Here is a 115,343-nt window from a genome sequence, read left to right as displayed (position 1 = left end):
AGCCTCCAAAATCGTGTACAAGGTCTCACTCGTTACTTCCTTCTCTTCAAAAGCACGCGACGACCAACGATTCAGAAATAGCGAATGAACAGGATAATCCGCTTTACGATTGGCCTCCACTTCGGGAGTTAAAACAGCTTGATTAACTACTTGTGCTGATACAGTCATGTCATCATTCCCTTTCCGAATAGGCTCGTCGCCTTTATTTAAGTAACCACTGATTCAGATCAAAATCCTTCTCCGCCAACTTCTCTTCAACCAAGAATTTCTTCGTTCCATCAAGCAGCTTCACACCATCATCCTTAAAATTAACCTCTTTAATCGTCTCAATCGGTGTAACCTTCTTGTTCAATTCCGGCGTGAATCCATTTAATTGCGATAGGAATTGGTAATATTCATCCGGTTTGGATTGCAAATCTTTGAGAGCTTTTTGCCTCGCTTCATTCCAAACTTTCGGGAAATCCGGGAATTTCTTCAGGTAGTCCTCGGAGACAACCGTAACGCTGCCTCCGATCAAATTCGGATGCTTGGTGGCATCATCAATCAATGGGAATCCATTCTCAATTTGTTTCAAAGCAAAGATCGCACTGTTCGTCATCGCATCTACTTCTCCACGAGACAAAGCCGCTTCACCATCTGGGCGCAGCATATGGATGAACTTCACGTCGGGCACATTTTGTTCCTTCACAAGGCCGGCAATATAGCGGTGCATAAAGGAGCCTTTTTGAATTGCGATCGTTTTACCTTTCAAATCAGCAATCGTTGTTGGTCCACCTTTTTTACCAATTAAGTAACCAATATTGTCAGTTGTGTTCTGGGTAATCGCTCTCGTCTTCGCTCCAGTCGAACGAGCAAGCATCGCTGGCGTATCGCCCAAGCTGCCGAAATCCAATCTACCGCTGATTAACGACTCGCTTTGGTCAGGTCCGTTCGGGAAAGCTACCGGCTTGATTTCGGTGATGCCGTACTTTTTGAGTTCCTCTTGGATAATGCCTTTGTACAAGCCCCAACCCTCAGCTCCACCCGGGAAATTCAGCTTGTTCGTGCCAATATATCCGTAATTGATCACTGCTGGTGGTTGTACCTTGGCTGCTCCGCCGCTTGTCGCTGCTGCACTAGCACCTGCCGTCTTGGCACCTCCATCGGAATTGCCACAAGCCGCTAAGAAAGCGACCATAGCTGCTAACATCATAACCAAATGTGTGGTACGGAAAAGTCCGAATCCCCTTTTACTCATCTTCTGTCTCTCTATCATCTTTCATTCTCCTTTCAAATTGACCACAAAAGGGTATCCACAGTCTTACCCAATAGAAGTTAGTTTCGCTAATTCATACATATAAGGATGTTCGGCGACTGGTTTACGCCCTTTCCCCCAGCCTACTTTCTCCCGATAACCACCAAAGAATCCTTGTTCATCTAAGCTCTCTTCGCTTACATGCATCAGTCCTTCAGCGTCTGGCGCCACATAGAGCGCATCCGCTGGGCAATACAGTTCGCACATGAAGCAGGTCTGGCAATCACTTTGCCGAGCAATGACCGGAATCCCATTTTCCACACGATCAAATACATTCGTTGGGCATACCGACACGCAGAGGTTGCATTCTACACATTTGGACTCGCTGACTAACTCAATCATGGGGTAACAGCCTCCTTGTTCACTTCAGCCTTTTTCGTCCATACCTGATCCAATCCTCCGCTAATTAAGCGGTACCCTTGCGCAGCATCGGTCTCAGGGAAATCCTCACGCTTATGCATCCCTCTCGTTTCAGTACGCTCGCGTGCCGTGTTGTACATAAGACGGGCCGTAGCTGTCATAGCCGCCGCTTCACGATGACGAACACCTGCAATATCTAACGTCGTCACACGTTCACGCAAGTCGTTCCAAAGTCCATCCAGACGATTGATTGAGCCTTCCAACCCTTTCTGCGTACGGAACAAATTGCGGTCATATGGCATGACTTCCTCTTGTACCGCTTGAATGGCTTCGCCTGTTTTGCTTAAAATCTGACCCGATCCCGACTTCGTGAACGTTGTCGTTGAGACGCTTTTAAGTGTACGATTATCCGCTTTATCTCCAAGATCTTTGGCAAATTTCGCAGCACCTTCCCCTGCAAATGAACCAGAAGACATCGCCCAGGCCGCATTATGGCTGCCACCTCCTGTGAAACCACCACAGATCAGCTCACGCGTCGCTGCATCGCCAGCCGCATATAAGCCTGGGACAATGGTTGAACATTGCTCATCAACGATGCGAATACCGCCAGTTCCACGCACCGTGCCTTCTAAGCGAAGGGTAACAGGGAACTTATCTTTGAACGGGTCGATGCCAAGTCGATCGAAAGGCAGGAAGAAATTCGTTTGATTCACACGCAGTAAGGGACGAATCTCTTCTGGCGCTTGATCCAAGCTGGCGTAAACCTGACGGCCTTGCAGCAAATTCCGCGCAATGATCGAGCGGCCACGTTGTGACCCTGCGCCTTCTACAATGGAACCATCTTCGTGGTAGAAGGAGGCGTAACGATAGTACGCTGTTTTGGTTACGGAAGAGAAGGTCGGGCAGATCGCGTAGGCATTCGAGAATTCCATCCCTGAGAAATCGGCCCCGGCTTCAGCAGCTAATAGATAGCCATCCCCAGTCAACACGTTCGTACCTAATGCTTTGCTCAAAAAAGCACAGCCACCCGTCGCGATCACTACCGCTCCTGCACGCACCGTCCAGGTCTCCCCGCTCTGCGTTCTTACGCCGGTTGCACCGCCAACGCCATGCTCATCGGCAAGCAATTCGAGCACGGGACTGTGATCGAGGATGCGTACGCCTGCTTTTTGAACCAATTTGCGCATCAGCTTCATATATTCAGGCCCTTGCAAACCGCGCTTATAAGGATCGCCGATATCATCCTTCGGAAATGGATACCCCAAGGAGCCAAGCTTATTCATATTCTCATAGGTCCGATCGAGCACCCGGTTCATCCAAGGGATCTCTGCCAGCTTGCCTCCCAATAAATATCGACTCGCTCTGGCTTCCTCTCGCAGCTTCTCGTCGGGCTTGACGTACCAAACCCCCGTACCCGATGGTGCTGTTGCTCCGCTCGTTCCACAATAGCCTTTGTCAACCAAAATGACCTTGGAACCGTTCGTTGCAGCCGTTAAGGCCGCCCATGTTCCCGCAGGACCACCACCAATTACCAATACATCCGCAGCGAGACGTAATTCATTCTCTTCCAAAACCTTTGCCATCTACATGACCTCCCCTAAAATGAAAATAAAAAGAGGCATCCCTTTATGTAGGAACGCCTCCGTTTGTACGGTTGGACTGGGTATTCAATTTTATGTCGATAAAACCAAGTTGTTTACTGAGATTAAAGCTATAGTAGCACCGTATTTCAAACTCGTCAATACTATTTATTACGACTAACTTATCGTCTTGAAGGTAAAATGCGATCTATAAAAGGTGTTGTGTCCAACTCCGCCAACGTTGTTCGCCCCTTACCCCAGCCGAGTGTTTCTCGCCAGCTGCCCAGCAGATTGGCCTCTACCAACTCCGCTTCTGTCGGCACTTCCTCCAAAGGAGATTCAAACGGTGATACATACAGAGCATCCACGGGACAATACGCCTCACAAATAAAACAAGTCTGGCAATCTTCCTGCCTTGCGATGCTCGGAATACCATCAATCCCTTTATCAAAAACGTTGGTCGGACACACCTTCACGCATAGCGTGCAACCCACACACCGTTCCGTACTTACGAATTCAATCATCGTGCCGCAACCTCCTGATCCGCCGCCAGCTCTTTGCGCAGCTCAATCTCCTCAATCCCCGAGATAATCAGCCGGTACTGCTGCGCAGGGTCCATGTCTGGATACTCCTGAAGCGAATGCAAGCCCCGCGTCTCCTTGCGTGCGAGCGCAGCGGTGTACATCCACCTCGCCGTCGCAATCATCGCGGCGACTTCGCGTGCGCGAACCCGACCCTGCACCGTCGGGTGCACGGCCGTCCCCCGCAGGCTCGCCCACAGATCGTCCAATCGCGCCAGCGATTGACGGATCACGGGCTCACTGCGGAAATAATTGATGTCCAGCGGGAATACCTCCCGCTGGACTGCCTCTACCAAGCCCCCCGCATCGAGGATGCGATCGGGGGCTGCTTCAGGGTCGACCAGGCCGTAGCGGCCTGCTGGTCGCAGATCTCTTGCGCTGCGCCCCAGCGCCAGCGCATGCTTCGCAGCTCCGCTACCTGCCCACGTGCCGGAGGAGATGGCCCAGGAGGCGTTGAACGCGCCTCCGCCTGACTTGGCACCCGTGACGCGTTCACGGGTGGCTGCATCGCCAGCGGCATAAAGGCCTGGTACCGTTGAGGCGCAGCTCTCATCGGTGAGGCGGATGCCGCCTGTCCCCCGGACGGTTCCCTCATAGCGAAGCGTGAGCGGGAACCGCTCTGTGAAGGGATCGATGCCTGCGCGATCCAAGGGCACGAAGAAAATCGCATGCGATTTTCGCAGGATTTGCTGCTTTTCTTCCGTATCCGCGTGGTTTAGCACCGCGTAAACCGGACCTTTGCTCAGCATTTTCGGCAGAAAATCCCCCGCTCTAGGGCCTCCGCCTTGCAGTACCGTACCATCCTCCGCCGTATAAGTTGCCCAGTTCAGCAGCCGTCCACGAGTCACCGTACCGAAAGCCGCACTTGGCGCATACTGGCGCGTAAACTCCATGCCAGATAGCTCGGCACCAAGTTCCGTCGCCATCAGAACACCCTCTCCAGTAAGGACGTTACAGCCCAAGCCTTTGCTTAGAAAAGCACATCCCCCCGTTGCAATCACAACGGCATTCGCTTGAATTTCCCATTCGGAATCATCCAATCGCGAGATACCTCTAGCACCTCCAACCCCATGCTCATCGACGAGCAGCTCTAGGGCTGGCGATTGATCAAGAATCTTCACTCCTGCACGACTAACCTGCTTGCGCATTATTTTCATATACTCCGGTCCCTGTAAGTGATCCCTCAAAGGCACGCCTTGCTCATCACGGCGAAACGGATAACCCCACTTCTCCACGAGTAGCAAGCTTTCATACACTTGATCAAGCACACGGTGAATCCAGGCAGGCTCTGCCAAATACCCACTTTCCTTGTACCGCTGTTGGACTGCCTTCTCTCTCAGTTCAGGATCTGGCGGCAGGTACAACAAATTCGTGCCTCCTGGTGCGGTAGCTCCGCTGGATCCTAAAAATCCTTTGTCTACGAGGATGACCTTCGCATGCTGCTGGGCCGCGCTCCAAGCTGCCCAAGCCCCGGCAGGACCTCCACCGATGACTAAGACATCGGCTACTAATTTCGTAATTTTGCCCGAGCTCATCGCTACCCCTCCTTGATGTATCTTAGCCTTGGAAGCTGTCCCGCCAGCTCAGCCATCTTCTTTCTAGCCAACGTACTAGTGAATCTACGAGTTTACCGATAACCGCAAAAATAATAACCCCTACGAAAATAAGCTCAGCACTTGAATTTTGTTTGCCATAGTTAATGAGGAAGCCAATCCCTTCCTGCGAACCGATCAGCTCCGCTACGACGAGGCCCAGCCAAGAAATAGCCACGGATAAGCGTAAGCCTAAGAGGATGCCAGGCAAGGCAGCAGGGAGGATCAAACGGAAAATTTGCTTCGACTTGCTGAAATTCAGCACTTGAGCAACCTCGAATAATTTGTGATCCACATTTCGAATGCCGAGAAAGGTATAGATATACATAGGAAAAAAGGCACCGTTCGCAATGATCACGATTTTCGAAACCTCGCCAAAACCGAACCAAAGAATAATTAACGGCGCAATCGCGAGATGCGGAATCATGCGCAGCATTTGAAAGGAAGGATCCAGCATGAACTCCAGCTTTTGAACAAAACCAACGATAAAGCCAAAAAACAACCCGATAGATCCACCAATTAGAAAGCCGATGACGGCGCGTTGTAGGGAAATCGATAAATGCTGGGTCAAATCACCCGAAGCGATTAGTGAACGAAATTCCGCAGCAATTTGTAACGGTGTGGGTAAAAAGGACGGTGAAAACAGCCCCAAATCCCCTGATACTTGCCAAATGACAAGGAGTAATAAGGGCAAGATCCCGCCGATAACGAAATCGTTCACTCTCTCCCACAACCATTTGATCCGAACAAGCTCTAGCTTCTGACCTTTCGATTTCCTGATGCCCTGCGCAGCTTGGCTTAGTGCCTCGACACGATTGCTCATACCTTCTCCCCCTTAGCTTTGTACGGTATATCTATTAAGAGATCAATGCCCTTTATAGCTGTCTTGCCATCTAAGCCATTTACGTTCAAGCAGCCTAACAGCGGAGTCCGCAACGATACCGAAAACGGCAAATATGAGAATACCAACGAACACAACGGGTGTTTTGGAAAATTGCCGCGCATCCGACATCATATACCCGATCCCTGCGGTCGATCCCATTAATTCAGCCACAACAAGTCCAAGCCAAGACACACCTAATGAGATACGAACGCCTAGTAAAATATGTGGCAGCGCTCCGGGAATCGTTAACCGGATGATTTGCTTCCATTTGCTAAAACCTAACACACGTGTCACATCAAAAAGCTTGTTATCCACGCCTCTGATACCCAAGAAAGCATTGATATAAAGTGGAAAAAATGCCCCTTTGGCAATGAGAAGAACTTTGGCTGTTTCGCCAATACCAAACCATAAAATAAACAAGGGAGCGATCGCCAAGTGAGGCACCATGCGAAGCATTTGGACAGTAGGATCTAGCGCTTTCTCCGTTCTACGAAATAAACCAACGAGAATCCCGAAGGCAAGGCCCAAAGAACCGCCTAGTAAAAAACCTGAAAGTGCTCGGACGACACTAATTTTAATATTGTCATAGAGCTCACCTGTTTGAATGAGTCGAATGCCTGCATTCATAATGCGAAGCGGCGTTGGAAATAGCAAGGATGAAATCACACCCAAATGGCCTAGAATCTGCCAAGAAAGCAGTACGAGTATTGGTACCAAAGCGCCAAGAAGCACTCGATTAACTCGTTGCTTGTATCTCTGTTGATCAACACCTACCAATTGTCCTTGTTGGCTCATAGAGATCTCCCCCTTTCTCCTTAAATGCCGGAACTATCTATTAATTCTAGCTCTTCAATTTTCTCGAATTCACTGAGTACCTTAAGCCGCAGCTCCTGAAAAGACGTTGTCGTCTTCTTTCTCGGAATCGGCAGATCGATGGGCACGATGTTCCTTATGGCGCCAGGCCGCGGTTTGAGGATCACGACACGATTGGCTAAATAGATCGCTTCATCAATATCGTGTGTCACGAATATCATTGTCGTTTTATTTTTTTGCCAAATATCAATCAGCACTTCCTGCATGTGCGTTCGCGTAAAAGCATCTAGTGCACCGAACGGCTCATCAAGCAGCAGCACTTTCGGATTACGGAGTAAGGCTCTCGCTATGGCTACACGTTGAGCCATTCCACCAGAAAGCTCTTTCGGGAACGACTTCTGAAAGCCTTCCAAGCGAACGAGTTTAATCAGTTCATCCACTTTCTTGCGCACTTCAGGGTCTCTGAGCGAAAGGTCAGCGGCGATATTCTTCTCGACATTCAACCACGGAAACAACCTTGGCTCTTGGAAAATGAAGCCCTTGTCAATGCCTGGTCCTTGTATCACCTGACCGCCCAGTTGAACCTCGCCGGTATGCGCAACATCCAGTCCAGCGATAATCTTGAGCAGCGTGCTTTTGCCGCAGCCGCTAGGTCCTATGACTGTAATAAATTCCCCTTCTTTCACTTGCAGCTGAATATTGTGCAAGGCTTGAACAGACCCTTTACTGGACTGAAAAGTTTTGTTCACATGCTCGAGTTTCAACAACGGTTGGCTCATCAGGTTCAACTCCTTTTTAAATGAGAAAAACTTCTATCGAAGTCGTTCGAAGATGTGCGACCGCGTTTAGAGGTTGTTTTTATCGCCAATAAGAATTTGATCTTCCGAGTATCGGAAACTTATCCATTCTTATGTGGAAAAAAAAAAGACACTTTTCTCTCGAAAGAGAATAGTGTCTCCGTTCATACGGTGGTCACATTTCTAGAGTACCACTTTGGATGAAACTTCGTCAATATTATTTTCTTATATTCCTATAAGTTTTATCGGATATAAGACTCATAGGTGCCAATTCACCTCATTACAATGAATAATTAGGACGAGAAAAAGCCTAGACGAACGGATTGTTCAATCCATGAAGATAAGGGTTTTCTGGATTCCAATGAACGTGGGAGCTGCTTCGCATCCCCTTGTTTCTGTAGTTGTTCATGATTGTCCGCAATCCAACGATATAAGCTGCTCAGTCCTGCGCTTGTTTCCTCCCCCACAAACGGCTTGATCGCTTGTTCAAATGCCTCTATAGGAAGCGATACGAACTGAATGTTCCGACCCAGTGTATGAGAAAAGCTTTGGGCTAACTGATTTCCTGTTAAGAGCTCAGCGCCGCTGATCGCAATCGTTTGTCCAGAAAGCTCAGGTTTTTGGAGGGCTTCAACAGAGAAAGCAGCCGCTTCAGCAATGCTGATCCAGGGAATCGGACTTTCCGAAGGAACAGGATAGGCAAGTGTGCTTCCTGCTAGGATACCCGGTATATATAAATTCTCCAAATAGAGTGTTGGAAGTAAAATAATGGACGGTATACCGCTGTTCTTCACTTCATCTATTAGAACACGTTTGATTTCTAATGCCGTTGAGTCACTAGTTGTTTCAGGTACGAAGATGCTAGCATTGAATACTAAAAGCGCTATGTTAGCTCGTTTCGCAGCTTCAAGTGCGTTAGACACATAATTCTTTAAACGATTCAAATTGAAATCAACGGGTAAGAGCAACAATACTTTGCTTACTCCCTGATGTGCAGCGTGCAAACTGTTCACATCGGCTAAATCGCCAATCACTGCGCTGAAACCTTGGGATCTTAATTGTTCTGCTTTGGCCTCACTTCTAACTAAAGTACGAACATCATACCCAATTTCTAGTAATTGCTTGGCTACTGCATTCCCTTGTACGCCTGCTGCTCCGTACACCAGTATTCTTTCATTGTGATCACTCATTTTATCGCAACCTTTCTGATAGGAATTATTGTAATTCAAGATCCTTGAATTCATAATAAAGGTTACAGAAGAATCATGGAAGTACGCACAATTATGGCAGATAGTATCCTTTTGGATACTGGAAAGGAAGTAAAAATGGAGATAGATAAGCCATGTCCGGTCGAAGCAGCTGTTCGTCTCATTGGTGGAAAGTGGAAAATCGTTATTTTGTACCACTTATCCGAGCAAGGAACCAAACGTTTCAATGAACTTCGAAGAATAGTACCAGATGCAACGCAGCGCACACTGACTAGGCAGCTAAGAGAATTGGAGGATGTTGGATTAATCACGCGTAAGATTTATCCGGAAATTCCGCCCAGGGTTGAGTACACTTTATCAGAGTCAGGAAAATCCTTAATTCCACTGCTTGCACAATTGAAAGATTGGGGAGAATCTTATTTGGGGTCCCTGCCAAAATAAACGCACCCGTCCTTCTTGGACGGGTGCGTTTTCACCTTAATACGATATTCAAAATGTTTATTCGTCTAGTTAGTAACCCAAACGATCCAGCGCTTACTTTCATAAGATAAGGTGTGCGAATGCATAATTCAACCTTTTTTTCGATCGACCTTCTCCCAGAAGGTCGTTTTTTTTATTTCCGCAGCAATACACTTCTTCAATCATGGTGTGTACACCGTTTTTAAATGCTGCAGATTCCAAATGACTTTATCTCCATTGGCATTAATCAATTCTACGGAACCATTCTCCACTTTGTGAAGTAAGCCTATTTTTTTCGTGTTATCTCCAAAATCAAATACGACTAGGTTTCCTTTCAGTTTTTCACATTGTCCTTCAAAGGTTCTTGATAAGGATACGTTGATAGGATTCAAAGGTAGTGATTGATTATTTAGCGAGTACGGTGTGAGGTGAGCATGATAAGGAATTAACCATTTCAAGTGGTTCATAGACACAAATATGGCTTTATAGACAGGGGAGTAAAAGACAAAATAGTCATTCATAATACTAGTTAAATAGCCATGTATTGTTTTGTTGCCAGTTACATAAATCTCGACAAATCGACCCTTTGCATTATTTAATATCTTTCGAAATGAGAGGCTATCCTCTTGATAATCAATTGGCATTTCATCAGATATGAGCTCAGTTTCCATTCTGGACTCTGAATTCAATCTAACATTCTGTACGTTTACTAAGGGGATATAATAGAACTGTTGTTTATTAACCACAACCATAATATCAAGCCCTAAATCAATTATTTTACCCATACAGTTATTATTTCCAGAAATTTCAACAATCACTTGTTGGCCAACAAATTGTTGAAGCACACGCATACGAATAACCTCCAGTTATCATCATATCTGCCGAATTAATAAATCCAGGATACCCAGAATGCTAGAATAACTAACGTAAAAATAAGAGTAATTGGAATGACTGTAATCGTCACCTTTAAGTACTCGGCCCAGCTCAACTTTACTTTCCCTTTCTTGATAATGTGCATCCACATGATAGTTGCAAGCGTCCCAATCGGTAAAATAAGGGAACCCATATCGCTGCCGATAACACCAGCTAGATAAGAAATTTTTAAGGTAAGCGGGTCAAGACCCATGTTCGTCAAGGTTAACGTTCCTACCATTAATGCAGGATGATTGTTAAATAAATTCGATAATATGGTAAGTAGAACTCCCATCATTAGGCTTGCATCAAGTAAACTGCCCGAAACAAGTGGTTGCATAAGCTGGATAAGCATTTGGGTTAATCCGATATTATGCAAACCATATATAATCACATACATACTGAAGGCAAAAACCAGTATATACCAAGGCATTTTTTTAATCATATCTGTAGGCGCAATTTTCAAATAATACCAACGCCAGCCCAGCAGGAATGTAGAACCGATAACAGCCATTAATGGAACTGGAAAATGAATGAAAGAGGCAACAAATAGGCTTATTCGAACGCTGAATACGAAGATTAAGATATTCCGCATGAATTTAGTTCGATTCTCTATCGGAATCGGTGACGAAATATCTTGCAGTGGATGTGTTTGATGTAAGGCTCCTACTTTAATTGGTGCCAGTTTGCGAGGTAATACGCGATAAAAACTGAAAAATAGAAGGAGTGTAAGGAGTACAAGACCAAGTGAAGCAGGGACAAACATCATCGCTGTTTGCATATAGAGGTCCATATGAACAATTTTTAGCGCAATTAAATTGACAATATTGCTTACGCCAATTGGTGCGCTAGAAGCTGTTGCAACTAAAGCGCCGGAGAGTAAATAAGGAATTTTTTGATGGTTTTTAAGGCCTAATTGATGTAGCAGCATAAGTAAGATCGGTGTTGTAATTAATATACTACCGTCGTTGTTTACAAAAAGGGTCATCAAAAAACAAAATAAATTAGTGTACCAAAAAAGGCGTATTCCTGATCCTTTCGCTCGTTCTAGGAGCTTCTCTGCAGCCCAATAAAAAAAACCGAAGCTCTCCAAAACAATCGCCATAACAATCGTTGCCATAATGGTTACGGCTGCTCCACCTATGGTTTCAGTTATTTTACCCAAGTCATGTATAGTAACACTACCGCTTAGAAGGACAAATATGGCGCCGACGGTTGCGGGAATAGATTCATTTACATTTGGACGAAAGATAATATAAGCAATGGTGCATATAAACGACAAAATGGTGATAGGAATCATGAAATCTTGCAGCATCATAATTCAACCTCTTTTCGATAAGGTAAAGTAAGATCTTAACGAAGATCTTATTTATCCACGTTTAACAGATCTCTCTAGTGAACAAAAATCGCTTGTAAGTTACGTTTTTCTAGTTATTCCTCCCTCCATGATAGATGTCTTACCGTTTCATTAGCATAATATGTTCATATAACATAGAGGGGACTAGTTGTTTATACTATTTCTATAATAATTCCACTAATAGCACTGTATAATGACCTAGAAGTAGAAACTAGAGACAACTGCCTGCTAAAGTCATTGTCGCGAATCTATCACTTCCTCGTTTCCTTCTGAAGGAATGCCTACGCAAAGTAAAAAGCCACTTGCTTCAGCAAGTAGCCTTTTGACCTATGGATGTACCCTTACATTTAATGACCCAGATGCTCCTCCCGCATCGCAATCATTGGATTGCCTGTTAAGCACTGCTCGAACATATCAATGATCGCTAGGAAGCGTTCCGCCTCCCGGAACACGTGATCCGCCAGCAAGGGATGGATAATGCTTTTGATTTTGCAAGCTTCAATTAAATCGCGGGCTGTCTTTTTGAAATCACGGAGGGCAACAACCGAGACACGATTCTGGTCAAGGAACTGATCTAACAGCGGGTCGGTTTGGGATTGTGGCCTCATCCCGCTTAAATCAATGGCTTGAAAGAGAAGTTGGTCAAAATCATGACTAAAATTCCTTGCTTGTTCCACCAACTGACGTTCGGATGGGTCCAACAGGTGACCAATAAATTTGGCGTGATCCGCCATGATGCGCAAGAAGAATATATTTTCATCAATAATCGCGTCGGGTAACGGTTCTAATCGTCCTGTGTTTAATTCGTGCAATCGGTTGCGAAAATAGTTAGCCTCACGGCTCGTATGGTCGACTAATAATGGAAAGTTGTTACCGCCAGGCAGCTTGCATTGGATGATGAGTCCTAGAATTTTTCTTTTGAACGCATAAATATGTGCAGCAGCCGAAGATACTTCCGTATTGAATCGTCGAATTTGTTCAGGATCTGTCAACTCGTTATAAGCATGGGATCGACCCTCGATATGCTCAAAAATATGATAATAATGATTCGCTTCTTGGATCAATGTCGTGTCCTCACATCGAAATCCCAGTTTGAGAAATAAGGAATGTTCCTTCATAATACGCGACCAGAACCGGACCTCATCCAATGAACGCAACACGAACTCATTTGACAATACAGGCACTCTCCTCACTATGATGTTCTCCTATCCCATTTATAATGAGCAGATGTCATACATATGCTACGTCAACCCAAATAGGACAACAACAGTGTGGAAATACCTGGCGCGTATTCCTTCAGGCATGCCAATGCAGCAAATCATCAAGAATTTGGTTTTGGCCGCTAGGGGCCCAGCTCATACTTATCCAATTCGGAATCACACGGATCTGGTTTTTCAGCACAGCCTTCATCGCATCCCAAGAGGTCCCTTTTAACATACTCATGTACTGATTAGTCTCCTCTAGCGGAGTAAGTCGTTTATCAATCAGGAGAAAATCCGTATCAAATGTCGGCATGACTTCTACTGCAAAATCCTTGGTCCTCTCGTTCAATGGCACACAACTACCTGGCTTCAACCCAAGCTCTGCATATAATAAGTGATTCAACGGGTGGTCTACCATGCCTTGCACACGAATTTTCCGACTATATAATCGGATTACTGACACACTTTGAAGACCAATCGTATCCATTAACGCGTCTTTCGCAAATTTCACCCGTAGATCCAGTTGACTGAACGTTTGTTGAGCTTCTTTTTCCCGTCCAAGTAACTCAGCAATCCTCACATAATAAGCGCGCCAATCCATTGAAAAATCCACCATAACCGTTGGTGCAATTAGCATTAACTGATTATGAATCGGAAGATGCCTGTAGTCTGCAATGATTAAATCAGGTCGATAGTCACGCAGCTCCGCTAATTGAACTTCTGTACGCCGTTTATTCTCCTCGATGCCTAACTCCAAATGTCGATAGCCATTTAATTCATAGGTGTCCTCCACGCCAAGGTCTCGCAAACAATCCTGAAATCGAAAGCATGATGCGACAGCCACCTTCAATTGTTTCCTTTTTATATACATCGTTGGTGAAATACCAAAGCTATTCTTAAACATTCGGCTAAAATAAAACTCATTCCCGAAACCAACAGCTGTTGAAATATCCTTTATCGAGGGATCGTGCTGTTGTAATAGTTCTTTTGAAGCGTCGATACGAATGTGATTTAAATATTCGACAGGTGACACCCTCTTCGTTTTTTTGAAGCTTCTTGAGTAGGAAGTTGGCGTCAATCCTGCGATGTCCGACAATGTTTCTAGTTTGATTTTGTGATTAAAGTGCTTGTACATATACGTGATGCTTTGATCAATACCTTTTGACGCATCCTCAAGCTCAATCGGTTCCTGTACTTCCCCCGGCAGCTGCTGGATAAGACTTTGAAATTTGAGCTGAATGCTTGGATCCTTAACTGACTTGGAACGGCATTCTTCATAGAGCTGCTCTATGCTCTCGAGATGCTGCTTCCCTTGTTTCAACTGCAGCCTGCCCGTCTGAAAAAGCGAGGAATCGGATGCCGCATTGGCACAATGCCAACTGCCTTTCTTTTTGGAAATTGTCATGCGTCTAATGACTAAGACATAGAACTCGATGAAATCAGACTCCAGCATCACTTCAATTGGCTTACTTCCAATTAAATAAAAGGTCTGATTTGGCTTAATCGGTATAGCTTGGTTATCGATGCAAAGAATGCCTCTGCCTTGTGTGGCAACAAGGAGCATCTCGCCTGGGATATTTTTAATATGCAGCGTGTTCCGTTTGTGGAAACGACGTTTGCGTATGGATGAAAGCATTAGAAGGGAATATTCCTGTCCTTGAACTGGCAGCATATGCAGTTATAACCCCTTTCACGGTTATCATTGATAATGATTATCAGTAGATTCAGTATAAATGCTTTCCATTTATTTGAAAAGGGGTTATTGAGAGACGTGCCTCCGCGATTAGCTGCAAAAACTACAGTTATTTTTGCCAATATGGTAGGAAATTTTAAAATAACTGGAAATAATGTAGTTATTTCCTTCGAATTAACCTCATTTGGGTAAAACAATGGAAAATAGCTACATATAATCCATCTAAATAATGATTTCGCCGGAAAAATCATGAAATAACTGGATGAAATCCAGCTATTTAGAATCAATAATCGTCAGCATTTCCTCCGCTGACTTACGAGGCTGAACGGTCGGAATCGAGGCTGGATATCCAACATGCAGAAGGCCAACGATTTTCTCATCTGCCTCTAAGCCAACGACTTGCTGGAACTCGGTTTCATAATTATAGTTGTTCGTTTTCCATACGACACCGAGCCCTTGCTCCCAGGCAGCTAGTTGGAAATTTTGAATGAGGGCGCAGACGGCACCGTAGTCTTCATCCCATTGCTTCTGGCGTGTATCTTCTTTCAGAATCACAACGAGATGCACGGGAATCGCCATGAAATCGTTCCATTTGGGTTTCCCGTGTTTTTCTCTCATCTCATCATCATCATAGGTTTGGAGCATCGCATCCGCTAATATCTCACGTCCATCTCCTTTATACAAAACGAAACGCCAAGGCTGTCTGTTCCCATGATTCGGTGCCCAAACCGCTACATTCAGTAACTCAAGCAGCAAGGCGTCCGAAACAGGATCCTGTTTGAACTCACGAATTGTTCTTCTTTCTTTAATTAACGCAGCTACCGTTCCCAATGGTTTAACTTCGGATAAGCTCATGTTTAACTTCCTCCTCTATTTTTTTAGATACGAGCTTGTCGGATTTCCGGCCTTTTCCTTTTGGAATGCACATCGGCGTACCGAAGAATGGATCCCCGATAATTTCACATTCCATGCCAAATACATGCCGGACAAGCTCCGAATTAATGACATCCTCTGGCTTCCCTTGGGCAAAGACGGATTTATCTTTGATCGCCACGAGATGATGCGCATATCGACAAGCAAGATTGAGATCATGGAGAACCATAACAATCGTGCGCTGTTCACGTTCATTCAATTCAAACAACAGATCCAAAATATCAACTTGGTGAGCCATATCCAAATACGTTGTAGGTTCATCCAACAGGATGGTTTGGGTCCCTTGCGCGAGAGTCATCGCGATCCACGCCCGCTGACGCTGTCCGCCGGACAAGGAATCCACCGCGGTTTCCGCCAATTCGGTTGTTTTGGTAACCACCAAAGCATCATTCACAGCTCGCTCATCTTCATCTGACCACGATTTCAGCCAATTCTGATACGGGTACCGGCCTTGTTTCACCAACTGAAAGACCGTTAACCCTTCCGGGGCAATCGGGCCTTGCGGCAAAATCGAAAGGCGCTTCGCGATCTCTTTGGTTGGAATTTCCGCGATATGCTTGCCATCCAGAATGATTTCGCCATGAGCTGGCTTCAATAAGCGAGCCATCGCACGCAGGAGTGTTGATTTCCCACAGCCATTAGAACCGATCAATACCGTAATCTTTCCTTTGGGAATGGACAGATTCAGCCCCTCGATGATATTTTCGTTGCCATAGGTCAAATTGAGATTTCTGGTCTCCAAGGTTGGCACTCTCTTCACTCCTATCTTGAATTTCGCTTGGTGTACAGCAAATAGATGAAAAATGGCGCCCCCACCGCTGCCGTAAATACACCGACTGGCACATCCAGCGGTAGAAAGAACGTTCTTCCCGCTAAATCAGCCAACATCACAATAGCGCCTCCGAGCAGTGCTGAGACGGGTAAAAGGCTGTCAAAGCTCGAGCCTACCCATTTGCGTGCCATATGCGGTGCGATTAAGCCAATGAATCCGATTGCACCAGCTACGGAAACAGCTGATCCCGCCAGAGCCACGCTGATGAGCAGCAATAATAAGCGGTTAACCTCGACTGCGCTTCCCGCGCTTGCTGCCACATCATCTCCGAGCTGTCCAATATTGACATGGCGTGCTAATAGAAAAGCAAGTGGAATCAAGATGACCGTCCATGGCAGTACCGTCATCACATTTTCCCAATTCGCCGCATAAACCGAACCTGTCAGCCATAAGTAAGCTGTGCCAGGATCGTTCTTCGGACTGAAGACAATCATCATTGTCGTCCCAGCCGACATCAGCGAGGACATCCCGATGCCAACTAGAATGAGGCGGATGGGTGTGACCCCTTTTTTCCAAGCAAGCATATACAAAATGACAGAAACAACTGCAGCGCCCAGCATCGCCGAAACCGGTAACCACCGAATGCTGATCATGCCATTGAAGTACGTAAGGAATGTGACCGCAGCCACGGAAGCTCCACCGGTTACGCCCATCATATCTGGCGATGCCAACGGATTCCGAATGATCCCTTGCATGATCGCACCTGCCGCAGCCAGCGCAGCGCCAACTAACATGGAAATGATAATGCGCGGAAGGCGGAGCTTTTGAACGACCATCGTGTAATCATCGGCACCAATACCTATAACACTTTTGACAACATTAATAGGTGATATGTACATTTCTCCCATCCCCGTGCTTACTATCGCAATCACGATACAAACCACGAATAACAAGAGGGAGATCTTTAATGCTTTCTTTTCGACTAAAAAAGAAATCCTACCTTGCCGCAATCGAACCGGAACATGACCCTTCATGATTTGATAAGCCCCCTTCGCGCAATATAAATAAAGAATGGGGCACCAATAATGGCCGTCATAACGCCTACAGGCATTTCCTCAGGAATCATAATAAATCTTGCAGCCAAATCCGCCAGTATGAGCAGAATCGCCCCCAGTACGGCACAATAAGGAATGACCCAACGATGATCGCCACCGATGAAAAAACGAGAGATATGCGGAATGACAATGCCAATGAATCCGATTGGACCCGCGACCGACACGGAGCAGCCCGCAAGCACGACGATCAGAAGGCCTGCGACTGATTTGACCCAAATTGTCTTTTGACCCAAACCTTTAGCCGTATCCTCACCCATGAGAAGTAAATTCATATCTCGCGCGATGAACCAGGCAGCTACCCAGCATATGGCCATGAAAGGGATTACTGTGATTAACATATCCGGAGATCTTCCCGCAATTGTACCCGTCAGCCAGAACAGCACCGTGCTTAACCCCTGTTGGTTCAGTACCAAGATGCCTTGAGTGAAGGAAGAGAACAGAGCGGTCATGGCTGCGCCTGCGAGCACAATTTTGAGTGGCGTTAAACCATCTCGGCCAAAAGAACCCAAGATATACACGGATAAGGCACCGACTGCCGCTCCGATAAAAGAGATCCACATCAAGGCTTGCATCGATGAAATCGATAACGCAACTGCTGCAAGAACAACGAATAACGTTGCTCCCGCATTGACTCCGAGAACACTCGGCGAAGCGAGTGGATTACGTGTGAGCGTCTGCATCAACGTACCTGCGATTGCTAGGCTAGCGCCAATGGCAGCGGCAATACAGGCCCTCGGCACACGTGTTGTTCGAAGAATGATTTGATCATTGATATTCTCGTCGTAATGAAAGATGGAAGCCCACGCCGTATGCCAGTCAAACTGCGTCGCACCGAACAAAATGCTGGAAACAAAACTCCCAAGCAGGATAAGAACCAGCGCGAACAGCCCGACGGTTTTCCATAAGCTCGTATTCAAAAGGTTCATGATGACAATCTCCTTGGAATTGAAATAAACAGCTGCGCCATCCTTCGAGGACTTCTCACAGCGTTTATAGACAAAGGAATGAACATAACGTTCATCCCTAAGTGTTTCAACTATCTAATATCAAAATATTTGTAGAGATCTGCTAGCATGGCTTTCGCTGCCATCGAGCCTCCCGCTAAGTTCCATGTAATCGTGTCTACTTTAAAGTATTTTCCGTTTTTCACGCCCTTGAGATTTTTCCAAAGTGGGTGAGACGTCCAATCGTTAAGTGATTTCTCTACTGCAGGTTCCTCCGTGTTCAGACGTGTAATATCAAAAATATACTCGCCATCCAACTGCGACATTTGCTCTTTGGAGGTGATGTTGACTACCGCTTTACCTTCAACAATTTGTGCTTTCGGACGCGGTAAGCCGAGTTCCTTGAAGATCGTTCCAGCAAATCCTGTTGCATAAAAACGTGCACTGCCGTCTCTTTCAAAACGAATGATCGAAACCTCGGATGTTGCCAATTTCGTCCCTGCTTTTTGTTTAAACTCTGCTACCCCTTTGTCCCAATCCGCTAAAATCTTCGCACCTTCTTGCTCCTTATAAAGAGCATCCGAAGCATACTTCAAATTCGCTTTCCAATCGAAAATCTCTTCTGTGATGATCGTTGGCGCAATGCTTTCCAATTGCGGATAAATTTTCTCGTGGCGAGCTTTTGTCCCAATGATCAAGTCTGGTTTCAAAGCTACGATAGCTTCAACGTTCGGCTGCGTTTCTTCACCCAGGTTCTTAACGCCTTCCATATTGGATCTCAAATAGTTGTACCATGGCTTCTCTTCCCATGATTCAACCGAACCGACAGGCTTGACGCCTAAGTGTGTAACAATATCCGTCATACCATTGAACAGAACGACGATCCGCTCTGGCTTTTTCTTCAAAGTAACTGTACCCATTGCGTGCTTAATTGTTTTCTCTACCGCAGCTGCAGCAGTTGCCTTAGCCGCTTCTGGTGACGCCGTCGTACTACTTGCATTTCCGCCTGTTGCCCCGCTGCCGCAAGCCGTAACAGCTAGTGCTAGCAACAGCACGATCATCATTTTGAAAGATTTCATCGGTTTCTTCCTCCTTGTACAGCAGAGCACACACTGGTGATGAACAAGCCATCTATTTAGAATGCTGATGCTGACTCCCTATTTTATAATTGATAATAATTATCAGTCTCAATTATAAAGGGCTGAAAAACCATTGTACATATCCGATTTTATCCGATTCGTGTACTGAATTTATCTTTGGTGGGAATTTGCCAAAATCTAATTCCTCTTTTTATACTATACATAGATATCCGATGCATCGTAATCCTATAGTTAAGAAGGAGCCAGCTATGAAAATCAGTAAAGAGCTCATGAAAGGAAGCACCGTCATCCTGATTCTTACTCTCTTGGATCGCAAGGACATGTATGGCTATGAGATGACCAAAGAGATGGAGAAGCATTCCGAGGGTGTATTTACCTTAAAGGAAGGAACACTCTATCCGATTCTTCATTCCCTCGAGTCGGAAAGTTTTGTAGAAGCCTACTGGGATGAGAAAGATGGGCGCAAGCGGAAGTATTATCGCATAACGAAGCAAGGTAAGGGCGAGCTCAAAGTCAAGAAGCAGGAATGGTCGCTTTTTCGCAATACGGTAGATCGTGTACTTGGGGAGGGCGGCGTATGAATAGTATTCGTCAGCATGAGGAGATTACAACTTTCCTAAAGCAAGTTTGTCGTGAAATCAAAGCGAAAGAAGTCCACAAAGAAGTACGCACGGAGCTCGAGAGTCATTTGCAGGAGTTAATCGAAGAGAAGCTCAGTAATGGGGTTGATTTGGATACAGCAGTTAAAGAATCCATTGCTCAAATGGGGACTCCTGGTGTGATCGGGCAGCAGTTTCATCTTGCTCATCGACCTCGTTTTAATTGGGGGCTGCTTGGTGTCGTCGTTCTACTCATGTCAATCGGGTTGGTTGCCATATTTTCTGCTCAAAATGCCTCCTACCGTCAAAATCTCAGTTCACTTGCTATGAAACAAGTTGTTTTTTTTGGCATAGGCTCATGCTTGATGCTGTTGATCGGCTTTAGCAACTATCGTAAATTAGCTGGATACTCCTGGGTCCTCTATATCGGCACAATTATGTTACTTAGTTATGCTTACTAACTGGGAATGAGTATGGAGGGCTTAGGGGGTTTGTGGATTGGGGATCTATTCAATTAAATATCTCTACGCTATCTCCCTACTTGCTTCTCATCGCTTTAGCTGGTATTTGGAGCACACCACAGAGAATTGTTGCGAACGAATCCGCCGTGCGAGCATTCCTTCAGAATAGTTGGTTCAACATAGGAACTGTCTGGCTGCCAAGTTTGCTCATTTTATATACACACTCAATAGCAAATTTCGTTCTATTCATTATTGGATGTCTGACCTTGCTACTGGTTTTACGAAAAAAGCGAGCCATCCTTGCTGCGCATTGCGGTCTTTTGTCCGTTTCATTTGGAATGTTCGTACTCAAATTAAGCTATCAATCCTATCATGCCAAACGTCTTTTCGCCTTTACACATCCAAATGAAGATAAGTTAGGTATGAATTATGTGATCACTCAGTCCAAAATGGCAATACATTCTGCTGGTTGGTGGGGACATGGCTTTGGTGCTCCGCTTAGCAAACTGCCTGAGCTTCAATCCGAGATGATGTTCCCTTTCCTCATCTACTGTTTTGGCTGGGGAGCTGGAATTGCCCTGGTGATTATGGTAGTCCTGTTCGTCCAGCAGACGGTTGGCGTATCACGGAAGGTAAGAGATCCCTACGGAAAGGCATTAGTAGTTGGGCTATTGACCCTGTTTGTAATGCAATATACGTGGAGCATGCTCATGTCGCTCGGCCTAGCTCCCTATAGCTCGTTTCAACTTCCATTCATTAGCTATACCGGATTACTTGTAATTTTTCAATTTATAGCTATCGGCCTCATGCTTAGTGTGTATCGACGTAAAGACCTCGGCACTCGGCAGTTTACATAGGCGTATAGCGCGCAGCTCTTTTTTCACCCACTCAGCAACTATCCCTTACCAATTTGTCCTACAGACATATACTTAAAAGAAAACACCTATGGGGAGGTTCTGTGTGACTATGAAATCAGACCGTCTCACCATCATTATTGAAAAAGGAAAAAAACGTATCATTACGCAATCGCCGATTCATGGCATCGATAGACTGGTATTCGTGATCAACCATCAATTTACGAATGCTCCTAACACGACGCAGCTGGCAAGTGGTGCAGGTCGAAGCAGTGCCGCTGGCAGCAACGCCGCTATTAAATCTCCGCATAGTCAACAACAACAAAGTGTTGGAGCTGGTGGCAAAGCGAAGAACAGATTAGTGAAAGGTGCCAAACGCACGTTATCTGGCAGCAAAAACCTCACCGAAATCCGTCGTAAAGGCAAAGAAATCATCGTTGTCATTAACGATCAAATCGTTAAACTCCCCAAACATGCTGCGAATGCTTCGGCTACCCAGGTGGCAAGCGGAGCTGGCAAGTACAGCACGAGTGGGACTAACTCCGCCATCCAAAGTCCGGGTACGAAGCAGCAGCATGCCGTCGGCGGGAACGGGAAGGCTTCTAACACATTGATTAGCAAGCGTAGGAAGAAGAAGTAGCATCTACGAATAAAAAGGAGCTAAGCGACTTAAATGCGCTTAGCTCCTTTGCTTTGGCCTCCATATTTAATTCTTACAGCCAAACGTATCCCCACAAGAACCAACCTCCGGGCTTTGCCCCTCTAGTAGAGCATTTTCAATATCTTTTAAATGGCTATTCTATTTTTATAGTCGATCCCAAGCCACATACAGACATATCCCTGCGAGTACATAAAACGCAACAGAAATCTTTACTAGCCTTCGTAATTTTATCGCATAAGTGCAAAAAAAGATCGCCGCAGCGAATTTAGCTACGCTTTGGACATTCGTTGAAAATCCAGAATTACTACAAACAATCGAAACAATCAACGTAGTGAGGACAAGTACTTTAAACCATAGTGGCTCTTTCAGAAATTGCTTATACATATACTTAAACCGCTGCATATTCTCAAATCCCCTTCGTCAAACTCATTCATCCTTACTAGGATTCATCACTTTCCTAATTATGCCATTACTTCAAGTATGAACGCTACTACTACTTCTGCCATCTAGTAGTCCGGCGGTTCTCTCCAAACAAAAAGAAGCCGCCGCGCAACGCGCAGCAAGCTTCTTATCGGTAAAATTAAAGTGACGCGGGCTTCTATTTCGTCATTTTCAAATCCGTTGTACCGCAAGTGGACTCTCCATGAATATCACGTGCACCTCAGGAAACGCCTCGCGTACCATCTCCACGACGGTCTGCATGCCTGCTTCCTCACTCTTTTGGTGACCTGTTACAATTCATATGGTTGTAATACGTCGGTTCCAACAGGCTCAATAAGGCGATCTAGCACCATTTGTACCGTAATCATTACCTGCATGTCCTTGGAATATCCTTCATGAACTTTTCGAGATAACCATCAAACGGAAATTCCTTTTTCACGACCTTTTCCTTTAAAGCCGCTAGCTCTTGCTCAGCTTGCTGGATGAGATCAACTGGATACCCGAATAGAATAGTATGGGCAGCAAATTCATCCTCATCAACAACCTGCCAGACACCATTTCTTCTCACATAATCTAGATCCAAATCAACAAAAGAAACGGTGTTCCCCTTCATTACTGCTGGCTGGTTGATATTACAATAAAATTGTCCCAACTCACCGTCAACAACTTCGGCACTAACTGTAAACCAAGAATCAAAAGAGAAAAATTCAATGGACCAATTATTAATCGTAAATACACTTTGCTTCGTGTAATGATGAAGCTGCCTCCCGTACTCACCTAGTACAACAATATGTGAATCCGTCTTTTCTAATAAAGTTGTGTTCCATTCGTAATGTTGCCGATTGCCATATTTTAATGCCTGAATTGTGATTTGATTTGCCATTGATTCGTCCTTTTACGTTTCGATCAGAAACCTGATTTCTCCCATGATCGCATCAGGGAGCGGTTCATTCATCAGTCTGTTCAGAATGTCTTTATTGGCACCGACTTCTTTCAAATAGGAAAGCAATATCGCCGCCTTCGCGCTCCTATTCATAAGCGCATACGCTACATACCAGACTTCAGGGCTGCCAACTTGAATACTGTTCCACGTAGAGCTCGGAATGGAGGGCAGTCTGCATAGACCTGCATCCGTATAGATCGAGAGTCCTCCGATGATTTCTACCTGAGGTAAATGACTATGATGTACGACTAGCTTATAATCCGTGCCAAATGGGTAGTCCCCACTCGTTATTTCTTCGATTTGCTCGTGCTGCAACGCATTCTTGACCTGATCTTTCGCGGCTTCAACCATGACATCCCAGTCACCCACCGTGTTGGTTAAACCAAAGCTCAGCATTAAGCCACTGCCACCCAACGAGTAACGAATGCCGGATTGGTCTAAGGCTTGGGTTACAGCAACTAGGTTCCCTATATCTGGATTCACTTGGGGCTCTCCTTTTTAAAAACAAATCAACTTCCTTCTATTCTATCACGTTTGCATTCTTGTTCAATTCAACCCCCGTAGTTCGCTTCTGTTCCTTCCAGAAAGAATCCCACTTGCTTAACGTTTCTTGCATAGTGGCTTTCCCTAACAGCATCGCCTGCCCCGATTCCATCGCTGCTTTGCTCCAACTACTGTTGCCCGGATATTGGAAAGGTGGTTTGAAGAGCAGGTAGGTATCTGGCTTGATTGTCATATCGAGCAATGTTTTATATGGACCTGTTTGGAAAAATGCATCCGATACAGCGGAAGTGTGAATCGGAATTAGGCCGTATTTTTTGCATAATTCCGTGTTTTGCTTGGCACCTGAAAGAAATGCGATCAACTTCCATGCTTCTGCTTTATGTTTGGAATAGGAGGCAATACCCCATCCGGCTCCGCCTACACTTACAAGCGCATTCCCTTTGGGCCCTGTTGGTAGTGGCGCTGTCGCCCACGTTCCTGGCTGCATTTTATCCTGTATCGTTTGAATGACATCTGGATCTTGAAGTAATATCCCTGTCACACCTGAGGTGAACGCCTCAACCTGCTCTTGGAATCCCCAGTAAATAGAATCGGGTGGCGAAGCTTCCTTATACAGGTTCACATATAATTCCAGCGCTTTCCCCGCTTCAGGGGAAGCATAAATCGTAGAACCGTCATTCAAAAATTGACCGTCATCCAGATTTACGCGATCACCATTATAAGCCAGGATCAACGTATCTGAGATCGAAATCGAACCTTTAGCGCCACGAAAGGAAAAGCCATACTGATTCTTGGCAGGATCCGTTAGTTTTTTACTCGTTTCATACATATCTTCCCATGAAGAAGGTGGTTTAAGGCCTGCAGCCTCCAACCAATCCTTTCTGTAAAACATTTGACGTTGATACAAGCCGTTGGCTATAAAATAATTCTTACGGCCAACAACAGAGATTGATTTGGCTGCTCTAGTTAACGTGTTTATTTCATCCCAAGAGGACATGTACGTGTTTAATGGATCAATATAGCCTTGGCTCGCCAGATCAGCGACACTAATATCTCTGACTTCCATAACGTCGAGCTCTTGCTTCACATTCAGCATCGTCTTTATCGTAATATCCGCCTGCGTAAAGGGAGGTGATATTAATTCTACATGGATATGGGGGTTTTGGCTTTCGAATTGGGTAAGTAAACCTTTTAAAATCACCGTTCGTTTCGGATTCGTCAAGCTCTCGATCATGCGCAGCGTTACTTTCGAGTCGCCCGATGGTGATGAAGTTGGCAAGGGATTCTCCTGACCTGAACACCCCATTACGAAGATCACAAGCACAATCCAGTTCATGACAATCAGCCCATACTTCCTTTCTCGTTGTTTAATTCTCATCATGGTTTCCCCCTCGCACTCAAATGGTCAGCCACCTTGTAGAAGTTTCCCAGTTGTGTCGTATACCATTCTCTCTGCCAGCAATTCTGCACATTCGCTTGTCGGAATGGGACGGCTGTAAATGTAACCCTGAATCTCATCGCAATTGCAGGCTTGTAATAAAGCCACTTGTTCCATAGACTCTACGCCCTCAGCTGTCACTCGCAATTGCAAACTGTGTGCCATGATGATGATCGCCCCTACGATAGCACGTTCTTTCTCACTGTTCGCAATGTCATCCAGAAACGATTTATCAATTTTCAACCGTTGTATAGGAAAGTTTTTCAAATAATTTAATGAAGAATAACCTGTGCCAAAATCATCTATTGAAATTTTTACCCCTAAGGCATACAAGCCTTGCAAGGTTAAAATAACCTTCTCCACATCCTGCATCGCAATAGATTCTGTAATTTCCAATTCCAAATACTGCGGCTCCAAGCCTGTCTCCTCCAAGATCTGTGCAACGGTTTGGATGATCTCTGAATTTTGGAACTGGTGAATCGATAAGTTGACAGCTACATGTACCTTAGGGAGGCCTGCATCCTGCCATGCTTTGTTTTGCTTACACGCTGTGTATAGAATCCATTTGCCGATTGGCACGATGAGTCGTGAGTACTCAGCAATCGGAATAAACTCCGACGGTGGAATGAAACCATGCTTCGGATGCTTCCATCTGGCTAGCGTTTCAACCCCGATGATACACCCCGACTCTAGTTCAATTTGAGGCTGATAATAGAGAAACAACTCCTCACGCTCTATCGCATGGCGTAAATCTCGTTCTAAAGACAGCTTTTCATATGTATTTTTTTCCATTGTGGCGTTGTAGAACTTATGATTATTTCTACCGCTTTCCTTCGCACTATACATCGCAGTATCCGCGTGCTTGGTTAGGCTTTGGATATCATTCCCATCCTGCGGGTACATACTGACACCTATACTAACAGAGACATGAAGTTCACTCTCTTCATAATACACGGGCATCTCAATTTGACTAGTAATGTCTTGAATGATTGTCAATATCGCATCTTGATCCCCTGAGTTCGGTATCAGCACTAGAAATTCGTCCCCGCCAAAACGGGCGATGGTACATGATTTATCGAATGTATCTTCTAGTCGGCGCGCTGTTTCGATGAGCAGTTTGTCGCCAGCCTCATGGCCAAAGGTATCATTAATAATTTTGAACCTGTCCAAATCTAGAAAAAGAACGGTAAATTCCAGCTTATGTTGTTGCGCGAATTGAATCTCCTTTTCAATAACCTCCATAAACAACTTACGGTTCGCTAGATCAGTCAAGTGATCATGATAAGCCATATATCGGATTTTCTTCGCATTCCGCCGCCTTTGCAAGTACCAGTTAAATAAGTAGGTAAGGATCGCAATTCCGATCATACTAATCAACATACTATTGCCAATGGTGTTCGCATCTTTGAACAATTCCGATCCTGGGATCACAGCTTGTACAATCCAATCACTGGCCGCTATTTTTTCCGCAACAACCAGCTGCATCTCCCCATTCACCTTGACCGTTTTACTTTCGGAAGGATGTCCCGCATGAATTGGATTCGCAGTGAACAAGTTAGGAATTCGATAGAAATCTCCTTCTACTTCTGAATTCGTCCTCGTCAGCAGTTCGTTCGCTGGATTCAAAATGACCATTTCTCCACTTTGAAAATCCCCTATGGAACGCTTTAATACCTCAGAGCTGATCTCAATGAGAAGCACATATTTCAAGCCCGAACTCAATTTAATGAGCCGATTGATGGCAAATGAGGGTTGTCCTAAATTCGAGTAACCGTATCTTTTCGTAGGGAGCCATCCAATTTCGCCATTCGCAATAACCGCCCTCTGAAACCACTCTTCTTTACTATAATCAATCAATTCCGCATGCAGCGTGTCCGTTGTAATTTCTTTCAGCTTCGGGTCCACCGGGATCAAATGTATATTCGTGATATCACTTTTGCTAAAGAATCGAATAGCTAAGCTCTCCACAATTTTATTCCTAGCCACGAATTTGTCATTCTGACTAGTTAACGCGCTGCCGTATACATGGAGTTGATTCAGCATTTCCTCATCGGTCAAAATACTAAAGGTTAAATCCTCGTAATTACGAAAAATAATATTTAACGTGTCTCTGGATTGCGCAACCGTTTGCTTGGTAGCTGAAGTCACCTTGTCTATGACAAGCCGCTGTGAATGTGTATAAGAAAAAAAACTGAACCCAACAAAGAGAATGGCTGTGCCGCCAACTGCCCATACCAACAGCTTCAGACCCACCGACTGTACGCCCGGGGCCTTGCGGAACAAGTTAAAATAATGCCGCCATCGCTTAGCGAGCCTAAATAATTGTATCAAAAGGATAGTCAACTCCTGCCTACTCTACGGTTACTGGACTAAAACATATCATATACCATAAATGTTTAGTATCTATATAGAAAATCATTAATAATGTATTAGCATTACGACGATTTCGTTATTTATACATTTTCTGGAAAACTGTGCCAAATTATTTAGTTGAATCTGTACCAGTCCACTCCCCACTCATACACCGCCCCCTCGCACACAAAAAACCAGCAAACGTTATGTCTGCTGGTTCGGTTCAATTCGTTATATTTCACTCATAATCTACTTGTTAAAGCTGCCCTCAAATGACTCTACTTCTTGCCGAGTCGGCAGCGAAGTCTGAGCACCGAAGCTCGATACCGTCAACGCGCCAACTTTGGCCGCGAACGCGATCGATTGCTCCAGGGTGTAACTTTCACCATGCCATACCGCTAACGCGGCATTGAAGGAATCACCAGCTGCCGTTGTATCCACCACGTTCACCCGATAGGCAGGATAGGACCCTTCCACCCCATTCAGGTGATAAGAAACCCCTTTTTCCCCTTGGGTAATAATCACATCGGTCTTCGTCAAACTCCGCAGCTCGTTCATGATTCCCGCTTGATCTGATCCCGCAATCTGCTCAGAAGTCAGAATGACTGCCTCTGTCTCATTGGGCGTTACCAAATCAACGAACGGCCAAATCTCGTCCGGCAACACCGCGGCTGGCGCAGGGTTCAAGATTACTTTCACACCATGGCTTTTGGCAAGTTGAACCGCGTACATAACCGTCTCTTGGGGAATCTCGAGCTGTACGAGCAAGATATCCGCCCCAACAAACACATCTTTAGCACGCTCTACATGCGCTGGCGTCACGCTGGCATTCGCCCCTGGGACAACCGTAATCCGGTTTTCCCCATCCTGCACTTGAATAAGTGCCACACCTGTTGTCTGCTGAGGATCCACCAACACGTAAGATGTACCTACGCCTTCATTCGTTAATTGCTCCAACATCTGTTTCCCGAACGGATCGCCGCCTACGCAGCCAACCATTTCAACCTGTGCGCCTAGCCTCGCGGCAGCAACCGCTTGGTTTGCACCTTTGCCACCGGGGATCATGACGAATTCCTGTCCCGTCACGGTTTCCCCAGCGACCGGGATGTGTTCAGACTTCACGACGAGATCGATATTAATGCTGCCAACCACGATGATTTTTGCTGTCTTTTTCTGCATGCTGCACCCCCTAGATTTCGATGTACACCGCTTGGTCAGCATCTGATTTCAATGTAATGACACAGTCGAGCGCGTTAACCCCTTCACCTTTCGGTAAAACAGCAAGCGGATTAATCTCTACACTCTCAATTGTATCATGCTGATCATATACCCAGTAAGAGAAAGTTTCCAAGGTTTGGAGCAGCGCGTCCATATCGGTCTCCGGCATGTTGCGGAAGCCTTGTAGATATGTCAGAAGGCCCTTAATCTCACCAAGCATTCGCTTCGCTTCCTCTTTGTCGAACGGAGCCACACGCCAAGTGACTAATTGGAACAGCTCTGTGAGCACGCCGCCAAGGCCGATTAGAACAACTGGACCGAAGATCGGGTCATTGGTCGACCCTAGGATCAACTCCACTTTGTCTCCGACCATTTCCTCCAACAGCATCCCATCTACATCGTCATCAGTATCTGTACTTTGCTGAATACGACGCTCAAAGAATTCCCGCACCTGCTCCGGCTGCTTCAGGTTCAATGCCACGCCGCCGCTATCGCTTTTATGCGTAATTGTTCGTGACACGAGCTTCGCCACATAACGTTTGCCATCGAAAGGCATGGAAGTTAGGAACGACTCAATATCGCCATCATCCGGTAAGAAATAATTCTCTGGAACAGAAATACCGACCGATTGAAGCACCTGCTTGCCTTCGATCTCCGTCAGTGTCAACGAACTTGTCTGCTTCGCAAATTCCTGCAATTGCGCCGCACCATCTGTTGTCGTACGATTGGCTGCAACTTCGCCGCTTAATTCAGCACCACGGGAACGTTCATAAAACTCTGCCAAACGAGTAAGCGTAGAAGCTAATTGCTTAGGATTATAGAAAAGCCGTATTGGAAACTTCTTAACAGCTTGCAATTCAGGATCCTCCAGACTTCAAGTCCACAACCAGTACAAAGGCTTATTGGACGAACGATCCAGCGCGCCAAGACTTTCCGTGAGCGGAGCTTTTCCATGCGTTGCGTATACAATTCCGTTCAATTCCGCCTCATCTTCAAGTGCGGCATGGATCTCAAGAATTTGTTCCATTTGCATCGTACCAGACAAATCGAGCGGATTGTTCGCCGTTCCGAATCCAGTCAGCAGCGTACACTGAGTCCTACAGCGCCCATTTTGTCGCCAACGAACCCTCCGATGCCGCCCGAATGCGATAATACTGCGAAGCGACGCCCCATAAGCGGTTTGGTATATTCACTGCTTTTCACAAGCGCGATGAACTCTTTGTAATCCTTGGCTGCCAGGATACCCTTTTGACGACAGAAAGCATCAAATACTTGCTAGTCTCCCGTCATCGAAGCAGTGTGACTAGCTGCCGCTTTCTGTCCAACAGCGGACTCACCAATCTTCAGAGTAATCATCGGCTTGCCCAACTTAAGCGCTTTATCCGCCAATTTAGCGAATGCTTTCCCATCCTTGATGCCTTCAATAAATAGTCCGACAGCCTTGACATCCGGATCGTCCAGCATGAAATCGGCAAACTGTGTCATCGAGACACTTGCTTCATTGCCGGTCGAAACGATGTAACGGTAGCCAATGCCGTAATCATTGGCCCGATTGAGGAAGCAGAACTGGCCCACATGTTAGCCGTGCTGGAGCTAATTCCCAAGCAGTTGGGCCCGCAAATTGGAATGCCTGTCCGTTCTGACCATGCGGTTAACGTACGCTCGCGCTGTTAGCTTCAGCTCGTAGAGGGCGAAGATAATCACTACTTCTTCCCCTCGAACCCTCAATCCAAGCGAGATGGCAGCAGCATTGTTCAAATGCATGTTGAATTCACGATGCCCCTTGGCATCTTTCATCCCAATCAGCAGCAGGGGTTCAGTTTAGCCTTTCCCAATTTGAACGAAATTGGTTCATCTGGGTTCAAAATCGCAATATGGACATGAAACCCTGGACTACGTTAAATGAATTGCAGCAGCATCGGTTTCTGCTTCGTCCCGATCAAGTGTTTAAAGAAATGGAAACAGGTTTGGATGGCGCATAAAACCAACTATCAAAGCAATAAGCCCCTCCCGTTGTATCCAACTCTGAGAGACGGCTTATACTGCAACGTGTTTCCAAGCGATGATGAGTCGAGTGTGATTTACACACTTTATAACGATACGGATGAGTTGATTGCTGGGGAATTGTTGGTGCACAGCTACCCGGAATTGAAAGAAATCACTGAATTATGGCATGGGGAGCCTGTTCAACTTCAAGTAGAGACAGGAATGATCACAGGGGAAGTGCAGCCTAAGGAGCTCGCGATTATTAAAGTGGCGCGAGGATAAGTACAGGATACACTTACACACATAAAGAAATGGCGTGCAAACCTTGCCAGTTTGTTCGCTGTTTCTTTATTGCATTTACAAAGCAATGAACCTGCATAATCGGTGATGGATGGAGTAACTGGAAAACCTCCAACTATTTTCGGCAAAACCCACTCCAAATTAGAATTAACTGGAAAACATGTAGTTAATTCTCTCTAAATTGATCGTTCCGCCCAAAATGAATTAATTTAACTGCAGGAATTCCATCTATCCCGGAAATTGGCAGAAATTCAGTGGAATTAACTACATAAAATCCATCTAGTTTGGGAGAGAGGTGGGTTTGGCGGGGGAAGATGACGGCAGGTGAAGAAAGTTAGCGGAGGTATATCCCTGTTGCTGTATGATTGGCTAGTTTATTGGTTGTTTAGGTTTGGTTGTTTAGGTTTGGTTGTTTAGGTTTGGTTGTTTAGGTTTGGTTGTTTAGGTTTGGTTGTTTAGGTTTGGTTGTTTAGGTTTGGTTGGTTCACTTCTGTTGCTTCTATTGGTTCTTATTGATTCTTCGGCTTCGGGTTGCGGTGGGTTAGCGATTAGCTGGGCTAAGGTTGGCTAGAAAAACGCCATCCCACTACTAAACTGTACCCCCTGTAAAGGGCATTTTAAAAAAGTCTATGCAGATTAAAGAAGATGATCTCTGTATTGAACAGGGGGCATCTTTTTTTAATTTCACTGCTCTGTCTGTGTTACGTTGCGTCCTCTTTGCGATTTCATCATACGAAATCAGGTAGAGAATTGGATACTGCTCATTTTTGCTGGGGTTAAAATAGACTGTACGAGTTGAAAATCGGATGGATTTCCACTGTACTTTTCGATGATGGAGGTGGATAAAACCCTTATATACTGCGGGTTTTGGCGGGACTGGGGTGGCGTATGAGGGAGAGTGAATGAGACGCACGACGGAGTGCAATATCGGTCTTGAGAACGATCATAAATAACTGAGTATGCAATATACTGTTTATATGATCCACAATTTAAAGAACGGGGAGATATTGAATGATGACTAATTCCATTGAAGTAAGCGGCTTGCGCAAAAGCTTCGGCAAACAAACAGTATTGAATTGCATCGATTTAAAGATAGCAAAAGGTACGATATTCGCACTGCTTGGGCCCAACGGCGCTGGGAAAACGACACTGATTAACATTTTGTCCACTTTATCCGAGCCGGACGGAGGGGTTGCGAGAATCGAAGGTTATGACGTGATCGTTGACCGCAAAGCGGTCCGAAGCTTGATCACACTCACAGGGCAATTCGCTGCGGTGGATGAAGTACTGACCGGGCACGAGAATATCATGATGATGTGTCGGTTGTCAGGTCTATCTGCAGGCGAGTCCCGCATCCGTGCAGCGGAGCTGCTGAAACAATTCGAGCTGGAAGCCGCAGCTGGTAAGCGTGTGAAATCCTACTCTGGCGGCATGCGCCGCAGATTGGATCTGGCCGTCAGCCTTGTCGTTAGTCGTCCGGTGATCTTCCTCGACGAACCGACAACGGGCTTAGATACAGTCAGCCGCCGATCCCTGTGGGAGACTATTCTGCGATTGAAGCAGCAAGGCATGACGATTCTGTTGACGACGCAATATTTGGAAGAAGCGGATCAGCTTGCAGACGAAATTGCTGTGCTGAATCATGGACGCATCGTCGCAACTGGCTCCGCGGAATCCTTGAAAGCTCGTGTTGGCGGCGAAGTCATCGAGCTCCGGAATACGCTGGACGAAGTCATTCTATCCATTCCGACGAGCGGCACTGTTCAGGATGTTAGCCAAACGTTGAACGAGATCGCGGGCTCGTGCCCGCCAGGTACACACATCTTCATTCGCAAGCCAAGCATGGACGACGTCTTTCTGGCGTTGACGACACCTAATCACAAGGAGGCTTCCCTCGTATGAATGATTTCCAATCACTGAAGAACCTACAGCCGTTGAACAATGCCCAACTTATGAATAAGAGCAATCTCCAAGCTATGCCAAAGCCTGCTTCTATCGCAGTAACCAACGCCGTCTTCGTCGGACGCAGCATCCGTCATAGTCTGCGAAACATCGAATCGCTGATGATGGCCATCATGCTGCCCGTTATGCTAATGCTGCTGTTTACCTATATATTCGGCGGCGCCCTTGATCCGAGCGGCAATTATGTGAACTATGTCGTGCCAGGCATCATTCTATTGTGCGCAGGCTTCGGCTCATCCAGCACCGCTGTTGATGTGGCAACGGATATGACCAATGGCATTATCAACCGCTTCCGGACCATGCCGATCAGCAGCATCAGCGTCATTACGGGTCATGTCGCCGCAAGTCTAGCCCGAAACCTGCTAGCTACTTGTATGGTCATCGGCGTTGCCTTGCTTGTTGGTTTTCGTCCAAACGCTACCTTGATTGAATGGCTAGGAGCTATCGGCATCATCATCTTATTCATTCTGACCTTTACTTGGCTATTCGCCGCGATCGGCCTCGTCACGGGCAGTCCTTCCGCTGCTAGCAGCTACGGCTTTGCCCTGCTGTTCCTCCCTTATCTGTCCAGTGCATTCGTCCCGACGAATACCATGCCATCTTGGATGCAAGGTTTTGCTAACCATCAGCCGATTACACCGGTTATCGAGACGATTCGCGGGCTCTTAACTGGAACCCCGGTGCTGAATAACGGGTGGTGGGCAATCGGCTGGTGTTCAGCCTTGCTGGTCATTGCTTTTGGTTGGTGTATCCTGGCATTTCGTAGGAATGGCGGGAAGTAAACTATCGCTAACTTGCTGTGAGCGATTAGCCTTAGGGACGCCGGGAGCGCGCATTGCGCAGCTCTCGGCGTTTTTGCCGTGAAATAAGCACTCACAGAGTGCTTATGGCTTCTAACTGCGCTGCATTTCGTGCAATAAGACCACGTGGTGGGCTTATTGCCTGCGGGTGCGCTGGTGCCAGCAAGTAAAACAAAAAAGCGCCTCGGCTATACCGAGACGCTTTTTGTCATATATCAAGTTGCCCTTATTTCTCCCGCAAATAATGCTCAATCCCATCCAATATCCGCTCGAGTCCGAAATCCAGATCGTTGCCGATCGGATTCTCCACCTCATCCGTGTAGGCACCTGCCATCAAAATCGGATGCAAATTAGGGAAACGATCCGGCTTGACCAACTGCTTCAGTGCGTCAGCATAGGGAATGCCGCTGAAAGCTTCCGGACTCGCGCCATCGCGAATCGCCTTGTCCATGTCCCTTGCAATCAGACCACATGCTCTAGAATAGCTGCTTACGAGCAATAGGAATGACATTTTTTCAAAATCGTTCAGCGGGAAATCCCGCATGATTCTCAGCATCCAGTCGATCACCTGAAGATTGTTTGGCGTGAGAGGAACACTCGTAATCGGAATATCACCATACCAAGCATGTTTGCGGAACACATCCACACAAGCCCAGACGTATTCTCTCATTTCCTCGCGCCACGGTTTCCCCTCAACTTCCGGAGGTATTGGAATGTCACAAATGGCTTCCTGCATGAGTACGAGCAGATCTTCCTTGCTTGTAATATAGCGATACAAAGACATCGTCGTAAAACCTAATGATTGCGCGACTTTGCTCATCGAAACCGCCGCAAGACCATCCCGATCCGCAATAACGATTGCTGCGTCAACAATTTTCTTAATACTAAGCTCGCCTTTCGGGCCTCTGCTAGGCTGCTTGATAATTCCCCAGCTGAGAGCTACCCCTGAAGGTAAGCTTTGTATGATTTCCTCATCGATCTCGTCGCCGATCTCCATGTTGTTCAATCCTCCATCATTCATGCCTTCCGAAAATGTATATCACGTATACAGTATATCATAATCGCTTCAGCATCGCTCTGACAGGATGCCTTTATTCATCAGCCAACGCCCTTCCCGCCGTTGGAAGACAGCTCTGTGAAAATTTACAATTTCGTAATATTCAATTTACATGACCATGACACAACTTTGATATAAGTAAGAAGTTAAGAAAAATGTGGACAATAGCGAGGAGAGAAATACTAATGAAACGCAATTGGATCGTGTTGACATCTTTACTGCTTGCTCTTCCTGTGGCTGTTTCGGGAACAGTAACGGCTCAGCAAGTAAATGGGGAAACCTCCGAAAATGTAACGTACTCGAGCAACGGACAAGTGATTAAGCCATCAGCACCTGCTGTTAATTTGGACGGCAGCTTGTATATGCCAGTTCGTGCGCTTTCTGAAGCCATGGGCAAATATGTTGATTGGGATGAGTTTCGTAACAGCGTATCTTTGACGGACAAGCCTGTTTTTACTGGTAAATATGAGCTCAAGGCACCCAATCTTGCTGAAGGCATTAAAATGGGAGTAGGCTCCTCGTTAACGCACCTTCCAGGAGACCCTGATAATGTATTCTATACAACGGCTGATCGCGGGCCAAACGGTCAACCCACGATCAATGGTAAAACAGTGCGTACGTTCCCGCTGCCAGACTATACTCCAACGATTTATAAAATCGAAGTAAGTAAAGGCGAAATCAACATTTTAGACAAGTTCCCTTTGAAGCTTTCAGGCACAGACCCAGTGTCAGGCAAAGCCACTATTACTGGACTGCCCAATATTAAAGGTCGTGACGAAGAGCCTTATGATGCAAAAGGTGAGAAAGTCCTGGCTTACGACCCCTACGGACTTGATATTGAAGGCTTAGCTTACAATCCTAAGGATGATACCTTCTGGATTTCTGATGAATACGGCCCGTCCATTGTCCATGTGAAGCGTGACGGTACGATCATTGAGCGTATTGTACCTAAAGGTTGGTCAAGTCAGGTCGCCGCTTCACTTGTGCCATCCCGTGAGACGCTGCCAGAAATGTACAACAAACTTCGCCAGAACCGTGGAGCAGAAGCTGTTGGCATTACGCCTGATGGCAAATATATGTTCATGGCCATGCAGAATGCACTTCGTAATCCGGATAAAGCTATGGATAATTCACGTCAGGTACGGATTATTAAGTTTGAACTAGCGACTCTCAACCCTATTGCCGAGTTTGTATACGTCCTAGAAGATGCGAAGCAATTTAAAGAACTTACTCAAGGAGATATTGTCATCTCCGATATGGTTGTCGTGAACGAGAACACGCTATTAATCGATGAGCGGGATAAATTCTCTGGCGATAAAGCACAGTTGAAGCGCATTTATGCTATTGACCTTTCAACAGCTACTAATATTATTGGCAAATACGACACTACGGCAGCGGCAGGTAAAACGATTGAGCAAATGACGACTGCAGATCTGAAAGCAAGTGGTATCCTTCCTACGACGAAACGAACGGTACTGGATGCCGTAGCATTCAAGTTCCCTTATGAGAAAATTGAAGGTGTTTCGCTCATAAATGGTGATACGCTTGCCATTACGAACGATAACGATTTTGGCATTGACAGCAAAACGCCAGAAAATGGAACACTTCTATGGACATTTAAGCTGCCATACACAATTAAATAGGTACACGAAATGAAACGACCCGGAAGTCCAATGATGGACAACCGGGTCGGTTTACGTTTTCCCATAATTTCCTTACCGCATACGCTTCGCCATATATTCCCTTGGCGTCATCCCAAACTTCGTTTTGAACAGCTTATAGAAATAACTTTCGTTCTCCACACCAACACTCTGCATGCCTACTGATTTACTCAGAGGGAGGGTTGCAGATCAGTAGAAACTGCAATAGATAGAAGACAGATCTTAAACTCCACCATCTGCCGCTTTCTGTGTACTTTAACACGCATATCACTACTGGGGAGCAAGGATCCCCGTTTGGTGGTCACTCCAGCGTGCCTCAAGGGGCAAAATAACTGGAAAAACTAAACTACAGCTATTTTTTGACAAATTCATTCCATATTCAGTTTAGCTGGAAAACATACAGTTAATTTCCAACAATTCGTCTAATCTGCCCTCATCTGCTGAAATTAACTGTACAAAATCCATCTATTCCTCGTATTTCTTCTAAATTGGAAAAATTAACTACATGAAATCCATTTATTACTTGGTGGGAGATGTGAACGGGGGTGGGGGGATATGATATGGGGCATATGAGAGATCGATGGATGAAAGACGGCTAGTTTGATTGGAGAATGGAGCACGAGTTGCGGGTTGCGGGTTCGGGGTTGCAGGTTGCGGGTTGCGGGTTCGGAGATGTTATGACCACCGTAGCCCGGGGAATACGAGTGATGACCCCAACTGAAAAAAGGGAGACGAGGCGCTAGCGCCCGTCTCCCTTATCCACTCACCCCATATTACTCTTGTACTGCGTCGGCGTAACCCCTGTATAGCTCTTAAACAATTTGCAGAAATAGCGGTAGTCGGAGATGCCGACAGCGCCGGATACTTCGTATATTTTCATCGTGGTCCGCTCCAGCATCTCGCTTGCTTTCTCCATACGAACCCGGTTCACGTATTCCAAAAAATTCTCGCCGATCTCCTGTTTGAACATCTGACCCGCGTACGAGGGATGCATATGAACGAGCTTAGCGAGCTCTGCCAGCTGCAAATCCGCTTGATAGTGCTCGCGAATGTAGCGGCACATCCATTGGATCTCCTTGCGTACAGTCACCGGAGGCTGGGCTTGCTGACTCCACCATTCGCAGATGGCATCAATGGTTGCCAACCACCACTCAAGGTACGTGTTCCATGTCGTCAACCGATCGATGCCACTTAACCTAGCAATGACGGCGTCTGGCAGCCGCACAAGTTCAGGTTGCAGCATTTGTCTCGTCAGACGGAGCAAGTCCCCTGGATGAATTGGTGGCGCGCCGAGCGTGATCATCACGGTTACAGCCTCGCGGAAAACCTCCACATTCTCACGCTGCAAAGCCTTGACAACAGCCGCTGTCCACTCCCTCGACTGCTGCGCATCGAGTCGCCGAAGCACGATCGAGGGTTTCTCACCCTCAGAATAGAAATACGCAGCCAGCCCATCCCTGCCTTTGCGTATAAGATTTGCTAGCTGTTTCTCTGTCCATCTTAGCTTCCCTAACTCTTCTACAGATCCGATATGAGCGAGGCTTTTCACAGGAGCAAACACATGGACCGCATCTTGCGCCATTCTTGCTAGTTGGCTCAAATGAAAGGCAGGAATCTCTCGCTTCGAACCGATTAGCAATAGTAAATGGGTATGGTGCAGGGGCAAGATAGCTAACCCGTTACCATCGCCTAACATCTGGGCATCCAGTTTGACTTCAAGTACTTCGGCTAGTTGGCTTTGCAGCTGCACGAGTTCCTCAAGTGTTGGATCAACTTGCCCTGAACTCCCCGTCACACGCCAGCCTATCGTTATTCCCACCACATAACTCGCGGATTCCACACCTGTAAGCCACTCACTTGGCACTGGAAGCTCTTGTATACTTCCCTCGCCCTCCATCAGTCGCTCTGTCCATTGACGCTTCTTCGTCCACTCTTTCTCCCGTTCGAGCTTAAGCCTCATCTCCAGCTTGTGATCAATATCGAGCTCTTGCTCCAGGTCCTCAGCTACCTTGCGGCAAGCTTCAAGGATTTGCTCCGGGGTTTGTGCGAGCTTAATTAAGTAGTTATCCACGCCTAACTCAATCGCCTTCCTCGCATATTCGAACTCACCGTAAGCGGTCAAAATAACGATTCGGACGCGCGGCCACCTTTTGCGGACATAAGCAGCTAACTCCAACCCGTTCATATTGGGCATCGTAATATCCGTAAGCAGCAAATGAGGAACTTCTCGCTCAATCATGCTGATTGCTTCTTTGGCACTTGAAGCCGCGCCCATGAACGTAAATCCCCCGTCTGACCAAGGAATACGCTGCGCAAAGCGCTCCCTTACCCATTTCTCATCATCCACCATCAGTATTTTCAGCATGATCGTCTCGTCCCCTCTCCCCGACGCTATCCTTGCTCTCTCGGCTCTCCGGCCGGCAGATGAATCGTCACCGTTAACCCCTCATCCGGTTCATTGGCAAAATGCAGGCCATACGGATACCCGAATGTCATCCGCAGTCGCTCTTGGACATTCCGCATGCCCAAATTGTTTAACCCTTTGTTCGCATTTGCAGCACCAGTTTCCTCTAGCAGTAGCTTCAGCTTATCCGGCGCAATCCCCGGTCCTGTATCGGAGACCTCCAGCACCACGCCTGCTCCCACATGCTCTTTTCCACAAACAATAATATGATTGACACCTTCCTTACTGAGTCCATAGAAAATGCTGTTCTCCACCAACGTAATCAACGTCAGCTTCGGGATCGGCGTCGCATTGTAGAGCTCCGGCACAGCAATATCCATCACAAATACGTCCCCATACCTCAGGTTCATAATCTGCACGTAATTGTCCAATTGCGCTAATTCATCCTCGACCGTTACAATGTCCCCTACCTTGTCAGTTGAGTATTGCAGCAAACCCATCAATGAGCGGATCATCTCGCACATCTCCTGCGTTTGTCCCGTTTCCCCCAAACAATAGATCGCATTAAGCGTATTATTCAGAAAATGAGGATGAATCTGCGATTGCAGCACCTTGAGCTCATGATGTCGCTTCTTTTCTTCTGCTACGCGCAAATCGTCAAACAAGGACTGGATGTCATCCATCATGCCATTGAAGCCATTGGCAATATGCGTAAACTCATCATTGCGTTTGAGCTTGATGCGAGCTTCGAGCTCCCCGCGCGCCGCGGCTTTGAATTGTCGCGTGATGGCGGTCACGGGTTTGCGAATATAGTTCGTAATCCAAACAGAAAGGATGAAGGCAAGGATGATCGCCACTAACAACACAAATACCAGTTGCTCTTTCAGTGACTCCAGTAAAGGAAAAGCTTGCGACTCCTCAATAACGGAGAAGACGAACCAATCCCAGCGATTTTGATTAGAACTAAGGACCATATAGTTGCCAAATGAGGTGTGAACGGTGTTAAAGGAAGTACCGCTTTGCTGCGTAAGTACCTGTAACGCCTCTTTCATTTCCAAATGATTGAGATACGTCTTCGGGTACGCTAGGTACGTATTCGTGGAGAGGTAATCGCCCTGGCCTGTAAACAAATAGATGCGCCGCTGATTGTCCGGATCGTCTTGAATAATTTGTGGTCCGGTCAACGCATTTAAGTTGACATCCATGGCCACCACTCGCCGGCTGTCGATTTGCTTAGAGACTGTGAGGACGAAGTGGTCATTGATCGTATGAGGAGGGCTCCACCAGAAGCCCGTTTTACTCGTTTGATTGGTAATTTCAGCAATGCGTTCTTCCGGGACGTAAACACGATAACCATACGGAGAGCTGATCCGTACCGTGTTATCTTCGATTACATAAATACTGGCGATCTCCTCCTGATGGTAGGACAACACATTTTCCATGAGTTGGACGAAATCTTTTTCCCCCATATTATAGAGGACTGGCGTGGAGAGGAAAATCAATTGCGTTTGTATATTATTCATTAAGGTTTTGATATAATTTTCGACTTGAACAACAGAGCCTTGCAGCACTTTTTCGTTATTTTGCTTGATAGGCTCGAATAGCCGTTGGTAGCTGAACACGCCGATCACCAGAAACAGCACGATAACCGACATAAAGGTAAGAATGAAAAGCTTGGTGGAGACGCTGGAAATGAAGTTAGTTCTTCTTAGTCGACGAAACATGCCAGAACCCCCTATACCCTACAGACCATGATATGAACTCCTATATGTAGTATAGAAAATTACTAGACATTTAACTAGAGTTCGCGACGAGAATCTCCATAACGGACAACGACGCCCAGCACTTGCTGTGGCGCTTTACGGTATAAGTCATAGGCTTCTCCGATACGCTCCAATGGCAAAATGTGCGAGATCAGCGGCGCGATGCTCAGCTTCCTCTCCGCCAATAAACGAATATATTCCGCCATATTGCGGCCCTCGGTCCAACGAACAAGCCCTATCGGATAGTCGATACCCTTCATCTCGTAATCTCTCAGATATCGTCCAGGTCCGCCTGCACGGGAAATGAGGATTTGCGCTTCCTTTTGAAACATCAGCTCCCGATTGAACGTCATGCTTACATCACCAACGATAACAATCTTTCCCTTATCGCGGATCCAGCCCAGCGCTTTATCGATCATCTCGCTGTTGCCGCCACCGACACAAAGAATGACAGCATCCACACCAGCTCCCCCGGTAATCTCCGGTAGGTTACACACCATTTCCACCTCTTGATCAAAAACAAACCGTGTACCCGAGGCGGTTAGTTTCTCCGCACGCTCGGCTACACGATCGATTCCGATGACGATGTTCGCCGAGGCTTGGGCTATTTGGCACACCATCTGCCCCAGTATGCCTAAGCCAACAACGAGAACGGACTCACCGAATCGCAGATCGGCTTGTCGTAAGGCATGAATAGCAATAGCGCCGAGCCCTACATGAGCGGCTTCTTGGGCATCCACTTGCTCTGGCAAGGGGACCACCAGATGCTTCGGGACTTTAAGAAGCTCGGCATGACGGACAAACGGCGAACCATAGCAGGCGACGCGGTCCCCTTTTTTCACATGCGTAATACCTGATCCGACTTCCTTCACTTGACCCATGGCACTATAGCCTAAGAAAATGGGCTCGTTAGACCGTATGTCCTTCAGCATCATTTCGGTGCCTGGACTGATCGCAGAGTATTCCGTTTGCACTAACACATAGTTGGCTTCGACCGCTGGCCCCTCCGTGTCAATAACTTCCACACTGCCTTCTCGTGCAATAACTGCTCTCATAGCTGTTACAATCCTCCATTACCCCTTAATTGAACCCAGCAATGCGCCTTTCACAAAATACTTTTGCAAGAAAGGATAAACAATTAATAACGGCAATGTTGCCACAACGACAACGGCCATCTTGATCGTTTCTGGCGGCAAAGCATCCAGTACGAGTGAATTAATCGAAAGCTCGGTAGAGACATTCGGCGTTTGAATCATACTTCGGAGCACGACCTGCATCGGCATGAGTGACTTGTCAGATAGATAGAAGATCCCTTTGAAATATTCATTCCAATGGGTAACGCCGTAGAACAGACCAATCGTCGCCATAATGGGAGCAGACAACGGGAGGACGATGCGGAACAAGGTTGCTAATTCACCACATCCATCAACGCGTGCAGCTTCCTCTACTTCAGCGGGGAGATTCTCGAAGTAGGTTTTAACAATCAACAAATTAAAGGTAGACACCATACCCGGTATCACGAGTGCCCAGACCGAATCATATAAACCAAGGCTGCGCACCAGAATGTATAGCGGGATAATCCCCCCGCTGAAAATCATCGTAAACACGAGCGCCATCAGAATAAAATTGCGGCCTGGCACCGACTTTTTGGATAATGGATAGGCCAGTAGGGTCGTCACAATTAAATTCAGCGTCGTACCTACCACTGTGATGAATACCGTAATTTTCAGGGCTTGTGGGATCCGAGGTGAACCGAATATTTCTTTGTACGCTTGAAATGTCATATGTTCGGGCCATATCACGAAACCGCCGTTTTTCATGACTTCCACATAAGGTGTAATGGAGACGATAGCCACATAGTAGAGTGGGAATAACGTAATCAAGGCGAAAAAGCCCAAGACTGCATAAATCACCATATCTACCGCATGGTCCCCTTTGGTTTTATGACTCACAAATGACATGCGAATCGCCTCCTACTCCGTCGTTGTCGTATACCGTTACCATATGCCAGAGCCTCCCATTTTCTTAGCAAGTCTGTTTGCACCAATCACGAGCACCAGTCCAATGACCGATTTGAACACACCCATGGCTGCAGCTACACCAAACTCGAGACGCTCAAAACCGTAGCGATACACCCAAGTATCCACAATATCTCCAACATCATAGACCCGAGCATTTAAAAAGATGAAAACCTGATCGAAGCCTGCATCCAAGATGCCGCCAATGCGAATAATCAGCAGGAGCACGAAAACATCACGGATACCCGGCAACGTAATATGCCAGAGCTGACGCCAACGTCCTGCACCATCCACGACGGCAGCTTCATAAAGTTCCTGGTTGATGGATGCTAGAGCTGCTAAGTAAATAATCGCTCCGAATCCGGTATTTTTCCAAATTTCTGTTAGTACCAGCAAAGGTCTAAAGAAGTCCTTGTTCGTTAGTAAATCAATCGATCCCCAACCCATATCCCGAACGAAGGTACTAATCAAACCAGAGCCTGGGGCGAGGAAGGAAAAAGCTAAACCATACACAATGACCCACGACAGAAAATAGGGCCCATAAGTAATCGTTTGTACAGCGCGCTTAAACCATCTGACCCGGACTTCATTCAACATCAGTGCAAGGATCACATCGGGTACCATGCTCCCAACGATTTTATAAACACTAATCAATAAGGTGTTTCTCATAATGCGCACAAATTCAGGATTGTCAAAAATCACCCGAAAATTATCGAAACCCACCCAAGGGCTTCCCCAGATGCCCTTCATAAGATTGTAGTCTTGAAATGCAATCAAAGCACCTATCATCGGGGCGTAGTGAAATAATGCATAATAGATCAACCCAGGGATCATCATGAGGTAAAACCATCTGCTCAGATATATACTGCGTAGCTTGCCCTGCCTCATCGGGCGTGAAACGGTAGGTTTCTCTTGTCTTGCAGCTATGGTTTCCGCCATCGCCATCTCCTCCTAGTTGTCATTTCCAGATAGAAGGCAGAAGGAAACCCTTGAACTTTCCTCGGGTTCCCCTCGATGCCTTACCACATTTATTTAAAGTCGTTCAGCTTCTTATCCTTCAGTGCCCCGTTAATTTGCTTCGTATACTCCGTGAAAATTTCTCTGCCTTTGAATTTCGTCATCAGCTCTTCACGGTATTGCGGCCAGTTTTTGCCGCTTTTGTCTTCCAGCACCGCTTTGATGTGGAATTTACTCATTTCTTTGCGAAAATCTCCGATGTTAATGCCAGCAGGAGGAACTAAGCTCACAGGAGGCAATGCGTTATGCTTCGGAAAGCTCTCAACTGTTTTCAAAATCGCACGGTCATGCTCAGAAATACGGGAATCGATCAGCTCAAATCCAAGAATATTCGGCTCTTCTGGTGTAAAGGCAGCGTACACGTTCAACCAGTTACCAGCTTTCGCGATATCCGCTTCGAAGTTAGCTACGTTCAACGTAATCTTGTTGCCTGCTTTGGTATAATGTTTGCCTTCTTGACCATAATGCGTCAGCAGGAAGCCTTCTTCACCTGTTAACCAGTTAAGAATTTCCAAGGAGCGCTTCACTTTATCAGGCGTTTTATCAGCTGATGTTTTGCTAATAAGGATCGTAGCTTCAGGTACGTTATATTTCCAAATGATCGGCTTATCCAGCGGGAAAATTGGCTGCCAATTCGCTTTAGGGTCAAGCGCTTTTGAACGGTTTTGCACGCTAGTTGCTAAGCTGTCCAAGGCGACGCTTTTATCGCCGCTAAAGAACATGCCAACCTTGCCTTGTGCTGCTTTATCTAAATGAGCAGGTGCCTTATTCAGGAACCAATCCGGATCAACAATCCCTGCATTGTTCCATTCCACGACTTGATCTAGGACACCTTGCACTTTAAGGTCAGTACGGTTATCCACGTAACTATTGTCAACAATTTGGAAGTCTGCGACAAAGCCATTATTTAACCATTGTGGGAAGTCGAAAGGTAAGGTTACACCACTGCCTGCTGCCGAGAAGCCGTACGTATCTTGCTTGCCGTTGCCATCAGGATCGCCTTTGGTGAATTGCGTCATGACATTGGTCAATTCGGCGTAATTTTTCGGGGATTTAAGCCCCAGCTTATCAAGCCAATCCTGACGGATGTACCAAGATGCATAAGAGTTACGTTGGAAAGGATCAATCGCCCGCGTGAATTCCCCTTGCTTAAGCTGGAACGCGTCTACTTCATCTTTGGATACCCATTTGTAGTAGTTCGGTAAGGCTTCTTTCGTGAAGTATGGAGCTAGATTCGCGGTGATACCATCCGTGATGTATTTCTGAGACTCTGCTCCGCCAGCGATGAAAAGATCCGGAGCTGCTCCTCCAGCCAATGTAGCATTGAGCTTGTCATGGTACTCTTTGCCCATAACCATATAATCAATTTTCAAATCTACGTTAAATTTTTCTTCGATGGCCTTCTTCACGAAATCTTTGTCCCCGGAAGGTAAGGTCACATTCGCGAGGTACCCACTGGCAACAGACCAGTTCAAAGCTAGCTTAGCTGGCTTCGCTGTTCCCGTCGCATTGGGTGATCCCGTTGCTGGTGTATCTGTGGCTTTGTTATCTGAGCATCCTGTAAGCGCAAACATGGTGGCGAGTCCTAATAGAGTTAATTTTTTCATTGTACAAACACCCCTCCTATTTATACTTTCGTGAGCTGTGGATCGTGGAGCGAAAAGCGTAAACCGTAAACAATAACATTTAAGCACTCACTGCTGGGCTAGCTATTTGGTAACGTTTACTTGTTCTTAGTATAGGTCGGTTACATGGTCGAAACTAGCAGACGATTTCAAGAAATAGTGGAGATAATACAGAACTGACTTAAAAGTGTGGAATTAATTCGACTTCGTTGACTATCTCACCTCCAAATCACCTTCCTTATAAAAAAAACGCCGCAAGCTCCCACAAAAGGAGACTGCGACGTATTTCTTTACTCTGTATGGGCTAATTTGGTTGTTTCTCGTTCTATAAATGTAAGCGGGACTTCAAATTCTCGCTCCTCGCTTGCCTCTACGGAATGTCCAAACTTATGCAGCAATTTTCCAATGGCCATTTGCGCCTGAAGCTCATAAGGAATGTCCCAGCTGGAAATGCCAGGGTAACTATGCCTTACCATATAGTCGTTATTAATACCGATCATTTGTAGTCGGTCCGGGAAGTCGATCTTCTGTCTATTGGCAGCCGAAAGCAGCTTTAAGGCAACATGATCATCAAAAGCGATGATCCCTGTTCGCCGCGCTGACCCCGCCATCATCTCTTGGAAAAATGTCTCCAAGTCCAATTCTTTCATTTCGACGATGCGATGAGGAATCTCCACGGTCAGTTGCTGTAAACCCAGATGAAACCCATTCCGGCGCTGTTCATCAATCACATTCGAATGCTTGCTGCCCACGTAAATGAGTTCATCGCAGCCGCGATCGGCAAGCAATTTCGTTGATTGTCTGCAAGCTTCGGCAAAGCCTAGATTTACTGCACCAACGGCAATATCCTCGGGCCAACCCCAGCCATTAATGAGCACTAGAGGCGTTCCGCTGTTGACGATGGCGCGTGTGGAATCCTTTCCCATCGCTAAGCCATGACAGATGAGTCCATCCACTCTTCGCTGCAGTAACACTTCTAAGTTTCTTCGTTCAATGGTCGGATCGAATCCACCTGAAGAAAAAACGGATAAATGATAACCCGCATGATGAGCTTCCAATTGTAAATACTCGGCTAACCGTCCGTAATAACTCGTTAACCCAGGAACAATGAGACCAATCTCAAAGGTTTTGTTACGACTTAATCCTGCTGCCATTGTGTTGCGTCGATACCCCAATTGCTCTGCCGCCAATTCAACTTTACGAATCGTCTCCTTGGACGAACGGATCCCACCTCTATTCAGCACATTGGAGACCGTGGCAATCGATACCCCAGCTGCTGCTGCCACTTCTACAATGGTGACTTGTTTTGGTCTGCTCATATGTGTTTCAGCTCCATCGGTTAAACGTTTAACTAGCTCCTTTAGATTAAATTGATCTAATTAACCTGTCAAGCGAAATGCGACGGAATCACTGAACTATTTTCAAAAAAAGAATCGCCCCTAGGCCACAAACTCTGCCTTAGAACGATTCCTTTAACCGTTATTCTTGTTTAATGTGGGTAAACCGTCTCAAATTCGTCGCCGCAAGGACCGCCATTGGGATTGATCTCCAAAGAGATAGCTTCCCCATTTGCTCGATACAAAGGTCGGTAATGATTGCTAATATGCGTCGCAGAAGCATTGGCATAATGGCAGATGAACGCGCGGCGGAAGCGATCCTTGGACTTGTTTCGATAGGAACCATGAATCAAATTCCCATTGAAAAAGAGAACATCCCCTCGGTCCATAATGACCGGCATTGCCTTCTCGTCCTTCGGCGGTTTCACGTAGTGGGTCGTAAATGATTCCTTAGAATCTGCGATATCGGGACATGAGATTTCGAGGGCATTCGTTTTCGGTACAACGAGCAACCCTCCATTTTCCTCGTCAGCCGCGTCGATCGCCGTCCAAGCAGCAATACAATTGCCTGGCTCAACCTGCAGATAAAAGTTATCCTGATGCAGCGCTTGCCCCCGGGAGCCCGGTGGTTTGTAATAAAACATGCTTTGCGCAGCCAGCGCCTCTTCCTCATACAAATCTGCTAGTACTTCTAATACAGGCTGATGCAGCATATAGGTCTTTGCTGTTTCATTAAACCGATGCGGGTGCATGACACGCGGATAGCGTTTCAAAGGATCTACGACTTCAGCCGTCAACTCAGGCTCAAAATGACCTGGAATCGATTGCTCGCTAATCGCTTCAAAGGTTTCATCAATTTTAGCCAAATCCCCCTCCGAAAAAAGACCCTTCACGATCACGTATCCCTCTGTTTCAAAATGCTGTTTTTGTTCCTTCGTCAGTTTAACTAGTGCTTTCGTCATCGCTCTTACCTCCGTAATCAACTTGTTTTTCTATGTCTTTAGCATAACGAAAAATCCGTTTGCATAGAAGTAATAATCATGCTAATGATTCCTATAATCCTGCTATTCCGTGGTATACTAGAATCTAACTTAAACAGGCAAAGAAAGGAATTTCCCAGCATGCAATTGGATACATTGTTGGCGGGCCATTATATAGAGCCTGATTCGTATGTTACTATGCGTCCTCACGGTCGGGATGATTGGTTATTGATTTTCACATTGGATGGAGCAGGCTTTGTTAACTACCGAGGTACAGAACACGTCTGTAAGAAAGGAGCTCTCATCTTATTGGCTCCCGGAACTCCCCAGTATTATGGCACATTGAAAAACCATACCTGGCAGTTCGTTTGGGCGCATTTCCCCTCCACACTCACAGAAACCAACTTGCTCCCACAAGAGGGGCAACTCCTCATCAACATTGAGAACGAATCTATCCAAGAGCGAATTCACCTAGCTTTTGCTCGCATATTGGCAGATTCCCGTGAACGCGGTGAGTATTGGTTCGAGCTCTGTTGCAGTTCCTTACGGGAAATACTCCTCATCATGGCTCAGAAAAGCATGCGCAAAATGGACCCCCGCATTGAAGAGGTCCTTCACTTGCTATCACAACAGATGCGCGAACAGATACGCCTTGAGGATCTTGCTCAGACAGTCGGTCTCTCGCCGTCGAGATTATCTCACCTTTTCAAAGAGAGCACCGGCTATTCCATCATTGATACACTGAATCGCATGCGGATTCAACAAGCAGTTATGATGCTGGCCCATACGGGACGCAGTGCTTCGGAGGTCTGTTACGACGTTGGCTTTCAGAACTATAACCATTTCACGAATCAATTTCGTAAATGGCAGGGCATGACCCCGAGTACGTTTATGAAAAATCCACGGCAATGAATAATTTATTTTATTCCTATAAGAATACTATGAATTAGTGTATAATGGTGATATTAACATCTCATTGTGAATGGAGGATGACCATGACGAACCCACTTTTGCATGGCGATTACGATTGTGTAGATGAGGTTCCCTTGCATCGTGTACGAGGGAATCAACTAGGTATTCTGTTAAGTATAGTTGCCAGTGTTCTAAGTCAGCAGCTTTGGATTCTTGTCGTTCCTTTGATCATTCAGCTAATTAGTCGTTCTTTTGGCGTAAAATACAATCTTTTTGTCCGACTGTTCTCTCGACTCTTTCCTGTTAGTGCACGAACGGAAAGCCGTGTGTTGCTTCGTTTTAACAATTTGCTAGCGATTCTTTTTCTCGTCGTTACCTTAATAGCTTCACTTTTCAATCTCATGACTCTGGCCTACATCACATTAAGTATGCTCACCATAGCTGTCGTACTGGCTTTATGCGGCTTTTGCTTTGGATGCTTCATCTATTTTCACTGGAAGCAATACTGGGCGCGAAGATCTGCCTAAGTCCAAATGCTGAAAACCACAACCATCAAGGTTGTGGTTTTTGGTTTTATTTTTACAATCACGTTCATTTCTCTGGCATCGAAATATCCACGTATACATGCCCCTCAATAATAAGGGGGTGATATTTTTCCAATCTTGGCAGCGCCATACCGACAGCATTTCCCACCGTATCGAATTCGGCTCCGTGACAAGGGCACCAGAAGAAAAGATCCTTTTTTCGATTACGCTGCGCTTCTGTAGCCGGCTCCACCGAACAGCCCAGATGCGTGCATGCCGGTGAAAGGATAACAAGCGCGCCGCGCTCATCTTTTGTCACATAAACGAAGCCCTGCTTAGGCGTTTTTACCCAAGCATCCTCGATCGTAGCGTTATAATAAACCTTCTCGTAGCCAGTCATAGCTTGCAGGTGCTCTACTTGGCCGACCTTTACGAAACTAGACGGAATTTCCCGAGTAGCCTGCTCATCCTGCTTTTGCCCATGAACCGCTCCGTAATAAAACAAAGCCGTATTCCCAAGTAACACACCAGACACGCCTAGTACAACTTTACTTGATGTGCTCAGAAAGGCTCTTCTTGTGATCTTACGAGGTAAATGAACAGTCATAAGAAGGTCAACTCCTTCACTATGTGAGAATTCCACTAATTGAATACCCTGATGCTTTTAACTGTAGGCCGATCCATAGAAACAATGAAGGTATTGCAAAAAAACAAAACGTAAAATGTGGTCCAGGATTCATGTTAAACGCATCTACCAGTCCAAATATATACAAGTAATATCCTAAAAATATCATCCAATTAAATCCCATCATACTTGGGAATATCCAAGTATATAGCCCTAATATGAAACCGACTACGCTAACAAATGAGACCGATAGAAGGTTTGCAGCGACTGACCCCATGGGTCTAAGAAAGATATTTCCAAGTAATACATAGCCCGAAATGACTAACAGCATCATAAAAATGATGAGTACCGGGTGATTCCCACTTGCTAATAGCATACCTGACATCACAAGGATCAGCATGTGAAAAACAAAGGACAGCAGGATATTCCGAGTCATAATCCCTCCCCCTATCGGCATATAACCAATACACTTCTTCCTTATTTTAACATATGAACAATAAAAAAGAAGCCGGATCTATGATCACAGCTTCTTCATTCTTGCGTTTATCCGAAAGGAGAAATTAAACATATTGCAGGCAATACTTCAACAATTTTCATTCCAATATGGATACATTTATAATTCGAACATTATCCGGTAAACAGGTTTACTTCTAATTTCATTTTTAACGCAATAAACCCTATTATTGCCCGAATGGGTTCCAAGTATACATAGGATTTTTAGATCATTATAGAAAAATACCTGTCCCACTTTTGTAGGTGCTTGGCATAACAATGCCTAGGCTTGCCATTATACATAGGGCGGGTAAATTGGAGAGCAAACCCTGCAGCTTCTAAATTATGTTTGCTCACAACATTGTCGGGATGAACCGTTGAATATAAGTATCGGTAGCCGTTTTCCCGCGCTCGCCCTTCACGTAAGGTATGGAAATATCGTTGTAAACCCTGGCCACGAACAGATTCATGGACGATTGTCGCGTCAAGGCTGGCTACGTATGGTAAATCTGACTCAGGCACCCCAAATTCCCGGCCAAGATTACTTTCACTCCGACCAGGGAACGCCAATACGGAATAGGCAACAAGCTCCTCGCTTAGAAAAGCGCCATATATCTCACCTTTTTCTTGTATGTGAACCTCCAAGTAATCTTCATCATCCATGGCAAAAAGGTCTTGCGAAGCAAGTCTAGATACGACATCAACCATAAGGGCTCGAATCGCTGGAACATCCCTACACCCTAATCGGCGGATTTCCAAATTCCCTATGTTTTGAACCCACATGACAAAAGCTCCTTCATTTATGTATTAATTACTTACCAGGCATAGGTCTTATTATTAAAAAAATAAGAAGAATCATCCCCATATACCCAAAGAGTGGGTATAGATACGTAAGAAGTGATGTAAAACCAACCTGACTGATTAATAAACATGTTAACAAAGTAGCTAGAACTACCCAATTTCGTGGGAGTGGATGTATACGTTGAATATGTCGAGTAATTCCGAACACATTTCCAATTAACGTCGTTACGATTTCCCCGTAAATAACCAGGATGAATAGAACATGAAAGAACCGTCCAAAACCTCGTATAATTTCAGCCATAGGAATTTCAAAATTCAAGATCTCCGGCATCCGCGAATGTATCGCAAAATGACTGATTAACAGCATAACACCAAGCCCAATGCCTCCCCACAGGCCGCCCCATTTCAATATGCTCTCATCCTGAACCTCACTGCCTAACGGCACCAAGACCGCTTGAGCAAAGGCGAAATTTAAGGCGACATATGTAAACGGACTCATGATCCATTTCAAATGGGTACTTGCTTGCAGCTCTTGCCAATTCGTAGCTCCCCCAATCCCATCTAACCCAACAACACGGGTGATCACAAGCACCATGAAAAAAAGCATCAACGGCATGACAAGAGAATTAATGGCTAGAATCCCGTGCATTTCTTTGCTCATGACCAAGTAGCACAGCAGCATACTAATAATGATTCCAAACTGATACGGTAGTCTCAACTGCTCTTCGAAAATAGAGCCAGTACCCGACATCATCACAGCGGTCACGCCGAATAGGATAATAAACGTCAAGGTATTCGCGACTTTCCCAAAAAAATCTCCAAATAAATAATCGTTCAGTTCCTGATAAGAAGATGCCTTAAGTCGATGCGAGAGGATCATCATTTTCGTCCCAATCCATATAAAAAAGGCCGTCGCAATCACTATGCCAACTCCGCCATACGCTCCGTAGATTGTGAAGAAATGCATAATAGACTGCCCAGAGGCAAATCCTGCCCCTACCACAGTTCCCATATACGTTGCTGCGATTTGTAAAATCATGAGCGTTTTTGGCTTCATAGCTCCCCCATAGTCAAGCAGTATCTTGTACATCTCCATTGTATGTAAGATAAGCTTGTATATGCCAGTTGACAGGAGCTATCCGTTCTTAACTATTTTGGGCAGTACTAACTTAGGAAGTAAACCACTTGGGGATACATTTCTCAAAATTTTGATGATCATCTAACACAATACGAATTCTACCCAACATGGATTGGAGCTGCTCTGGAATCACCTGCAGCGTCCAGGTAACTGTCCCAAAAATAATCATAGCCGTGTACAGCGCGTACAATCGCCAGAACTCCTCCGGAACAGTGCCATTAAAGTAACCTCGTATTTGCCCCCTGCAGAATGGGGTACTAACCTCGCGGGGCGATTCTATCGCACCGAATTGTATCGGTTTCGACGTTCTTACCCCACGATCAAATACATTAGCAACAACATTAAATTCTGATTGCTTTTTTTGCATTTGTTTCAGAGGTGCCGTGCGTAGTACATAGTGAGGCGTTTCACTATTCTCATATAAAAAATACTTATTATCGAAGGAGAATCCTTTGGTAATCCGTGAAATTTCGGTCACGTTATTCAGGGATGGTAAGTGCTTATGAAGATCAGATAAGTTCATAGGAATGCTCCTTTGGATGAGAAAATCTTTCTATGAATTGACTTTAATATTCAATAACCTTGTTTTCGTGACCATTCCGGCACTCTCAAGAGTCCTCTTAGAAGCCTCGTTATAGTACCAACATCCACTTACAGGCTTAATCCCCTGCTCATCACACCATTTTCTTAATTGTAAAATGATGACTCTCCCAATTCCTTGCTTTCTATATGCCTCATTAGTGAACATACCGATGCTTGCTATTCCTTTGATCATCTTAGAACTTCCAACTACACCGATTCCAAGCAGCACAGAATCTCTATAGTAAGTAAAGAGTTCTCCATGTGCAATCCGCCGTTCGTATTGGTCAAGAAAGTCTCCACAGATTTGTTGTATTTGTTGCAAGTCTTCCAAATTTGCAGCGCGAAATGATTCATCATTCGAAAGATTACTCTCTACTATGCCGGATTGATTGTCTTGGAAAAAGTAAGCTTGTTTGTTGATCGTAAAGTCCTTATCTATCGCTAGGCTCATAAAAAGTTCATCACAGGTCGGAACGAAAAGTGCGTTCACTAAATTACTTTCAAGCACGTGGCTAAACATTCTCTGCGAGGACATTTGGTAGGGGCGACTGATATAGAATTGGGTTAGAAGTTCGTTGTTGTGAATAGCGTAGTAACCCACTATTCTTGATCCCTCTAGGATTTTATAAAAAGTCGAAGCTAGAATATGTTCCTCTAAGAAAGAATCAAATGGTGCAGATAAGCCTTGGATGTATTCTTCAATAAGATATTGAATTTCACTTATAAGACACTCTTGTGTAATCATCCTAACCATCCTTTCTTTTAGTTACTATCCATCTTTATTTGACTCAGCATCAGGCAGATTATGCAACCCATTGTCAGGTGTGGCTCTTCTCTATATATTGATGTATATGAGGGATTCTTTGTCTTTTGTAGAAAATGAGTTGCGCGTATCGTTATTTTAGGTTTATAGAGAGGCGGCCAATGAATAAAACAGACCGTTTGTTAGCCATCGTGCTGGAGTTGCAACGAAAAAAAGTGGTACGAGCCGAAGATTTGGCAGCCCTATTTGAAATCAGCGTGCGGACCATTTACCGCGACGTTCAGGCTCTAAGTGAGGCAGGTGTGCCGATCATTGGAGCCACTGGAACAGGATATTCTTTGATGGAAGGCTATTTCCTGCCTCCGGTCAGTTTCACGGTAGAAGAAGCCGTAACCTTGCTCATTGGAACGGACTTTATCGAGCAACGATTTGATTCTGATTACCGTATCAAGGCTCAAGCCGCTCGCGGGAAAATCGAAGCTATTCTGCCGGAGAGCGTTCGTAATGAAACCTCTCGGGTCCGCAAAGCTATGCGCTTGCTCCCTTCCGATAACCCGATTACGCCTTCAAAAGAAACGGAATATCTCGAAAATATCCGTCGAGCCATATTAGACGAGCGAAAGATTAGCTTTCGTTATATAAAAAAACTTGTGGATACCGAGGAGAATCGCCATAGTTTTCGTACGGTTGCTCCCTATGGACTGGTGCTCGTTCAAGGATCGTGGATGCTCGTGGCTCATTGCGATCTGCGCCAAGATATTCGACATTTCCGTTTGTCCCGAATAACCGCACTTATCGATCTGGAGGATCGCTTTGAACTTCCTGCCCATTTTAACTTAAGGGAGTACACCCCTCAGGATGATCGGCACTTGCGAGTTAGCCTTCGCTTTAATCAGGACATGGCTGATAAGGTGAAGGAATCGAACTACACTTACATGGAAGACATGGAAGAGCAGCAAGATGGATTGTACGTAGTCTTAAGAGTTCGCCACCTGGATGAGTCTCTGCAATGGGTGCTTAGCTGGGGAGCGGATGTGATGGTACTGGAGCCTGAATCATTCCGGAATCGGATTCGCCAGGAAGCCGAAAAAATGTTAAAACGCTACTGACATGCTGTTTTCAGTAGCGTTCAAGTTGGAGAAAGCCGTAACAAAGTAAGGATTGAGCTTAATATCGAGGCAATACAACTAGACTAACTATAAAGTTCATTCATGCAGTTTAGATAATCTTTTATCTATGATGTTAACAAGCGCAATAAGACATATGGCTAATGAAACATAGTACATCTGGTCCCACCACACGAGGCTGTGAAGGATTTCAATCTTTATAAGAACTTTATTCACTGTATAAATAAATAAACCTGTTAAAATATATTTTATCCACATCGTTTTCCAATTTATTCTAACAATAACACAGTACAAAAGGCTTACGCACAAATAGTAAATTGCTGAGAAGGCGATGGAATCGCGACCTACGTTTTCAAACCACCCAGGGCGATAGAATCGATTCATGAAAAAGAGCATCGGCAGAATGTGGGCGCTGGCACAAATGGAACCCGTGATTAAATAAAGCATCAAATTGTGTCTGAACCCTCTTGCAGGAAGCAAAATCCATTTATAAAAGATTTTGGCCAGAACATAATACACAGGGAGACCCAATCCGGTATATTCTAACCTCCACCAGTGGTGTGTATAGATATGGAGCTTTAAAAATAACCATTCAACCCCTACAAAGTATCCTGAAAAAAAGACGATCCAAAGCCAATTTAAGCGGAAAGTTGCTATCAAAGTTGCTGTAATCGGTAAAGATAGTGCGTTCGAGAAAAATGCTCCCAATTCACTGTCATAAAAAGAATCATGCTTGATTATATTTGGGTCATAATCATAGCTTCCTAAGAAATTAAAAATCGTGGTCTCGATGATATAACCATACCCAACCATTGTTAAATAAAGAAACAGCGTTTGCGTGTTTCTTTTTTTTACAATTATAAAACAAAATAATATTGAGCTTGAAAGAAGTAGAGCAAAATACCAGAAAGAATTATACACGTCAGTCACTCCGATTAATAGCCGAATAAATAAAACAATGCCCATATGGTAATTGATATCTGCAACAATAATTCCCCATCCCCGGTTGTTATATACCTATTTTTTCCAAATTTAAAATCTTTTTAACCAATCCATGATTGTATCTACAGATTGCATATACCTCTGCCCTACAAGCACGCCGGTATGAGTTGTGTTCCAAAGCCCTTTATATTCAGCACGGAGATGCTCCGCTGTCACGCTACCCCGACGATCGTCATCATCACAGTTTACTGCTTTGACAACCAGGCATGGGCAAGTAATCGAACTACTCTTTATGGATATCCCCTTTGACTCGACTGAAAAAACAAAAGCGTTAAATGCCTTCGATGACTCCATCGCCAGATACTTTCTTTGAAATTTAATGTCATCTGCGTTTTCATCTATGCTTGAAAGCTCTACACGGACTGGGGCAGGCAATACAATACTAGCTGTCATTTGGTTTAATTCTTTATATGGTACTATTTCGAAAACCTCTTTGCTTATAACTGAATCGATTAACACCAACCCGGCAATTTCTTCGCTTTCAGCCAACTTCTCGCACAAGATCCCCCCCATGCTAAATCCGATAAGAACTGGCGGAACACTACACTCAGCGATAACCTCTTTAATATCCTCCAAATAATCCTCGAAAGTTATCTTAGTCATATCCAGCGACCTGCTTTTGTAGTGACTTCTCAAGTTCATGACATAGCATTCCCACCCTTCACTGATGAAGTGAGGAATATATTTGCTCCACATCCAACTTCCTGTGTAGGCACCGTGTACAAAAAGCAAAGGGGGTCTTTGTTTAGTTGTTTTCGGCAGGTTTCCCCCCTCGAATATCTGTAAAAACAAATCATTTTCTCCGATGTATTTCTCCGTATGTTCGGGCAATTCTTTCGTAAAATCTCTCACGTATATTTCCTCCTCGCGATTTAATTTGATATCAAACTATTTATCAAAAAAAATTTATAAGTTCCCATAAATTTTTTTTAATACGTTAAGTAGATCTTCTTTTTCTTTTTCAGAGATGTTTAAGTAAAACATATCTAACAATTCTTTAGATATTGTTTCAAAGATCGGTTCCAGTTCACTCCCCTTATTGGTTAAAGCAACATAAACAACCCGCGTATCCTCTTTGTCCCTTTCCTTCGTCACATACCCGAGCCGGACCAACTTGTCAACAAGTGCTGTGACTGTAGATTTATCCTTATTAATCTTTTTAGAAATGTCCGCCATAGTGAGTTTTGGATTCTTAAATAGCGCATAGAAGATATCACCATGCGAAGTGCCAATACCGTCTATTCCATACTTCATCATCTCAGTTACAATAAACCGATTTACTTTCTCCCTAATTTTGGAGGTTAATGAAATTGCATCTCTAGTTTCCATAATCACATTTTAGTTTGATATCAAACAAATGTCAAATTTATTTGTACGCTCAATTTATCAAGTCGATACTCGGACGGATTTTACTAAATGAAAAGAACCATCCGCAACTGGATGGCTCCTAGAATTTAATACTGGATTAATCTTCGTAAATAACGACAGATTGGGTCTCCGACTCCCATTTAACTGCTGCTTTTAAAGCTTCGCTTACAAAACGAACTGGCACAACCGTGCTGCCGTTTTCAATCGCTGCTGGCACTTCGAGAGTAACTTCATTCCCATTGACAGTTGCTATCTTACTATCAATATAGAGTTTCACTGTGATACCATCACGTGTAACAGTAACTGAACGCTCTTCTTCATTCCAGGTAACCGTTGCTTTCAACGCCTCGGAGATAGCACGGAATGGAACTAAAGTGTTGCCTTCGCGGATAAATGGAGCTACCTCGAAAGTTGGCTCTTCACCGTTTACGTATAATTTCACACCTTTTTTCCCTAGTTTATCGTACAATTTACCAAGTTTTTTGTAAGAATCAAGATTTGTAACGTTTGCTATAATAGCTTCCTTTTGAACGTAAACCGCGTCGGTTACGCTCCCGGTTCTATCCAACAGATCAGCTAACGCCGATAAGGCTGCGTCCTTCTCTTTGATGGCCTCAAGCTCAGCTTTCATTTCGGAAGTAAGCTGAGTCTCGTATTTTGTCAACAGAAGTTCGGCAATAACAGCCCCTGCAGGCTTGTCCTTCACATTGTTGATCGCGTTGAGCAGCCCCTTGTATCCATTATGACCTTGATTGCCATAAGTGTCGGATGTCACAGTCACATCCGATTTAGCATTCACCTTGAGATCAACGTTAACTTTCACAGTATCCGACTTGCCCTCACTAGCATTGCTTGTTTCGGATTTTGCAAATGCCGATCCTGCCATAAGGCTCGTTGCCAGTACACATGACGCGATAACCATCCATCTTTTCTTCATCTTATTACGCCTCCTTAGTTGTCTACGTTAATATATTCGGATGCTTCTTCTATTTTTGTGAGGGTATACTTAACTCTACAAATATTATTTCACAGCACTCCCTAAGCTGCCTACAGGCAGCCTATTTGTTTGTTTAGCTATTGTTACCGTTGCGTACCTAATCCTACCTGCCCCCTAAAAAAGCTTTTGGATCTCGTATACCTTAGTATCAGCTGCAGCTAAAATACCTTAATAAGGCGGTAATACTTATGATATTGAAGTTAACAAAAGAGTCCAAAAGAAACAACCTTCTCGCCAAGAGCGCCATGCTTAGCATACTCGTTTTTAGCGTGGGTACCGGTAGTGTATTGGCTTCGGAGATTACACCAACAGCACCTTCGTCTAATCCCACATCCATGAGCGTCACCCAGAATACGTCTATCTCCCCGCAAGCAGGCACGACTTTGAGCGAATCCGAAACGGAGACTCCAGATCTTTTGCCAGGAGACTTCTTCTATTTTGTAAAAACAATGTACGAAAATATTCGAATGGCCCTAACTGTCAATGACGTAAAGGAGGCACGACTGCTTACCGCACTCGCCCAAGAGCGACTAAAAGAAGCCAACGCCTTATTGGCTCAAGGAAAATCGAATGAGGCAAGTCTATCTCTTCAGAAGTCACTGGAAACTCAGCAAAGTGCTGTTCAAAAAACAGACCAGGCTACTGGTATTTCAATAACCGTTACGACTACGCTAGCAGAGAATACGACACAAGCGACGGCTACTGAAACAGAGGCTTCAACACAAAAAGAAACTGCAACAACAATCGCAGCTATACCAAGCAGTGAGCAGTCAGCAGATGAGCAAACCGAAACCGAAGATGAGACCACTCCTGTAAAGGAAGTGAAAAATCCGGAGCAGGTCCTGAAGGTAAAGACCGATTTGCAGCATAACATTCTAGCCTTGGCCTCGGCATTGGAAAAAGTGGGAAATCCGAAAGCCCAGCTAGCTTTAATGAAAAATATAGAGAAGTCGTTTACTCATCTAGATAAAAAACTGGCCAAAATTGAACGTAAAGAGAAACTTGGACAGGAGAATGAGAACGTTACAGCTAAGGAAGAGCAGTCCATTGCTCCGCTGGTTCCATCACCAACTTCAACATCAGTTACAACACCAGTTACAACGCCAGTTACAACGCCAGTTACAACGCCAGTTACAAACGAGCCTGTCTCGGACCAAAAGAAACAGGAACACTTCGTAACGGAAAAAGCAGATCAAACGAAGAAGGGCGAAGACAAACAGGATATAGATAAATCTGGGATAGCAAAAGAGAAAAAGAACCATAGCCAACACAACGGCGGCGAAAAAGGGAACAGCAACGGACACGACAACGACTACGGCAACGGCAACGGGCACGAGAAAAATAAAGGTAGCAAACAAGATTAATACCATGGTAAAAACCGTTAGTGAAAAACTGACGGTTTTTCTTGTTTTATCAATGTACCTAGCGTTCTTATATGTAACCTCTAACCCTCTAGGCGCTCAACTTGTTATTTCTCCCAAAGCTCGACCAGTCGACCTTCAGGATCTTCAATCCAAATAAACTTTCCATATTCACTAGTCTCTTTTTTCTTTGCAAGAGGTACACCAATATGTTCAAGATGCTTAATAGTCTCGTTTAGATTATGTACTTGGAAATTTAACATCACTTGTTGTTCTGTTGGAAAATAACTATCATTTTCGGTAAAGAATGAAAAGATAGTCTCATTTCCTAATTCGGGTTTTATCACAGTTCCATTCCAATTATCTATTTCAATCTTCAACACTTCACTGTACCATTTTTTTATTACTTCAAGATTCTTAGTTCTCCAAAAAACTCCTCCAAAACCTTTTATCATCGTACCTAACTCCTGTCTGTCATCAAATATTCAACTACCCGATTACATTAAATATTCGAGATTTAACTTAAAGTTCCTTTTTCAACCACACTGCTCGTTAGGTGAGAAAAGGCTGCCATTCATCACGGCAGCCTTTAATGGTTTCCATTAAATTTTCGTTCATCATTTCCAGTTTGTCTTCCTATCTATTTCGTCAATCGACCTTCATATAAACGTTTGCTGAACGCCTCAGCATGATTAAAACAGGCAGGGGGAACAACATATAGTACCATGAGTCCCACCAAACAGTACTAAACAATATCCCTACTTTTTTTAGAGAATATGTCACTGTTAATGTAACCATTATTGTCATTACAATTTTCAACCATTTCTTTATCCTGATCAACTTCACTAATACAACTAATATTATACAAATGCTTATGTAATACACAACGGAGAAAGCACTTGTGTCATAGGATTGATTTTCATACCACCCAGGTGTGTAAACCCTGTTTGAGAAGAACATAATGGGGAGAAAGTGCAACGTACCCGATATGGGCCCAATGCACAAAAATAAAAAAATGGAATGAAGAAAACCATTTAAGGAATTTAAAATCCGCCGATAAATTATTTTTGAGAGTGGAAAATATACCAGAAGACCTATAACCGTATAGATAATTCGCCACCAATGCAGGGTGTATATTTGAAGCTCCACGAACAACCATTCAATTCCCCCGAACAATACTGTAGCTAAAATAATCCAAACCCAGCTAAGCTGAAATACGGATATGATAGTTGCAACCACAGGAACTGCAAACAAATTTGAAGTAAGTGCACCCAGATGGCTATCGTAATATGTATTGTATTTGATGATTTTCGGGTGATATAGATAGCTTCCAAAGAAAATATAGATTACGGCTTCAATGAGGTATGCAATTTCCACTAGTACTAGAAATTGAAATAAAGTATGCATGCTTCTTTTTTTATAAAACACAAAGGCAAGTAAAATCAAGAATAGTACACTCAGTCCCATATACCAAAATGCATTATGAGACACTAATAATCACCCCGCATTCATATAATATATTCGCGCACCTTCCTATATTTTTTCTTTTTTATGGGAATAATATGCATGAACTGTCCCTTGGCATTAATCTGTGAACCTGTACAGTTGTTCCCTAGTAAATGTCCATTCCGGGGATTTCAGCTTCCCCTCAAACGCAGTGGAATACCAAGGATTCCCCTCCCCGTTATCCTCATTCTCCAGAATGTGTATGTCTTGCGCAGGCGTGTAGCCCTGAGCTAATATAAAGAGCTTTTCACCGTTCTTGGGGTTCTGAGCCATGTCCAATACAACGATTGCATGTCCCGGCGAGCCCCCTTCCAGAAACACATCTCCAGCCTGCATCTCTGACAGCGGCACTTGCTTCATTTCCTTCGACAAGGACAATGTTCCCGCGTACGCAAATACCATGTTCAGATAACTTCGAAACACCTCGTAACTGTTGGAGGCCGCTCCCCGTTTGGTCCATGAGACCTTGTTACCGGAAACTTCAATCCGATTCCCTTTCCTCCATGTTGCATAGTCAGCTTTAAAGCCATTTGTAAAATTGAAGTGAATCTTATCATACTTGCCACTGCCATATAGGTATTCCGCACGCAGCCTCATAACCGCATCGGCGCACTGCTGCAGATCCCGCTCCCCTACATCCACATCGAGCACAGCTTCGTAAACCTCTTTAGCCTTAAGCTCCCCATTAAACAAATGTACCTTGGAGCCATGGGGCTTCAGAGGCAGATTCCGCAAATAATCCCCATATGACCCATCCTCTACAGCAACCCTCTCATAACCTTTAGGAACGACTATCCGTTCCATCACGTTTGTTCCTTCCGCATGAATCAATTGTTGTTTGTGGGATTTGATTCCCGTAACAGCATCCCCGGCTTTCGACCGTTCCTCCCCCGCGGCGGAACAGGAACTAAGCAGCAGCGCAGAAAGGGCAGTAACCGTTATCCATTGTTTCATCAACAGCAGCAGCTCCGTTCATGGACCTTTGTCTATAATATCCATTGGAAAATAGTGTCATCGTTAAATAGACGCTCCTCCAGAGTGAATAGTTGCTGCCTGAAGCCTGATTGAACAGAACTTCCAGCTGTGCAGTGCGGCTCCTTCCCGAACCGACTTAACGTAAGCTACTGCTCTGATTTCGGCTTGACCAGTTGGCCAGATATTTTCTGAGCAACCGCATCTGCGATCGCCCGGTAGCCTGCTTCATTCGGATGGATTGTATCCTGCATGAACGGATGCTCTGGCCGAACCTTACGTCCAAACACGAGACTGGGGATATCGAGAATATCGACGCGCGGATCATAGGCCCGGAAGTTATTATACACATCCCAAAGCTGATCTGAGTAAAGCTGCGCTTTCTTAATATCGATATGAATATAACTCCAGCGATTCACTGACAGGAATGGATTCGGTATGCGAAGCAGCACCACACCTTGCGTTTCTTTCAAGAGCCTGTCAACAACGAGCTTCAGATCGGCTTTAATCTGCTGTGTAGGACTGTTGTCCCGAATGTCGTTGATCCCATAAGAAACGACATACAAATCAGCTTGGTCTTTAATCACATTGTCGAGGGTATTGCCGTTAGTAGCGATTTGGTTAACAAAATGATGCAGCGTATTGCCGCTGGAGCCGCGGTTGCGGATTCGTGCCCCTTCCAGAACGCCTCCGGGAGCCCCATAGATCTCTGACAGCTGATCATATAATCCCTGCGCCGCTTCTGTCGTACTATCGCCAACGAAGTTGATCAACTTACCTGATTTGGAGCTCTGATAGAACGTTTGAATCGAATCGTCCGTCTTCCCGGAGGAAGAAACAGGAAGCAGAATCGGCAGTGAGAAGAATAAAGAGAACGTCAAACCGAGCTTCCACCAGTTCATTCTGCTAGGCATCCACCTGATCATTCCTTTCTAGGCAAAAGTTGAAATATCATTATATTGCTTATGCAAATTAGTTTCCTCACTCAATAAGGTTCCCCGCACAAGTCCATTCATACGAATGCAACAAAAGGGCTGCAATGTTGCAGCCCCTGAAATGAGTGACTCAATTTTCTTGTACTACATCGTGTGAATTACGGTCACCTTATGCCACTTGCCTTTAAAGTTCTTTTGTACGATTCGTTTTTCATATATAGCAGCAAGGTGCTTACTTTCTGAGAAATAGGAAGTTGGCCTGATAATAACTTGTAGTACATCATCAACTCCACATGGGGCAGCTAACCGCACATTATCCTGGTCGTCTAACGCCAACCCTAAGGCAGTTGCTGTCTCAGGGAACTTGGACATTGCATCCATGGAAGACGAATATGGGGGAATGTTATTGACTGTATGCATTCTTGCCTGGTTTTTTACGGACCAAGGTATGTAGGGAATGATTTGTTTTAACTGTTCTTCAAATCGTTTTTCAATATCCTCACTTATATTTGAAGCATCAAAATAGATGACATCTACATCCGAGAGTGGTGTTCGTTCTTTACATTCATGAAGGGTATCCCAGATTTTCGAACGAACAAAGCCTGCACAAACCCACCAATCGGGGAGTTGTAAGGATCGAGCCGCTCTGAGGATGTCCATCATCCATTCATCCGTATGTATAAGAGCAATAATATCCTCTCTACTCTGCATCAACTTAAAAGCCCCCTCAATAAGAACATATATTCCTATATTATAGAAGACAAAGTTGTTATTGTAAAGTTATCCCATTTCTCCACCCGCAAGTTGGTTGGGAAAAAAAGAACTGCCAACACTATGCGAAATCGCAATACTGTTGGCAGCCTTTATAAGCTATTATTCTACTTTCATGTAATAAAGATTTGTAACGTCTTCTTTGGTAATGGTATGTGTGCCAGCCGCAAGTGAAACACTGACAATGCCATTCGTCATTGCATAACTGGTTCCGTCTATCTTAACTTTTAGTCCGTTTGCTGGATTAAACACTAATGTTAATGTTTTAGCCGTTGTTGTGGTAAAACCAATATTGGTTGAACTCTCCATTTTTAAACATTGCGTTAGTGTTAAACCATTATAGACCACTGTTCCCTTACTTGTAGAGAGGTTCCCTACAATTGTGAAGAAGCTGCTTGTTTTGCCATCTGTGGTAAAGTTATGAACAATTGAAGTACCTGGAGTAGCCGTTGGTGCTGGTGTAGTTGTTGGCGCTGGTGTAGTCGTCGGTGCTGGTGTAGTTGTTGGCGCCGGTGTAGACGTTGGTGGTGTTGAATTACCACCTACAGATACAAGTTGAGTTGTGTAACTTTGTATTTTAGACATCAGTGCTGAATTAAGGTCAGACGATGTGTCATCAACTGAATCATTAAATGCCCATGTAAAGTCTCCATTACCTAGGCGTCCAGCTTCTGCCGTAACAACTTGTTCAACCGTGCTTACACTATCAATGTCAGCTACATTTACTCCTGTATCGATCGTTGTATCAAAGTTATTATAAGATGTTCCACCTACTAATGCTTTGTATGAACTTGGAACTGTTTCGTTTCTTGTCGAAGCTAAGTACGCATCAAATGATGTTGCATTAGCTGGAGCTGATCCTGCATTGGAATTTGCATAAATAAGACCTCCAACAAGATCTACGATACTATTATCGTATGCTTTAATCATACCGCCATTCTCACCGGAAAATGTACCTACTGACCCACCTGCAATATCAGTACCTTGTAAGGAAATCAACATTGGATTTTTAGAATGTCTGTAATAATTTGATTCTACAAAGGCCGAACCTGCTGTTGTTATACCAGTACCATATTTGGAGACTCCATCAAAGAAGTTATTATAAATATGAATAGTTCCTTTTCTTATACGTGGATGACGTGAGTCTGAATGGTCAAACCAGTTATGATGGAATGTTACAAAGAATTCAGTTGATTCACTCAAACCGATTAGAGCAGCTTTTCCGGAATCCCAGTAGTGATTGTAAGATATTGTAGTATACGTTGATGCGCCTTTAAGGTCAGTTGAACCATCACCTTTTACTTGGTCAGCATCTGATCCTGCTTTTCCATAGGTAATATCATTATTATGTACCCAAATATTAACGTTGCCTGTATCCATTGAAACTGCATCGTCTTGGAATAACAAAATACCAAGGTTTCTTACTTCTACATTACCGACATTTCTAAGTAGGAATCCCCATCCATAAACAGTAGCATCGTTACCGATACCTTCAATTGTAGTATTCATTCGCGTATAAGCTGAAGCACCTTTTACTTGAAGAAATCCACCGCTGTTAATTGATGAACCCATGTTAGCATCTGTCACTTTTCCAATAAATCTGATTGCAAGTGGTGTTTGATCATAGCCTTTTTGTCTTAGTGCCAGAATTGCACCTAAACCAACAGCTGTTTGTTTAGTACCTGCGCTATCGACTTTCACATCAAGAGATACTGTTTGTGCAGTCGCAGATGTTATATAAATAACTTGAGCACCACTCGGAAGTGTACCATCTTCATTATAAGCCCCTGAACCTGTGCCAAATGTTGATTGATTTGCAAAAGCAAATCCAGATCTGTCATGTGCCTTTACTGTTAGCGTACTTGAAACAATACTTTCTTTTGAACCATCGGACAGTACTGCTTCAACTTTCATTACATAATCTCCAGCTGCAAGCCCTACAGCATCAGCTCTCCATTTTGAAGGGTATTGTCGGATTAATTGCGTATCAATTTGATTATATTGAGAATCCGCTGCACTTGCAGGTTTAACATATACATTATATCCCTGAGCATTGCTCACAGGTGACCATTCTACAAAGGCCGTCTCATTCCAGCCTCCACTGCCCGTGATCGAAATACCGATAGCATGTACTGCCTTACTGGCCATTCCGCTTGCGATAATGGATAGCGCTAGTGCAAACAATAAAACGTAACTCGTTACCTTTGTAACACTTTTTTTCAATGTAATTCCTCCCGCGTATAATTGTTGTAACGCTTTAGAAATCGCTTACAAATTTACATATCCCCCCCTCGCATCACCAAAGCTCAGACACAGCTTATCAGTTTTAAAACAGGTTCCGAAACAATCATTTGCTCATATTTCCCATTTTTCTGAGATAATGATTATCGCCTGGAAATATGATACTCCCGACAAATCTTCAAAATATTGGTATCTATCAAGATGTAAGCAAAAAAAGCTACCAACTCGGTTGGCAGCTTCACGTTACAAATCCATACATCTTAATTTTATTTTTTAAACTTTCTTTTCAATGTTCTGGGAACCGCTATCCGGTTACCGACAGGATCTTTACGGTTCTACCCATTCATACTTTATATCCTCAAGCTGCTCTTCATTTTCATTTCCTCTGCCAATGATCCTAAATCCGTTTCTCTCATAAAATTTCTGTGCTTTCTTGTTGACTTCAAAGGTGTATAAAAGTAGTCTACCTTCCGATTGCTGTTTGGCGAGGTTCAGAAACCTATTCCCTATTCCTCTCCCATGATATTGCGTATGAACGTATAGCTGATTAACCCAATTCTCGTTACAAGCTAGTATGCCTACTACTTGCTCCCCTGAAGATTCAATTGCAAGGTAAACCTTATTACTTTTGACCAAAATGTTATTCAGAAAATATATATGATCTTCAAAAGAATGTATCGCTTTTTGCCCAATCGCTTGTTCCTTGCTCTCTCTCCACATCTTAACCGTTTGTACCGCGTAGGAGGGGTCATATTCGATAATTGTAAATTCCATTCGAATTCGCTCCTTTATACTGGATGGTGGTTAAATAACTAAACGGATACAACATATTATGGGTAACTAACTGATTGAAGAACTCACTCTATCCACTAATTGTTTCTTTTTCCTCCTATTTGTTTAAATAGTTATCACGGTACTGACCTGGCGTAGTTCCCTCCAATTTACGGAAATAGCGAATGAAATTGGCAGGTGTATTATACTTCAGCTTCTCCGCAATCTCGGATATTTTCATATCCGTTTCTAACAGCCATTTTTTGGCCATGTTCATCCGATACTCCGATAAGTAATCGCTGAAATTAACACCTGTTTCCTTGCGGAATACTTTGGTCAAATAATTCGGGCTGTAATTCATACGCCGTGCGCACACTTCTAGTGAAAGATCGGTATCGAAGCCAGTTTCTATCATGTGAATAATTTGACTGGAAATACTCTGATACTGCTCATCTAGCTTGTGTTCTAAGTGAATTAGAAATGGAAGCATCACCACATCCAGAAACCACCGTTCCACCTCACTCACTGTTTTTAATTGAAACAGTTGTATAAACAAGGTTTGCTCATCGGGGTATAAACGTTTAGGCAACACGCCTGCATCTTTGACAGCCTGCAGCATTTGGACTAGAAGACGGACGAAGGACATGAAATATTCTTCATGCGTTCGCTCATCGACAGCAAGCGTCGTTATGAATTGGTGAAGACAGCGCGTAGCCTGCTCCCGGTCTGCAAGCTTCAAGGCATCCAGCAGCTGCCGTTCTGCGGTATCTGGATAGCTCAACTGCATGCTCTTCTCTGGCTGTACATCCTCAATGAACAGGATCGACTCTTCCCCCAGGTTCATCCTGTACTTCAAAGCTTGCAACGATTCGCCATAGGCATGACGGATTTGCTTAATGTCGGTAAACATATGGCTGAAGCCAATGCTCACTTTCAGCTCCAGATACAGTTTAATCATCTGCATGATTTGATGTGCCGCCGTGTCCAGAAGATTCTTGAACAGCTTAGGATCTGTCTCCGCCCCACCTAGCAAAGTAACTTGCGAGTCCCCCATAACGACTGGAGGCAGCCTCAGCTCAGGTAGGATGAGCTCAGAAACGATATTGTTGATTGCGAAAAGCAATAAATCCTGATCCTGCTCTTCAAAACGCGTATTGGATAACGTATCGATTTGGATCGTCATGACACACATACTGTTCCACGCCGTCGGATGCCCGAAAGCTTCCAGCTTATCCTGAGCCTCGGTCCTCGCCATATCGCTCTGGAAAAGCTTGAAAACAAAGTATTCCCTCATTTGATGGGACTGTCCCATAACCTCTTGTAATAGACTTGACTCTCTTTGCATCAATCCTCGGAAACGCTCATTGATAAATTCGAATTCATCGATGGCCGCATCGGTGCCGACGGTTTCGGGGGAATTGCTCACGACTTCATACAACTTCCGGATCGGTTTATACATCTTCCTTGAGCCTAAATAAGAAATCAGAAGGGCAATCACTAAAATACCAAGACAAATATATAGGGTGAACCATCCTATACCCTGCGATTCCTTGTTAAGCTCATCGATGGACACTACCGATAAATAAGTCCAACCGTTATAATTCGACTTTCGGTAACTAATCCCGACGCGCTCCCGTTCTGAACGGGTTGTGTAGAAGCCCTGCTCCCCAGCAGGTATGGACTCATTCCAGCCGATCGCTAGTTCTTGAAACTGCTTGCCAAGCAGATTCACGGCATTGCCGGCGAAGACGACCTCTTGATCGTCCAGCAGCAATACTTTGCCCATAGCAGTATCCTTACTTATTAGATTATTGACTTCATAAATTGGAATCGACATGATCAGCAGCCCCGACGGGGTGGGGGAATAAGCCGGGATTTTCTTGATGAGTTTCATTCCGGTTGGGCTTGTGGACCAAAACGATGTTCTAGGATCATTCACCCATCCCGCATAACTCTCAACAGCCTTCGTTTCCAGCATGGACAAACCCGTATCGTTAATGGACCATTTATTGGCTATGCTTATGAGTTCCATGCCCATTGTACCGAGCTCATTGCTTTGCAGCTTACTCATCGATTCGAGCAGACTCTTCACTTTCTGAACGTATCCGTCCGTACCCGCCAATTCTCCCTTAAGAGCGTCGATCACTACCGGTTGATTCATATATTGAATAGCCGAGTAATCAATCAGCCTCAGCAGTTGTTCAATTTGTGATTCTGTCTGTTTCAGCATGTGCTGATTGCTCTCATAGACCTTGGTTTGCACCGCATCAGATGCCTGATAATAGGAAAAAGCACCCAGTACCATGACAGGAATCGTCGCGAGCAGCAGTGTAAACCATATGAGCTTGGATAAAAAGGTAGACGCACGTAATTTCATAAACAAGCCCCCGCTGTTCTTGTACTAACCATGACTTCATTGGTTCTTTACTTTTATCAGCAATTACACGGTAATGTCAATAATTGCGGCGCTTTTCCCCCAGAACTACACGGAGAAAAAGCGCCGCTTTACAGAATGCTTATTTTTGCTGAGCCTTTTTTTGTTCGGCTGTAAATTCTTCGATGATTTTATCGCCGCCTTTTTTAAGCCACTCTTCTGTTACTTTGTTAAAGCCAGCCTCATCAATCTCACCCATGATGAAACGAACACGAGCATCGTTGATCAGCTTATCGAGCTCCGAGCCCAGCTGAGTTTTCGTCGGAGAAAGAAACGGCTCGATGACACTTGGCACAGCATTCGGCATTCCTTCTTCATACAGCTTCTTCACTTTTTTCCCCATATCAGGTTCTGTCGGCCAGGCCAAGGTTGAAGGTGCGATGCGAAGCTGCCCTAGATCACCAACCTGATCTTTGTACAATTGCTCATTGGTGAACACGGGATTACCGTTCTCTGTTTTATAATGAACGCCTTCCACACCCCACGCAAACGTTTTCAATACATCGTCCTGCAGATTTTTCTCGAAGTAAGTTAAGATATCCTTCAGTTCCGCTTCTGTCTTCACACTGGATTTAGGGAACATGAACACACCCGAATAGCCTGAATTCGCAGGCAGTTTAACTCCCTTAGGCCCTTGCAGCCCGATGACGAAATCCATCTTGGCCTTCGGATTTAATTTGTACAGATCAGCATGCTTATTAGGTGCGTCATCAATACTTGCTAGATAGATACCGGCTTTCCCTGAATTGATGTTTTCATGCAATTTGGTTCCTTTGATCGCGCCGAAGTCCTGATTAATCAGCTTCTCATCATACATTTTTTTAAGCAGCTTGAGCGAATCCATATATTCTTTCGTCATAAAGTCAGGGATCACCTTGCCGTCCTGCACGCCCCATTGATTAAAACCACCTAACGCAGTAACAAGGACAAGACTCGCATCGGTAATCAAATTATCATCGGTCAACGTTAGACCGTAGGTATCATTCTTGCCGTTCTTATCCGGGTCATTCAATGTAAAAGCTTTCGCGACGTTATAGAGGTCATCTACTGTTTTCGGCTGCTGCAGACCGAGGTTATCGAGCCAGTCCTGGCGGAAAATAATACCCTTTCTCGCAAACGGACGGTCACGGTAGAGTCCATATATTTTACCATCTACAGAAATATTGTTGGCAATCTTGTCGTTCCAATATTTCTTGATATTCGGAAAATCTTTGAGGTACGGGCCGATTTCCCAGAAAGCGCCAGAGCGAACAGCATTAATAATCGCCGAATTCTTGGTGTCTAATACGACCATCACTTGTGGAAGTTTCCCTGAGGCAATTGTCACATTCAGCTTATCATTATAGGACGCACCAGGGACGAACGTTATTTCCAGCTTGCTATTCGTCTGCTCCTGAATGGCCTTAAAAGCAGCGTTAGTCTCATCAGTCGCTGGCGGCTGCTGTCCATAGAAGGGAGACATCATGCTGAATTTGATCTGCTTCTGAGCCTGAGCGGTGTTCGTACTCCCAGGGGTATTCTTCGCACTGTCACTTACGGGATCCCCGCCTCCGCATGCCGCTAATACAGATGCCATCATGACTGTCGTGCAAGTTACAGCTAACCCTGTTTTCAATTGACCCTTTGTTTTTCGCATACAAACCCTCCGTTATTTCATTTTATTGTATAGAAAGAAAGACGACCTTACCAGTCTTGACCGTCTATCCTTTAACCGAACCTAGCAAAACTCCCTTGGCGAAATGTTTCTGTAGGAATGGATACAAGAGCAATATGGGCACAGCCGCTACGACGATAACCGCATACTTGATGCTCTGAGGCGGAGCTGCTATTTCCGAAGCTGCGCTGGCATCTGTAAATCCGCCTGCCGATAGAAGAACGATTTGGCGCAGCCACACTTGAATGGGCCACATTTTTGCATCATTGATGTACATAATGGCAGTAAAATAGGAATTCCAATGCCCCACCGCATAGAATAGCGCGAACGTAGCCATAGCCGGTAAGGATAATGGAACAACGATTTTGTACAAAATTTGCAAATCATTACAGCCGTCCATTTTCGCTGATTCTTCCAAACCCTCGGGCAGCTGCTGGAAAAAGTTTTTCAACAAAATCAGATTGAACGCACTGATCGCTGAAGGGATCCATAGGGACCAATAGGTATCCAGTAATCCAAAGGTTTTGACAACGAGAAACGTAGGGATCATACCTCCGCTGAAGAGCATGGTAATAACGATCAACAGCATGAATTTACCCCGGCCGCGCAATGTTTTGCGTGCTAAGGGATAGGCCATCAGCGTAGTAAGCAGCAAATTGATCAGCGTTCCGACAACGGTAATGAATATGGTGATGAATAGGCTTGTGTAAATGATTTTGGTGGAAAAAATAAATTTGTAGGCATCCAACGATATCTTCGTAGGAAATAGCACAACCTTCTTGATAAGCAGCTCTTCCGACGCTACGAGCGAACCAGATACGACATAAATGAACGGCAGAACCGTGATTAATGCAACGATAAAAAGCATCAAATAATTAACAGCATCGAACGCTTTGCTACTTAGGGTACGATCTCTCATGCTAGTAAACCCCTTCCTCGCCATATTTCTTAGCCATTGCATTTGCAGAAACGACCAGAATTAGGCTTACGAGAGATTTAAACAATCCCACTGCCGTACTGTAACTGAATTGCGCATTGACCAGACCGGACGTATACACATACGTATCAAACACCTCAGCTACTTCTCGGTTTCCTGAATTTAACATGAGGAAAATTTGCTCGAAGCCAGTGTCCAAGAAGCTGCCTAGTCTTAAAATAAGCAACAAGACAATCGTCGTTTGGATGGCTGGTAATGTAATATGCCAAAGTTGGTGCCACCGGTTAGCTCCATCCATGCGCGCTGCTTCATAAAGCTGCTGATCCACGCCTGAGAGTGCCGCTAAGAAAATGATCGTTCCCCAACCGGTTTCCTTCCAAATGACTTGCGAAGTAATCATCGAACGGAACCAATCCTTACTTAACAAAAAATTGATTTTATCCCCGCCCATGGAAGCGAGAACTTCATTCACAATACCGCCTTCCGTTGTAAACAGGGTATATGTCAACCCTGCGACGACGACCCACGATATAAAGTGCGGGATATAGATGATGGTTTGCACGAATCTTTTGAAAAACTCCTTCCGAACCTCATTTAGCATCAAAGCCAAAATAATAGGCAGCGGAAAGAAAAAGAGCAGATTGTAAACAGCCAACACAAGCGTATTTCTGAAAAGTTTCCAAAAATCCGGATTCGTGAAAAAACGCTGGAAGTGCTGCAGGCCGACCCAATGACTTTTTAAGATCCCCGCAAATGGTTGATAATCTTGAAAGGCAATGACCACACCCAGCATTGGCAAATACTTAAACAAGACGAAAAATAAAAGGCCTGGGATCAGCATGCAATAAAGCAGCTTTTCTTTATTGATATCCAGCAATAGTTGCTTCAGATATCCAGGTTTGCGCGACATGTCTAGTGGGGTCGCTGGCGTCAGCACACGCTTTCTCTGGACTGTTGTTTTATTCATAGGTCAATCACATCCTCCAACAATCGTTCACTGCCTTCATGTTAATTCCCTCATGTTGTTTCCGTCGATATTCATTTCGTTGCTTATTCCAACCGATAATCATTTTCTTCCGTACCATTGTCATCTGCTATCCTTTGGTTAGCTGAATAAGATATAGGCGGAAGGAATTCCACTATATACGGGCTTTCCATTACTAATGATCGTGCAATGGTTTGGCTTCATATGGACGTCAATCTGTTGGTCGCGATAGCGATATCCGGAAATCGAGACACTTCCTTCAAGCGGAGGCTGCGGGAATATCTCCAGCGTTCCATCCAACATCGGTTTGATGCCCGCCATGCCAAACACCAGTGCTTCCGTGCCTGTGAGGCCGGCTATGATATTGCCCCGCTTATGGCTCGGAACAGCAGGCCGATCACTATAGTGCTCCTGTGGGAAATAGGGCAAATGCTTGCCCATCCAGAACAATCGCTTCAGGACATCCCAAGCTAACGCGGGCTGACCCTGTTCCCACAACGTAAGAGCGAGCGTCGGACTCTCACCTGTATAGCTGCCTCCACCGGACCAGTCGGGGTCATTCAATTCATAATGCAGCGAATCTTCGGCGGATATACTGCTAACACCGTAGGGCCCGAGAAAAGCTCCGTCTTTTAAATGTGTCAGTAAAGCCTTGGCCATATCTTCATTGCAAACGCCCATTCTTAAGGTATCGAATGCCTGAATCGTGTACACCCGTTCGATGTGCCCGTTCGGGTACCTGCATAGAAACCATCCATTCTCTGTATCCCATAAGTGTTCTCGAATCGCCGCACGGATACGACTGGCTTTATCTCGCCATGTTACGGATTCCTCATGTCCAAGACGTTCTGCCATGTCGGCCAAACGATCATAACACCACGCTCTTTCGGCGTTGGGGCTGGATACGATATGTTCATGAGCGGCGCTCCTCATTTCGAGCAGATTGTGCTGCTTACCGTAATCCAGCAACTCGCCCCAGACCGGTAACCGTTCTTCATCGTGAAGCAGTAAATGTTTCATCATATCGTAAAGTTCCAAACCTTCGCCGTACTGTGTCACATTGCACCAGACTAAATTGAAGAAGGACCAAAGACTGTATGAATAAGGAACATCCTTACCCAGACCGCTAGGAGCGAATCTCGAATGCCGCTCAATGCCGCTTCGCGCCATCATCTGCGCCAGCTCGATCACTTTGTCACTTCCCAGCATCAGTCCTAGCATCCGAGCTGCATAACCTCCGGTATCCCACGGATAACAGCAAATTCCGGCGCCTTCCATCCCTGCTACGACCGGAAAGGGCTGCATCGCAAAGTCGGGATGTTCCCATAGACAGATCAGGCCGCTGACAAGCGAACGTCGATAGTAATCTTCAAGACCGGGAATGTCGCTGGTCAACTTGGGTACAGAACTACAGTAACGCTGAATCCGGTTCTCCCAGACCTCATGCGTTCGCTGTTCCCATGCCGCTAAACTTTCATCCATGCATACAGATTCTCCTGCCTTCGTCAGCAGGATAGCCATACGGTATACCACCTCTTGTCCAGGTACTACCCCTGCTGATTCCGTCTCCGCTTGCAAAAACGTAACCCTTACTTCAGCGTTCTCCCATCTGCCAGCTTCGACTTCGTGCACCTCCGCACCCATAGAAGGATGGCCGAAATCCCAATCGTTCAAGGATTGGATGCTTGGATGACCTGCCGTAACCCTCGGAAGGATGTTCAACTGGATACTGCGGTCCGTCCGATTAACAACCCGCACTGTTAGTACAAATCCTCCTCGATCCGCAAGCGGAACAAGTGAGCTTCGCACGGAGAATGAAATCAGGCGATCTTCCACGAAGTAGTGGTACGTGCCTGTCCGTTCGATTCGATCCGGCCGCCATTCGGCTCCTGCGTACAATAGCCCGCAGTCCCCTTTTCCCCGATTACCTGTATCGCTTACGCGATGTCCGTCTGCTATGAAATCAAGCAGCACTTCCATATCTTGCGCGGCAAACGGTGGAGAGAACAAGCCGCTGACGCCAGCAACCGTTCCCGCTAGTGGAGCAACTGTACTATATCCGCTACATACCCCTATGTGATTTGCTGGAGCCACACTGCCTCGCAAATCAAATGCAAAGTCATTCAAATGATAATTCATAGTTTCACCTGTCCTTTTCCATATGCCGTCACATCCTCATCTTAAAGAGCGTACTCCGTTTCCGTCGATATTCATTCTGTTGGTTCTTTCGTTTCTGACCCGGAGAGACTGACTAAGTAAGCGAAAAGTAATCATCAACTGTTATTTCATTGTCAGTTTCTGCGGATTAGATATTTTCACGAGAGGAATAGTTCTCCAACACACGCACTTGTTCTATGGGACGGGCATATACTAGATTAATAAAGCTAGAAAGGGGGTATTCCCTTGATGCGATCAGATTCTTATGCAATTTGTAAAAAGTACCTTAATCGAGAAGTTACGATAAAAACAACACACGGCACTTACCGTGGAACCATTGTGAAAGTCGACGGCCACAAAGTCTATTTGAAACCAACACGTAATGGAAAGAAAGCGCATATCTCGTTCCTGCCATTCCTTCTCCCATTAGTACTTTTTGATCTCTTAGCCATTTTTCTTGTGGAATCAAGACCATGTTCTCCTTTCAGACCCATCTTCTAAAAAAAAATGACCATCACAATTACATCCTGTGGTGGTCATTTCTTATTCAATACTTTTTTATCCAACTTACCTAGGGGAGTATAGGGCAAATGCTCGACGATGCTGATCTCTTTGGGCAACTGAAATCGTGCCAATCTGTTGCGCAGCCAATTCATGAGCTCCTCTTTGGTTATTTCCTCACCATGTACCAACTGGACCCATGCTTTCAAACGCTGCCCGAAAAGCTCATCCGCGATCCCGACGACCGCTGCATCCTCGACGAATGGGTGGGTGCGCAGAATTTGTTCCACTTCGAAAGGATATACATTTTCCCCCGCTGAAACAATCATACTGTCTACTCGTCCGCGCAAAAAGTAATACCCCTTCTCATCCTGATAGCCCAAATCGCCGGTTTCGATCCATGCACTGGCCTTGTTTCGCATCGACCATTTGTTTCTAATACAAATTTGACCTACGCTGCCGATCGGAGCCTCTTTTTTCTGATCATCCAATACTTTTACATGGACACCGTTAATCTTCCTGCCAATCGTATTTGCGGAGTAGGCCAAGTCCTGCGGAACTGCTATGATATTCAAACCCGCTTCCGACGTGCCGTACAGATTGTACAACACTTCTCCCAATTGACTTAGCGTCTCTCGGACCAGTTTAGGATTGAGCTCGGCACCGCCTGAAGCTATACAAGACAGGGATTTCAGAGCGTCTGCGTTGGCTTTTAACATTTTATGCACCATTAAAGGAACTACTGTTACGATATCAACCTCATGCTCCCGAATCAATCGACAGGCTTTCTCAGCATCAAATCCACGATGAATCACTACTTTTTTTCCCAAAGCACAGAAAAGGAGCAGCACAGCTACCCCATAACCATGATAAATAGGTGTCGCAATATAGGCTGTATGCTTATTCAAGATTTGCAATCGTGTCAGGAATGCCGAAAAAGGATCCAAATAATTGAATAGCGATGGTTTATGCGCCGCTTCTTTGGCTTTTCCTGTGGTTCCACCTGTCAGCAGCACTAGTTTCCCAGAGGAAGCTCGGCGTTGTCTGTGCTTTTCATATACAACTGTAGCAGCTAGGTTGTTTATCGCTGGATCTGTAGGATGATAGCTGGGCAATTTGGCATTCGTATACGTCGTTTGCTCAAGCAAAGCGCTTAGTTCGTCGTCATAGACCACAAGGTGAAAATCTTTACTTTCCAGAATCCCCTGCAATTGATCCTTGCTCATTTCCGCATTCAGTAGATAAATATCCGCCCCCGTAAAAGAAACCGCATAGATGGCTTTCACCAGAGAAGCGTGGTTTTTGCACAGAAAGCCTACTCTCTGACCGCCAGCAAGTTGGTATTTCATCTCCAGTAGGGCCGAAAGCTGTTTGGATTGTGCAAACAATTGGCTATACGTCAAGGTTTCCTGTTCATCTACCAAAGCGATTTTATTCCCATAGGTTCTAGCTGCAAAATGCAACAGAGCCATCAGATTGACGCCCGATGCGTAGATGGCGGAGGCTAACCGGAACAACGCTACCAGCGATAGCAGCTTAATTTGATATAACACATAGATCAGGTTAAACATCCTCATGGCCATTACCCTTTTTACTTAATATTCTAGGCATTGTTCTGAAAAGTAGGGAAGCTAGCCCTCCGAAAATCAACCACCACGGTTTGAACGTTTGCCTTTGCGTATAGATAGCGTTAGCGATCATCTTGGCAACCTGCTGTGGGGACATGGCCGGTAATTTGCGATAAGCTGCGGTTGGTAGAATCATGGGCGTTCTTACAAGCGGGAGATAGATCGAGGTCGTGGCAATCCCCATTGTCTTAAGCTCAGGAGCAGCGGACCGAAACCAAGTGTCAAAAGCAGACTTCGATGCCTGATATGCCGCCCAATATGGCATGGGAATAAGCATCACATTGACCGTCGACATGTTAATAATATGTCCTTGTTTTTGCTCAAGAAGTGGAAGGGTAGATAGCAGCAGTTGTACTGGCGCGAAGTAATTGATCGCCATCGTACGCGTGAAATCGTGATAACGGTCCAACGACTGCCGAATGGAACGCTTAATCGAATGGCCCGCATTGCTGATGACGATATCGAGCCCATCTGGCAGCTGATGTAGGAAGGTCAGCAAACCCTCCATGTCCCTCTGATCTCGAAGATCCGCAGGGAACACACTTACATGGGCTGCCGCTTTCGCTTCGATTTCGCCTTTCATGGCTAGGAGCTTCGCGTCTCGTCTAGCTACCAAGATCAGATGAACCCGAGTATCCGAAAGCAGATAAGCTAGTTGTTCTCCGATTCCGGAACTGGCACCGGTTATTAGGACCGTTTTGCCTGCTAAATGGCGCTCTAGTTTCTGTCTGTTTAATTTCGTCGGTGGGAATAGGAGATATTCGAAAAGATTGTGTAGGCTAGCGCTTGGCATGAATTCACTACCTTCTTTATGAGGCTTTAATCGGATGCGGGGGTTACTTTCTGTATTTTGATTGTACGTTCCCCTGCCGCATCAACTCCACACACATTAATAACTGGATAACTTCCAGTTATTTTTCCGATTTAAGCTAGAATTTATAGTTTAACTGGAAAATATGCAGCTAATTTTTGAGTTTCTGCTATTTCTGAAGCAATCGCTTGAAATTAAATGTACTTTTTACAGTTATTTCTGTAAAATCAATAATTCTCACGGAATTAGCTGTATGTTCTCCCTTTATTTCGTACACATGCCTTAGAGCGATCTAACTGCGTACAAAGTCACTAGCAGATTAGTAAGGCCCACTCACTAACCCAACGTCAACACCGTAATCTCAGGACGACACATGAACCGAATAGGGCGAACCGACACGCCAATCCCTCGATTCGTATAAAGGGTAAGTGCTTGATTGTCCCCTACGTGATAGAGTCCCGAAGGATATTTGACGCCATAAGGCACAGAAGCCAATGGTCCAATGAAGGGCAGTCTTACTTGACCACCGTGGGAATGCCCCGATAGTTGCAAATGGACGGCTCCAGCAGCCGCAGCAACATCCGCGTAGTCTGGTGCGTGAGATAGCAGGAGTACCCACTCTTCTTTTTTCGCTGACTGCATCGCCGCTTTAAGATTAGGAGTGCCCTCCCACATATCCTCTACTCCGGCGATCCATATGGATTGGCTGCCTTTCTGAATCTGTAGTCCCTGATTACGCAGGCAGCGAAACCCACCACCCTCTAGCACATCCGCCACTTCTTCAACATCGCCATAATAATCATGATTGCCGAGCACCGCATAGCAGCCGTATGTAGCAGTAATTGTCTTCAAAACATCCCGTATTTCTTGACCCTGCCCACCAATCTCATAATCAACTAAATCGCCGGTAAAGCATACGATATCCGGTTTTTCCGCCTGAATGGCCTCGACTACCTTGGTTAATTGCTGGACATCCATATGGAATCCAAAGTGCAGATCGCTGAATTGTACAACCCGCAGTCCCTTGAATGCCTCCGGCAGGGTAGGAAAAGCCAATGAAATACGCTCAACTTGCAACCAATGGGGCTCCACCCACGTGGCATACCCGTAACTTATTGGGGGGACCGATAATAGACCTCCACCCAACAGCAGGCCCTTTTTCAGAAAGGAACGACGACTCATTTTCTCTTTATTTTCCATATCACAATCATATAACAAATGGGGGCTATCTTGCTATTTTCAACTTTTAACTGACATAGACGGCTTCCAGAAAAATATTTCCAAAAGGCTGAAACAAATCTTCAATTCCATCCGTTTAGTGGTTACAGATGAGAATAATGGAAACCTACAATAACTAAGCAAAGGATGAGCTAGATGAAGAAAAAGGTTTTGGCCACAGGCCTCCTAACGACCGCGATCCTCTTAACATCGGCTTTCACGCCAGTTTCTACGAATGCTGGTCAGGAAACCACCGTCAAGCTCGAGGGTCAACCGATCGCTTTCTCGAAGCAGACCCGCATGATGGATGGCATTCTCATGGTGCCTGTTCGTGATCTTGCAACCGCTTTAGACATGGAAGTAACGTGGAATGAGGCTGAACGAGCTGCCGTTGTTACACGCGATGGGTACGAGCTAAAGCTGCCCCTAAATTCCGACTATGCCAATGTCAATGGGCAAGCAACTACCATGAACGGCGTTACACAAATCGTTGATGACTCCCTCTATGTACCGCTGCGTTTCTTTATGGAAAGCGTCAATCATGTTGTTCGCTGGGATTCAGCTACCAGTTCCGTTAACATCACCAAGCAAACGGACACCTTGCCAGTTGTCGGTACTTATGACCACTTGGTTACACTGTTAACGCAGAATGAAAGCAACCAGCAATACTCAGTAGCGCTTATGTCAAAATCATCCATCTCTAAATCTTCTACGGATTCCTCAGCGCCAACGGCTTCCAGCAGTGCTAATCTCGCTGCCCAAGACTCGGCCAAATCCGTATCACCCGAGTACTCTGGAACGAATGTGCAAGTGCAAGGTGTGGATGAATCGGATGTCGTCAAGTCAGATGGAACGTACATCTATACCGTGAATAAGCAGCGAATCATCGTCACCCAAGCGTATCCCGCGGATCAGATGAAAGTGCTGAGTATTTTAGATTTTCCGCAAACGGCAAACACAGCAAACACGCAGTTCCAACCGAGTGAAATCTACGTGGACGATAAGCATCTAATTGTGTTGGGGCAATCCTATCAAAACCTCAAACCTGTGCCTTATAACGAGGAAGCCAGCAGCAGCAGTATCGGCATTTTAGACAAAAGAATAATTTCACCTATCAGATCCCAGGCAACAACGAAGGTCATGGTTTACGATCTCTCGGATCGAAGTAACCTAAAGTTAGTTAAAGACGTTGAGCTTGAAGGAAACTATATTTCTTCCCGTAAAATCGGGACATCGCTTTATTTTATCGCCAATAAATATGTCAATTACTATTACTACCGAGAAGCGGCGAAGACGGAAGACGCCAAAAAAGAACTAGCACCAGCTTACCGGGATTCCTCGGCAGGAGATTCCTTCACTTCAATTCCGTTAGATAAAATCTACTATTTACCCAAAGCCCTTGAGCCGGGCTATGTGCTCATTGGAGGACTTAACCTGGATGATCTGACGCAGACGATGAATGTCACCTCGTACCTCGGCTCGGGACAGAATGTCTACGCATCGGAAGAGAACCTCTACGTGGCTGCCACAACCTACGAAGATCAGCAGCAGGAGACGATCCTCTATCAATTCGGGCTGAACACAGGAAAAGCCGTGTATAAAAACACTGGCAAAGTGCCTGGTCATCTACTCAACCAATTCTCCATGGATGAGCATAACGGTCACCTCCGGCTTGCTACTACCACAGGAGAAGTATGGCGAACCGATGAGGGCACATCGAAAAACCACGTCTACATCCTTGACGCGAACATGAAAGAAGAAGGCAAGATCTTAAACATCGCGCCAGGAGAACGCATTTATTCTACCCGCTTCATGGGCGACCGCGCTTATATGGTTACTTTTAAAAACACCGACCCACTATTCGTCTTGGACTTAAAGCAACCCGATCAGCCGAAATTGTTAGGGGCATTAAAGATCCCAGGCTACAGCAACTATCTGCATCCCTATGATGAAAACCATATTATTGGCTTCGGCAAGGATACGGTTGAAGTTGAAAATAAAAACGCGGCAGGCTCACAATCCATCGCCTATTATCAAGGTATGAAAGTAGCTTTGTTCGATGTATCCGATGTGAATAATCCGAAGGAGAAATTTACTCAGCTGATTGGGGATCGTGGAACGGATTCGGAGTTGCTGAATAATCACCGCGCTTTGCTCTTTTCCAAAGAGAAAAATCTACTTTCCTTCCCTGTTACGGTGATGAAACTCGATCCAGCGGCCAACAATTCGAAGAATTCGGCTAGCGCATACGGAAGCTTTGCTTTCCAGGGGGCGTACGTTTACAACCTTGATTTGGAAAAAGGGTTCCAGTTCCGCGGCGGCATCACCCATCTCTCGCAGGAAGATCTGCGTAAAGCGGGTCAACATTTCTATGCCGGTGATAAACAAGTGCAGCGCGTTCTCTATATCGGCGACACACTGTATACCGTCTCGAACGGATTCATTAAAGCGAATGACCTTACTACGCTGCAAGAAAAGAATACGGTAGTCATCCCGTAAGCAATTCAAAAAAGCCTCGATTCCTATCGGAATCGGGGCTTTTCGTTTGACTCCAGCCAACTTATATGGCTAAAACCTCTTTCAGATAAGTGGCTAATGAAACCAGTTGGTTACCAACAGGGCGCTTCGTTTGCATCTCCGCAGCCTGAGCAGCTGGAACCATCGAAAGCTGAGCGGCAACCACGCGCTTCGTAGGGTTCTCCTCGATGATTTGTTTCAAACCCAGTGAGACAGCTTGGATATACTCACTCTTCTTACCTTGCATAATGAGATCAAAAGTATTCTCCAGAAGGGCAGGCGCTGCTTCTAGCGCTTTTCCCTTCTTCGTGGCGTAAGCCGCTAATTGACTCATCGTTCCTTGTACAGTGCTTGGATTCGTGAAAGCAACGATCGTAGGCTGATCCAGCTGACAGATCTCTTCGAACAGCGGATCATCGATTTTGATAATTGGGATAGGAAAACGATGAATGTCTTCATCATAAATGGCTGTAAAAAAAGTGCATGTCATTAATATCGCGTCCACATGGCTTTTGGCTATCCAATTCAGTGTGTCGAGCACTTTCTTTTGAGCCATTTCGGTCGTGAAATCCGCATCCAGCTTGATCCGATCCAGACCAGGATCTACATAATGAATGAGCTCCACATTCAAACTGCGCAGGGCATTTTCAATATGTTCAATATTCGAATAATGGGCATGGAAGCATCCGATTCTTGTCATTATTAGTCTCCCAAGATGTACGTTTTCAAGAAGTCATTGCGGAACTTGCCATGCGGGTCAAATTGGCGAAGCAGTTGCTGAAACTCAGGCAGCTTCTCATACAGCGACTGCACGCGGTCCGGCGACATCGTAAACAGCTTGCCCCAATGCGGTCGAACTTGGAAGGGCTCGAGCTGCTGTTCTATGATAGGCAGCACTTGCTTAACAGCTTCCCAATTCGGCTTCCACGTAAAATGAAAAGCTACCGTCTCCTGCTTATAGCAGGGACTCATCCACAAATCATCTTCCGCAATTGTACGTACCTCAGAAACATAAAGCAGTGGCGAGATATGCTCTTTCATACCATCCAGCGCACATAATGCCGCATACGCATGTTGACGGGGCACGTAGTATTCGCTCTGCAATTCTTCCCCTGCACTAGGCGTGAAATCCATCCGGAAGTGCGGCATACGTTCATGCCAAGGCCCTGGTATGCCCATCTGTTCACTGCAATTCTCGGAGGTGTGACCTGGCACGGGATGACGATGTGCGTCAGCGAGCTTGGCTCCAAACAATTCAGGTTCCACCTGCTCAGCCGCGGAGGAAGAATCCTTGATTACTTGCTTCTTCCACAGTTGATTAAACGATGATTCCTGCCAGTTTGTGAAAAGGCTGACACTATAGCCACTGGAGAAAATATCGTCGAAATGCGCTTCAAGCTGCGCTAATGGCACATTGTCGTACACATGTTGATACATCTGAAAGGATGGGACTACATTCAAGGTGATTTTCGTGACCACACCTAATCCACCTAGTCCAACGGCTGCACCGGCAAGATAACCATCTTCATGCTCACGGGAGAACAGCGCGATATTCCCATCCGCTGTGACCACTTCCATGGCATGAACGGCTGTCGCCAAATTGCCATGGCGATCACCAGAACCATGGGTTGCGGTGGCGCATGCGCCTGCAACTGTAATATGTGGCAAAGATGCGAGATTGTGCAGCGCATACCCATTCGCGTGAAGATACTCGCCTAATTCACCATAGCGAATGCCTGCCTCAACCGTTACTCTATGGTTCGTTCGATCAAGCGAAATCACGCGATTCAGGTTCTGAAGCGAGATCAAGCTTTCCGTACAGTCGGCGATGCCATTGAACGAATGGCGTGTGCCAAGCACCTTGATTTGTTGACTGCGAGCCACCAACGCTTGTATTTCTTCTACGTTCGCTGGAACATAATAATTGGCGGCGCTGTACGTATAATTGCCAGCCCAGTTGCGATTATTTAACATCGTTGTGTGTACTCCCTTCGTTCAGATCTAAGATGAGACAATTATATTTTACATGCATTTATCCCCCTCAGCAAAGTCAACGCCTGTTAGGCAACAATGCCAATAATGAAAAAAGCTATCCGGAAGTAGAAAATCTACTTATCGGACAGCTTTTATTGAAGCATCTATCATGCTTCATGTTGTAGGTCGTGTTCCACTTCTTTTTTGATTTTATTCGGCATCATTTTCGGTTTGCTTGTGAACCACTTCGTATACAGGTCTTCGTAGGTGCCATCTTTGGATACGGATTGGAGCGCCTCGTTGATTCTTCCGATGTACTTGTTTTTCTTTTTGGCAAGAATAGCTAAACTTTCTTTATTGAACGGCTCTCCTACTATTTTCACAGACCCTTGCGCTGTGTTTTTAATAAAATCCTGGGCATTGCGTTCCTCCACGATAACTGCGTCTGCTGTATGACTCTTTAACTCGGCATAGGCATCGGAGATTTTTGAAAAGCCGTGGATTTTCGCCCCTTGAATTTCACTCGCATAGTAAAACCCCGGTGATCCATTTTCAGTTGCTATCGCTTTGTCGACTAAGTCATCTTTCCCTTTGATAGCCGAGTTCTCGGAAGCAGTAAGAATTACTAAGTTTGTTTGGAAATAAGGATCAGAATACTCAAGATCATTACTGCGTGCATCCGTAATTGTCTTCCCCGCGATGGCCAAATCAATATCACCAGACTTCAATCCTTTATTCAATTCGCCCATTTCCATTGGAATCAACTCATATTCTAACTTCGACTTTTTAGCGATTGCTTGCCATAAATCCACCTCAAAGCCCTTCTTCTCGCCTCCATCTATATACGTATAGGGGCGGAAATTCTCCTCGATACCGACTTTGACCGTTTTATTCTGCGTGCATCCTGAAGCGATCAGGGCTATTAATAGGGTGATCGAGAGGACAATTCCTCGTTTGCGACTCATTCTTTCATTCATTTCTTCAATACCCTCCTCATTAGGTAAACATAGGTATTATTTGTAAATAGTTGGAGGGTTATACAACTTCTTCACTAGGCTTTAGAGTTTACAATTTCTTTCCTTTCAACATATATGTGAATGCGTATATAATGACTAGATCTACTTCAACACTTGCCTTCCCACATGAGCCACATTAGTCACTCTTAAGGAGATGTTCACATGGATAAAACAAACAAACACAAAAACTATCAAGCATTAGTCGAGGATCGCATTTATTTTGGCGGAGCTTCGGATGTTGAGGATATGGTTAAAAATGAAGGCATTGACGTCATCGTGGATTTGCGTGGCGAAGCTACACAATGCGCTTATCCTGATGGCGATGTCCAATGGATTCAAGTCCCTCTAGGAGACAATGCAACGGAATCCCAAGACCAATTGTTTCAGCAAGCCATTGATTACGTAGTTGAAGCTTATCACAACGGTAAAAAAGTTGGATTTCACTGTGCTGGTGGCGGCGGCAGAACGGGTGCTGTCGCGGTGGGCACTTTGATAACTTTAGGCAAGAGTAACACCATTGAAGAAGCTGAAGCACTAGCCAAAAGCATTCGCGCCAGAGTCAATATTAAACCCGCGCAGCGTGAGGCGATTGAACAATTGTTTCCCAAATAAACCCTGAACCACAACTGGACAAAAAGGCTGGTTACTCGTACACGATAATGTACAAGAAACCAACCTCTTTGGCTTTACTCATTCATAGTTGCCACTACGATCCAAAAGTCTTAAGGACTGACCTGAACAAGCTCCAAGTCATCGAAGTAGACTTCTCCATCCACGACATGTTTGTACATAAATATCGTCGCACTTGTGTTCGTACTTCCTGTAGTGAACGTGTATTCTTTCCTTGTATAATCTGCAGAATTGACATACACCTGACGTTGGTAACTACCGAAATTCCTCACTCCGAACTGTGCAGCGCCTCCCCCCACTGCCTTGGCCCATGCCGAGATTGTATAGGTTGTGTTTGGCGCTAGTCCAGTTACGATTTGCTCGATCCCCCCGTAGGCAGTTGCCAATTTGGCTGCGTAAGTCCCTGTACGGGCGTTCGTATTCACGATGGCTGATTGGTTAAAATGCGAGGGCCAGTTCGTGAAATCTCCTGTCTCAAATCCCGGATTGTTTAGCAAATTAATTACAGGCACAAACTCCACGAAGCAAACGGCCGTTTTGGTTCCGTCAACTGTTGTCACAGTTACCGAAGCGGTCCCCTCACCAACGGCGGTTACAATGCCATTCGCATCCACAGTAGCCACGGAGGGATTGTTCGAGCTCCAGCTCACCGTTTTATTAGCGGCATTGGATGGTGCGACAGTGGCCAACAAGGTAGCCGTCGCGCCGATTTTCAGACTCAATCCGGTATGGTCCAGCGAGACCCCGGTCACCGCGACAGGTGGCTGCGTAGGTGGCGCGCTATTCTGAACAAGTTCAAAGTCGTCAAAGTAGGCCTCGCCTGCCGCAGCACGTTTGTACATGAGAATGGTCGCGCTTGTGTTTGTGCTGCCTGTGGTAAACGTAATCTCATTTCTCGTATAGGCTGTCGAGTTTATATAGACCTGACGTTTGTAACTACCGAAATCCCTTACGCCAAACTCACCATTGATTCCCATCGCCCATGCAGAGAGCGTATACGTTGTATTTGGTGTAAGTCCGGTTACGATCTGCTCGATCCCCCCATATGCGGTTGCCAACTTGGCAGCGTATGTTCCTGTATGGGTGTTCGTATTCACAATGGCTGCTTGGTTAAAATTCGATGGCCAGTTGGTGAAATCACCTGTTTCAAATCCAGGGTTGTTCAGCAAATTGCTCGCAGACACAACCTCTACGAAACAAACGGCCGTTTTGGAGCCGTCAACTGTCGTCACCGTAACCAAAGCTGTCCCCTCACTAACAGCCGTGATAATTCCACCCGCATCCACCTGCGCTACGGCAGCATTGTTCGAACTCCATGTCACCGATTTATTGGCAGCATTAGAAGGAGATACGACTGCTGACAATGTTGCTGTCCCACCGACTTTCAGACTCAATGCGGATTTATTCAGCGTGACGCCAGACACCGCGACAGGTACGGGCGGCGGCGGTGGTGGCGGTTCCGTAATACCACTAGTCTGTATATGGAAATAGTCAAAATCCGCAGTAAGTCCGGTTCCCCCACAGACAATTAGACCAATTTTGGGATCATCAAGGTTAGCAATTACTGTGTTACCTATCTGGGTATAAGTGACACCGTCTACCGAATAGTATCCGGCATACTTATCTCCATACTTAACAATTCGAAGATAAGATACAGCTGACCCGATCGTATCAGGTACCTCCATATGGGTACGTACACCATTAACCTTAACGTCAAACTGTAACTGATTGCCGCTGCCATACAACCGAGTCATTCGGATATAGGTATCGTCATTGACATAGACGACCAATCCGCCCTGCGACCACTGCGAATTCGGCCTGCCTTCGAGCTTCGTATCCATAGCCCAGTTTCCTTCAGGCGCACCCGTGAGAAGAATGTTCTTGGCATCGGCACTTCCGCCCGCAATATCTCCGTTTTCACTAACAATTCTCATATACCCCGGGTTCGTGCTCAGCGACCATTTCGCCGGGTTCTCTCGGATCCAGTGCCACTGAGAATGAAGCTCGGCAGCATTGAACTCATCATCAGATCCTTCCGTATATACGGGATCAGGTTCAACAGGTCCGCCCGGCGATGCGCTGTACTGGATTAATTCCAAGTCGTCGAAGTAAACGTCTCCGCTGCCGCCGCTTTTATATAAATATATCGTAGCGCTGGTGTTGGTACTGCCCGTCGTAAAAGTAAGCTCTTTCCTCGTATAACTGGTAGCGCTCATATGGACATCTTTGGAGCTGCCGCCATAATTTTTGACGCCAAATACGGCGTCGCCCCCGCCTGCACTCTTGCCATTCCCATACAATTTGTAGATCGTATTCGGATACAATCCACTGATCGTCTGCTCAACGCCAGCCGTATTCCCTGTAAGCTTGGCTGCATAAATACCGGTAAGGGCATTGTTGCTCTCAATAGTGGCCCCGTTGTAATGAGTAGGCCAATTAGTGAAATCACCCGTTTCAAATCCCGGATTCTTCAACAGATTCTCCTCCACCGGCGGCGGTGGGAGCGGAGGGAGATTGTTAGGATCCAGTCCTGGACCTTGGTAAGCACCCATATTCGGCGCTTGCACGGCCGACACCGGATTGCCGAAGTAGTCCTTGCCTCCGTTGTTCGTCATCAATTTACCCGCTCCAATAGCCGGAGATGTAGAAAGAAGCTGGTATCCGACAACCGTATCTTTACCTATACCGCCCGAACCAGGGGAGGCAAGCATCGGATCAGCCGTAATCTTATTCGCATCCGTCGGTTCGTTGGCCGGATGGTTGCCATAAAACAAATTGTGATCAAACACATTATTCGTACTGCCGGCAAAATTATAGCCGCCGGTTCCGAGATTCGTGATGATATTGTTCGTGAAGTACGTATTTTTGGCATAACCGCCCCAGTTTAAATAATCCACCACTTTCGCGTTCGAATATCTGGGCAGATATACCGTGTTGTTATAGATATGGGTAGTATCCGGAGTTCCGCTAAAATTGAACACGGCACCGCTGTCATTCTGGCTAATGTTATAGCGGATTGTCGTATTGGTATTGGTGTTGCTAGCAACCGTACCATCATTTACAACCAAGAAAGCGCCGCCAGCATTATTATGGCTGTAGTTATATTGAATAATGGTTCCGTCGCTCTTGTAATCCGCATCATAAGCCATAGCGTCTCCGCCCGGCGCTGTATTGTAAACCTCATTGTTCTGAATCAACGCGTCCTTCGCTGAAAATACCCAAAGCGGAACATGATATCCGCTGGCTCTTACATGCGTATCATGCACGATGTTGTTTTCGATCAGCGCATTCGTCGTATCCAAGATGAACGCTCCATCTGCACCCACATCGTAAATGACGTTGTTGGTTACTTTCGAGTCAGCAGCATATCTCTTTTGCGCGCCATAAATGTAAATGCCCACGCTATCTACGGAATAAATCTTGCTGTTATTCACCACAACATCGGATACATGATAATCCCAGTTCGTTCCCCAGACGATAATACCGCCGTTATGGGCATAATCGGTGGCGGTATCACCCTTCACATTATGGATCTCTAGGTTTTCAAAAAGAAAATGCTTAAAAACTCTAGGATTACTGTAGCCACCACTGGTGCCGTCCACATGTATGCCTCTGCGTACTGCCTTCGTTGCCGCATCATTGGTGATTTCCAGATTTCGGACTTCCCACTGCTCCTGATTGTTAAAATAGACAGCTGCTGCAGCGCCAGCCCCGGCGATCAATGGCTTACGGCCGGTACCATACATGTCAATCGTAATGGGATTTCCCTCTGTGCCCGAGCCTTGGGGAGAAAGCGTCCCCGTCCATACACCGTCTGCCTTGAACATAATGGAATCACCAGGCCCAAAGACGGTGCTGTTGACTTTACTCAGCGATTGCCAAGCTGATCCGGAAGCTGTTCCAGCATTCGCATCATTGCCGCCTATCGAATCCACATAATAGACGGAACCTGTTGCATACACCGTTGATGGTGCGGCCATTGGTAGGAAGCCTGCTACCAAGACAACGATTCCCAGAAGCAAACTTAACAGCCTGGATCCTTTCGTTTTCTTCATCACTTATCCTCCTTATGGTCATTTTTAACCACACTAATCGCATGAGAATAGTAAGGTTAATGTTTATCTTAAAAAACGGTGACTCCCCTCGAGGTCGAGTAACCGCTTCCAAGAACGTTGTGAAAAACATTTAATGGATATGAATCTTTTTATAAATGCTTTCATCTATATCAACCTTAGCTTCTCGAATGAGCTTATCCAAATAGTCACCATATGCGGTGTCCACATAATTTCTCCACACATTACGTTTACTCTCGTCATAGCTTTTATAGCCACTTTTTTCTCGACCCACTACCTTTACAAGAACATACTCGCCCTGCATCGTCTCATCCAATACAGAGCTGACCTGATTAACACCCAAGTTATCTGCAAGTACGGAATAGAGAACTGCCTGAGACTTGAAATAGGTGCCCGCCGTATCCTTATTAAAATTCTCCTCGGTATATCGGAGCATGAACGCATCGTTCTCGCCTTGCAGTTCGCTTATCGCTTGATCCATCTCTTTTCCTTGATCCAAGAGAAGTTTTATGGCGTCCATCCGTTTCTTGATGGATTGCTTCTTTGAATTATTCATGTTGCTCTGTGCATCTTCCTTATAAGAAACGGAGATTTTTTGAAATCTAATCCTGTCTTCCAGAGTGAACAACGTATCCTTTATAAGCTCATAATGCCGCTTTAGATCCTCTTCGGTCACGTTCAGTTCATCCTCGGACAGCTTTTCCTTCAATTGCGTCCGTAGTTTGCTTATGTAATAGTTCATAAACGTGCTTTCATCTAATTGGGCGGGGCCGTAAATGGGCTCGCGAGCTTTTACGGCGGCCAGCCTTCGCTTATTCTCTTTATCCATCTCATGGAGCAAATCATCATAGGAGGTCCCTTGTATCAGACCATGCTGTTCGGCAAGTTCCAGTTCAATCTTGAGTCTGATGATTTCATCTAAGGCTCTCTTTTTGGCTGTCTCTTCCGGATTCTCGCCATTATAATCCGTTTCCCAAAAGTTTTTTCCATATGCCACACCTTTGGACTGATAGAAATAGTCGATGACCGAAGTTCGTTGCTTCTCCAACTCACTATTGAATTCTTGCGTTGTGATCACGCTGCCATTCAACCTCGCAATAGAAGTCTGACCCGAATCAGCCCCCACTGAAGCATAAAAGACGATGGCTCCGACAATCGGGAGAACCGCCATTGCTACGACTATCCTCTTCGTAAACTTCACCATGATCACCCCAACTTCATCTTATTACAGCGCTTACATTCGAGGTAGAGATAAAGTTTTAAGATGACCTAGGAATTTGTTAAGGTTTTAAGGATCTTCTAACCAATTTCAATCCATTCAATCCGAACTGCGTTCTGCTCTGCCAGGATGACCAAACTTATTCGCTCCGTTTCCAGAGGAAGAATGACGTTTAGCTCAACTTGCTGCCAGCTATTCTCGTCACCAGCGACTTCCAAACTACCGGAATCCTCACCATTGATTGTGAGCTTCATACAAGCGCTCTCTTCGACGGGGCTAATCATCATCCGAATCGTAAACTTGGCCGAATGCGAAACGTTGACTGTAACTTCATATGCTAGCCAGTCACCTGCAGCTAATTGAACGAACAAGCGTTTATCCGACTTCCCCCGTCCATGCCAAAAATTCGACCTCAACTCTCCACCCTCCACGAAACGGATATCGGTGCGGTCCTGTTCACGGAATCCAATGAGATTCTCATGGTCTAAGGTCTTTCCGAAACTGACCCCTTTACCTTTAAACCCGTAAAAGATAGCAGGAATTCGAATCGGTGCTCTCCGAAATAGGGATCGAACAACATCCGAATGATAGGTGCAATTCACCAATGCTAGATTGTTTAGGTATTCCCATAAAATGCTCTCAGCGATAGCTGGATTTGGGCAGTCTCCCCCTTCCAAATATCGGATCAACAAATGCCAATTGTTCGGCATATTAATAGAGCAAGGAGTATTCTCTGTGTCTAACTTTTTCCATGGCCAGAAGTTCCATGACATACCGTGCTCCTCGAATAATTGAAAGGCTCCGATGTACCATTCGTTACTATTTTCCCCGCCTTCGCCCATAAAGATCGGCACGTTCCACTCATCTCTTTTCGCCAAATAAGGACTTAGACTCTCCGTGTCGGGATTACTCCAGTATTTATGGAATTGAAGCATCAGGTTATCGTCAAACTTCTCGGTAAAAATAGACCAATCAGTCGCCCAATGAACGCCTTCCAAAATGATCATATGACGCGTATCCACTTCCCGAATAGCACTAACAATCTCCTTGTAAAGCGGCATGATATGGTGATTATATGCCGAAAACCAATCCGGCAGCGGCTCGTTCAATAAATCGTAACCAGCCACGATCCATTCGTCTTTATAATGATCTGCCAGCATCCGCCACAACCCGACGGTCAGCTGCTTGTTATTTTCATCCGTAAATAAGTTGGGATGATCCTTCTCCGAATCGTCAATATTTGAACCCGTCTGCCCACCAGGCGCACCGTGCAAATCCAGGATGACATAGAGGTGATAGTTTCTACACCACTTGATTACCCTATCTATATAAGCCAGATGATGCTCCTTAATCTGAAGCATCTCTCCTTCCTCTATCAGGAAGCGTGCATTAATTGGAATTCTTACGGAATTAAAACCTTCTCCCGCAATTCGTTCGATATCTGCCTCTCCTATATACCTTTCGTAATACAACTCCCAGAACCATTCGGCTTTCGCAGGACCAATCAAATTCTCGACCATTTGTTCGATTCGTCTAGGCCGATCCCCTTGCTCCGGAAATTTCCACATATACCCTTCTGGTAGCAGCCAATTGCCAAATCCGACACCCCGCAGGATGATTTCTCGGCCATCTCCATTAACAAGTTTACTTCCTTTTGCTCTAACAAAACCTCTTACATCCCGTTCTTTTCCCGGTTGACTCACAATCTATTCACTCCCACTTCATCTTTGTCATTGAGCCTACTTTAACAAGAAGCCCGCTGATCTCCAGCGGGCCCCTTCATCCTATTTCTTCATTTTCGCGTACCAATCATTTACTTCTTTGGTCATATCATCGCCGCCTAGGCTCTTCCACTCTTTTACGAAGTTATCGAATTCCGTAACAGGCTTTTTACCATAAATAATATTGATAAATGTATCCCCCTCTAATTTGACGAGAATACCACCTTTGGATTGCATCGCTGGCGTATTCGCCCCCGTGTATGCTTGAGGAATATAGATACCGGCTTTCCAACCATCATCGACAATCTCAGCTGCCTTGAGACCATCCTTGCCGCTAACGGCAATTTTCTTCTCACTAGGCGTTACTGGTGCTTTCCCTCTGCTTACGTCTGCTCTCAGCTTCATTCCGATAAATGGATCTTTCGGTTCGATTAGCAAATATTTAGCCGGACTAACCTTGCCCCCCGGAATATCCCCTTCGGTCACGGAGTAGGTGCCATCCGCTTTAATTGTATAATCGTAATCTTTCGCCCACCCATTCACAAACTCGCTTCCCTCTTCAGGGTTTACAGCACCAAATATCCGATTCAAGTATAGGAATAGCGCATCGACATGTTGGAAATCTTTTTTAACCAATAAGCCGCCCCTTAAATAGGTCGTGTCACGGGCTTCTATTTTGCCATTTAGCGTTGGCAGCGGATACGGCTTCATGATGGACCCCGCCACATTCTTCTGCATATCCGTATTCGGCCAACCGGACATCCACGAAGGAGCCACTACAATACCTACGCGGCCTTGCGCAATCAACTCCGCCAATTTATTCTCGTCATGAAGGCCTGCTTCTTTTGAAAGATAACCTTTATTATACCAGTCTCTAAGCTTCGCCAAGCCGTCTTTCATCGCCGGAAGCGTTGATCCATGAACCAATTTCCCATCCTTCTCCAACCACTGATAAGGTACCGTGCCTAAAGCCCCGAACACCCACGAAGTCTCTCCAAGCCAGCTCGTGAACGGATTTGGGGAAGATCCACCAGAGCCTAGACTTGCTCCAAGTGGGATAACGTTGTCAGATCCGCCAGGCTTTTTGTCCAAGAAAGCTTGCATGACAGCTTCTAGCTCTTCAAATGTCTTAGGAGCCTTGATGCCGAGTTTATCTAACCAATCCTGTCTGATCCACATCACAGGGTTGTCATTCCCCGCAGTAGCAAAGTTCGGGAGGGCCATTTTTTTACCACCGTAGGTGACTTGGCTCCAATTCAATGGGTTCGAGTTGTAGATTTGTTTCATTTTGGGAGATGCATATTTCTCGAAATCTGCTGTTATATCTCTATACTTGCCGGATTGAATCAATTCGTCCAACAACGTCATATCCTGTGTTGTCAGCACATCAGGCAACGATTCGTTTGCTGTCAGCATCAATCTTAGTTTCGTATTGAATTGTTCGCCCGGTACTTGCCACAAAACTTTCAGATCGACACCTAGTTGATCGTGTGCCCACTTCGTGTGCACATTGTTTTCCATGGTCTCACCGTTCTTGAACTTCATGGTGGCGTCAGTCGCTTTGACTGTCGTGATGGTCACTGGTGTTTCAAACTTGTATGTTCCCTTTTGGATGGCATCAGCAGAAGCACCCTTCTGTGCAGCGGATGTCGGCGAATTTTCTGCTCCCTTTTCGCCGGAACTTGTGCTTTGAGAACAAGCGGTTACGAGAGAGAACACCATAATCACTGCAAGAGCAAGTAGATATCGTTTTTTACCCATTTTCTATCAAGATCCTCCCTTTACGCTGTATTGCGTTGCACCTTTATATTAATACAGCGCTTTCAGCGGGGTAAGTGATAAAGTTTTAAGATGGTGTATGAAATTGTTAAGATTGGGTGATATGCCGATCCCTGTATTCTTGTGGTGTGACCCCGTAATAATTTTTAAACAATTTGCTAAAATAAGGCGGGTTTTGGAAGCCCATTTGGCTAGCTAGCTCATAGATTTTGATATCTGTTGAACCCAGCATAACGGCTGCCTTTTCCATCCTGTACCGCATAATGAAATCACTGATATTCTCTTTCATCTCCTGTTTATACATGGATGACAAATATACCGGGTGCAGGGTCACATGATCTGCGATCGTTTGCAGCGAAACATCTTGTGCAATATGCGTCTCAATAAAACGATGAATTTTCGAAATAAGTTGGTTTTTGCTGTCCCTGAATTCACGGATGCTGCCAGATTCCATGCTTTCCAGTACCCCTACTGCCCACTCCATGACTTGGTCCGCTCTGGATAACGCTCGTGGATCTGACGACACATCCGTCTCCAACCCGGATACTTCCATCAAGGTTTTGCCTTGGAGGTGTGCAATATACAGAAAAGCATTCATCAAGGTATAAGTAACTTCCATCATGTTTTCTTCCGTATCCATTTTTTTGGAGCTCATTTCTTCAAAAACATCACTCAATTTCTTGCGGACATCCCCCCACCGCCCAGCTTCTAATAGCTGCTGGATACTTGGCGGACTATATAAGGATTGCAGCGACCTCGATTGTACGCGAGGCATCCCGGACATGATCATAATTCCCTTATCGCTTCGGGGAACCTTACGAAATTCATTCAGCGATTTACGATAATGCAGCGCGAGTTCATCTGGAAATATCCCCTCATCACTTATCAAAACGGATACCTGCCCCTTCAAAAAGGCCGAGACTTTCAACTGCAGCTCATAGGCCGATTTCTCTAGAACGTTATCGCCTCTTGTATCGAAAGATCCGCCCTTACCGTTGTCCTGCAGCAAAAAGCATAAATACCCGAATGTATCTTTACAGTACCAGACGTTATAATCCGGCTCTAAAATTTCGCAAGCGATATTATGGACGGCGTATTCGAATAACAAATCGTCATGCTCCACCGCATCTCCAAACCCACCATCCATTCTTACTAGGATAAAAGAACAGTTCATTCCTGGTTCAAACGGAAGCTGGTACTCTTTCATTCGTTCAGCTAATGCGGATGATGACAGGGTACTTCCCGTCAACAAGTTATTTAATAAATTAGATCTTAATAATGGCAGGTGAACATGAAGTGTCTGGCGGGCCCTTTCCAAGGAGCCTACATGCTCCCATTCCTGATCGAAGAGCATCTTGACACGAGACACCTCATCCATCAACTCTTCGTCCTTAATCGGCTTCAACAAATAATTCACCGTGCCGTACATAATCGCCTGACGCGCGTACTCGAATTCACCGTAGCCCGATAGTAAAATGCATTTGGTACGGGGAAAGTGATCCTGTATATGTTTGCATAATTGCAGCCCATTCATGCCCGGCATCCGAATATCCGTTACAACGATATCAATCGGTGTTTTCTTTAGAACCTCAACAGCTTCCAGCCCCGAGGCCGCCTGAAAGACGTATTCCACACCGATACTTCTCCAATCATTTTCTACCATACTCTTTAATAGCATGGGTTCATCATCAACCAGCAAAAGTTGAATCATGGGTTCCAAACCTCCCTACCTTATTCTCATTTCCAACGAAGTGCTACGCTGAGACCTGACAACCGATTCGAAGCTGCAATAATAACACCTGCACCAGAACCAAATCGTTGTACTAATCGTTGATTGACGTTCCACAGTCCACAGCCTGTATGTTCATCCATAGGACGCTCCAGACTCTGTACATAGTCATCTATCTCCTGATCCGTCATCCCCACACCGCTATCTTCGACAACCAGAACATTCCAGTCAGACTCACGACGACCCGATACCATGATACTTCCTCGTCCCGGTTTGGGTTCTATGCCGTGTACAATCGCATTTTCTACAACGGGTTGGAGAATAAGCCTCATCACAGGTTCATTCAGCATATCCGCAGGAATATCAATCTGATAATCAAGACGTTCCAGCCGTAATGAATAAATATTCAAGTAGTGATTGACCAAATCAACCTCCTCTTTTAATAAAGGCATCTGATTCTCAACCCTTGTGGTATAGCGATAATAATCCCCTAAATGATACGTCATCTGTTTAATGGTGTCGGTATAGCCAGCTTTCGCACAACCCGCAATGAAAGATAGGCAATTATACAGAAAATGGGGATTGATCTGCGATTGCAGCTGTTTTAGCGTTGCCAGGCGGGAACGATTTTGTTCCTCGTATACGTTGGTGATCAAATGTTGGATTTCATCCCCCATATCATTAAATCGCAGCATCATGTAATCAAATTCATTATGAAATCGCTTATTGATTCGGAACGAATAGTCGCCCATCTCCATATGCTTAAGTCCTTTCATGATAAAAGAAATCGGCTTCTGCACATGAAGATACAAGAGATAAGAAGTGGCAAATCCGAGGAGAACCAGCACGAACATGCTGATATAAAACAAATTTCTGCTCTTAATAATCGGAGCGTGAAACGTATTTAAAGGGACATAATCAATTAGATACGCATCGATACTTGGCAGATGGGTATAACTCAAATAGGCCTTCTGTTCCTCTAGCTGTATGCTTCGATGCCCACCTTCGTTCAAGCCCTCCTTAAGAAGTCTGTCTCCCAAATTGTCTAAGTCAGCATCACTTGAATCAGAAACCGAGAACACCTCACCCGTGCTTGTTAATAAAAAAGAGTAACCCGGGCTATCTCGTTTGTATGACCGCAGCATTTTCCTAATATTATCTAGTCCAAAACGCACCTCATAAATCGCACTTACAGTCTGTGGATTACTTTTAGAAAAGTACGGATCCCAGATAAACAGTTGATAGTACGGCGTTTCATTAGAGCTGCCCGGGTGGAAGTGCCACTTCCCGTTATCAGCCGTTTCAAGGACACTCTGATCGTATCGATCATTCGGATTTGTCGATATTCTTCTTTGGGTATCGGGTAAATAGATGGATAAATCATTGGTCCAGTTGCTGGAGAAGCTCTGAAGAAAGAGTTTTTCTTTGACTTGTGTTTGAAAGTCAATCATTCCGTAGTAGTCCTTCGTCAGAATACTCGTCTGAAGCTTCAATATGGAGGAGTCACGCGCTAAAACACTGGAGGAAAGGGACAGACGTTCGGCACCCACTTCAATCTGGTTTTTCAGAAACTGCAGCTGGCTTTCGTTGTACGCCGTGATCTGTGAATCAATGACCTGAAAGCTGGTCCTGCTGAAATACGCAAATAGAATGACAATGGGAATTAATAGAATGAGGATGACACCGTTGATTTTCAGGAATATAGGCCAGTGCCGCTTCATTGCACAACCTCCTTAAGATATTGACAGTCACCTTTAATATGTATTCTATACAAAAAAACGCTTCCATCCTAAGATGAAGTTACAGAAGACGCAAGTTGAGGAGGAAAATAATGTATGAAAGATACCGTCATTATAACATCATCGCCACCCGTAACGGCAAGAGTAAGAGAGAAACGAAATCATCCGCTTCGCAAAACATGGAGGCTTCATCTCATGCTGCTGCCCGCAGTATTAGTTGCTCTCATCTTTAAATATGCCCCCATGCCTGGGATCATTATGGCGTTCCAGGACTTTAAGCCATGGCTTGGCATTTCTGGATCTAGATGGGTCGGTTTGGATAATTTCCAACTTATATTTACGATGAAAGGCTCCGTTCAAGTCATTTGGAACACGTTAATTATCTCTGTTTTGAAAATAATATTTGGATTAGCTGTACCCGTCACCTTTGCCTTATTGATCAATGAAATCCGCAATATGAAGTTGAAACGGTCGCTTCAAACTATGGTGTACCTGCCCCATTTCATGTCATGGGTCATATTAGGCGGTATCTTGTTGGACGTGCTCTCATTAGACGGTGTTTTAAACCAATTAGTTACAGCTTTTCATTTACAGCCCATCATGTTTCTGGGAGAAGGGAATTGGTTCCGCTTTACCGTCATTGTGAGTGATCTATGGAAGGAATTCGGCTTCTCAGCGATTGTCTTCCTTGCCGCATTGTCCGGTATTAATCCGGATCTTTATGAAGCTGCCGAAATCGATGGCGCCGGTAGATGGCAGCAGACCATCCATATTACGCTTCCTTCCCTGCTTCCCATCATGGTTGTCGTGTTCACATTGTCCCTAGGTAACATGCTGAATGCCAACTTCGATCAAATCTACAACCTGATTAATCCACTTGTCCTTCAAAAGGGAGATATTATTGATACCTTTGTATTCCGTAACTTCCAAGGCGGGCAATACAGCTTAGCCGCCACGGTTGGCTTATTCAAATCGGCCGTCGGGTTCATCCTGATCAGCGCCGGATACTACATTTCACACAAATGGACGAATTACCGTGTATTTTAAAATGACTACCAGCGGAGGAACAGGCTATGTATTATAAAAATCCATCCTATAAAGTGTTTTACTATTTGAATGTGACACTTCTAATCCTTGTCTCCATTCTTTGTATTTTGCCTATGCTGCATATCTTTGCCGTCTCTCTCAGTGGAAAAACAGCCGCCGAATCCAATCTGGTCACGCTGTTCCCGATCGATTTCAATCTGGACAGCTATGTGAAAACCTTTCAAAATGATAACTTCCTCCATGCCATTCAAATCTCGGTATGGCGCAGCCTCATCGGTACGGTAATGGCCATGATGGTAACCGTTCTCGCTGCCTTTCCTTTGTCCAGAAGCAACATCGAGTTCAAGCCACGCAACTTTTACGTATGGTTCTTCCTGATCATAATGATCTTCGATGCCGGACTTATCCCCCACTACTTGCTGATACAAAAGATCGGATTGGTTGGTTCGTTCTGGGTTTACATTCTGCCCCATCTGCTCAATGTCTGGAATATCATTCTAATGATGAATTTTTTCCGTGCGATACCGAAAGAATTGGATGAGGCGGCTACCATGGACGGGGCAACATCCTTCCGAATTTTCTTCTCCGTTTACTTACCGATATCCATGCCTGCCCTTGCCACCCTCTCCTTATTCACACTGGTAGGCCATTGGAACAACTGGTTTGATGGCATGTTATATATGAGATCTCCCGAGCAGTGGCCGCTGGCCACGCTTCTGCAGACCATCGTCGTCGCACGCGACCTCAGTAAAACCGGTATTGACTTTGAAGATTTAGAACTCCTGTCCAATCGGAGCGTAAAAGCAGCGCAAATCTTCATCGCGATGATTCCGATTCTGGTCGTCTACCCGTTCCTTCAGCGCTTTTTTGTCAAAGGCATGGTTATTGGAGCCGTAAAAGAGTAACCCTACAAGTACCCGTTGATTAAACACTTTCTCAAAGTGTCTAGTCAGTGGGTACTTATTACGTATTTGCCTGCATCCAAATGCGATTACATACGTATACGATGTAGAAAGGAGTTGTTCGAAGCATGACTGATCTTGAACATCATCACCATCCGGAAACCACGAATGAGCTGCGGCAGGCCCTTCATGAGATCGAAGCCTGGGAAGCTGATCAGAAAGATCTTTGGTTCTGGGAAAAGCTAGGGCGCCTTCCATTTCAGGTGCTGGATCGCTTAACGCCAAAGTTTTTGAATAAGAAAATAGGGGAAGCCTTGGACGAGCTCGGCAATTATTTGCAAGCGGGAGGACGGTATCTGATTTCTGAAAAGGGGACCTTGCGGCATATTGAGGAAGTGTTTGAGCGCAGCAGAGGTAAGCGAGATGAACTTACTGAGGGGATTTCAATTGCATCCGTGGGCACGTTGCCGCTTCAAGTGCTGGATCAAACCGCCGATGAAATTGTACTTAATCGCTCCAAAATTGCTACCTTGCAAGGCGCAACGACGGGTATCGGCGGGATCCTCACACTCGCTATCGATATTCCGGCCATCCTTGGTCTGTCCTTGAAAACCATTCAAGAAGTTGCCATCTGCTATGGCTATGATCCCAAGGACAAGCAAGAGCGGATCTTCACCATCAAGGTTCTGCAATTCTCCTCCTCCGACATTGTCGGCAAAAAGGCGATTCTTGAAGAGCTTGGCAACTATGCCACTACTGACAAAGAGAGTGTGCAGATGATCTCTCAGCTCCAGGGCTGGCGCGAGGTATTCGCTACGTACCGCGATAATTGGGGATGGAAGAAGCTGTTCCAGCTCATTCCAATTGCGGGTATTCTCTTTGGCGCTTGGATCAATCGCGGCACGCTGAAGGATGTAGGCGAAGCTGCGAAAATGCTGTATCGCAAGCGGCGTGTTCTCGAGCGCTTGCACGACCAAGTCGATGGCTAGCTGAAACCACCAGCACCCCTTTTCGTATAGAGAAGAAACAGCAAAAGGAGGTATGCAAGGTGATTAAATATTTACTACGCAAACTATTAGGATCTCTTCTTCATTCCAGACGGGGCCGTCATTATGGACATAGCAGCTCTAATCATAGAGTACATGTTACACGACGTTATTCTTCAAGTGACCATCGCGGATACGGACATACGCATGGACAGCGTTATTATAGAAATAGAGGAGGAAGCTCCAGTTAATACAGCCGCGAAAGTGGCTTTTTTCTTTTTAAACGAGTACGGCGTCTAATTCCTCCATACAAGCTTGTACATTCGCATATGGCGGATCGATTTGTAATAATTTCCGAATCATTTGCTTCGTCTGCGCGGAAATCGACAGTTCCTCCTCCCATCCCCGTATGGCCTCCTCCTGATCATCACTTGATTCATAGGTCGAATACAGCATATACAGTAAAAAATGGCCGATCGCGTACATATCTGAAGTGACATCGACAGTCCTTCTCCGGATTACCTCTTCATCGGAATCAATCGTTAACCGGGCTGGTTCTCCTAGGCGAGCGGCTAAACCAAAATCAATCAAACTCATGTGATCTCGGTCTACTATGACATTTGGAATTCGGATATCTAAATGAACGATGCCCTTCTCATGAATAAATTGTACAATGTTCAATAATTGTCGGATGAAGCGTAAAGCGTCCTTTTCCTCAAAGCGAGCTCCCCGTTCAAATATCAAATCCTCCACGGTCCGACCTTGGATATACTCGGATATCATATACAATCGTTTCGATTCTTTGAAAGAGGTGTAGCATTTTGGAATAGAAGGATGTTCTAACTGACTCATAATCGCCATTTCGCGTTGCAATAGGTCTTGGCCCAGTTGTCCTTTACTCGGTTTCGCTTGCTTCGCGACGACCTCTTGACCCGAATGCTTATCTAGACATAAGTAAGTTAACCCATAGCTTCCCATACCTAGGAAACGTTCGATTTGGTATTGACCTCGAATAACCTCTCCCTCTCTTCGAGGATAGTCGATCCATGCTTCGTAAGCCCTTTTTAGATAAGAAATCACGGTTAGCGGCCCTCCTTGTAAATGCTTTATTGAATCATCCGTAACGTGACCCCGGTTCCATCATTTCTTTGTTATCTTTTTGCAGCAAAAAAATAACTGTTCCTATGCACCCGCAAATGGCAGCGGCAATTAATAACCCTGAAATCGGCATGTAATCGGATAGGCCTGTGCTGATTAATGGAGCGATAGAGCCGCGAATACCAAACAGCATTAAGTGCAGGCCGAATACGACGGCCTCTCTTCCAGGTACAACACGAAAAATATAGGCAAGAATACCAATATCCCAGATGGCATCACCAATTCCCTGGATCCCGCTACCAATAATCACAGCAGGATAATTCCCGAAAATCCCATAAAGTAAAGGAACAATCGCGAATGCCGCTAATCCATAGACCAACGTTTGTTTCGCAGAAAATCGATCAATCACCCAACCAACAACAAAATATGCCACCAATAAACACACATAATAGGAAATACGCGCAAGCGCAATTTCACTGTTGTTCAACTGCAACTCTCTGACTTGGATGATCTGATATAAGGGACTCGCCAATATGTTACCAAAGCCCGTCAATGTCGTTGCTGCAAAAAATACGACCAGCTCTCGGTGATTTCTCACAAGCTTGAGCTGTTCCTTAAATGAAGATTTGCGTGCCGATACTGTCGTTGGTAAAGCAATCTCCTTAACGCGGGCTAGGAAAAGAATCGATATAACACCAGTAATGGCCGCAGTGATCAGCGGCCCGCTCGGTCCTGACTTATCCGTCCACGAACCGACTATGTAAGCAAGTGGAATCATAATAGCTCCCATGGCAACTCGAACGTAGCCCATGAGTCGACCACGCAATTCAGGCTGATACATACGTGTAATTAGCGCAGGATAAGCCGGTGCTTGTATACCCATTAACAAGTAAAAAATGATTGCCGTCACAACATAGACACTGGGAGCACCAAAAAATGCCGGAAGCAGCAATAGCGCTCTGCCAATTAAATTCGGGATAATGACAAAAGGTTTGGGATTCGATTGTTCGATTCTCCCTGCCCAAATCGGCGAGAACAGCAGTCCAATCGCCGGAGCGGCTGCCAAAATCCCGACTTCCAGATTCGTAGCCCCTTGTCTAATGGCAAGTGCGATGTAAAACTGATTAAAGACCACATTAAAGAGACTAAATAAACAGGCTGCACCAAAATCACTATACAAGTTATGCTTAGTTGCCGGGCTCATCTGTAAGCCTAGTTTTTGAAACACTCTGTTTGCCAGCATGGCTTTACTTCCCCTCATACTTCTCTCATTCTAGTTCACTATTACCTTCATGATAGCAGGTTTTCCTGTTCATTTCTCTCAAAAAAAAGACCATAAAGCTAGCATTTGCGGACATACCAAAGAGCTCACCATAATGAAATGGTTGAGCTCCTTATGTTTATATTCACAGCGCTATCATGTCTGGCCTTGCAATCTCTGATCCAGCTTCCCTTGCACGAACCAGGCATATACAACATACCCGCCGAGCAAGGCAGCCGCAGTCAGAAGGAAGGGCAGCGAATAATGACTGCCCGCCAATATGTAGCCCGCCCAGTAGGAAGCGATTGTATTCCCTATGCTGCGGGAGACGGTCCGCATGCCTGCGAATAGGTTGCGGTCCTCCTCGGCGACAGCTGACATGCATTGACTGTCCATCAGGTTGTTCAGCATCGTGAAGCCCGTTCCGCGAATGAGCAGCAGCATGGCAAATACGGCGGCTGGCATGGCCATTGCCATGAGTGCCACGACAATGATGTTATACAGAAACAGGAACACGAACGTCCTGCGGCTGCCCCATCTCTCCACAACGTAAGGCATAACGATCGAGCCGATAAAGAAGAAAAATCCGGACAACGCCAGCACGCCGGAGATATTCCCATCCTCCATCTGGAATCGGAATTTCAGGATGACATTCAAGAATGGACTAAGCAACCCGAATGTAAAGCCAGAGTTGAAGATAAGCAGTGAAAGCAGCAGGAGAAAATACATCGCGTGCCGTTTCTTCGGCTGGTGGGAAGGCTTCGCAACTTGTACGCTATTCTCCTCATCAGTTACGCTGCTGTTGGCTTGGGCCTTGGCATGGTTAGATGGCAGCAGCAGACCCCGCAAAATGCCTGAAAGGCCTAAACATCCGCCAGCAACGAAGAAGGCATATTGGTACATCGTTGTATGTCCCGGTATCCATTCGGGTAGATAACCACCAAGCCACGTGCCTAGACCGGTAAATAACGTAAATATGGCGAACAAGAGCGAGTAGGCACTTGTTTCTTCTTTTTTCGTGCGGCAATATTGGAAAATTAATTGAATTTCAGAGTTCAAGATCGCTGTAATACCCAGCGAATACACAAGTTGCGCGACGGTTATCGCGCCAATACTCGTCCCGATACCGAAGAGCGTGAGAGACAGGAAAGCCAGCAGCATACCGATGACGAGCATCGTTTTGCGCCCGATAAGCTTCACGATGAAGCCTGCGGGCAAGCTGGCTAATCCAACCGTCAGCGCCCCAAGTGACGTTATCTTGCCAATGTCTCCTTTGGAGAAACCGAGATCTAATAAATGTAAGTTAAGGATGAGGCTAGAAATCCCGACTCCGATGCCAAACAAACTTTCCGTCGCAATGAACCGCTTCACATTAGGCGATAAATCACGAACTAAATTTACGGTATACGTCCACATAGATGCACCTTTCTTCATGTAGTTATGTGCTCTATCTTACATGGCAAGGGCATCCAAGTTCAAATTTTATTTTACAGCTGGTTGATTCTTAGTTTCTATTCTTTTACATGCATAAAATCCATCTATTTGTCCAGAAACCAGCGCGGTTGCCTGAATCAATGCCCTGCTCTAATTGCTTAGCAATTTCAAAATACGAAGACTCGTACCCGTGCTGCGCTCATCTTTCTTCCCTGTATGACGAATGGTTATTCGTCTGCTTTGCCGATCCGCATACATAGGAAACATTGCCATAATAGGGCGATATGCCTTCAAACACCAATCATCAAACAATTGTATGGCTTGAAACGGCTCACTGTCTATCGCGTATTCGAAGGTCCCCGAGTCAGGCCCGCACAGCAGCAAAATACCAGCACGCTGCCCGTGCACAGTGAAAGAAAGTGATGCATCATGGGTATCCGTGTACAGATGTCGAGTGTCATATCGCCAGTTCATCAGAGGCTCCGATGACAACTCCCTCCATTCAAAGCCTACCAAACCATCCACGGGGTCCACCTCTAGCATGGCAGCATATTCGTAATTATTTGGATTAAGCGAAGGAAGGAGCGATACAACCTCCTGTCCGTTGATCCTTACCGGATCCTTATCTCCGTCTGCATCCTTCTTCCCACCTAGCGCCTCGTTCAGATACTCCCGCAGAAACGATGCATACAGCGCATGCCCCGCATCATTCGGATGTACCCGATCTGAAGCAAGATCATCCCAACGTACTTCATCTGTCTGCAGCAAGGCGTATACCCTAGCGGCAAAGTTAACAGAAGGAATCTCGTAATAAGCAGCAACTTCTTCATGTACAGCTATGTTGAATGGCGTACTTTCGGTCAAATTTTTGTCCGCTGCCGAGTAGATAAAACAGATATCCGTACGAGGCGAAAGTCGTCGGCATTGTCGTACGATCCCTTCCATTCCCCTGATAGATTCGTCGCGATCCTCACCATCGTTCACACTAAACTCAACGAATAGCAAATCGATCTCACCGTGAGACAAAACGTGCGCCTGCAATCGGTGAGCACCGAATGTAGACGTCGTTCCCCCAACACCCGCATTGATGCACATCACCATGTCTGGGGTGTAACGTTGCTTCAAGTAGCGCTCGGTTAAAGCACGCCAACTCGTGGTCGCCAAATCCGATGCCCCTGCACCTTCGGTAATTGAACCGCCTATAAAAGCGACGGTGATCGGCTCATGGCGATTTAATTTCTCCTGCATGTGAGGCAGCCCTCCGCGATGATTCAGCCAATGGTTGGCCCATGTATTCGTCATATTCTACGTCTCCTTTACGAATAAAAAAATCAAGTGCTCTATGTATGAACATAAAGCACTCGATTTTTAACTGTCCTATTTTTTATAGGAAGAAGTGTCATACGCTTTTTGCAAAATTTCCAGATAACGTCCAACTTTCAAATTATCCAGTCCTTTCACATAAGCATCCCAATCCTTCGTCAAATCTTTATTTCCTGTAATGAATTGCAACGCATTTTGATCGATATAATTTTTGAGGTTCGTTTGAAGAATGCTTGCTTCATCTGTTTGTGCAGGATCAACCCATACCGCCCAGACCGGATATATCTCTTTGGGTTCGTGACCTTGGTATAACAGTGTTGCATTGTACAATCTGCGCTCGTAGTTTGCTGAATCATACACATCTGTTCCTTGAACAATGCTGTCTCTGTATTCGCTTGGTTGATAGAAGTGGCCCATACCGCTCCAGCCTGCATTATGAGGTGCTTCTCCTTCTACAGCTGGAATGGACGCCATGAGCGGTTTCACACCTTTACCCAGAGCGACCTCGCCTTCTTTTGGCTTTCTCCAGTCGATCCCTTCCATGCCTGATGCTGCATTTGTTTGACCTTCAAACGTAAACATGTAATCAACCATTTTAATTAACGTAATTTGCTCTTCTTTCGTAGCTTTATTCGTAATGACGAATTTCGCCCCTGGCGTTAATCCGCCACCATCATGCGTAGCTAGGGAACCGTTTGGCCCCGTAAGTGGAGGCACCGGATTGTAATCGGCCGAGTTTTTGTTACCTTTATCAATGTTTACAAAAATAGCGGGATGCATGCCTGCGCCTACACCAAGAATTTGCGTCCCTGCGTTCTCGCCAATTTTCTTGAACGCTTCCGCATTTTGCGTAAATGCCCCTGGATCAATGAGTCCTTCGTCATACAAAGATTTAATATACGCGAGGCCTTCTTTCCACTGAGGCTTATTCGCAGCTGTATCAACTTTGCCATTCGCCATCGTCAGGTAATTGCGGTCATCATCATAAATGAAACCATTCATGAGGAACGGAATGATATGCACGCCAAAATCTTCCGTCGATCCACTTAGCGGAACTTCGTCGGCTTTGCCGTTACCGTTAGGATCACTCTTCTTGAAAGCTTGCAGCACTTTCTTAAAGTCTTCTGTCGTTTTTGGCATCTCGAGATTCATTTTGGATAACCATTTGGTATTGATCCACATTTTGTTCGGATACGAGCAGTGGAAACATTGCGTATAAGATCCTAATCCGTAAATTTTGCCATCCGGCGCCGTACTAAAGCTCTTCAGTGTTGCGTCCTTAGCCATAGCCGCTTTAATATTCGGTGCATACTGATCAATTAAATCATTTAAAGGAATTAAAATGCCTTGCTTCCCGTATTTCAAAATATCAGCTTGTGAAAATTGATCGATCCAGGCCGTCAACATGTAGGAATCCGGATAATCACCGCTCGCCAGTGAAATCTGTCTCTTCTCTTTGGCACCATCAAACGGGATAATTTCAAAATTAAACTTCGCATTGAACTTTTCTTCCATGAATTTCGTGAATTTGTTCGTCTTTAAGTCAATCGCTGTATCCTGCTGAGCAAACATGCTGATCGCGACAGGACCACTCGTCGTAGCTCCCGTTGCTGCTGGAGATACAGTTGCTGTATCATCCTTCGAGCATGCGGCAAGAAATAAACTAGCCATCATAATTACCGTTAGTGCGCTTACAAGACCCTTTTTCACATGTATCGCTCCCTTTTATCATGCAATTAGTATAACCCCGATCTAAGATCCACTGCTAGCATTACCTGAAATGAATCACCCCTTTCAATGGAATCGACAGGATAGGTCCACGTCTTACCCTTTTACAGAGCCCACTAACATGCCTTGCACGAAGAACCGCTGGACGAACGGATAAATAATCAACACGGGCAGTGTTGTTACAACAATGAGGGAATATTTCAACGCTTCTGCAAGCTGTTGTCTTTCTACTTGCTTCAAGGCATCTGTCGCATTCGAGCTGTTGTTGAGAATGATAATACTGCGCAAAATCAACTGCAGCGGGAACAAACTAGCGGATTTCAGATAAATCAAAGCATCGAAGTACGCGTTCCATTGGCCGACAGCATAAATGAGGATAAGAACGGCGATGATTGGCTTCGATAACGGCACGACAACACTTCTCAGAAATCTAAAATCACTGCAACCGTCGATTTCACTTGCATCAAACAGTTCATCTGGAATCGCGGATTGAAAGAACGATCTCGTGATGATGACCTGCCACACCCAAATAGCATTCGGAATGAGCAGCGCCCATCTCGTATCAATCAGCCCCATCTGCTTGACGACCAAGTACGTTGGAATTAATCCACCGCTGAACAGCATCGTAAACGTGATTAACATCATGAGTACATTTTTGCCGAAGAACGTTTTCCGAGAAAGTGGATACGCGATCATAATCGTAAGCACCACACTAATAATGGTTCCAACGCCCGTATAAAAAAGGGAATTCGCATAGCCAATCACCACTTTCTCGTTATGAATCAAGGTATTGTACCCTTTGAGCGATAGCTCTACGGGCCAAAGCCATACTTTGCCGGAAGTGACAGCTGCTGGACTGCTAAACGAACTGCTGATCACGTAAATAAGCGGATATAACACAACAATGAGTAAGAGGCTCAGAAGTACGTAGACGGCAATCAAGAAAATTTTATCACCTAGCGAATCTTTCACTTTTGCTTTGATCGTAGACATAGCTGCACTCCTTTTTACCAAATACTATGATTCGAGAATTTCTTAGCCATGCTATTTACAACAATGAGCAGGATCAAATTGATCACCGAATTGAATAATCCGACTGCCGTGGCGAAGCTGTAATTGGCATTCAGCAGTCCCACTTTGTACACATAGGTCGCGATAATTTCGGAATTCACCGTATTCAGTGGATTTTGTAATAAATAGACCTTCTCGAAGCCAATCGCCATCACATTACCTACATTCAAGATGAGGACGACAACAATTGTGGGCAAAATACCCGGCAAATCAACGTGGATAATTTTCTGAAAGCGCGATGCACCGTCTACTTTGGCCGCTTCATAGAGGGAAGGGTCTACGCCTGCTAAGGCAGCTAAGAAAATGACCGAATAATAACCAGCCGTCTGCCAAATGTCCGACCATACGTAGATCGAGCGAAACATGCTGGGCTCTCCGAGAAAATTGATAGAATCCATACCGAAATGATTCATCACCACATTCACAAAGCCGAGGCGAGGCGCCAGAAAGAGCATAATAATGGATACCATCACGACGGTAGATATGAAGTAAGGTGCGAAGGAAACGAGTTGGACAAGCTTCTTGAAGCGCTGATTGCGCACTTCATTGATCGCCAACGCCAACAAGATGGGAATCGGGAAACCGACGATCAACAGGTAACCACTAATAAAAATCGTGTTCTTCACTAGTGTCCAGAACAACGGATTTTCAAAAAACAACTGAAAGTTCTTAAACCCGACCCAGGGGCTTCCCCAGATGCCTTTCGTGACATTGTAGTCCTTAAAAGCAAGCACCGCGTTCAATATCGGGTAATACTTGAATATAAGGAAATACAACGCAGGTGGAATGATGAGCAGATACAGCTGCCAATGTTTCTTGAAGCTTCGAGTTGCTGCCTCCATGATGCCAAGTCGACTGCTTTTGATCAGCGATCTTTGACTGGTGACTATTCCTTTATCCAAAACAAAACCCCCTAAGATCATCTGTCTCGTAAATGTTTGCGCTTTCTTGAGCCTTATTCTAGGGGATCATTGCCCGTGTTAGATAGGTACAATTGCGCTATTCCACGTACAATTGGCGGTAAATGGAGGGTACATCTGTCAATGGATCATCCAATTTCGCTGGAAGCTGCGATAGTCCGATATTTCCGAATTAAAACGAGGTTAGCATGCGAAAAAGGAGCAATAGTCCGATTCTGCCGAACTATTTCCGCAAATTTCTTGCCTGCGCGGAGTTTGAGGCGATTTAGTTGGGTTGTTTCGGACTAATTACGATAGGCTGATGCGTACAGTGAGATTAGTTCGATTATTCCGGACTAATGGGTGCTGGGGGGAGTGATGAGAGTCGGGATGCGTGGAGTTGGGGGGAGCGGAGGAGCTTGGCGAGTTGGGGAAGCTGGGGGAGTTAGGAAAGTTAGGAAAGTTAGGAAAGTTAGGAAAGTTGGGAATGCCGGGGAATTGGGGGAGTTGGGGGAACGGAGGAACTGGTAGCTGGGGAGTTAGGGAAGCCGGGGGCTGGGAGAAATGAGGTGTGGGGACCGGGGAGTAACTGCCCGCCGCCTTATTGACCGAGTTAGTCGGTTTTTCCGGCTAACTCCTTCCTGCCCGCCGCCTTATTGACCGAGTTAGTCGGTTTTTTCGACTAACTCCCTTCTGCTAGCCGCTTTACTGACCGAGTTAGTCGATTTTTTCGACTAACTCCCTTCTGCCGGCTGCCTTACTGACCGAGTTAGTCGGTTTTTTCGACTAACTCCCTTCTGCCGGCCGCTTTACTGACCGAGTTAGTCGTTTTTTTCGACTAACTCCCTTCTGCCGGCCGCTTTACTGACCGAGTTAATCGCTTTTTCCGACTAACTCCCTTCTGCCGGCCGCTTTACTGACCGAATTAGTCGCTTTTTCCGACTAACTCCCTTCTGCCGGCCGCTTTACTGACCGAGTTAGTCGCTTTTTCCGACTAACTCCCTCCTGCAGACCGCAGAAGGCAGCAAAGAAGCTAAGCGCATTAAGCCGCTTAGCTTCTCTATCATCATTCCGTTGTAGACTGCCGATACGAACTTGGCGAAACACCGAGCACTCGCTTGAACGCTCTGCGGAAAGAATGCGAGCTGTTGTATCCGACACGCGCAGCAATTTCGTCTACCGTGTACGTATCCCCTTTTAACAAATTGGCCGCTTGGTCCATTCTCACCTGTTCCAGATGATCCGATAAATTCTTCCCTGTTACCTCTTTGAACAGGTTGGAGATATATTTCTCCGGACGTTCCATCTTTTCTGCCACGCGGTATAAATTAAGATCAGGATCACTGTACATCTCAGCGATATACATCATCACTTGCTCCACGGTTTTATTGTGATTATCGTTCTTTTTATTGGCAATTAACCCGCATAAGGATGCCATAATGCCATCGATATCTTGCCGAATCGATTCCATTTCTTCATTGGCCTGAATGTCAGCAACACGATTTTTAACTAACTCGAAAATATCAGACTCCTGGAAGGTTTTCTGATAAAGCAATTTCAGGAAAGTGCCTTTCAGCTCTCCGACAAGCTGATACTTCATTTCGATGGACAGTTCACGATTTTCAATGTTTTGGGCAATGATCGCGTCCAGTATTCGTCTGGCTTCATCAAGATCCCCAGCTCTAATCGTGCTAATCAAGCGCAGTTCAATGTCCAGCGGATAATAATAGGTGTCACTTTCCAACCGGGCATTGGAGAACCACAAGACACCTTTGCGATTCATGTGCAGGGCATACTCTAATGCCTGAGTAGCCTGCTCGTAGGTGTGGCTGACCTCCATAACCGTGGCAAATGGATTGCCCATCGCTGCGATGATTGTAATTTTATATTCCATAAATAAAAACTCGGCAAGCTCATTTAGAATTCGCTCAACCTCTTTATTCGCTGTCTCGGTGTCTTCACCAGACGCAATCCCTTCAAAGATGACCACAACCCGATCGGCACCTAGATCCGTCATATGGACAAGCCACCCAAGATCGTGCAGCGTCTGTTTCATAATCAGTCGAGCCGCACTTAACTCGTTCAGAATGTCGACGTTATCCATGCCGGAGTACCCTTTGATTTGCAAAATACCTGTGTAACCCGTATCGGCTTGTAACCCCGTATTCGCTTGTTCGGCAGCTGCTGCTATCTCTTCGAGTGATCGAAATTCGCCTGCGATAAGCCTTTTCAAGAAGGCATCCCTGATTAAAGGAAGCTGCCGGTTCAATTCATTTTCGAGCCGCTTATTGTTAGAAATCATGTTCGAGATATTGCCCTGTAGAAAGTCATACTCATTGCGTCCCACAGCAGCATCTTTGCCAAACTGTTCTTTCATCACATTTAGCAGCCTATGCATCGGGGAACTATTTCGGTAAGCTTGCCACAGTCCCACCAACAATCCCATCACAAGAGCTGCACTTGTCACAGACCACGTAATGTATTTGATTTTATTCGCATTCTCCATTAATACATGTCTAGGGATCCCCGCTCGATATACCCAACCTGTGGTTTTGGAACGAATCGTAATGACCAAATCATCGTTATAGAATTGACTCGCTTTCGATTGATCAAAGCTATTATCTGAGGCTAGCTTCGCCGCGTCCATTTCATTTATACCAAGCAAGCTTATCGTGTGTCCTTGGGCATCACTAATGTGAGACCAACCGCCATATTGATCCTTAAGGTCCGAGAAGAGACTGGAAATGACTTTCTCGTCAATGAGAACAACGACTGTTGCGCGTGCAGCTCCACTAAAGCTGTCTAACGGGAGCGATTGTATATACGTAATCACAGAGGTTTGCGCACCATTCGTGATAAAGGGTTTCAGCGGTATGATTTCCCTATTGTGCGTTTGCTCTAATAATGTTCGTTTCCATTCATCTGCGGGTAAGTCCTTATAGTGGAAGGACTGATAGTAACGTTCAGGTTGAAAATAGGAAGATGCCGGCGTTAGGAGAACGTTGTAATTATTTAAATAGATAAAAAATTGCTGTAAGAAATCATTGGTCTGGCTAAATGCTTTAATATCATTATTGACTTTCCAAATGCCATACAGATTGACCTTCTCATCCATTCCCTTCTCATTCATAAGCACGCTTAACTCTTGATTCAGAGCCAATTGCCTCGTGAAACCCTCTACCTCAGCCATTCTCCGCTCCAAAATATCCTGACTCTTCCGAAGTTGTGTCACGTTATTCTCAATGGATACAGATTGCGTCACCGCAATCGCTGTACGATATGACATATATCCGGCAATGCTCGGAATAACCAAGATTATGATATAGGAGATCAGAAATTTACGGAATAACCGCGAGAACTTCGGCATGAACCCTATCCCCCCCATTTTGTAAGCGCTATCTAAAGTGTATTTCATTATACCATGTCGTTTTCTGAATAAACAAAGGAAAGGCAACTACGCTTATATGGACTGTAGCTGCCTGGTCTACTTGATATTTAGATTCGTTTTATGTTCAAACTACCGTCGATGTGGTACGTGCAGTTGGGCTCCAGAACGATCTCAATCTTGCTACCTCGGTAACGCAGAAACATACGAACTGCTGAGAATGAGCGTATGGTCGCCTCGACCAACTCGCCGTTTGCCCAAGTTACATCCACCTCTGCATTGCCTTTTGCTCGCAAACCCGTGACCTTGCCCGTCTGCCACTTGGCAGGAAGTGCTGGCAGCAGGTGAATGCCGCCTGCATGACTTTGCAGCAGCATTTCAGCAATAGCCGCTGTACCGCCAAAATTACCATCTATCACAAATATATTCGTTTCAGCCCCAGCGATCCCTGCCTTGGAGTAGGTTAATAAATTGTCAAAACACAAATGACCTATTAAATGCGTGAGATGCTTGTAAGCATTCTCGCCATCATGCAATCTGGCGAAATTCGCTGCGAACGCGGCTAATGTAAACTCAACGTCCTCTAACATTTCTCGATTCATCCGATTGACCAAAGTCACCTCTGCTGCCGTGCTGAGCTCTGGTGTACCTTCAGGCGTAACCTGATTACCGGGGTATAAGCAGAATAGATGAGCAAAATGACGATGGTCAGGCTGTGCCTCTTCGTAATCCTCCAGCCACTCTTGCAGCTGTCCTCTTCGTCCAATCATCAACGGCGGCAACAAAGCGATGGCTTGTTTCAGCTTCTGTTGTAATTCTACATCCACCTGCAAATGCTCTGACGCTTCTAAGCAAAATACGAACAAATCGCGAACCAGCACCTGATCCAGCGTGGAGCCCATGGACAATTGATACTCGCTTCTCTGCGGATCATCCACATAGAAACTGTTCTCAGGTGAATTCGACGGGCCCGTCACCAACCAGCCATACTTCGGATGAAGCGTCATATAGTCGAGGAAAAAGGCAGCCGCTTCTTTCAGCACTGGATACGCCGTCTCTGCCAGAAACGAAGGATCGAGACCATATTCATAGTGCTCGCGAAGATGTGTGGCAATCCACAAGCCTCCCGTTACGTTCAGCCCCCACGACGTTTCCCAGCCAGGTGATGCGAATCCCCAGGCATTGCTAAATACATGGGCAACCCATCCCTCGCAGCCATAGAAATGTTGCGCTGCCGCTCTACCACTCTCCGCTAATTGCTCGATGTATCTCATTAAGGGAAGATGGCATTCCGCCAAATTGCTTACTTCCGTCGGAAAATAATTCATTTGGGTGTTAATATCGAGATGATAGTCGCAGCTCCATTGCATACGATTGGCTTCGCCATCGTTCCAAATCCCCTGCAGATTGAGCGGCAGCGGAGAGTCAGACCTGGCCCCAGCAATCGTCAGATAGCGACCATATTGATAAAATAGAGCAAATAAGTGCGGATCATCATCCTGTCCCTCGAGGAACAGCTGTATGCGTTCATCCGTTGGTAAAATAGATGGACTCGTTACGCCTAAATCGAGGTTAACTCTGTCGTACAAACGACGATAATCCGCCACGTGGTCCTCTTTCAATTGCCCATACCCTTTGGCTATCGCATTCTCGATTTGGTGCACCGACGTTAACATCCACGCATCATCGCTTCTGCCGTAATCGGTATTCGCTGCCAAATAGATGACCACGTCATCTGCGTGATCAATCCTGATTTGACCTGCATCTGCGGACACGCTGCCACCAACCGTGATGACTTTCAACACCCCGTGGCAGCATACACCGCAGTCCCCGTCACTATGCATGCTTTCCGTTGCTTGCCCCACAAAAACTAACGTATCCTTATCGATTAATGTTGCAGTAAACCGATCTGTTCTTCCGACAATGCGCAGCGTGAGTGAAATGGCGCCAGAATGTTCGCTAGATATACGTGAGGCGATGATTCCCTCTGGATGCGAAGCCCAGACCTCTCTTGTTCGTTTATACCCGCTGGATGTGTAAACTGTTCGCGTGCAAGCACTCTGAAGATCTAGCTCTCGTAGCAACTCATCGCCATAATCGTCAAAATCTAGTTGCACATCACACATCGATATATTCGTACCGAAGTTGCCTTTCTTAGGCTGTAGGGACTGCTTCGCCAACTCATCTCCCCGCTTATAATCCCCGGCAAAAAAATGCTCCCGCATGTGATCTAGATCTTCTCTCGTGTTGGATTGACCTGGAATTGCTTCCGACTTCCCTGACCAATAGGTCAGTTCTGTTAGGCTCCAGGTTTCATGTTCCACACCGCCGTAGATCATCGCACCCAATCTTCCATTCCCGATAGGCAATCCTTGTGACCAGTTCGAGGCTGGACGATTAAACCATAGCTTCATGTCATTCATACGAGTAATTCCCCCATTATGGTTACGCTTTCTTATGCTCATTGTAAGGATGTTTCTCCGACATGGATAGGTACAATTGCGGTATCCCACGTACAATTTCCGCAACAGGTAGGGTACATCTCTCATTCGAGCATCCAATTCCCCCCTCCGGGTTGTGTGTATCATGAATGGCGTTGCTGGCAACAGCTGTGTTTCATTAG

General features: G+C 45.4%; 100 protein-coding genes and 1 pseudogene (1 of these 101 cut by a window edge). 19 read left to right on the top strand and 82 right to left on the bottom strand.

Annotated elements, in window-relative coordinates; genetic code table 11:
- The 10 genes from ACSQ8P_RS06800 to ACSQ8P_RS06755 all read right to left on the bottom strand — a co-directional run.
- Positions 1–168, bottom strand: partial view of a nitroreductase family protein gene (locus ACSQ8P_RS06800; protein ID WP_436234507.1) — the beginning only. The gene continues 447 nt to the left of window position 1, outside the view; the window shows 168 of its 615 coding nt (coding positions 1–168); it begins with the start codon at positions 166–168; its stop codon lies off the left edge, out of view.
- 34 nt (positions 169–202) lie between these two features.
- The gene (locus ACSQ8P_RS06795; RefSeq protein ID WP_436234506.1) at positions 203–1,237 is read right to left on the bottom strand and encodes an ABC transporter substrate-binding protein; all 1,035 of its coding nucleotides are present in this window, start codon (positions 1,235–1,237) and stop codon (positions 203–205) included.
- Positions 1,238–1,300: 63 nt separating this feature from the next.
- On the bottom strand, positions 1,301–1,636 hold the full coding sequence (locus ACSQ8P_RS06790) for a 4Fe-4S dicluster domain-containing protein (protein WP_056623328.1): 336 nt from the start codon (positions 1,634–1,636) through the stop codon (positions 1,301–1,303).
- Entirely contained in the window at positions 1,633–3,237 is a 1,605-nt protein-coding gene (locus ACSQ8P_RS06785) for an FAD-dependent oxidoreductase (protein WP_436234505.1), read from the bottom strand. The genes ACSQ8P_RS06790 and ACSQ8P_RS06785 overlap by 4 nt, the downstream gene beginning before the upstream one ends.
- A 179-nt stretch (positions 3,238–3,416) precedes the next feature.
- Entirely contained in the window at positions 3,417–3,758 is a 342-nt protein-coding gene (locus tag ACSQ8P_RS06780) for a 4Fe-4S dicluster domain-containing protein (RefSeq protein WP_236290689.1), read from the bottom strand.
- Entirely contained in the window at positions 3,755–5,350 is a 1,596-nt protein-coding gene (locus ACSQ8P_RS06775) for an FAD-dependent oxidoreductase (RefSeq protein ID WP_436234504.1), read from the bottom strand. The genes ACSQ8P_RS06780 and ACSQ8P_RS06775 overlap by 4 nt, the downstream gene beginning before the upstream one ends.
- A 22-nt stretch (positions 5,351–5,372) precedes the next feature.
- Entirely contained in the window at positions 5,373–6,230 is an 858-nt protein-coding gene (locus ACSQ8P_RS06770; RefSeq protein WP_436234503.1) for an ABC transporter permease, read from the bottom strand.
- A gap of 42 nt (positions 6,231–6,272) precedes the next feature.
- Complete coding sequence (locus ACSQ8P_RS06765) at positions 6,273–7,085, bottom strand: ABC transporter permease (protein ID WP_436234502.1); 813 nt, start codon at positions 7,083–7,085, stop codon at positions 6,273–6,275.
- 20 nt (positions 7,086–7,105) lie between these two features.
- On the bottom strand, positions 7,106–7,882 hold the full coding sequence (locus tag ACSQ8P_RS06760) for an ABC transporter ATP-binding protein (protein WP_436234501.1): 777 nt from the start codon (positions 7,880–7,882) through the stop codon (positions 7,106–7,108).
- 311 nt (positions 7,883–8,193) lie between these two features.
- Positions 8,194–9,090, bottom strand: a complete 897-nt coding sequence (locus ACSQ8P_RS06755) for an SDR family oxidoreductase (RefSeq protein WP_436234500.1) — start codon at positions 9,088–9,090, stop codon at positions 8,194–8,196.
- A 93-nt stretch (positions 9,091–9,183) separates the two neighbouring features.
- Here ACSQ8P_RS06755 and ACSQ8P_RS06750 point away from each other — a divergent pair, with 93 nt between their 5' ends.
- Positions 9,184–9,549, top strand: a complete 366-nt coding sequence (locus ACSQ8P_RS06750; RefSeq protein WP_436234499.1) for a winged helix-turn-helix transcriptional regulator — start codon at positions 9,184–9,186, stop codon at positions 9,547–9,549.
- Between the two features lie 200 nt (positions 9,550–9,749).
- Here ACSQ8P_RS06750 and ACSQ8P_RS06745 read toward each other — a convergent pair whose 3' ends face one another.
- The 9 genes from ACSQ8P_RS06745 to ACSQ8P_RS06705 all read right to left on the bottom strand — a co-directional run bounded on the left by ACSQ8P_RS06745 (position 9,750) and on the right by ACSQ8P_RS06705 (position 19,574).
- The gene (locus ACSQ8P_RS06745) at positions 9,750–10,418 is read right to left on the bottom strand and encodes a hypothetical protein (RefSeq protein ID WP_056623309.1); all 669 of its coding nucleotides are present in this window, start codon (positions 10,416–10,418) and stop codon (positions 9,750–9,752) included.
- Positions 10,419–10,453: 35 nt separating this feature from the next.
- On the bottom strand, positions 10,454–11,797 hold the full coding sequence (locus ACSQ8P_RS06740; RefSeq protein WP_436234498.1) for an ArsB/NhaD family transporter: 1,344 nt from the start codon (positions 11,795–11,797) through the stop codon (positions 10,454–10,456).
- A 386-nt stretch (positions 11,798–12,183) separates the two neighbouring features.
- Complete coding sequence (locus ACSQ8P_RS06735; protein ID WP_436234497.1) at positions 12,184–13,011, bottom strand: DUF2935 domain-containing protein; 828 nt, start codon at positions 13,009–13,011, stop codon at positions 12,184–12,186.
- A gap of 121 nt (positions 13,012–13,132) precedes the next feature.
- The gene (locus ACSQ8P_RS06730; protein ID WP_436234496.1) at positions 13,133–14,710 is read right to left on the bottom strand and encodes a helix-turn-helix domain-containing protein; all 1,578 of its coding nucleotides are present in this window, start codon (positions 14,708–14,710) and stop codon (positions 13,133–13,135) included.
- A 294-nt stretch (positions 14,711–15,004) separates the two neighbouring features.
- Entirely contained in the window at positions 15,005–15,586 is a 582-nt protein-coding gene (locus tag ACSQ8P_RS06725) for a nitroreductase family protein (RefSeq protein WP_436234495.1), read from the bottom strand.
- Entirely contained in the window at positions 15,567–16,415 is an 849-nt protein-coding gene (locus ACSQ8P_RS06720) for an ABC transporter ATP-binding protein (protein WP_436234494.1), read from the bottom strand. The genes ACSQ8P_RS06725 and ACSQ8P_RS06720 overlap by 20 nt, the downstream gene beginning before the upstream one ends.
- An 11-nt stretch (positions 16,416–16,426) precedes the next feature.
- Entirely contained in the window at positions 16,427–17,470 is a 1,044-nt protein-coding gene (locus ACSQ8P_RS06715) for a FecCD family ABC transporter permease (protein WP_436234493.1), read from the bottom strand.
- Positions 17,467–18,477: a FecCD family ABC transporter permease gene (locus tag ACSQ8P_RS06710; protein WP_436234492.1), complete on the bottom strand. Its 1,011-nt coding sequence runs from the start codon at positions 18,475–18,477 to the stop codon at positions 17,467–17,469. The genes ACSQ8P_RS06715 and ACSQ8P_RS06710 overlap by 4 nt, the downstream gene beginning before the upstream one ends.
- Positions 18,478–18,587: 110 nt before the next feature.
- Entirely contained in the window at positions 18,588–19,574 is a 987-nt protein-coding gene (locus ACSQ8P_RS06705; RefSeq protein WP_436234491.1) for an ABC transporter substrate-binding protein, read from the bottom strand.
- 269 nt (positions 19,575–19,843) lie between these two features.
- Between ACSQ8P_RS06705 and ACSQ8P_RS06700 the strand changes: the two genes are divergently transcribed.
- From ACSQ8P_RS06700 to ACSQ8P_RS06685, 4 genes and pseudogenes are all read left to right on the top strand, one after another.
- Positions 19,844–20,176 carry a PadR family transcriptional regulator gene (locus tag ACSQ8P_RS06700; RefSeq protein WP_436234490.1) on the top strand — a complete coding sequence of 111 codons (333 nt, stop codon included), beginning with the start codon at positions 19,844–19,846 and terminating at the stop codon, positions 20,174–20,176.
- Positions 20,173–20,655 carry a permease prefix domain 1-containing protein gene (locus ACSQ8P_RS06695; protein WP_436234489.1) on the top strand — a complete coding sequence of 161 codons (483 nt, stop codon included), beginning with the start codon at positions 20,173–20,175 and terminating at the stop codon, positions 20,653–20,655. The genes ACSQ8P_RS06700 and ACSQ8P_RS06695 overlap by 4 nt, the downstream gene beginning before the upstream one ends.
- Positions 20,656–20,666: 11 nt before the next feature.
- Positions 20,667–21,512 (top strand): annotated as a pseudogene (locus ACSQ8P_RS06690) (FtsW/RodA/SpoVE family cell cycle protein); the annotation flags it as partial.
- Positions 21,513–21,621: 109 nt separating this feature from the next.
- Positions 21,622–22,149 (top strand): hypothetical protein, encoded by a 528-nt coding sequence (locus ACSQ8P_RS06685; RefSeq protein ID WP_436239469.1) that lies wholly within the window; start codon positions 21,622–21,624, stop codon positions 22,147–22,149.
- Between the two features lie 165 nt (positions 22,150–22,314).
- Here ACSQ8P_RS06685 and ACSQ8P_RS06680 read toward each other — a convergent pair whose 3' ends face one another.
- The 10 genes from ACSQ8P_RS06680 to ACSQ8P_RS06635 all read right to left on the bottom strand — a co-directional run bounded on the left by ACSQ8P_RS06680 (position 22,315) and on the right by ACSQ8P_RS06635 (position 30,830).
- Entirely contained in the window at positions 22,315–22,572 is a 258-nt protein-coding gene (locus ACSQ8P_RS06680) for a hypothetical protein (protein WP_436234488.1), read from the bottom strand.
- A gap of 406 nt (positions 22,573–22,978) precedes the next feature.
- Positions 22,979–23,494 (bottom strand): DUF402 domain-containing protein, encoded by a 516-nt coding sequence (locus ACSQ8P_RS06675; protein ID WP_436234487.1) that lies wholly within the window; start codon positions 23,492–23,494, stop codon positions 22,979–22,981.
- A 12-nt stretch (positions 23,495–23,506) separates the two neighbouring features.
- Complete coding sequence (locus ACSQ8P_RS06670) at positions 23,507–24,037, bottom strand: hypothetical protein (RefSeq protein ID WP_436234486.1); 531 nt, start codon at positions 24,035–24,037, stop codon at positions 23,507–23,509.
- Between the two features lie 37 nt (positions 24,038–24,074).
- A complete protein-coding gene (locus tag ACSQ8P_RS06665) occupies positions 24,075–25,436 on the bottom strand; it encodes an ABC transporter substrate-binding protein (protein WP_436234485.1) in 1,362 nt (453 codons plus the stop codon).
- Between the two features lie 27 nt (positions 25,437–25,463).
- Positions 25,464–27,827, bottom strand: coding sequence for a bifunctional diguanylate cyclase/phosphodiesterase (locus tag ACSQ8P_RS06660; RefSeq protein WP_436234484.1), 2,364 nt, complete (start codon positions 27,825–27,827; stop codon positions 25,464–25,466).
- 270 nt (positions 27,828–28,097) lie between these two features.
- Entirely contained in the window at positions 28,098–29,027 is a 930-nt protein-coding gene (rbsK, locus tag ACSQ8P_RS06655) for a ribokinase (RefSeq protein ID WP_436234483.1), read from the bottom strand.
- 10 nt (positions 29,028–29,037) lie between these two features.
- Positions 29,038–29,922: an acetate--CoA ligase family protein gene (locus ACSQ8P_RS06650; protein WP_436234482.1), complete on the bottom strand. Its 885-nt coding sequence runs from the start codon at positions 29,920–29,922 to the stop codon at positions 29,038–29,040.
- 18 nt (positions 29,923–29,940) lie between these two features.
- Positions 29,941–30,093 (bottom strand): hypothetical protein, encoded by a 153-nt coding sequence (locus tag ACSQ8P_RS06645; RefSeq protein WP_436234481.1) that lies wholly within the window; start codon positions 30,091–30,093, stop codon positions 29,941–29,943.
- A gap of 248 nt (positions 30,094–30,341) precedes the next feature.
- The gene (locus ACSQ8P_RS06640; protein ID WP_436234480.1) at positions 30,342–30,641 is read right to left on the bottom strand and encodes a hypothetical protein; all 300 of its coding nucleotides are present in this window, start codon (positions 30,639–30,641) and stop codon (positions 30,342–30,344) included.
- A gap of 18 nt (positions 30,642–30,659) precedes the next feature.
- Positions 30,660–30,830, bottom strand: a complete 171-nt coding sequence (locus ACSQ8P_RS06635) for a hypothetical protein (RefSeq protein WP_436234479.1) — start codon at positions 30,828–30,830, stop codon at positions 30,660–30,662.
- 285 nt (positions 30,831–31,115) lie between these two features.
- On the opposite strand from ACSQ8P_RS06635, the gene ACSQ8P_RS06630 reads away from it, so the two are divergent.
- From ACSQ8P_RS06630 to ACSQ8P_RS06620, 3 genes are all read left to right on the top strand, one after another.
- Complete coding sequence (locus ACSQ8P_RS06630) at positions 31,116–31,334, top strand: hypothetical protein (protein WP_436234478.1); 219 nt, start codon at positions 31,116–31,118, stop codon at positions 31,332–31,334.
- Positions 31,335–32,363: 1,029 nt separating this feature from the next.
- Positions 32,364–33,254 (top strand): ATP-binding cassette domain-containing protein, encoded by an 891-nt coding sequence (locus ACSQ8P_RS06625; protein WP_436234477.1) that lies wholly within the window; start codon positions 32,364–32,366, stop codon positions 33,252–33,254.
- Positions 33,255–33,304: 50 nt separating this feature from the next.
- Entirely contained in the window at positions 33,305–34,096 is a 792-nt protein-coding gene (locus ACSQ8P_RS06620; protein WP_436239468.1) for an ABC transporter permease, read from the top strand.
- Positions 34,097–34,340: 244 nt separating this feature from the next.
- On the opposite strand, the gene ACSQ8P_RS06615 is transcribed toward ACSQ8P_RS06620, so the two are convergent.
- Entirely contained in the window at positions 34,341–35,135 is a 795-nt protein-coding gene (locus tag ACSQ8P_RS06615) for a TetR/AcrR family transcriptional regulator (RefSeq protein ID WP_436234476.1), read from the bottom strand.
- 221 nt (positions 35,136–35,356) lie between these two features.
- Between ACSQ8P_RS06615 and ACSQ8P_RS06610 the strand changes: the two genes are divergently transcribed.
- Positions 35,357–36,814 (top strand): esterase-like activity of phytase family protein, encoded by a 1,458-nt coding sequence (locus ACSQ8P_RS06610; RefSeq protein ID WP_436234475.1) that lies wholly within the window; start codon positions 35,357–35,359, stop codon positions 36,812–36,814.
- Positions 36,815–36,886: 72 nt separating this feature from the next.
- On the opposite strand, the gene ACSQ8P_RS06605 is transcribed toward ACSQ8P_RS06610, so the two are convergent.
- The 9 genes from ACSQ8P_RS06605 to ACSQ8P_RS06565 all read right to left on the bottom strand — a co-directional run bounded on the left by ACSQ8P_RS06605 (position 36,887) and on the right by ACSQ8P_RS06565 (position 47,958).
- The gene (locus tag ACSQ8P_RS06605; protein ID WP_436234474.1) at positions 36,887–36,988 is read right to left on the bottom strand and encodes an AraC family transcriptional regulator; all 102 of its coding nucleotides are present in this window, start codon (positions 36,986–36,988) and stop codon (positions 36,887–36,889) included.
- 607 nt (positions 36,989–37,595) lie between these two features.
- The gene (locus ACSQ8P_RS06600) at positions 37,596–39,197 is read right to left on the bottom strand and encodes a response regulator transcription factor (protein WP_436234473.1); all 1,602 of its coding nucleotides are present in this window, start codon (positions 39,195–39,197) and stop codon (positions 37,596–37,598) included.
- Between the two features lie 26 nt (positions 39,198–39,223).
- Positions 39,224–40,960: a sensor histidine kinase gene (locus tag ACSQ8P_RS06595; protein ID WP_436234472.1), complete on the bottom strand. Its 1,737-nt coding sequence runs from the start codon at positions 40,958–40,960 to the stop codon at positions 39,224–39,226.
- Between the two features lie 74 nt (positions 40,961–41,034).
- The gene (locus tag ACSQ8P_RS06590) at positions 41,035–42,054 is read right to left on the bottom strand and encodes a zinc-dependent alcohol dehydrogenase (protein ID WP_436234471.1); all 1,020 of its coding nucleotides are present in this window, start codon (positions 42,052–42,054) and stop codon (positions 41,035–41,037) included.
- An 18-nt stretch (positions 42,055–42,072) separates the two neighbouring features.
- A complete protein-coding gene (locus ACSQ8P_RS06585) occupies positions 42,073–42,960 on the bottom strand; it encodes a carbohydrate ABC transporter permease (protein ID WP_436234470.1) in 888 nt (295 codons plus the stop codon).
- 36 nt (positions 42,961–42,996) lie between these two features.
- Complete coding sequence (locus ACSQ8P_RS06580) at positions 42,997–43,956, bottom strand: ABC transporter permease (RefSeq protein ID WP_436234469.1); 960 nt, start codon at positions 43,954–43,956, stop codon at positions 42,997–42,999.
- 89 nt (positions 43,957–44,045) lie between these two features.
- Positions 44,046–45,641 (bottom strand): hypothetical protein, encoded by a 1,596-nt coding sequence (locus tag ACSQ8P_RS06575; RefSeq protein ID WP_436234468.1) that lies wholly within the window; start codon positions 45,639–45,641, stop codon positions 44,046–44,048.
- A gap of 308 nt (positions 45,642–45,949) precedes the next feature.
- Positions 45,950–46,978, bottom strand: a complete 1,029-nt coding sequence (locus ACSQ8P_RS06570; RefSeq protein ID WP_436234467.1) for a LacI family DNA-binding transcriptional regulator — start codon at positions 46,976–46,978, stop codon at positions 45,950–45,952.
- A 170-nt stretch (positions 46,979–47,148) separates the two neighbouring features.
- Positions 47,149–47,958 carry a phytanoyl-CoA dioxygenase family protein gene (locus ACSQ8P_RS06565; protein WP_436234466.1) on the bottom strand — a complete coding sequence of 270 codons (810 nt, stop codon included), beginning with the start codon at positions 47,956–47,958 and terminating at the stop codon, positions 47,149–47,151.
- A gap of 159 nt (positions 47,959–48,117) precedes the next feature.
- Between ACSQ8P_RS06565 and ACSQ8P_RS06560 the strand changes: the two genes are divergently transcribed.
- A complete protein-coding gene (locus ACSQ8P_RS06560) occupies positions 48,118–48,888 on the top strand; it encodes a helix-turn-helix domain-containing protein (RefSeq protein WP_436234465.1) in 771 nt (256 codons plus the stop codon).
- An 83-nt stretch (positions 48,889–48,971) separates the two neighbouring features.
- Positions 48,972–49,415, top strand: coding sequence for a DUF4395 domain-containing protein (locus tag ACSQ8P_RS06555; protein ID WP_436234464.1), 444 nt, complete (start codon positions 48,972–48,974; stop codon positions 49,413–49,415).
- Between the two features lie 64 nt (positions 49,416–49,479).
- On the opposite strand, the gene ACSQ8P_RS06550 is transcribed toward ACSQ8P_RS06555, so the two are convergent.
- From ACSQ8P_RS06550 to ACSQ8P_RS06525, 6 genes are all read right to left on the bottom strand, one after another.
- Positions 49,480–50,019 (bottom strand): ubiquinol-cytochrome c reductase iron-sulfur subunit, encoded by a 540-nt coding sequence (locus ACSQ8P_RS06550; RefSeq protein WP_436234463.1) that lies wholly within the window; start codon positions 50,017–50,019, stop codon positions 49,480–49,482.
- Between the two features lie 19 nt (positions 50,020–50,038).
- On the bottom strand, positions 50,039–50,473 hold the full coding sequence (locus ACSQ8P_RS06545) for a hypothetical protein (RefSeq protein ID WP_436234462.1): 435 nt from the start codon (positions 50,471–50,473) through the stop codon (positions 50,039–50,041).
- A 281-nt stretch (positions 50,474–50,754) separates the two neighbouring features.
- A complete protein-coding gene (locus ACSQ8P_RS06540; protein WP_436234461.1) occupies positions 50,755–51,312 on the bottom strand; it encodes an N-acetyltransferase family protein in 558 nt (185 codons plus the stop codon).
- 28 nt (positions 51,313–51,340) lie between these two features.
- Positions 51,341–52,387, bottom strand: coding sequence for a YkvI family membrane protein (locus ACSQ8P_RS06535; protein WP_436234460.1), 1,047 nt, complete (start codon positions 52,385–52,387; stop codon positions 51,341–51,343).
- Between the two features lie 112 nt (positions 52,388–52,499).
- Complete coding sequence (locus ACSQ8P_RS06530) at positions 52,500–52,991, bottom strand: hypothetical protein (RefSeq protein ID WP_436234459.1); 492 nt, start codon at positions 52,989–52,991, stop codon at positions 52,500–52,502.
- A gap of 30 nt (positions 52,992–53,021) precedes the next feature.
- Positions 53,022–53,795 (bottom strand): GNAT family N-acetyltransferase, encoded by a 774-nt coding sequence (locus tag ACSQ8P_RS06525; protein ID WP_436234458.1) that lies wholly within the window; start codon positions 53,793–53,795, stop codon positions 53,022–53,024.
- A 179-nt stretch (positions 53,796–53,974) separates the two neighbouring features.
- Here ACSQ8P_RS06525 and ACSQ8P_RS06520 point away from each other — a divergent pair, with 179 nt between their 5' ends.
- A complete protein-coding gene (locus ACSQ8P_RS06520) occupies positions 53,975–54,922 on the top strand; it encodes a helix-turn-helix transcriptional regulator (protein ID WP_436234457.1) in 948 nt (315 codons plus the stop codon).
- Between the two features lie 96 nt (positions 54,923–55,018).
- Here ACSQ8P_RS06520 and ACSQ8P_RS06515 read toward each other — a convergent pair whose 3' ends face one another.
- The 4 genes from ACSQ8P_RS06515 to ACSQ8P_RS06500 form a co-directional block, all read right to left on the bottom strand.
- Positions 55,019–55,753 carry a hypothetical protein gene (locus ACSQ8P_RS06515; protein ID WP_436234456.1) on the bottom strand — a complete coding sequence of 245 codons (735 nt, stop codon included), beginning with the start codon at positions 55,751–55,753 and terminating at the stop codon, positions 55,019–55,021.
- Between the two features lie 219 nt (positions 55,754–55,972).
- On the bottom strand, positions 55,973–56,794 hold the full coding sequence (locus tag ACSQ8P_RS06510; RefSeq protein ID WP_436234455.1) for an alpha/beta fold hydrolase: 822 nt from the start codon (positions 56,792–56,794) through the stop codon (positions 55,973–55,975).
- A 54-nt stretch (positions 56,795–56,848) separates the two neighbouring features.
- Entirely contained in the window at positions 56,849–57,271 is a 423-nt protein-coding gene (locus ACSQ8P_RS06505) for a MarR family winged helix-turn-helix transcriptional regulator (protein ID WP_436234454.1), read from the bottom strand.
- A gap of 136 nt (positions 57,272–57,407) precedes the next feature.
- Complete coding sequence (locus ACSQ8P_RS06500) at positions 57,408–58,247, bottom strand: copper amine oxidase N-terminal domain-containing protein (RefSeq protein ID WP_436234453.1); 840 nt, start codon at positions 58,245–58,247, stop codon at positions 57,408–57,410.
- A 248-nt stretch (positions 58,248–58,495) separates the two neighbouring features.
- Between ACSQ8P_RS06500 and ACSQ8P_RS06495 the strand changes: the two genes are divergently transcribed.
- A complete protein-coding gene (locus tag ACSQ8P_RS06495; protein WP_436234452.1) occupies positions 58,496–59,671 on the top strand; it encodes a DUF5667 domain-containing protein in 1,176 nt (391 codons plus the stop codon).
- Between the two features lie 104 nt (positions 59,672–59,775).
- Here the strand turns inward: ACSQ8P_RS06495 and ACSQ8P_RS06490 are convergent, their stop codons facing one another.
- From ACSQ8P_RS06490 to ACSQ8P_RS06420, 15 genes are all read right to left on the bottom strand, one after another.
- Complete coding sequence (locus tag ACSQ8P_RS06490) at positions 59,776–60,123, bottom strand: VOC family protein (protein ID WP_436234451.1); 348 nt, start codon at positions 60,121–60,123, stop codon at positions 59,776–59,778.
- Between the two features lie 193 nt (positions 60,124–60,316).
- Entirely contained in the window at positions 60,317–61,045 is a 729-nt protein-coding gene (locus tag ACSQ8P_RS06485; protein ID WP_436234450.1) for a hypothetical protein, read from the bottom strand.
- Between the two features lie 207 nt (positions 61,046–61,252).
- Positions 61,253–62,128 (bottom strand): DUF4846 domain-containing protein, encoded by an 876-nt coding sequence (locus tag ACSQ8P_RS06480; RefSeq protein WP_436234449.1) that lies wholly within the window; start codon positions 62,126–62,128, stop codon positions 61,253–61,255.
- Between the two features lie 167 nt (positions 62,129–62,295).
- Positions 62,296–63,048: an SGNH/GDSL hydrolase family protein gene (locus ACSQ8P_RS06475; RefSeq protein WP_436234448.1), complete on the bottom strand. Its 753-nt coding sequence runs from the start codon at positions 63,046–63,048 to the stop codon at positions 62,296–62,298.
- Positions 63,049–63,225: 177 nt separating this feature from the next.
- Entirely contained in the window at positions 63,226–63,792 is a 567-nt protein-coding gene (locus ACSQ8P_RS06470; RefSeq protein ID WP_436239467.1) for a nucleotidyltransferase family protein, read from the bottom strand.
- A gap of 162 nt (positions 63,793–63,954) precedes the next feature.
- The gene (locus ACSQ8P_RS06465) at positions 63,955–66,075 is read right to left on the bottom strand and encodes a pectate lyase (protein WP_436234447.1); all 2,121 of its coding nucleotides are present in this window, start codon (positions 66,073–66,075) and stop codon (positions 63,955–63,957) included.
- Positions 66,076–66,420: 345 nt separating this feature from the next.
- A complete protein-coding gene (locus tag ACSQ8P_RS06460; RefSeq protein ID WP_436234446.1) occupies positions 66,421–66,867 on the bottom strand; it encodes a GNAT family N-acetyltransferase in 447 nt (148 codons plus the stop codon).
- A 115-nt stretch (positions 66,868–66,982) separates the two neighbouring features.
- The gene (locus ACSQ8P_RS06455; protein ID WP_436234445.1) at positions 66,983–69,241 is read right to left on the bottom strand and encodes a helix-turn-helix domain-containing protein; all 2,259 of its coding nucleotides are present in this window, start codon (positions 69,239–69,241) and stop codon (positions 66,983–66,985) included.
- Positions 69,242–69,380: 139 nt separating this feature from the next.
- On the bottom strand, positions 69,381–70,934 hold the full coding sequence (locus ACSQ8P_RS06450) for an extracellular solute-binding protein (RefSeq protein ID WP_436234444.1): 1,554 nt from the start codon (positions 70,932–70,934) through the stop codon (positions 69,381–69,383).
- Positions 70,935–70,998: 64 nt separating this feature from the next.
- Entirely contained in the window at positions 70,999–71,871 is an 873-nt protein-coding gene (locus ACSQ8P_RS06445; RefSeq protein ID WP_436234443.1) for a carbohydrate ABC transporter permease, read from the bottom strand.
- A 1-nt stretch (position 71,872) separates the two neighbouring features.
- Positions 71,873–72,799, bottom strand: a complete 927-nt coding sequence (locus ACSQ8P_RS06440) for an ABC transporter permease (protein ID WP_436239466.1) — start codon at positions 72,797–72,799, stop codon at positions 71,873–71,875.
- A gap of 195 nt (positions 72,800–72,994) precedes the next feature.
- Entirely contained in the window at positions 72,995–75,013 is a 2,019-nt protein-coding gene (locus ACSQ8P_RS06435; RefSeq protein WP_436234442.1) for an MGH1-like glycoside hydrolase domain-containing protein, read from the bottom strand.
- A 554-nt stretch (positions 75,014–75,567) separates the two neighbouring features.
- Entirely contained in the window at positions 75,568–77,109 is a 1,542-nt protein-coding gene (locus ACSQ8P_RS06430; protein ID WP_436234441.1) for an AMP-binding protein, read from the bottom strand.
- Positions 77,096–77,953 (bottom strand): SDR family NAD(P)-dependent oxidoreductase, encoded by an 858-nt coding sequence (locus tag ACSQ8P_RS06425; protein WP_436234440.1) that lies wholly within the window; start codon positions 77,951–77,953, stop codon positions 77,096–77,098. The genes ACSQ8P_RS06430 and ACSQ8P_RS06425 overlap by 14 nt, the downstream gene beginning before the upstream one ends.
- Before the next feature lie 354 nt (positions 77,954–78,307).
- Entirely contained in the window at positions 78,308–79,171 is an 864-nt protein-coding gene (locus tag ACSQ8P_RS06420; RefSeq protein ID WP_436234439.1) for a metallophosphoesterase, read from the bottom strand.
- A 174-nt stretch (positions 79,172–79,345) separates the two neighbouring features.
- Here ACSQ8P_RS06420 and ACSQ8P_RS06415 point away from each other — a divergent pair, with 174 nt between their 5' ends.
- Positions 79,346–81,688, top strand: a complete 2,343-nt coding sequence (locus ACSQ8P_RS06415; protein ID WP_436234438.1) for a beta-propeller domain-containing protein — start codon at positions 79,346–79,348, stop codon at positions 81,686–81,688.
- A gap of 61 nt (positions 81,689–81,749) precedes the next feature.
- On the opposite strand, the gene ACSQ8P_RS06410 is transcribed toward ACSQ8P_RS06415, so the two are convergent.
- The 3 genes from ACSQ8P_RS06410 to ACSQ8P_RS06400 all read right to left on the bottom strand — a co-directional run bounded on the left by ACSQ8P_RS06410 (position 81,750) and on the right by ACSQ8P_RS06400 (position 84,657).
- Positions 81,750–82,406 carry a hypothetical protein gene (locus tag ACSQ8P_RS06410; protein WP_436234437.1) on the bottom strand — a complete coding sequence of 219 codons (657 nt, stop codon included), beginning with the start codon at positions 82,404–82,406 and terminating at the stop codon, positions 81,750–81,752.
- A gap of 2 nt (positions 82,407–82,408) precedes the next feature.
- Positions 82,409–83,680 carry an FAD-binding protein gene (locus tag ACSQ8P_RS06405; RefSeq protein WP_436234435.1) on the bottom strand — a complete coding sequence of 424 codons (1,272 nt, stop codon included), beginning with the start codon at positions 83,678–83,680 and terminating at the stop codon, positions 82,409–82,411.
- A 167-nt stretch (positions 83,681–83,847) separates the two neighbouring features.
- On the bottom strand, positions 83,848–84,657 hold the full coding sequence (locus ACSQ8P_RS06400; protein ID WP_436234433.1) for a transporter substrate-binding domain-containing protein: 810 nt from the start codon (positions 84,655–84,657) through the stop codon (positions 83,848–83,850).
- Positions 84,658–84,858: 201 nt separating this feature from the next.
- On the opposite strand from ACSQ8P_RS06400, the gene ACSQ8P_RS06395 reads away from it, so the two are divergent.
- Positions 84,859–85,308, top strand: coding sequence for a protein-tyrosine phosphatase family protein (locus ACSQ8P_RS06395; protein WP_436234431.1), 450 nt, complete (start codon positions 84,859–84,861; stop codon positions 85,306–85,308).
- Between the two features lie 110 nt (positions 85,309–85,418).
- On the opposite strand, the gene ACSQ8P_RS06390 is transcribed toward ACSQ8P_RS06395, so the two are convergent.
- From ACSQ8P_RS06390 to ACSQ8P_RS06365, 6 genes are all read right to left on the bottom strand, one after another.
- Positions 85,419–89,381, bottom strand: coding sequence for an Ig-like domain-containing protein (locus ACSQ8P_RS06390; protein ID WP_436234430.1), 3,963 nt, complete (start codon positions 89,379–89,381; stop codon positions 85,419–85,421).
- A gap of 130 nt (positions 89,382–89,511) precedes the next feature.
- Positions 89,512–90,603, bottom strand: a complete 1,092-nt coding sequence (locus ACSQ8P_RS06385) for a hypothetical protein (RefSeq protein WP_436234429.1) — start codon at positions 90,601–90,603, stop codon at positions 89,512–89,514.
- Between the two features lie 95 nt (positions 90,604–90,698).
- Positions 90,699–92,321 (bottom strand): cellulase family glycosylhydrolase, encoded by a 1,623-nt coding sequence (locus tag ACSQ8P_RS06380; protein ID WP_436234428.1) that lies wholly within the window; start codon positions 92,319–92,321, stop codon positions 90,699–90,701.
- Positions 92,322–92,402: 81 nt separating this feature from the next.
- On the bottom strand, positions 92,403–94,100 hold the full coding sequence (locus ACSQ8P_RS06375) for a hypothetical protein (protein ID WP_436234427.1): 1,698 nt from the start codon (positions 94,098–94,100) through the stop codon (positions 92,403–92,405).
- 106 nt (positions 94,101–94,206) lie between these two features.
- On the bottom strand, positions 94,207–95,829 hold the full coding sequence (locus tag ACSQ8P_RS06370; RefSeq protein ID WP_436234426.1) for a response regulator transcription factor: 1,623 nt from the start codon (positions 95,827–95,829) through the stop codon (positions 94,207–94,209).
- Positions 95,830–95,855: 26 nt separating this feature from the next.
- Entirely contained in the window at positions 95,856–97,568 is a 1,713-nt protein-coding gene (locus ACSQ8P_RS06365; RefSeq protein ID WP_436234425.1) for a cache domain-containing sensor histidine kinase, read from the bottom strand.
- 114 nt (positions 97,569–97,682) lie between these two features.
- Here ACSQ8P_RS06365 and ACSQ8P_RS06360 point away from each other — a divergent pair, with 114 nt between their 5' ends.
- The 4 genes from ACSQ8P_RS06360 to ACSQ8P_RS06345 all read left to right on the top strand — a co-directional run bounded on the left by ACSQ8P_RS06360 (position 97,683) and on the right by ACSQ8P_RS06345 (position 100,821).
- Positions 97,683–98,633 carry an ABC transporter permease gene (locus ACSQ8P_RS06360; RefSeq protein ID WP_436234424.1) on the top strand — a complete coding sequence of 317 codons (951 nt, stop codon included), beginning with the start codon at positions 97,683–97,685 and terminating at the stop codon, positions 98,631–98,633.
- A gap of 26 nt (positions 98,634–98,659) precedes the next feature.
- The gene (locus ACSQ8P_RS06355) at positions 98,660–99,538 is read left to right on the top strand and encodes a carbohydrate ABC transporter permease (RefSeq protein ID WP_436234423.1); all 879 of its coding nucleotides are present in this window, start codon (positions 98,660–98,662) and stop codon (positions 99,536–99,538) included.
- A gap of 125 nt (positions 99,539–99,663) precedes the next feature.
- Positions 99,664–100,524, top strand: a complete 861-nt coding sequence (locus tag ACSQ8P_RS06350; protein WP_436234422.1) for an EcsC family protein — start codon at positions 99,664–99,666, stop codon at positions 100,522–100,524.
- A gap of 123 nt (positions 100,525–100,647) precedes the next feature.
- Positions 100,648–100,821, top strand: a complete 174-nt coding sequence (locus ACSQ8P_RS06345; protein WP_436234421.1) for a hypothetical protein — start codon at positions 100,648–100,650, stop codon at positions 100,819–100,821.
- Here ACSQ8P_RS06345 and ACSQ8P_RS06340 read toward each other — a convergent pair.
- The 9 genes from ACSQ8P_RS06340 to ACSQ8P_RS06300 form a co-directional block, all read right to left on the bottom strand.
- Positions 100,801–101,601 carry a serine/threonine protein kinase gene (locus ACSQ8P_RS06340; RefSeq protein WP_436234420.1) on the bottom strand — a complete coding sequence of 267 codons (801 nt, stop codon included), beginning with the start codon at positions 101,599–101,601 and terminating at the stop codon, positions 100,801–100,803. The two genes, ACSQ8P_RS06345 and ACSQ8P_RS06340, sit on opposite strands and share 21 nt — an antisense overlap.
- A gap of 34 nt (positions 101,602–101,635) precedes the next feature.
- On the bottom strand, positions 101,636–102,862 hold the full coding sequence (locus ACSQ8P_RS06335; protein WP_436234419.1) for an MFS transporter: 1,227 nt from the start codon (positions 102,860–102,862) through the stop codon (positions 101,636–101,638).
- A gap of 174 nt (positions 102,863–103,036) precedes the next feature.
- Positions 103,037–104,314, bottom strand: coding sequence for an MFS transporter (locus tag ACSQ8P_RS06330; RefSeq protein ID WP_436234418.1), 1,278 nt, complete (start codon positions 104,312–104,314; stop codon positions 103,037–103,039).
- 150 nt (positions 104,315–104,464) lie between these two features.
- Positions 104,465–105,616: an SGNH/GDSL hydrolase family protein gene (locus tag ACSQ8P_RS06325; protein WP_436234417.1), complete on the bottom strand. Its 1,152-nt coding sequence runs from the start codon at positions 105,614–105,616 to the stop codon at positions 104,465–104,467.
- A 75-nt stretch (positions 105,617–105,691) separates the two neighbouring features.
- Positions 105,692–107,347, bottom strand: a complete 1,656-nt coding sequence (locus ACSQ8P_RS06320) for an extracellular solute-binding protein (RefSeq protein WP_436234416.1) — start codon at positions 107,345–107,347, stop codon at positions 105,692–105,694.
- 114 nt (positions 107,348–107,461) lie between these two features.
- Positions 107,462–108,358: a carbohydrate ABC transporter permease gene (locus ACSQ8P_RS06315; RefSeq protein ID WP_436234415.1), complete on the bottom strand. Its 897-nt coding sequence runs from the start codon at positions 108,356–108,358 to the stop codon at positions 107,462–107,464.
- A 14-nt stretch (positions 108,359–108,372) separates the two neighbouring features.
- Positions 108,373–109,278 (bottom strand): ABC transporter permease, encoded by a 906-nt coding sequence (locus tag ACSQ8P_RS06310; protein WP_436239465.1) that lies wholly within the window; start codon positions 109,276–109,278, stop codon positions 108,373–108,375.
- Positions 109,279–110,401: 1,123 nt separating this feature from the next.
- Positions 110,402–112,702, bottom strand: coding sequence for a helix-turn-helix domain-containing protein (locus ACSQ8P_RS06305; protein ID WP_436234414.1), 2,301 nt, complete (start codon positions 112,700–112,702; stop codon positions 110,402–110,404).
- Positions 112,703–112,830: 128 nt separating this feature from the next.
- Positions 112,831–115,143 carry a glycoside hydrolase family 95 protein gene (locus ACSQ8P_RS06300; RefSeq protein WP_436234413.1) on the bottom strand — a complete coding sequence of 771 codons (2,313 nt, stop codon included), beginning with the start codon at positions 115,141–115,143 and terminating at the stop codon, positions 112,831–112,833.
- Positions 115,144–115,343: the final 200 nt, after the last annotated feature.

Origin of the sequence: Paenibacillus sp. LjRoot153, from assembly GCF_964253085.1 — a bacterium.
Lineage (GTDB): Bacteria > Bacillota > Bacilli > Paenibacillales > NBRC-103111 > Paenibacillus_E.
This window is presented reverse-complemented; position numbering and strand designations above follow the sequence as displayed.

Bases quoted from the DNA above. Each gene is read 5' to 3' on its own strand.
- ACSQ8P_RS06410 (WP_436234437.1), bottom strand. From the start codon at position 82,406: ATGACAAGAATCGGATGCTTCCATGCCCATTATTCGAATATTGAACAT.
- ACSQ8P_RS06360 (WP_436234424.1), top strand. From the start codon at position 97,683: ATGAAAGATACCGTCATTATAACATCATCGCCACCCGTAACGGCAAGA.
- ACSQ8P_RS06420 (WP_436234439.1), bottom strand. From the start codon at position 79,171: ATGGAAAATAAAGAGAAAATGAGTCGTCGTTCCTTTCTGAAAAAGGGC.
- ACSQ8P_RS06540 (WP_436234461.1), bottom strand. From the start codon at position 51,312: ATGTGGGTTCAAAACATAGGGAATTTGGAAATCCGCCGATTAGGGTGT.
- ACSQ8P_RS06520 (WP_436234457.1), top strand. From the start codon at position 53,975: ATGAATAAAACAGACCGTTTGTTAGCCATCGTGCTGGAGTTGCAACGA.
- ACSQ8P_RS06695 (WP_436234489.1), top strand. From the start codon at position 20,173: ATGAATAGTATTCGTCAGCATGAGGAGATTACAACTTTCCTAAAGCAA.
- ACSQ8P_RS06330 (WP_436234418.1), bottom strand. From the start codon at position 104,314: ATGAAGAAAGGTGCATCTATGTGGACGTATACCGTAAATTTAGTTCGT.
- ACSQ8P_RS06475 (WP_436234448.1), bottom strand. From the start codon at position 63,048: ATGAACTGGTGGAAGCTCGGTTTGACGTTCTCTTTATTCTTCTCACTG.
- ACSQ8P_RS06725 (WP_436234495.1), bottom strand. From the start codon at position 15,586: ATGAGCTTATCCGAAGTTAAACCATTGGGAACGGTAGCTGCGTTAATT.
- ACSQ8P_RS06390 (WP_436234430.1), bottom strand. From the start codon at position 89,381: ATGAAGAAAACGAAAGGATCCAGGCTGTTAAGTTTGCTTCTGGGAATC.
- ACSQ8P_RS06460 (WP_436234446.1), bottom strand. From the start codon at position 66,867: ATGGAATTTACAATTATCGAATATGACCCCTCCTACGCGGTACAAACG.
- ACSQ8P_RS06705 (WP_436234491.1), bottom strand. From the start codon at position 19,574: ATGAAATCTTTCAAAATGATGATCGTGCTGTTGCTAGCACTAGCTGTT.
- ACSQ8P_RS06560 (WP_436234465.1), top strand. From the start codon at position 48,118: ATGCAATTGGATACATTGTTGGCGGGCCATTATATAGAGCCTGATTCG.
- ACSQ8P_RS06580 (WP_436234469.1), bottom strand. From the start codon at position 43,956: ATGGCGGAAACCATAGCTGCAAGACAAGAGAAACCTACCGTTTCACGC.
- ACSQ8P_RS06555 (WP_436234464.1), top strand. From the start codon at position 48,972: ATGACGAACCCACTTTTGCATGGCGATTACGATTGTGTAGATGAGGTT.
- ACSQ8P_RS06325 (WP_436234417.1), bottom strand. From the start codon at position 105,616: ATGACGAATACATGGGCCAACCATTGGCTGAATCATCGCGGAGGGCTG.
- ACSQ8P_RS06645 (WP_436234481.1), bottom strand. From the start codon at position 30,093: ATGGAACAAATTCTTGAGATCCATGCCGCACTTGAAGATGAGGCGGAA.
- ACSQ8P_RS06750 (WP_436234499.1), top strand. From the start codon at position 9,184: ATGGCAGATAGTATCCTTTTGGATACTGGAAAGGAAGTAAAAATGGAG.
- ACSQ8P_RS06590 (WP_436234471.1), bottom strand. From the start codon at position 42,054: ATGAGAGCAGTTATTGCACGAGAAGGCAGTGTGGAAGTTATTGACACG.
- ACSQ8P_RS06740 (WP_436234498.1), bottom strand. From the start codon at position 11,797: ATGATGCTGCAAGATTTCATGATTCCTATCACCATTTTGTCGTTTATA.
- ACSQ8P_RS06400 (WP_436234433.1), bottom strand. From the start codon at position 84,657: ATGAATGAAAGAATGAGTCGCAAACGAGGAATTGTCCTCTCGATCACC.
- ACSQ8P_RS06375 (WP_436234427.1), bottom strand. From the start codon at position 94,100: ATGGGTAAAAAACGATATCTACTTGCTCTTGCAGTGATTATGGTGTTC.
- ACSQ8P_RS06595 (WP_436234472.1), bottom strand. From the start codon at position 40,960: ATGTTTCGTCGACTAAGAAGAACTAACTTCATTTCCAGCGTCTCCACC.
- ACSQ8P_RS06780 (WP_236290689.1), bottom strand. From the start codon at position 3,758: ATGATTGAATTCGTAAGTACGGAACGGTGTGTGGGTTGCACGCTATGC.
- ACSQ8P_RS06550 (WP_436234463.1), bottom strand. From the start codon at position 50,019: ATGACTGTTCATTTACCTCGTAAGATCACAAGAAGAGCCTTTCTGAGC.
- ACSQ8P_RS06745 (WP_056623309.1), bottom strand. From the start codon at position 10,418: ATGCGTGTGCTTCAACAATTTGTTGGCCAACAAGTGATTGTTGAAATT.
- ACSQ8P_RS06355 (WP_436234423.1), top strand. From the start codon at position 98,660: ATGTATTATAAAAATCCATCCTATAAAGTGTTTTACTATTTGAATGTG.
- ACSQ8P_RS06310 (WP_436239465.1), bottom strand. From the start codon at position 109,278: ATGGAGGCAGCAACTCGAAGCTTCAAGAAACATTGGCAGCTGTATCTG.
- ACSQ8P_RS06435 (WP_436234442.1), bottom strand. From the start codon at position 75,013: ATGAATTATCATTTGAATGACTTTGCATTTGATTTGCGAGGCAGTGTG.
- ACSQ8P_RS06315 (WP_436234415.1), bottom strand. From the start codon at position 108,358: ATGTCTACGATCAAAGCAAAAGTGAAAGATTCGCTAGGTGATAAAATT.
- ACSQ8P_RS06335 (WP_436234419.1), bottom strand. From the start codon at position 102,862: ATGCTGGCAAACAGAGTGTTTCAAAAACTAGGCTTACAGATGAGCCCG.
- ACSQ8P_RS06785 (WP_436234505.1), bottom strand. From the start codon at position 3,237: ATGGCAAAGGTTTTGGAAGAGAATGAATTACGTCTCGCTGCGGATGTA.
- ACSQ8P_RS06730 (WP_436234496.1), bottom strand. From the start codon at position 14,710: ATGCTGCCAGTTCAAGGACAGGAATATTCCCTTCTAATGCTTTCATCC.
- ACSQ8P_RS06545 (WP_436234462.1), bottom strand. From the start codon at position 50,473: ATGACTCGGAATATCCTGCTGTCCTTTGTTTTTCACATGCTGATCCTT.
- ACSQ8P_RS06490 (WP_436234451.1), bottom strand. From the start codon at position 60,123: ATGATAAAAGGTTTTGGAGGAGTTTTTTGGAGAACTAAGAATCTTGAA.
- ACSQ8P_RS06345 (WP_436234421.1), top strand. From the start codon at position 100,648: ATGGACATAGCAGCTCTAATCATAGAGTACATGTTACACGACGTTATT.
- ACSQ8P_RS06600 (WP_436234473.1), bottom strand. From the start codon at position 39,197: ATGCTGAAAATACTGATGGTGGATGATGAGAAATGGGTAAGGGAGCGC.
- ACSQ8P_RS06795 (WP_436234506.1), bottom strand. From the start codon at position 1,237: ATGAGTAAAAGGGGATTCGGACTTTTCCGTACCACACATTTGGTTATG.
- ACSQ8P_RS06615 (WP_436234476.1), bottom strand. From the start codon at position 35,135: ATGAATGATGGAGGATTGAACAACATGGAGATCGGCGACGAGATCGAT.
- ACSQ8P_RS06530 (WP_436234459.1), bottom strand. From the start codon at position 52,991: ATGAACTTATCTGATCTTCATAAGCACTTACCATCCCTGAATAACGTG.
- ACSQ8P_RS06505 (WP_436234454.1), bottom strand. From the start codon at position 57,271: ATGGAAACTAGAGATGCAATTTCATTAACCTCCAAAATTAGGGAGAAA.
- ACSQ8P_RS06570 (WP_436234467.1), bottom strand. From the start codon at position 46,978: ATGAGCAGACCAAAACAAGTCACCATTGTAGAAGTGGCAGCAGCAGCT.
- ACSQ8P_RS06715 (WP_436234493.1), bottom strand. From the start codon at position 17,470: ATGAAGGGTCATGTTCCGGTTCGATTGCGGCAAGGTAGGATTTCTTTT.
- ACSQ8P_RS06385 (WP_436234429.1), bottom strand. From the start codon at position 90,603: ATGGTGAAGTTTACGAAGAGGATAGTCGTAGCAATGGCGGTTCTCCCG.
- ACSQ8P_RS06565 (WP_436234466.1), bottom strand. From the start codon at position 47,958: ATGACGAAAGCACTAGTTAAACTGACGAAGGAACAAAAACAGCATTTT.
- ACSQ8P_RS06685 (WP_436239469.1), top strand. From the start codon at position 21,622: ATGAAATCAGACCGTCTCACCATCATTATTGAAAAAGGAAAAAAACGT.
- ACSQ8P_RS06775 (WP_436234504.1), bottom strand. From the start codon at position 5,350: ATGAGCTCGGGCAAAATTACGAAATTAGTAGCCGATGTCTTAGTCATC.
- ACSQ8P_RS06480 (WP_436234449.1), bottom strand. From the start codon at position 62,128: ATGAAACAATGGATAACGGTTACTGCCCTTTCTGCGCTGCTGCTTAGT.
- ACSQ8P_RS06395 (WP_436234431.1), top strand. From the start codon at position 84,859: ATGGATAAAACAAACAAACACAAAAACTATCAAGCATTAGTCGAGGAT.
- ACSQ8P_RS06770 (WP_436234503.1), bottom strand. From the start codon at position 6,230: ATGAGCAATCGTGTCGAGGCACTAAGCCAAGCTGCGCAGGGCATCAGG.
- ACSQ8P_RS06350 (WP_436234422.1), top strand. From the start codon at position 99,664: ATGACTGATCTTGAACATCATCACCATCCGGAAACCACGAATGAGCTG.
- ACSQ8P_RS06760 (WP_436234501.1), bottom strand. From the start codon at position 7,882: ATGAGCCAACCGTTGTTGAAACTCGAGCATGTGAACAAAACTTTTCAG.
- ACSQ8P_RS06575 (WP_436234468.1), bottom strand. From the start codon at position 45,641: ATGAAAAAATTAACTCTATTAGGACTCGCCACCATGTTTGCGCTTACA.
- ACSQ8P_RS06710 (WP_436234492.1), bottom strand. From the start codon at position 18,477: ATGAACCTTTTGAATACGAGCTTATGGAAAACCGTCGGGCTGTTCGCG.
- ACSQ8P_RS06470 (WP_436239467.1), bottom strand. From the start codon at position 63,792: ATGCAGAGTAGAGAGGATATTATTGCTCTTATACATACGGATGAATGG.
- ACSQ8P_RS06365 (WP_436234425.1), bottom strand. From the start codon at position 97,568: ATGAAGCGGCACTGGCCTATATTCCTGAAAATCAACGGTGTCATCCTC.
- ACSQ8P_RS06790 (WP_056623328.1), bottom strand. From the start codon at position 1,636: ATGATTGAGTTAGTCAGCGAGTCCAAATGTGTAGAATGCAACCTCTGC.
- ACSQ8P_RS06665 (WP_436234485.1), bottom strand. From the start codon at position 25,436: ATGAGAATTAAACAACGAGAAAGGAAGTATGGGCTGATTGTCATGAAC.
- ACSQ8P_RS06605 (WP_436234474.1), bottom strand. From the start codon at position 36,988: ATGCAGAGTGTTGGTGTGGAGAACGAAAGTTATTTCTATAAGCTGTTC.
- ACSQ8P_RS06700 (WP_436234490.1), top strand. From the start codon at position 19,844: ATGAAAATCAGTAAAGAGCTCATGAAAGGAAGCACCGTCATCCTGATT.
- ACSQ8P_RS06455 (WP_436234445.1), bottom strand. From the start codon at position 69,241: ATGAAATTACGTGCGTCTACCTTTTTATCCAAGCTCATATGGTTTACA.
- ACSQ8P_RS06585 (WP_436234470.1), bottom strand. From the start codon at position 42,960: ATGTCATTTGTGAGTCATAAAACCAAAGGGGACCATGCGGTAGATATG.
- ACSQ8P_RS06305 (WP_436234414.1), bottom strand. From the start codon at position 112,702: ATGCCGAAGTTCTCGCGGTTATTCCGTAAATTTCTGATCTCCTATATC.
- ACSQ8P_RS06535 (WP_436234460.1), bottom strand. From the start codon at position 52,387: ATGAAGCCAAAAACGCTCATGATTTTACAAATCGCAGCAACGTATATG.
- rbsK (WP_436234483.1), bottom strand. From the start codon at position 29,027: ATGCAGAAAAAGACAGCAAAAATCATCGTGGTTGGCAGCATTAATATC.
- ACSQ8P_RS06755 (WP_436234500.1), bottom strand. From the start codon at position 9,090: ATGAGTGATCACAATGAAAGAATACTGGTGTACGGAGCAGCAGGCGTA.
- ACSQ8P_RS06515 (WP_436234456.1), bottom strand. From the start codon at position 55,753: ATGGTTGGGTATGGTTATATCATCGAGACCACGATTTTTAATTTCTTA.
- ACSQ8P_RS06370 (WP_436234426.1), bottom strand. From the start codon at position 95,829: ATGATTCAACTTTTGCTGGTTGATGATGAACCCATGCTATTAAAGAGT.
- ACSQ8P_RS06500 (WP_436234453.1), bottom strand. From the start codon at position 58,247: ATGAAGAAAAGATGGATGGTTATCGCGTCATGTGTACTGGCAACGAGC.
- ACSQ8P_RS06430 (WP_436234441.1), bottom strand. From the start codon at position 77,109: ATGAGGATGTTTAACCTGATCTATGTGTTATATCAAATTAAGCTGCTA.
- ACSQ8P_RS06495 (WP_436234452.1), top strand. From the start codon at position 58,496: ATGATATTGAAGTTAACAAAAGAGTCCAAAAGAAACAACCTTCTCGCC.
- ACSQ8P_RS06445 (WP_436234443.1), bottom strand. From the start codon at position 71,871: ATGAGAGATCGTACCCTAAGTAGCAAAGCGTTCGATGCTGTTAATTAT.
- ACSQ8P_RS06610 (WP_436234475.1), top strand. From the start codon at position 35,357: ATGAAACGCAATTGGATCGTGTTGACATCTTTACTGCTTGCTCTTCCT.
- ACSQ8P_RS06415 (WP_436234438.1), top strand. From the start codon at position 79,346: ATGAAGAAAAAGGTTTTGGCCACAGGCCTCCTAACGACCGCGATCCTC.
- ACSQ8P_RS06440 (WP_436239466.1), bottom strand. From the start codon at position 72,799: ATGTCGCGCAAACCTGGATATCTGAAGCAACTATTGCTGGATATCAAT.
- ACSQ8P_RS06675 (WP_436234487.1), bottom strand. From the start codon at position 23,494: ATGGCAAATCAAATCACAATTCAGGCATTAAAATATGGCAATCGGCAA.
- ACSQ8P_RS06525 (WP_436234458.1), bottom strand. From the start codon at position 53,795: ATGATTACACAAGAGTGTCTTATAAGTGAAATTCAATATCTTATTGAA.
- ACSQ8P_RS06300 (WP_436234413.1), bottom strand. From the start codon at position 115,143: ATGAATGACATGAAGCTATGGTTTAATCGTCCAGCCTCGAACTGGTCA.
- ACSQ8P_RS06625 (WP_436234477.1), top strand. From the start codon at position 32,364: ATGATGACTAATTCCATTGAAGTAAGCGGCTTGCGCAAAAGCTTCGGC.
- ACSQ8P_RS06765 (WP_436234502.1), bottom strand. From the start codon at position 7,085: ATGAGCCAACAAGGACAATTGGTAGGTGTTGATCAACAGAGATACAAG.
- ACSQ8P_RS06405 (WP_436234435.1), bottom strand. From the start codon at position 83,680: ATGTTAAATAATCGCAACTGGGCTGGCAATTATACGTACAGCGCCGCC.
- ACSQ8P_RS06620 (WP_436239468.1), top strand. From the start codon at position 33,305: ATGAATAAGAGCAATCTCCAAGCTATGCCAAAGCCTGCTTCTATCGCA.
- ACSQ8P_RS06635 (WP_436234479.1), bottom strand. From the start codon at position 30,830: ATGCATTTGAACAATGCTGCTGCCATCTCGCTTGGATTGAGGGTTCGA.
- ACSQ8P_RS06680 (WP_436234488.1), bottom strand. From the start codon at position 22,572: ATGCAGCGGTTTAAGTATATGTATAAGCAATTTCTGAAAGAGCCACTA.
- ACSQ8P_RS06425 (WP_436234440.1), bottom strand. From the start codon at position 77,953: ATGCCAAGCGCTAGCCTACACAATCTTTTCGAATATCTCCTATTCCCA.
- ACSQ8P_RS06450 (WP_436234444.1), bottom strand. From the start codon at position 70,934: ATGCGAAAAACAAAGGGTCAATTGAAAACAGGGTTAGCTGTAACTTGC.